The sequence below is a fragment of the Microbacterium sp. SA156 genome (assembly GCF_049065455.1).
Taxonomy (GTDB): Bacteria; Actinomycetota; Actinomycetes; order Actinomycetales; family Microbacteriaceae; genus Microbacterium; species Microbacterium barkeri.
The window spans coordinates 1-113,776 of sequence record NZ_JBAKGU010000004.1; the positions used below are offsets into that span (position 1 = coordinate 1).

Genomic DNA, 113,776 nt, shown 5'->3' on the forward strand with positions numbered 1-113,776 from the left:
AACTCCCCCGCCATCGCCCGGAACGGGAAGTCATACCGCGACGAGACCGCCCCCGACCTCGCCAGCTGCGCCCGCGCGACCTCCCCCGCCTCAGCCAGCGCCTCAATCTCCAGCGCATCCGCCTCCGCCCGCAAAGCCCGCGCCCGACGAGCCCGCTCCACCGCCGAACGCGTCACCGCGACCTCCGCCGGAGTGGGCTCCCAACCCACCCCCGCATCCTCCCGCGGCATCGTCCTCGACATACCCCCACACTACCCACCCCATCGGACATTCCACCGAACAATCCCAGCCTGTGGATAACTCCACATTCGCAAAGAGATACGAGGAAGGAAAGGCGTGAAGGACCCCTGCCTTCTCCTCCTCGCTCTGTCAACCCCGTTCTGCCTGCCCGTCGCGTGTAGTCGAATGGTCTGCACGACCGAAGGCACGACGAGAGGAGGCCCCATGGGACTCGACGACAAGATCGAGAACGCCGGGCAGGACATCGCGGGCAAGGCGAAGGAAGCCACCGGCAAGGCCACGGACAACGAAGAGCTCGAGGCCGAGGGCGAGGCCGACCAGTTCGGCGCGAAGCTCAAGAAGGCCGGAGAGAACGTCAAGGACGCCTTCAAGTAAAGAGGCCTCCTCAACGCCGGCGGCGCACTCGCGCCGCCGGCGTTGCCCTCGCACCCGGGAGTGCGACATCGCGTGATCGACGAAGACCACACGACAGACGAGGACGTGCACCATGATCGAACCCCTGCAGAACGCAGACCCCCACAGACGCGACGGTTTCCGCCGTGCCGGCGCCGCGAACGGGAGGCACCCGTCGCAGCGACCCGTGCCCATCCCGCATTTCCCGCCGTTGACCGACGGCTACCACCGTCCGACGGGACGGTGACCCGTGCTCAAGCAGATCGGCGGCCGCCGCGGCTACGCGGGCCGCGAGGTCATCGAGGGCTGCTGCGCGGATGACGACGCCTGGGCTCTCATCGCCTGGGACGGATGGGACGACGAGCGCTGGTGGGAGCTGCCAGACGGCCGCGCGATCGACGAGGTCCTCGCCGCGGGCGATATCGCGTCGCTCCCGCCGCTGCGACTCGCGTTCGAGCGCGGCGGCCGCCTCGGCGACATCCTCTGGTCCAGCACGCCCGTCGCGCCGATCGTCTCCCAGCGCTTTGCGACCGTCCTCGCCGACATGGGCGCCACGGGGTACGCCCTGGTCCCGCTCGCGACGCCGGAGGGCATCCCGCCCTACTTCCTGCTGCTGCTCGACGACAACGACTTCGACGATGTGCGGGCGTTCCCCCAGGGCGCGCAGCCCGTGGATCGCCTCGACGTCTCGCGCGAGGTGATGGCGGCGCTCCGTGCGGCGCACGCCGACTGCTTCCATGTCGAGCATGCCGAGGCGGCGTCGCAGCGCGAGCGGATGCGCCAGCTCACGGTGGCGATCCCCTCCTGACGGCCGATCGTGGGCGGACGCCCCTTCTCACCGAGCGGGGGAGCGGGGGACTCCGCCCACGATCCTCAGTCGAGCGGCTTCTCGAAGAGCGCGGCCGGCACCCGCCCGATGTCCGGCGGGAACTCGCGGACGCCCTGGAAGACGTACCCTCGGCCCTCGTAGTAGCTGCGCAGATCCGCGTTCGACGCGACGCAGTCGAGCCGCGCCGCGGCCCACCCTCGTGAGCGGATCATCCCCTCGGCGAACGCGAGGACGCGCCCGCCGAGGCCCTCGCCCGCGCGCGACCGCGCGACCATGAGGCCGTGGATGTATCCGGCGTCGTCTCCCTCGGCATCGGGCCAGAAGAGCGGGTCGTCGTCGAGCACGCGCACGGTCGCCTCGATCCCGTCACGGTCATCGAGGACGTGCCACTGGCCATCCGCGATCTGCGCCTGGATCTCGGCGAGCGGCACCTGCCCGGGCGTCCACTGGCGGATGCCGCGCGAGAGATGCCAGCGCGCGAGCGCATCGCGCAGCGCGAGGATGGCCGGGGCGTCGTCGGTCTGAGCGGGGCGCAGCACCCGACCATCCTCTCGCATCCGGACGCCCCGATCAGATCTCGGGGACGATCCGGACGGCGCCCTTGTCGGCCGACTGCGCGAAGGCCGCGTAGGCGCGCAGCGCGGGCGAGACCTCGCGGACGCGGTTCTTCGGCCGGTAGCCCCCGCCCGCCTCGAGCGCAGCGCGACGGCGCTCGAGCTCCTCGGGTGCGACGTCGAGCGAGATCGCGCGCGTGGGGATGTCGATCGAGATGATGTCGCCGTCCTCCACGAGCGCGATGAGTCCGCCTGCCGCGGCCTCGGGGGAGACGTGTCCGATCGACAGACCCGACGTGCCGCCCGAGAAGCGGCCGTCGGTGATGAGCGCGCAGCTCTTGCCGAGGCCGCGGCCCTTGAGGAACGACGTCGGGTACAGCATCTCCTGCATGCCCGGCCCGCCCTTGGGGCCCTCGTAGCGGATCACGACGACGTCGCCCTCCGCGACCTCCTTCGCGAGGATCTTCTGCACCGCCTCGTCCTGCGACTCGCACACGACCGCGGGGCCCGAGAACGTCCAGATCGACGGATCGACGCCCGCGGTCTTCACGACCGCGCCGTCGACGGCGATGTTGCCGCGCAGGACCGCGAGGCCGCCATCCTTCGAGTACGCGTGCGCGACGTCGCGGATGCAGCCGCCCTCGGCGTCGAGGTCGAGCGCCGCCCAGCGCTCGGATTGCGAGAAGGCCGTCGCCGAGCGGCGCCCGCCGGGCGCCGCGTGCCACAGCTCGACGGCCTCGTCGCTCGCGGAGCCGCCGCGGACATCCCACTCGTCGAGCCAGGCGCCCAGCGTCTGCGCGTGCACCGTGTGCACGTTCTCGTCGAGGAGCCCGCCGCGCCGCAGCTCGCCGAGGAGCGCGGGGATGCCGCCCGCGCGGTGCACATCCTCCATGTAGTAGGTCCGGCCGTTCGCGACGTTCGGCGCGACCTTCGCGAGACACGGCACGCGGCGCGAGACCTCGTCGATCTCATCGAGCCCGAACGCGACGCCGGCCTCGTGCGCGGCAGCGAGCAGGTGCAGGATCGTGTTCGTCGACCCGCCCATCGCGATGTCGAGCGCCATCGCGTTGCCGAATGCGGCAGGCGTCGCGATGCTGCGCGGGAGGACCGAGGCGTCGTCCTCGTCGTAGTAGCGGCGCGTGATGTCGACGACCAGCGAGCCGGCCTTCTCGTAGAGCGCGCGGCGCGCGGTGTGGGTCGCGAGCACCGAGCCGTTGCCCGGGAGCGAGAGGCCGATCGCCTCCGTGAGGCAGTTCATCGAGTTCGCCGTGAACATCCCCGAGCACGATCCGCAGGTGGGGCAGGCCGACTCCTCGATGCGCTGGATGTCGGCATCCGAGACGTTCTCGTTCACGGCCTCCGAGATCGCGTCGACGAGATCGAGGGTGCGCACGGTGCCGTCGACGAGCGTCGCGCGGCCGGCCTCCATGGGCCCGCCCGAGACGAAGACGGTCGGGATATTGAGGCGCAGCGCGGCCAGCAGCATCCCGGGCGTGATCTTGTCGCAGTTCGAGATGCACACGAGGGCGTCGGCGCAGTGCGCGTTCACCATGTACTCGACCGAGTCGGCGATGAGGTCGCGAGACGGCAGCGAGTAGAGCATGCCGCCGTGGCCCATGGCGATGCCGTCGTCGACCGCGATCGTGTTGAACTCGCGCGGCACCCCGCCCGCGGCGGTGATCGCGTCGGAGACGATGCGGCCCACGGGCGCGAGGTGCGTGTGGCCGGGCACGAACTCGGTGAACGAGTTGGCGACCGCGATGATCGGCTTCCGGCCGATGTCGGCGCCGGGGACGCCGGCGGCGCGCAGCAGTGCGCGGGCGCCGGCCATGTTGCGGCCGTGCGTGATGGTGCGAGAGCGGAGTGCGGGCATGGTCCCATCTCCGCACGTCGCACGAGGAAGCGGGAGGTGCGGTGAGTACCGGTACTCGCAGTACCATCAAAGCGTGATCCGGCCGCGCACTCCTCGTCGCGAGCAGCTCGGCGAGTTCCTTCTCGCGCGCCGTCGCACGACGAGCCGCTCGGCCCTCGGGCTTCCGCTGACCGCCCGCCGCGGCGACGCCGGTCTCACCCGCGAGGAGGTCGCGACGCTCGCCGGCGTGAGCGGGTCCTGGTACACGTGGCTCGAGCAGGGGCGCGACATCAACGTCTCCCGCCAGGTGCTCGCCGCCGTCGCGCGCGTGCTCGGGCTGACCTCGGTCGAGACGGAGTACGTCTTCGCGCTCGCCGAGCAGGAGTCAGCCGAGCCCGCGCCCGAGCGCGAGGCGGTGCCCGACCATCTTCAGCGGCTCGTCGACGCCCTCGACTTCCCCGCGTTCATCGTCGCGACGGACTGGGCGATCGCCGGATGGAACGCCCGGTACGCGTGGCTGTACCCACGGATCGCGACCCTCGACGAGGCCGACCGCAACCTGCTGTGGCTCGTCTACACCGACCCCGAGCTGCGCGAGATGCTGCCCGACTGGGAGCGCGACAGCCGGCGGTTCCTCGCGGAGTTCCGCGCCGAGGCCGGGGTGCGCCTCGCCACCCCGCGGCATCGCGCGATCGTCGAGCGGCTGCGCGAGGCGAGCGACGATTTCCGCGTCCAGTGGGCCGAGCTCGAGATCCTGCGCTTCGCGTCGCGGCGGCGGATGTTCCGCCATCGCGAGGCGGGTCTGCTCGCGTTCGAGCACCATCGGCTCGTGCCATCCGACGCCTCCGACCTCCACGTCGTGATGTACGTGCCCGTCACGACCTGAACCGCGACATACTGCAGAGGATGCTTCCGCTGATGACGACGGTGTTCACGGTCGGGCACTCGAACCGGCCGATCGAGGAGTTCCTCGCGATGCTCGCCGCGAGCGGGATCGAGCTCGTGTGCGACATCCGCTCGGTCGTCGGATCGCGTCGGAACCCGCAGTTCGGGCGCGACGAGCTGCCGCGCGCGCTGGAGCATGCGGGCATCGCCTACCGGCGTCTCGAGGACCTCGGCGGGCGTCGCTACACGCGGGTCGGCGAGGAGTCGATCAACGGAGCCTGGCGCAACCGCAGCTTCCGCGCGTACGCGGACTACATGCAGACCGAGGCGTTCGCGCGCGGCGTGGAGGAGCTCATCCGCCTCGCGGAGCGGCAGCGGACCGCGATCATGTGCGCCGAGGCGGTTCCGTGGCGCTGCCACCGCTCGCTCGTGGGCGACGCGCTGCTCGTGCGCGGGATCGAGGTCGTCGACATCATGAGCCCGACCGCGTCCCGGCCGCACACGCTCACGTCGTTCGCGCGCGTCGACGGCGAGCGCGTCTGGTACCCGCCGGAGGACGCCCCGGCGTGAGCGACCTCAGTGGGCGGCGCGGCTGCGCTCCTCGACGAGGCGCTTGAAGCGCTCGAGGTCACGCTGTGCGAGGTCGGGGTCGAGGTCGAGCGGCAGGCCGATCGCGGCGAACGGATCGGGGGCATCCCAGGTCGTCTCGAGCGCGACATGGGTGCCGCCGTCGAGCGGCTCGAAATCGACGCGTCCGGAGTGGAGCGCGCCGTCGGTGCTCTGCCAGCAGATGCGCCGTTCGGGCACATCGTCGACGATGTCGGCGTAGAACGTCTGCGGCGTCCGCCCGAGCCGCACCGTCCAGAACGAGCGGATGTCGTCCACCCGGCGGACCGATTCCACGAGCTCGACGAATTCGGGGAACCCCTCGACGTCCCTCCAGCGTGCGTACACCTCCCCGGGAGGCGCGTCGACGTCGATCTCTCCGGTCAGTGCTGTGCGCATGTGTGCCTCGGCTGGTCGCATGATGGAGTGCTCTCTTCGTGGACCCGAGGCTATGCTCTGCTCCTCCGTGGGATTAATGGGGTTGACGAGCGGCGCGCTTCTCCTCACGCGCGCGCGACCGCCGCCATCCGCCCCTCACGGCGTTCGAGCCGGGGTCGACGTGGAACAGATTCCCCTCGGAGGGAGAGGCGGCCATCCTGCCCGCGCCGACACGGCGCATGTACGCCGACATGAACGCGTCGACGAGCCCCGGGCACAGAGGGCGCAGGTAGACGGCCGCTCCCTGCGTCCAGCCGACGACGCGACGGCGGCGCGGGCGGATGGCGAGCTCGACGATCGCGCTCGCGACGCGCTCCGCGGGCACGAGCGGAGGGAGGGGGCGGATCGCGCGGCCGGTCGCGTTCGCGGCGTGCTGGTGGATCGGGGTGTCGATCGTCGCAGGGAGGAGCAGGCACACGTCGACTTCGCCGCGCAGCTCCAGGTGCAGGACCTTCGCGAAGCCGGCGATGCCGTGCTTGCTGGCCGCGTACGCGCCGACGAACGGGGCGGGCACCTCGGAGAAGACCGAGCCGAGGAGGATCATCGTGCCGTGCGCCCTCCGAAGGAGAGGGATGGCCGCACGCGCGGCCTCCATCTGCGCGATGAGGTTCACCTCGAGGATGCGCCGCGTCACCTCGCTCGGCGTGCTCTCGACCGTGCCGAGACTGTAGAGGGAGCTCGCGGCGACCCAGACGTCCACGCGTCCGAGGCGGCGCTCGACCGACGCGAGCATGTCGGCGACGCCGTCTTCGTCGACGATGTCGAGGGGGAACGTCAGGACGTCGGCCGCGCCGAGGCTGCGGCACTCGTCTGCGGCGGCATCGAGGCTCGCCGGCGTGCGCGCGCAGAGCACCAGACGCGCTCCGCGCCGCGCGAAGGCGTGCGCGGCCGCGCGCCCGATGCCGCTCGAGGCGCCGAGCACCACGACCACGGTGTCCGAGTCGATGCGGCGTCTCATGGCCGCTCGCGTGCTGCCATCGGTTCCTCCCGTCGGTGCCATCCCTAACACCGCCGATCGGCGCGCGGCAAGCCCCTGGCGGACGCGGCGGCGCGGACGCAGGGTGCTCTCATGCGCGATCGATCGAGATCCTGGAGCGTGGTGGCCGAGGGGGTCCACCGGCTCGATGTCGCGCACGTGAACTGCTATCTCGTCGTGCGCCCCGACGGCATGACCCTCGTCGACGCGGGCCTGCCCGGCACGTGGGGCGCGCTCCGGGAAGTGCTCGGCCACCTCCGCGCGACACCGGCCGACATCGACGCCGTGGTGCTCACGCACGGCCATTTCGATCACGTCGGGATCGCCCGGCGGCTGCAGCGCGCGCACGAGACCCCCGTGCACGTCCACGCGCGGGATCGACGCCTCGCGCGCCATCCGTACCTCTACCGCCCCGAGCGCGCCCGGCCGCCGTACCTCGCCCGATATCCGAGGGCGCTCCCCGTGCTCGGCGACATGGTCCTGCACGGAGCGCTCGGCGTGCGCGGCGTGACCGCGCGCGCGTCGCTCGCGAACGGCCATCCGCTCGATGTGCCGGGATCGCCCGTGCCGCTGTGGACGCCGGGGCACACCGACGGGCACTGTGCGCTTCTCTTCGACGAGATCGGGATCCTCTTCTCGGGCGACGCGATCGTCACGCTCGACCCGTACACCGCCGAGACCGGGCCGCGCCTCGTCGCGAACGCCGCGACGGCCGACAGCAGGGCCGCGCTCGCGTCGCTCGACGCGCTCGCGCAGGTCGAGGCGCCGCTGATGCTGCCCGGCCACGGCGAGCCGTGGCGCGACGGCGTCCGGGCGGCCGCACGTCTGGCCCGCGCCGCGGGCGCCCGCTGACGCTGGCACCCGCCCCGCCAGTGCACTATGGTGCACCTATGACCTCTGCGGCATTCACGGGTGTGAGCGCGTTCCCGCTCACGCCGCTGCGCGACGACGCGCTGGATCGCGACGCGTACGCGGGCCTCGTGGAGCGCCTGGCGCGCAGCGAGGCCGACACGATCACCGCGCTCGGCTCGACGGGCTGCGCTCCGTACCTGTCGCGCGCCGAGCGTGCAGAGGCGGTGCGCATCGCGGTCGAGAGCGCGGGCGAGAAGCCCGTGCTCGCCGGGATCGGCGCGCTGCGGGCGAGCGAGGTGCGCGCGCTCGCCGCCGACGCGCAGGAGGCGGGAGCGGCGGGTCTGCTTCTGCCCGCGCTGAGCTACCAGCCTCTGACCCACGACGAGGTCTTCGCCCTCTTCGAGGCGCTGACGGCCGAGGTGTCGGTGCCCGTGGTCGTCTACGACAACCCGACGACGACGGGTTTCGCCTTCACTGACGATCTCCTCGAGCGTGTGGCGGCGCTGCCCCACATCGCCTCTATCAAGATCCCCGGCGTGCCCGCCGAGCCGCTCGCTGCCCGGGAACGCCTCCGGGCTCTGCGGGGGCGCATCCCGGAGAGCGTGAGCGTCGGCATCTCGGTCGACCCGCTCGCCGCCGCGGGCCTCGCCGCCGGCTGCGCCGTCTGGTACTCGGTGGTGGGCGGCCTCTTCCCGCGGGCCGCGATGGCGATCGCCGAGCCGGCCGGCCGGGGCGATCACACCGCCGCGGCGGTGGCATCCGAGCGCCTCGAGCCGCTGTGGCAGCTCTTCCGCACGCACGGGAGCCTGCGCGTCGTCGCAGCGCTCGCGGGTCATCTCGGTCTCACGGCGGATGACCCGCTGCCGCGACCGCTCCGCGCGCTCGAGGGGGATGCGCGGCGGCGGGCCGTCGAGGTCGCGCACGAGCTGGGCCTCGACGAGGAGCTCTGAGGAGGGCGGGTCACCCGTCCGGCTGAGGCCGACCGCTCGGCTCCCCGGACGTCCGCGCCTGGACCTCGCGGTACGACGGGTCGCGGATCGCGTGGATCCACGACGCCACCGTCGCGCCCGGCGGAACATGCGCGCCCACGTCGATGCGCTCTGACGTGTCGTGCGCGCCGGTCTCGTGCCGGAGGGTGAGCTCGGCGAAGGGATGCCAGCGTCCGGTCGGGGTGGCGACGTGCAGGCGCAGGCGCCAGGGCGTCTCGCGCAGGGCGGCGGCCAGAGCGGATGGCTCGCTCGGCAGATCGCTCGGCGCGCGCGGCCGCGCGGCGAGCAGCAGAGAGCCCCGGGAGCCCGTGTAGGGGAGGAAGGTGCTCAGCCATGCCGACGAGGGCGACCGATGGACCATGAGCAGCCAGCGGGAGACGGGCCCACGCCCCGTCGACGCCAGCGCGAGGTGCACGGGGCCGCGTTCATCGTCCACGCGGAGCGCAAGGCCGATCACGTCGGGCAGGGGCGCTGGCACGCCGATCGAGCGCGATGCTCGGGCCGACACGCGCTGCGGGCCGTCCGGAGGCTCGTCGACCCAGGCGATCCCCGAGCCGCTCCGGCCGAGCCATCGCATCTCGCCCGTGAGCGCGACGCCATGCGGATGCACGGGGCGCGGATGGCGCAGGCGCACGAGTCCCGAGAAGAGCGCCTTCAGGACCGTGCCGGTGAGCGAGGCGATGCGATGCATGCGTCCATCCCAGCGAGGCGGGCGGTCACGGCGGAACCCGTTGACAGGCTCTCTTCGCTTCCCTGCGGACACTCGCGTCGCCCAAGAGTGCGCGAAACGCGCGCAAAGTGGGAAATAGTTCTGCGCGCACTGCGCGATGTATGCAATACTCGTCTGCACAGGCGCGCGAAACGTGACGTTCTCCCGAGCGTTCGACCCATGCACGCGAACGCCGGCTTCCGCCAGGAGGGCAGCGACCGCGAACCCGAGCGCGCGCCACCTAGTACAAGGGAGTATTCATGCGGACATCACGAGCCCTCGCGGGCATCGTCGGCGCTTCCGCGCTCGTCATCGGTCTCGCGGGATGCACAGCGGGCGGGAGCGAGCAGGCGACAGGTGACGGCAGCGGCTTCAGCTACCGGATCCCGGACCGGTTCAAGAACTGGCTCGAGGACAATCTCTGGAACGAGCCCCTCCAGGAGGGCGCGGGCGTCGATGTCGAGCTCGTCGACGGTGGGCCGGAGGACAAGCACTACCAGCAGCTCGATCTGCTGCTCTCGTCGGGCGATCTCGAGGACGCGACCGTGGCGACGATGGCGCAGGCACAGGTGTATGGCGCCCAGGGAGCGTTTCTCGACCTGGCGCCCCTGATCGAGGAGCATGCGCCGAACCTCGCGGCGTACATCGACGAGAACCCCGAGTTCAAGGCGCTCATCGAGAACGAGGACGGCAGCATCTACGGGCTCGTCAACGAGTACCCGAAGGTGTCGACAGTCTCGTTCTATCGCGAGGACATGCTCGAAGAGGCCGGCATCTCGGAGGCTCCGACCAGCGTCGAGGAGTTCACCGAGGCGCTGCGCGCTCTCAAGAGCACGTTCGGCTCCGACTCGAGCTACTTCCCCCTCGGCGGTCGAGACTCGTTCGTCAACTACCAGTACGCGTTCGCGGCCAACGACGGCATCGACGAATCAGGGCGCGTGCACGGCATCTACGAGTCGGGCCGCGGCCTCGACATCCACTCCCCGGGTGCTCGCGACATGATCGAGTGGTACGCGACGCTGTACGAGGAGGGGCTGATCGATCCCGAATGGGTGAAGGGCGTCACCGGCGAGGAGGACTGGCAGACGAAGATGCTCACGGGGAAGATCTCCGTGTCGAACGACTTCTTCACCCGCCCCTCGTGGTTCCTCTCGAACGCCGACATGGAGACCTACCCGGACTACCGCATCGGCACCATGCCCGCGCTGAAGAACGGCGGCGAGCAGATGCTGCAGGCCGCGAACGAGCGCTACAACGTCGATCGGGTGTTCGTCGTGAACGGCAAGTCGCAGAACTCCCTCGCGATCATCGAGTTCCTCGACTACCTGTACAGCGAGGAAGGGCAGGACACGTACCACTGGGGCGTCGAGGGCGAGTCCTACGAGGTCGTCGACGGCGAGAAGCAGTACACCGCCTCCTACGCGGAGAACGCCGACCAGGAGGTCGGCAAGCCGGTGTGGAACTTCATGCAGGACCGCCTCACCTACCCCGCCCCGGTCAGCGACGAGGCGTTCTATCAGTGGTCCGACGACTTCACGAAGTCCTTTGCCACCGAGTACTTCGAGACGTATCTCGTGACCAACCCCGTCCTGAAGTACAGCAGCGAGCAGCAGGCGGAGCGCTCGAAGCTCCTCGCCTCCGTCGAGCCGTTCGTCGCCGCCGAGCTGGTGAAGTTCGCCACCGGGGCGCGCTCGCTCGACGAGTGGGACGCGTTCCTGGACGAGGCGGACGAGCTGGGCTACGCGCAGATCACCGAGATCGATCAGGCCGCCTGGGACGCGATGAGCTGACGGGCGTCACAGGGGGTCCGCGGCGAGCCGCGGACCCCCGCCCGCGATGAGGAAGACCATGACCCAGACAACAGTGGACGTCTCCGCCCCCGCCGCTCCTGCCGCCGGGCCGTCGAGAGTCAGGCGCGGCCCCACGCTGTGGCGGCGCATGCTCGCGGCGCGCTGGCTGTACCTGATGCTCCTCCCCGGCCTTATCCACCTCGTCCTGTTCAAGCTGGCTCCGGTATCGGCGCTCGTCATCGCGTTCCAGGACTTCTCGAGCTTCCTCGGCATCGGCGGCAGCCCCTGGGTCGGGTTCCAGAACTTCATCGACTTCTTCAACGACCCGGCCGTCGGCCGACTCGTGCTCAACACGGTGATCCTCGCGGTGCTCGTGCTGTTCGTGAGCTTCCCGATCCCGATCGTCTTCGCTCTCTTCCTCAACGAGGTGCGTCTGCGCTGGTTCCGCAAGAGCGTGCAGACGCTGAGCTTCGTCCCCTACTTCGTCTCGTCGGCCGTGCTCGTCAGCATCATGTACACGCTGCTCTCCCCGAGCAGCGGCGTCGTGAACATGGCCATCGAGGCGCTCGGCGGCTCGGCGGTGTCCTTCTTCACCGAGCCGGAGTGGTTCCGCCCTCTCTACACGACGATGCATGTCTGGCAGAACTTCGGGTACTCGGTGATCATCTACGTCGCCGCGATGTCGAGCATCGACCCCGCGCTCTACGAGGCAGCAGAGCTCGACGGAGCCGGTCGCTGGCGCAAGATGTTCAGCGTCACGCTGCCCGGCATCTCCACCATGATCGCCGTCATGCTGATCCTGAATGTGGGTCAGATCCTGACCGTCGATCTCGACAAGATCCTGCTGATGTACAACCCGTCGGTCTACGAGACCGCGGACGTGATCCAGACGTACGTGTACCGCCTCGCCTTCGCCTCCGAGGGTTTCCCCGACTACAGCTACGCCGCGGCCGTCGGCCTGATCCAGGGGCTCATCGCCTTCGTCCTGGTCGTCGCGACCAACCGCGCCTCCCGGCGCTTCTCCGACTCGAGGGTGTTCTGACCATGACCGATATCAAGACCAGACGAGCGCGCACGCGGCGGATCGAGTGGTTCGACGTCGTCAACGGGCTCATCCTGGGCCTCATCGCGCTCGCGTGCGTGTACCCCTTCCTCTACATCGTCGCCGTGGCGTTCTCCGATGGCCGCGCTGTCCTCCAGGACCGCGTGTTCCTCTGGCCGGTCGAGGCGAATGTGGAGACGTTCGCGTACATCCTCACGAACGAGCGGCTCGGCGTCATCCGCTCGCTTCTGAACTCCGTGCTCTACACGACCGTCGGCACGGTGGTCGCTGTGGTGCTGACCTACCTCACCGCCTACGCCCTCGCGAAGCGACGGCTGCCGGGCCGCCGCCTCGTGATGATGCTGTTCATCATCACCTGGATCTTCGACGCCGGCATCGTGCCGGCCTACATCGTCAACAGCGGCCTCGGCCTCGTGAACAACTGGCTGATCATGGTGCTTCCGCTCGCGATCAGCACGTTCCTGCTCATCGTGACGAAGTCGTTCATCGAGGCGATCCCCGACGAGCTGGAGGAGTCGGCGTTCGTCGACGGGGCCAACGACGTGCAGATCCTCACGAGGATCTACATGCCGCTGTCGAAGCCGGTCGTCGCCACGATCGCGATCTTCTACGCCGTGCAGACGTGGAACTCGTTCCTCTGGCCGCTCATCTATCTCCGCGACGCCTCGCTGCAGCCGATCCAGGTCGTCCTCTATCGACTCCTGCTCGGCAACGACGATCAGGCGCTGAACTTCCAGCAGACCGTGAGCAACGGCTTCCTGGTGATCCCGGAGAACATCCGGGCGGCGACGATGCTGTTCGCGATCATCCCGGTGCTGCTGTTCTATCCCTACGCGCAGCGGTACTTCAGCAAGGGGATCCTCGTGGGCGCGGTGAAGGGCTGAGGCCATGTCCGCTGTGAACGAAGGCGTCCGGATCGGGTGCGTGTGGATCGCGCGCCTGGCCTGGCTGAATCTCCTGTGGCTGCTCTTCACCCTCGCCGGTCTCGTCGTGCTGGGCATCTTCCCCGCGACGGCGGCGGGCTACCAGATCGCGCGCGACCTCGTCCACCGGCCTGAGAGCCGCGACGAGCCGATGCTGCCGCGCTTCGCGGCTCAGTTCCGTGCCGGCCTCGTGCGCGCGAACCTGGCGGGATGGCTCATCCTCGCCATCGCCGTGGCGCTCGCGCTCGCTCTGCGACTCGCGTGGACCGCGGAAGGCGCTGCGTGGCAGCTCCCCGCTCTCGGCGTCGCGGTCATCGCCTCCGTGGTGTTCGTCGGCGGCCTGGTGCACCTGCCCTTCCTCGCTGCGCACGTGAGCGCCCCGCACGCGGCGATCGTCCGCGCGTCTTGGATGTATGCGCTCGCGCATCCGGTGGGCACCGCGGCGATCTGCGCGGCATGGGTCGGCCTGTCCTTCGCACTGGGGGCCTTCCCCGCCGCCGCCCTGTTCTTCTGCTTCTCGCCGGTGGCCGTGCTGACCGCTCTCGTCGACGTCCGCGGGTTCCGCCTGCTCGAGCAGCGTCGCGCGGTCGTCGCCGCCTGACGCGGCCAGAGCGCCCGACCTCCGCTGGTCGGGCGCTCTCGCGTGTGCCCAGGATGCGCCGGTCTCTGGACACGCAGAAGGGCGTTCGCCCCGCCGAAGCGGGGCGAACGCCCTTCGCCGGCGGTCAGGCCGACTGCCGCGCCGCCGCGGCGCCGCGGCTCATTTCGGCGGCCTGCTGCACGGCCACCACGAGACTCACGTGGGAGGCCTTGCCGGTGCCGGCGATGTCGAACGCCGTTCCGTGGTCGACGGAGGTGCGGATCACCGGGAGCCCGACCGTCACGTTGACGCCGGCCTCGATGCCGAGGACCTTCACCGGGCCGTGGCCCTGGTCGTGGTACATCGCGACGATGAGGTCGTAGTCCCCGCGGGACGCGAGGAAGAACGCCGTGTCGGCGGGCAGCGGCCCGTGCACGTCGTGCCCTTCGGCGGCAACGCGCTCGATCGCGGGGGTGATCTTCTCGGCCTCCTCGCCGTACCCGAACAAGCCGTTCTCACCCGCGTGCGGGTTGATCGCGCAGACGCCGATGCGGGGCGAGGCGATGCCCGCGTCGTTCATCGCCTTGAGCCCTCGGCGGATGGTCCGCTCGACGAGGCCGGGCTCGATGCGGTCGATGGCGTCGACCAGGCCGACGTGGGTCGTGACGTGGATCACGCGCACGCGAGGCGTCGAGAGCATCATCGAGACCTCGTCCACACCGCACAGGCTCGCGAGCATCTCGGTGTGCCCGGGGTAGAGGTGTCCCGCCGCGTGGAGCGCCTCCTTGTTCAGAGGCGCCGTGCAGATCGCGTCGACGCGGCCGGCGATGGCGAACTCCGCGGCCGCGGCGACGTACCGGTAGGCGGCATCGCCGGCGACAGCGCTCAGCTCTCCCCATGGCAGGCCGTCGGGGATGAGGCCGAGGTCGATGACGTCGATGCGCCCCGCCCGCGGCTCCACCTGCTCGGGAGCGTCGATGACGCGGATCTCCGCGTCCACTCCCTGCAGTCGTGCGGCCTCCCGCAGCCGTCGCGCGTCGCCGATGACGAACGCGCGGCAGGTGCGCGAGAGCTCGGGCTCCAGGAGGGCGCGGACGATGATCTCGGGGCCGATTCCCGCCGCGTCGCCCATGGTCACGGCGATGGTCGGCGTCGCCGCCGCGTAGTCGTCGGTCACAGGGATCCTTCTTTCTGATGGTCGCCTCGGGGCAGTCCCCCGAGGAGAGTCGTGATGATGAGCTCGAGGGAGTCGTCGCGCCCGAAGCTGCCCGGCCGGGTCACGACCGGGCGCCCGCCCGAGACGACGCCGAGGACGGCGCCGGGGTGAACTTCCCCCGTGACCGCGAGGGCGCTCTCGCCCAGAGCCTGGAGCGTTCGCCGCGCGGTCTCTCCGCCGATCAGCGCGAGGCCGATACCGGCGTCGCGACGCACGGCCTCGGCCACCGCCGTGCCGACGCGGCGAGCGACGCTCACGTCGTGAGTGCCGCTCGCCGCGCCGGTCCGCACGACCACGAGACGCGTAGGGGTGTCGAGCGCGGCGGCGATCTGCGCGGCGAGCTCCGTCGGGTCGCCGTGCGGACGGGCTGCGATCTCCACGCGATCTGCCCGGATGGCGGCATGCTGGCGCGTGACCGCCGGCTCGATGCTGCCGAGGACGAGGACGACGCGCTCGGCCGGGTGCGGGGGCGAGCCTGGCGCCGGCGCCGTGTCGAGGACGGCCGAGGCGAGGGCCTCGAGCAGGCCGGCGCTGCCGATGGGGATGATCGACGGCGGTGCCGCACACAGGGCGCGCGCGATCGCATCCAGGTCGGAGGCATCCGCGCTGTCGGGGATGTGGACGGTGCGCTCTCCATCATCGAGCCGCTGCAGCCGCTCAGCGAACGCCCCGGAACGCACCTCGTCGAGGCTCGCGTGTCGCACGGAGACACCCTTGGGGACGAGGTCGCGCAGCCGCTCGGGCGCGGGGTGCGGCTCGCGGTGCCAGGCCGAGCCCCGGGCCGAGCCGAGCGGTGCGTCGTCGATCAGCGGGACGCCGTCGCGTACCGTCCGGCCCAGCGTCGGAAGCGCGGGCGCGAGCACGACGGCCGAGCGCTCGAGGGCCGCGGCGAGAAGAGCCTGCACAGGGCCGCGCAGCTGCGAGTCGATCTTGATGTAGTCCGGTCGAGGGCCCGCCGAGAAGCCGAGCGCGATCCGGTCGGCGGCGGCGTCGCCCGCGTTCCGCACGTCGAGGTCCTGGACCGACGCCGCACCGGTGCTGGCCCGCGACTCGAGGAGGACGGAGGCGGCCAGCCCATGGCGGTGAAGGATGCCCGCGGCCTCCGCCGCACCGGAGAGGTCGTCGGCGAGCAGGCGTGCGAGGGCCGAGGGAGTCACGCTGTGCGGATGTTCGGAGCGACGACGACGTCGATGCCGACGTTGCGGAACTCGTCGAGCTTCGCCTGGGAAGCGGATTCGTCCGTGACGAGGGTCCATGGGAGGTCGAGACGCGCCCACGCGTCGAAGGGCGCGTGCCCGAGCTTCGACGCGTGGGCGAGGACGTAGAGGGAGCGCGTGCGCCGAGCGACGATCTCCTTGAAGCGCGTCTGCTCGAGTTCGGCCTCGCAGAGTCCGCGGTCGGCGGTCACGCCGTCCGCGCTGATGAACGCGCGGTCGAAGCTCATCCGGTCGAGCGAGGCCTCAGCGAGCGGGCCGACGAACGCCCCGCTGAGCGGCCGCAGCCGGCCGCCGAGGCACTGCACCGTGAGGGCCTGGGCCGACTGGAGCTGGCTGACGACCGGAAGGCTGGAGGTCGTCACGGTGGCGGGCACCTGGCGCGTCGTGAGCTCGCGCGCGAGCAGGGCCGTGGTCGAGCCGGCGTCGAGAAACACGGACTCGCCGCGCTCCACCTCGCCTGCGGCCCAGGATACGATCGCGCGCTTCGCGTCGAGCGCCTCCGAGCGCCTCTGCAGCAGCGACGCCTCGGGCAGATGCGACGTCGAGATCGCACCGCCGTACGTCCGGGCAAGTCGCCCGTCGCTGCTGAGCGTCGCGAGATCGCGGCGGATGGTGGACGCGGTCACGCCGAAGCGCTCAGCGAGATCCTCGACGTTCGTGAGCCCCGTATCGGTCGCCAGCGCGAGGATCTCGTCTCGACGCTGCTGGGTTCGGCGTTGCTTCATCGCCCGCTCCTTCCTTGGCATGCGCGGCTGGTGCCGTCGCCATGATCCTAGTACAAACTGCGCGATTCGTGCTAACGTTACTGCGCGAAAGACGCAAAGAATCTCAGCGAGGAGCACTGCACATGGCCGACGTTGTCCCCCAGATCGACGGTGTCCTCACGCGACGCGACGACCGGTACGAGGCGCTGATCCCGACAGAGCGCGCAGAGAACCACGCCTCGTTCCTGCACCGCCTGCCCGACGGCTCACTCGCCGCGGTGTGGTTCGCGGGGGAACGCGAGGGCCTGCCCGACGTGCGGATCCAGATGTCCCGCCTGGACGAGTCCGCGGGGCGCTGGAGCCCGGCGATCGCCGTCTCGCCGAGGTCGGAGCAGTCGCACCAGAACCCCGTGCTCGCGACGCTCCCCGACGGTGCGGTCTGGCTGCTCTACACCGCACAGGAGCTCGGCGCACAGGACACCGCGGTGCTCATGCGCCGCGTCTCGCGCGACGGCGGCGCGACGTGGGGCGACCCGGAGCCGCTGATCGAGGATCGGGGCGTCTTCATCCGGCAGGACCTCGTCGTGCTCCCGGACGGGACGCTGCTGCTGCCGATCTTCCGCTGCCATCCTCTGCCGGGGCGCCAGTGGTTCGGAGACGGCGACGAGAGCTCGGTGCTGCGCAGCGAGGACGGCGGCGCGACCTGGACGGAGGTCCCCGTTCCTGACAGCGTCGGCGCAGTGCACATGGACATCGTCCCGTTCGAGGACGGCGGGCTCGTCGCGTTCTTCCGCAGCCGATGGGCAGACGCCGTCTACCGAAGCGAGTCTCCGGACTCCGGGCGCACATGGACGCGGCCGGAGGTCACCGAGGTGCCCAACAACAACTCGTCGATCCAGATGCGCCGCGCGCCGCACCTCGGAGCCGACAGCGTGCTCGCGGTCCTCAATCCCGTGGCCGCCGCGCCCGGGCGCGAGCGGATCGAGGCGGGGCGCGCGCACGACGCCGGCAAGGTGACCGCTCCGGGGACGCCGCAGCCGCTGGATCGCTACGCGGTCTGGGGTGTCGAGCGGACACCAGTCTCGCTGCTGCGCTCCGACGACCGCGGTCGCACCTGGACCAAGGTGGTCGACATCGACACGGCGGCCGACATCCCTCCGGCCATGCTCGAGCGTGCGGGAGACCGCGCGGGCGAGCTCTCCTACCCGGCGCTCGTCGTCACGGCAGACGGCGACGTGCACGTCTCGTACTCCTATTGCCGAGCCGCCATCAAGCACGTCCTCCTTCCTCGCGAGGTCGTCGGAGCGCAGCGATGAACGCTGTCCTCGGGACCATGACGTTCGGCGACGGCCTGGATGAGGCGTCCGCCCGGCGCGTGCTGGACGAGGCGGTCTCACGCGGGGTGCGCGACATCGACACGGCGAACGGCTACGCCGGTGGAGCGAGCGAGGAGTTCCTCGGGCGCGCGCTGTCCGGCCGTCGCGACGAGGTCCGTCTCGCCAGCAAGGTGGGCATCCCCCATCCGGATGCCGCGGGTGCGGCTCCGCTGTCGGCGGTCGGGATCGAGCGGTGCATCGCGGGCTCGCTCCGGCGGCTCGACACGGACCACCTCGACGTCTACTACCTCCATCAGCCCGACCGCGCGACCTCCGTGGGGGAGACGCTGGACACGCTCGCCCGCCTCATCGACGACGGCCGGGTCCGCGCGTGGGGCGTGTCGAACCACGCCTCGTGGCAGCTGGCGGAGCTCGTCTTCGAATCGCGTGCGCGAGGGATGGCCGGGCCGATCCTCAGTCAGCAGCTCTACAACGCGCTGTGTCGGCAGATCGAGGCCGAGTACCGCGAGGCGGCGGAGCGGTTCGACGCGCCCGTGGTCGCGTACAACCCCCTTGCCGGAGGCCTGCTCACGGGGCGTCACCGCTATGAGGAGATGCCGGCGGGTGGGCGGTTCGGCGGCGACCGTCTCGGGGCGATGTACACCGAGCGGTACTGGGATCCGCGGATGTTCGAGGCGATCGACCGCCTCAGGGTCCTGGCCGACGATTCGGGCATCGAGCTGCGCGAGCTGGCGCTGCGCTGGCTGATCGGACGGCCGGGGCTCCACGGCGTGCTGATCGGCGGGTCGCGTCCCGAGCATGTGCGCTCCAACCTCGACGCGCTGGACCGGGGGCCGCTCGACGCGGATCTCGTCGCGCGCATCGACGAGATCGGCGACTGGATCGCTGGCCCCGTGCCCGCCTACAACCGATGAACGTGAGAGACAAGATGAGCAGTGAGCAGTTCGCCCGGCGGATGAAGGACCGGGAGCAGATCGTGGGGTACTGGTCGGTCCTCGACGCTCCGGTGGTGCTCGAGCGTCTCGGGAGACTCGGCTACGACTATGTCGCGATCGACGGGCAGCACGGGCTGCTCGGCTACTCCGGCATCCTCGCGGGCCTCATGGCGATCGACGCCGGTGCGGCAGCCGGCGCCACCGGGACGGTGGGCATCGTGCGCGTGCAGAGCAAGGACCCGGCCGTCATCGGGCAGGCGCTCGACGCGGGGGCGCACGGCGTCATCGTGCCGCTGGTGAATGTGCCGGATGACGCCGTGCAGGCTGTGGCGGCGGCGACGTATCCGCCCAGCGGTGTGCGGTCGTACGGCCCGATGCGCTCCCAGCTGCGCATCGGGCCCACGCCCGTGGAAGCCGACGCTGCCGTCGTGGTCCTCGCGATGATCGAGACCGCCGAGGGGCTGGAGAACGTCGAGCGGATCGCCGCGGTTCCCGGCCTCTCGGGACTGTACGTGGGGCCATCCGATCTCGCCCTCGCGCTGGGAGCCCGGATGCCGGGCGACCCGCTCATCGCCGACCGGTTCGCGGAGGCGCTGGGGCGCATCCGGGCTGCCGCGGATGCCCACGGCCTCCCCGTCCTGATCCACACTCCGGACGGCGAGACCGCGCGACGCCGTCTCGCGGAGGGGTTCACGGGCGTCACGATCGCGAGCGATCTGGTCCATCTCGAGGCGGCGGCGCGGCGGCATCTGGAGATCGCGACGGAGGAGTGACGCTCTCGCGCCAGGCCCCCGTCGTCAGCGCGCGAGTGCGGCGAACCCGGTGACGCGCTTGGGGCGCGGCGGCGCATAGGTCCGCACCTTGGAGGTGCGAAGGCCCAGGCGCACGAGGCCCTCCGCGACCGCGACCGCCGCCTGCACGCCGTCCACGACGGGCACTCCGCACAGCTGCACGACGCGGTCCTTCAGCTCGGCCATCCCGCCGCAGCCGAGCACGATGACCTCCGCGCGGTCCTGCTCGACGGCGCGCTGCGCCTCCGCCGCGATCGCCTCGACCGCGCGGGCTGGGTCGGACTCGAGCTCCAGCACCCCGAGGCCCGACGACCGCACCGAGGCGCACCGATCGTGCAGCCCGGCGAGGACGAGCCGGTCCTCGATGAGCGGGACCGCCCGGTCGAGCGTTGTGATGACCGAGTACGAACGGCCGACGTACATCGCGGTCGACGCCGCGGCCTCCGTGATGTCGACGACGGGCACGTCGAGGAGCTCCTGCAGACCCTCTCGCCCGTGCTCGCCGTATCCCGCCTGGATCACGGCGTCGTACGGGCCCTCGTACCGCGTCACCTTGTCCATCACGGCGATCGCGGCGAGGTAGCTCTCCACGTTCCCCTCGCACGACTCCGCGCCGAAGTCGGGGGTGAGGCCGATGATCTCGGTGCCCGGAGAGGCGGCCGAGCGCGCCGCCTCCGCGATGCCCTCGGTCATCGACTCCGTCGTGTTCACGTTCGCGACGAGAATGCGCATGTCGGTGCTCCTTCTTCCGGGGCGATCAGTGGGTCGGCGTGACGGCGATGTCGGTGCCGGCGACATCGTGGAAGGGCCCGCGGCGGTCGGCGATCACGGCGTACACGACCGCGGCGAGTCCGGCGGCGAAGAACCACGAGAAGTCGCGGACCGCGGCGAACGCGGGCAGGAACGTGAACAGGAGCGAGATCGCGCCCGAGATCGCGAGGGCGATGACGGCTCGCGGGTTGAAGCCGCGGGTGTACGCGTACTCGCCGACCGGCGAGGTCGAGTACAGCTCGGGCACGTTGATCCGCTGTCGGCGGATGATCCAGTAGTCGACCATGATGATGCCGAAGAGCGGGCCGAGGAGGGCGCCGAGGCCGCCCAGGAAGACGTTGATCACGACGGGCGAGTTGTAGAGGTTCCACGGCAGGATCACGAGGCCGATCACGGCCGACAGGATGGCCGCCTTGCGGAAGTCCAGGTGACGCGGCAGGAGGTTCGTGAACGCGTAGGTCGGGGCGACGAAGTTCGCCATGAGGTTCACCGCGATCGTGAGGGCGATGAGCGCGAGCGAGGCGAGCACGAGCAGGAAGGTGTTCGGGATGGCCGCGACGACGTCGGCGGGCGAGGTGATGAGCGTGCCGTTCAGGCGGAACGTGCCGCCCGAGAGCACGACGACGATCGCGCCGAAGAACAGCATGTTGATCGGGATGCCCCAGAAGTTGCCCTTGACGACGGCCGCGCGCGACTTCGCACCGCGCGTGAAGTCGCAGAAGTTGAGCACGAAGGTGCCGTAGATCGACACCCACAGCGACGCCGCGCCGAGCATCGTGAGCCAGAGCTCGCCGCCCTCGGCCGTGCCGAGCGGCGCCCAGTCGATCTGGAACCCGCTCTGGATGAGCACCCAGACGGCGAGGACGACGAAGGTGCCGAGGATGATCGGCCCGGCCCACGCCTCGTACTTGCGGATCATCTCCATGCCGTAGCTGACGATGACGACCTGGATCGCCCACAGGGCGAGGAATGTGATCCATCCGAGGGCCGACAGGCCGAGGAAGGAGCCGGCCTGCAGTGCGACCGCTCCGGGCGCGACCGCGATGATGACGACCTGCAGCACCTGCGACGCGAGGTACGTCTGGATGCCGAACCATGCGATCGCGACGATGCCGCGGAGCAGGCCGGGGATCTGCGCGCCGTGCACGCCGAAGGCGATGCGGCTCATGACGGGGAAGGGCACGCCCGTCTTCTCGCCCATGAACCCCGACAGCGTCAGGAGCAGGAAGAGGAAGAGCGCCCCGAACGCGAGTGCCCCGAGGATCGCGCCGCCGCTCAGCCCGAGGGCGAACAGGCCGATCGCGAACGCGTAGTTGCCGAGGCTGTGCACGTCGTTCGCCCAGAGGGTGAAGATGCTGTAGGCGCTCCAGTGGCGGCCCTCGCGGGTCGTGGGCGCGAGGTCGCTGTTGTAGAGGCGCGGGCTGATGCCGGCCTGGACGGCGAAGGTCGCGGATGGCGGGTTCGCGAGCCCCTCGGAGGCGCGGCTCGGGATGTGGACGTACTCTTCGGTCGACATGGACGCTTCTTTCCTCGACATCGTCGTCAGGGGAGAGGGATGATGGAAGTTCCATAATATGGAACGCCTATTTCGGGTAAAGGAATTTCACCACGTCGTCGGTCGAGCTGTCAACGGTCTGGCCTGCGCCCGCGCCCTAAGATCGACCCCGTGCCGACCCCCTCGCTCCGCCACCCCCTCGACATCGACGGGATCCCGTACGCGCCCCGCGCGCAGGCGCTGCGCGACGCGCTCGCGACGCGCGTCGTCATCGCCGACGGCGCGATGGGCACGATGCTGCAGCGATACGAGCCGACGCTCGACGACTACCAGGGGCTCGAGGGCTGCAACGAGATCCTCAATGTCTCGCGCCCCGACATGGTCGGCCGCATCCACGACGACTACCTCGCGACCGGTATCGACGCGATCGAGACGAACACCTTCGGCGCCAACTGGTCGAACCTCTCCGACTACGACATCGACGACCGCATCCACGAGCTCGCCGAGGCGGGCGCCCGCATCGCGCGCGAGCGGGTCGATGCGGCGGAGGCGGCGGATGGCCGGATGCGCTGGGTCCTCGGGTCGATGGGGCCGGGCACGAAGCTGCCCTCGCTCGGGCACACGACCTATGCGCACCTCAAGGAGACCTTCGCGCAGCAGGCCGAGGGCCTGATCGACGGCGGCGCCGACGCCCTCCTCATCGAGACGTCGCAGGACCTGCTCCAGACGAAGGCCGCCGTGAACGCGTGCAAGCAGGCGATCGTCGCCCGCGGCATCCGCCTGCCGATCTTCGTCGAGGTGACCGTCGAGACGACCGGCACCATGCTCATGGGGTCGGAGATCGGCGCCGCGCTCACGGCTCTCGCACCGCTCGGCGTCGACGCGATCGGCCTGAACTGCGCGACGGGGCCGCAGGAGATGAGCGAGCACCTGCGGCACCTCTCCAAGCACTCGCCCGTCACGGTCATGTGCATGCCGAACGCCGGCCTTCCCGTGCTCACGGCCGATGGCGCGCACTACCCCCTCACGCCCGCCGAGCTCGCCACGGCGCACGAGCAGTTCGTGCGCGAGTTCGGCCTCGGCCTCGTCGGCGGGTGCTGCGGCACGACGCCCGAGCACATGCAGGCCGTCGTCGACCGGCTGCGCGGGGCATCCGCCGCCGAGCGGTCGGCGCAGATCGAGCCCGGCGTCGCCTCGCTCTATCAGCACGTGCCCTTCGACCAGGACGCGTCCTACCTCGCGATCGGCGAGCGCACGAACGCCAACGGGTCGAAGGCGTTCCGCGAGGCGATGCTCGAGGGCCGGTGGGACGACTGCGTCGAGATCGCGCGCTCGCAGATCCGCGTCGGCGCGCACCTGCTCGACGTGTGCGTCGACTACGTCGGGCGCGATGGCGTCGCCGACATCCGCGAGATCGTCTCGCGCTTCGCCTCGGCCTCCACCCTGCCGCTCGTCGTCGACTCGACGGAGCCCGCCGTCATCCAGGCCGGTCTCGAGCTCATCGGCGGTCGCCCCGTCGTGAACTCGGTCAACTACGAGGACGGCGACGGCCCGACCTCGCGCTTCGGGCGCATCATGCCGCTCGTCAAGGAGCACGGCGCGGCCGTGATCGCGCTCACGATCGACGAGCAGGGGCAGGCGCGCACCGCGGAGGACAAGCTCCGCATCGCCTCGCGCCTCGTCGACGAGCTCGTCGGCGAGTGGGGCATGAAGGTCTCCGACATCATCGTCGACTGCCTCACCTTCCCGATCGCGACCGGCCAGGAGGAGACCCGGCGCGACGCGATCGAGACGATCGAGGCCATCCGCGCCCTCGTCGCGAAGTACCCCGGCATCCACACGACGCTGGGCGTCTCGAACGTCTCGTTCGGGCTCAACCCGGCCGCCCGCTCGGTGCTGAACTCGGTGTTCCTGCACGAGGCGTCGCAGGCGGGCCTCGACTCGGGCATCATCGACGCCGCGAAGATCGTGCCGCTCGCGTCGATCGCCGAGGAGCAGCGCCAGGTCGCGCTCGATCTCGTCTGGGACCGCCGCGCATACGACGCCGACGGCAGCCTGACCTACGACCCGCTCGCCCGCATGCTCGACCTCTTCGCGGGCGTCGACAGCGCGGCCCTCCGCGACCAGCGCGCGGCCGAGCTCGCCGCGCTGCCCACGGGAGAGCGGCTCCAGCGGCGGATCATCGACGGCGAGCTGAAGGGGCTCGAGGACGACCTCGACCTCGCGCGCGCCGAGGGGATGACCGCACTCGGCATCATCAACGACCACCTGCTCGAGGGCATGAAGGTCGTCGGCGAGCGTTTCGGGTCGGGCCAGATGCAGCTGCCGTTCGTGCTGCAGTCGGCCGAGGTCATGAAGACCGCCGTCGCGCTGCTCGAGCCGCACATGGAGAAGAGCGACGATGCGGGCAAGGGCCGCATCGTCCTCGCGACCGTGCGCGGAGACGTGCACGACATCGGCAAGAACCTCGTCGACATCATCCTCACGAACAACGGCTACGAGGTGATCAACCTCGGCATCAAGCAGCCGATCGCCGACATCATCGCCGCGGCCGAGGAGCACGACGCCGACGTGATCGGGATGAGCGGCCTGCTCGTGAAGTCGACGGTCGTCATGAAGGAGAACCTCGAGGAGCTGCAGGCGCGCGGCCTCGCGAAGCGCTGGCCGGTCATCCTCGGAGGCGCGGCGCTCACGCGCGCCTATGTCGAGGACGACCTCGCGAGCCTGTTCGAGGGCGAGGTGCGCTATGCGAAGGACGCGTTCGAGGGCCTCGCCCTCATGGAGCCGCTCGTCGCGATCGCGCGCGGCGCCTCACCCGACGAGGTGGGCCTCCCGCCCCTCAAGAAGCGCATCCACCGCAAGGGCGCCGCTCTCACGCTCACCGAGCCGGAGAGCATGCCCGAGCGCTCCGACGTCGCGGCCGACAACCCCGTGCCGGCGCCGCCGTTCTGGGGCACGCGCATCGTGCGCGGCATCGCCCTGGCCGACTTCGCGGCCTTCCTCGACGAGCGCGCGACGTTCATGGGCCAGTGGGGGCTGAAGCCCGGTCGTGGCGAGGACGGGCTCTCGTACGAGCAGCTCGTCGAGCGCGAGGGCCGGCCGCGCCTGCGGTACTGGCTCGACCGCATCCTCGCGGAGGGCATGCTCGATCCGTCGGTCGCGTACGGGTACTTCCCCGTCATCTCGGAGGGCGACGACCTCGTCGTGCTCCATCACGGAGACGATCCGGATGGCCGCATCGGCCGCGCGGGGCTGCTCGCGCCCGACGGAGGCTCGGGCGGGTCGGTCGGCTCCGACCGGCTGCGCTTCCACTTCCCGCGCCAGCGCCGTGATCGGCACCTGTGCCTGTCTGACTTCGTGCGCGCACGCGCATCGGGCGAGGTCGACGTGCTGCCCGTGCAGCTCGTGACCGCGGGCGCGAGGATCGACGAGGTGACCGCGCGGATGTTCGCCGAGAACCGGTACCGCGACTACTACGAGCTGAACGGCCTCGTCATGCAGCTCACCGAGGCGCTCGCCGAGTTCTGGCATGCGCGCATCCGCGACGAGCTGGGGTTCTCGGCCGAGGACCCGACGAGCACCGAGGGGCTGTTCAAGCTCGAGTACCGCGGGGCGCGCTTCTCCCTCGGCTATCCCGCGTGCCCCGACATGGAGGACCGCCGCAAGGTCGTCGAGCTGCTGCGGCCCGAGCGGATGGGCGTCGAGCTCAGCGAGGAGCTGCAGCTGCATCCCGAGCAGTCGACGGACGCGTTCGTCTTCCACCACCCGGAAGCGAAGTACTTCTCGGTGTGACGGCCGGCTTCGCGCGCCGCAGCGCGCGCAGGCACGCGGTGCCGACGAGGGCGAGCCCGACGACGGTCGTGATCGCCCGCAGCGTGTCCCAGCTCAGCGTGGAGGTCACGAGCGAGTACACGAGGAAACTCGCGAGGTTCTCGGCGAGCGGCGCCCCGGGCGCGTAGGACGCTCCCGTGCCGGCCCCGACCGCGAACGGCCAGAACCACATGTTCATGATGAGCCCGAAGGCGTACGACGCCGCGACGCCGTAGACGCACAGCATCGCGATCTCGGCCCGTCCGCGCACGCGGCGGGGGAGGAGCCCCGCGCCCGCCGCGACCCATCCGCACGCGAACATCTGGAACGGCAGCCACGGGCCGACGCCTCCCCAGAGCAGCGCCGACATCCCGATCGACACGGCGCCCAGCAGCAGGCCGAAGCGCGCCCCGAGCACGCGGCCCGCGAGGATGAGCAGCACGAACAGCGCCTCGACGCCGCCGACGCCCGTCCCGACGATGCGGATGGCCGCGCCCACGGCGCCGAGGACGGCCAGGTGCGCGAGCGTGTGGGCGGAGCGCACCGAGCCGTCGAGGAGGGCGAGCACGGCGATGACCGCGAGCGGCGCGACGGCGACCGCCACGTACGGCACGGCGGCCTGGGCTTCGGTCGGGAGGGCGCTCGCGAAGAGGGGCCACAGGAAGGCCCCCGCTGCGACGAGGTTGGCGAGTGCGAGCAGCGCGAGGTTGCCGGCTCCCTCCGCGAGCGACCTGCTTCCGGTCGTTGAGCGAGCGGAGCGAGTCGGTTCGTTCGGGGAGCGCAGCGACCTGCCCCCGGTCGTTGAGCGAGCGGAGCGAGTCGAAACGCCGTGAGTCGAAACGCCGGCCCCCTCCGTCGCCGGCGCCCCCACGCGCCCGTCCGCGATCGCCAGCCGGCGGTCCGCGACGAGCTCCGCGAACGCCGCGTCGTGCGTCGCGAGCAGCACGCCGACGCCGGCGTCGGCCTCGGCGAGCACGGCGCGTGCGACGAGTGCGCGGGCCGCGGGATCGAGCCCACGCGTCGGCTCGTCGATGAGCAGCGCCCTCGGGCTGCGCGCGGTCTGGAGGGCGATGGCCAGGCAGCGCCGCTGCCCCGCGGACAGATCTCGCGGGTGCGTGCGGAGGATGCGCGTGAATGTCGGCGCCCCGGGCTCGAGGCCGAGGAACGCCGCGAGCCGTTCGGCGGTGGGCTGGGCGGGGCGGAAGCGCCGGTCGGCCGCCCGGCATTCCGCGGCGACCGTGTCGCGCAGGAGGAGGTCGTCGGACGCATCGGGGACGAGCGCGACGCCGCGGCGCGCGCCGCCCGCGACCGCGACCCCGGGCGCTCCGGTCGCGAGCGCCTCGAGGAGGCTCGACTTGCCCGCCCCGTTGGGACCGGTCAGCACGAGCACCTCGCCCGCGTGCAGCTCGAGGCTCGCCTCGTCGACGGCGATGCGCGTCCCGCGTCGCACGGTGACGTCGTGGGCCGCGAGGGCCACCACGCCTGCGGGCGGCGGCGTGCGGCGCGGCGCTCTGCTTCGCTCGGGGCCGGAAGGGAGGTCGGCAGGCCCCGCCGTCCCATCCTCGATCCGCAGCGAGAGGTCGGCCATCGACGCGAGCTCGGCCATCCGGTGCTCGGCGACGACGACGCACATGCCGTCGCGATGGGCGAGCGCGTCGAGGAGCGCGACGATCCGGCCGCGGAAGTCGGCGTCGAGGTCGGCGAGCGGCTCGTCGACGAGGAGGAGCGCCGGGTCGTCGACGATGGCCGATGCGAGGGCGACGAGGGTCGCCTCGCCCGCCGAGAGCCCGCGGACGGGGCGCTCGAGGAGGTGCGCGATGCCCATCCGCTCCGCGACGTCGGCGACCTTCTTGCGACGGTCCGCTGCGGAGACGCCGCGCAGCTCGAGGGTGAAGCCGATCTCGTCGGCCACGCGAGCCGCCGCGAACGCCTGCCGGGGCTGCTGCAGCACGACGCCGATGTCTCGCGCGAGGTCGCGCGGCGGCACCGCGCTGCGGTCGCGGCCGACGACCTCCGCGCGTCCCGCCATCCATCCGCCGTCGACGTGCGTGTGGAGCCCTGCGATGAGCCGCAGGAGCGTCGACTTGCCGGCGCCGGTCGGCCCCGAGAGGCAGACGACGGATGCTCGCGGCAGCGCGAGCGCATCGACGCGCACGACCTCGACGGGGCCGAATCCCGCGCGGACGCCATCGAGCAGGACGGCCGTCTCGGCGCGTGCCGCGGGGGATGGCCGGCCCGCGTAGCCGCGGAGCTCGAGTGCTGCGCTCAGCGCGGTCGCGCGCTCGATGGCGCGCTCGAGCACAGGGGCGAGGAGGCGCGCGGCGTTCCGCTCGTCCCGCAGTCGCTGGGCGAATCGCGCGGCGCGCACGGCGTCGGCGAGAGAGGGGACGGTGGCCCACGCGATGGCGAGCGCGCGGCAGATTCCGCCGAGGAAGCGCCCGCGCGCGCCGTGCGCGAGGAGGCGCGGCACGTCGACGAGCGCCGTGAGCACGCCGATCCCGAGGATGACGAGCGCGATCGGAACCGCGCTCAGCGCGGCGTCCGCCAGGCCATCCGCCGTGACCTCGCCGAGCAGGCGCACATGCGCGAAGGGCGGCGGGAGGCGCAGCTCGGGCAGCGCCCAGAGCACGGCGCCGTCGCCGTCGGCGCCGTGGAAGAGGATGCGGTAGACGATCCGGACGACGATGAAGCCCGCGGCCACGACGGCCGCGGTCCTCACCGCCGCGGATCGCGTGGTCACGGTGCCGCGGGTGCGCCGTCCAGCGTGAAGAGGAGCTCGAGGCTCTCGCCCGGTGCGACCTCCTGGGTCGACAAGCCCTCCATCGCGTACCCCCACTCGCCGTCGGCGGGCTGGATCCAGATCGACCAGTAGGCGAACGCGGCGGGCATCGACGCGCACTCCTCGACGTACGCCGGGTCCTCGGTCGAGCCGACCGGCTCGGTCGCCGACGGCAGGCCGTCCACGCGGCAGAGCACCTCGTCGCCGTACTCCTCCGTGCCCTCGGTCTCGACGCCCGCCTCGGACAGGACGTCGGCCGCGACCTGCGGCTCGTCCGCGAGGACGCAGCGCTCGCTGCGCTCGCCGCCCTCGAGCGCGGTGCTGTCGACGATGAGCGTGATGCCCTCGTCGTCGGCGCACGCGCCGTCGACGACTGTCTCGGCCGCAGGGGTCTCGGCCGGTGCCGACTCGGCCGGCTGCTCGGACGCGGGGCTTGCACAGGAGGCCAGGGCGAGCACGGCGATCGCGCCGGCGAGGCCCGAGAGGGCGCGCAGTGTCTTGGTCACCGACTCAGCGTAGGGCGCGCGGCGGCGGTGGTCGGAACCGTGCGTAACAGGAGACCGGTCAGAAGAGCACCTCCGCAGATCGCGGGGGCGGCGTGCTGCGCGCGAGGATGTCCAGGAAGCGCGCGTTGATGAAGAGACGATCCCGGCCGAGCCGCAGATCTCGGAGGACGCCGCCCGCGACGAGTCCGTTCAACCACGAGGCCGCGGTGGGGCGCGAGACACCGCACCGCTCGATCACGTTCGCGATGCGCGCGTACGGATTCTCGAAGAGCACGTCGAGCAGGTCGGAGTTGCTGCCGGCAGTGGTCAGATCGCGGATCTCCTGGCGCACCGCCTCCTGCAGCGACTGGATCTCGTCGATCTTGCCCAGTGTCTCCTGTGCGGTCTGCTCGAGTCCGCGCAGCATGAACCGCACCCAGTCCTCCCACGCGCCGTCCTGGGTGACCGCGAGCAGAAGACGGTAGTAGTCGTTCTTGTTCCGGATGATGTAGCGGGACAGATAGAGAATCGGAGCGTCGAGGAGCCCCGCCTGCACCAGGTAGAGGACATTGAGGATGCGGCCTGTGCGGCCGTTGCCGTCCTCGAACGGATGGATGGCCTCGAACTGGTAGTGCGAGATCGCCATCCGCACGAGCGGGTCGATCTCATCATCTCGGTGGAGGTACTCAGACCAGTTCGAGAGCTTGTCGCGGATGACGCCTTCTCCGACGGGGGGAGTGTAGATCGCCTCGTGCGTTGCGGGGTTCCCGATGTAGGTGCCAGGAAGAGTCCGGACATCCATCTCCCGCCTGTGGATGGTTGTGCAGACCTCGATGGCGGTTGAGGCGGACAGGGGGCGCCGGGCGATGATCTCCAGACCGGCGAACAGGGCAGCGCGGTAGCTCAGAGTCTCCTTGGTGTCCGGGCTGGCGGCTGCCGCGGGGTCGTGCGCATATCGGAAGAGGTCGTCGGTCGTGGTGACGATATTCTCGATCTCCGAGCTCGCCTGCGCCTCGAGGAGCGAGATCGAGTTCACGAGCACGAGCGGATTGGGCATCCGCTTCGCGGCTTCGTTCAGACTTGCGAGTGCGGCGCGGGCGCGGATCGTGTCGCGGAGGACCGCCTTCGTCTCGATCTCCACATTCGGCGGGAGCAGCGGAAGCGCGTTGTACGGCTCCGAAGGCGACCATGTCATGTGGAAAGCCTACGACGACGTGACCATAACGTGTAAAAAATGCCGCCGAACTTTTACACGTTGCGCGGACGTGTCAACCGAGTTGCCATGAGGTTGGCAGGACCCCTTGTCCTTGCCCCCGGCAGCGCCCGCCTGTCGGTCGTTGCCCGTAGCGTTGGCGGTGATGTCCGACGCAGCCTCTCCCGATTCTCCCGCGCCCTCCGGCCCCCGTCGTCCCGCTGACGCGGCGCGGAGCGCATCCGAGCGCCCTGCCTGGCGCCGACTGGGCTGGCGTCGGCTGGGCGGGCCCGCTGCGTTCGCCGCGATCGTCCTGCTCGTCGCGGGCACGACCGGCCAGGCCGCGGGAACCGTGATCGCGGGGCGCCTCTCGGGCGACCCCACGGTGGACGCGCTGCTCCTCTTCGCCCTGTGCGTCGTCGGCGGCGCGGTCGTCGACAGCGTCGGACAGGTGCTGTGGGCCGGGGTCGTCGACCGCGCTGAGGGGCGCCTGCGCGGCGATCTGCTCACGGCCGCGATGAGCCAGCCCCTGGCAGTGCTGTCGGAGCAGGCGGTGGGCGAGGTGCTCGACCGCGTCGACGACGACACGCGCGCGGTCGGCTCGCTCGTGCGGCGTCAGCTGTGGGGAGCCGGTCGGACCCTCGTCGGCGTCGTGCCGCTGTGGATCGTGGCGAGCACGACGTGGTGGCCCGCGTGGATCCTCTTCCCCGTCCTCGGCGTGATCGTGGCGCTCGTCGCGCGCCCGCTGCTGCGCGAGATCGCCCTGCGCAAGGTCGCGGAGGAGGAGGCGTGGACCGACCACGCCGCCGCGTTCGAGGAGGCGGTCGCTGCGCGGAACGACCTCCGCACGAGCCTCGGCCAGGCGTTCGCGGTGCGGCGCCTCGCGCAGATCTCGGCCGTCGTGCACGCGCGGCTCCGCACGCTGACGGGCCTCGAGATGCGGCTCATCAACCGGGCGGAGGTGCTGCTGCACGCCCTGCTGGGCGGCGTCGCGGTGACCGGAGCCGTGCTCGCCTTCGGCGGCAGCCTCCCCGTGGAGCAGCTCGTCACGCTCTTCCTCGCGACGGCCCTGCTCGTCGGGTCGGTGTCGAACCTCGTCCACCACTTGCCGGACATCCAGGAGGGCATCGGCGCGCTCATCCGCATCCGGCAGATGCTCGAGGTGGAGCCCGAGCCGGTGGGTGGACTCGACGTGCCGCCCGGCCAGGTCGGGCTGGAGGTGCGCGACCTCGACTTCGCCTATGAGGAGGGCGCCTTCGCCCTCGCCGGGGTGTCGCTCGACGTGCCGGCCGGGCAGACCGTGGCGCTCGTGGGGCGGACCGGTTCGGGCAAGTCGACGCTCGCCGCGCTGATCTCGCGCGCGCAGGAGCCGCCGCGCGGCACGGTGCTGCTGGGCGGCGTCGATGTGCGCGACCTGGATCTGCAGAGGCTGCGCGCCGCGGTCGGCGTCGTGACGCAGCGCACCGAGATCCTGTCGGGCACGCTCGCGGAGAACATCGCGCTGTTCGCGCCGGTCGACCGGGGTGAGATCGAGGCCGCCGTCGCGGAGCTCGGCATCGCCGACTGGGTCGCCGGGCTGCCCGACGGGCTCGACACCGCTCTCGGGCCGGGGGGAACCGCGCTCTCCGCCGGCGAGGAGCAGCTCGTCGCCTTCGCGCGCCTGCTCGTCCGCCACGTCCAGGTGGTCGTCCTCGACGAGGCGACGGCGCGGATGGACCCGCTCACCGAGGCGCGCGTCGTCGCGGCGTCAGAGCGGCTGCTGCGGGGGCGGACGGGCGTGCTCGTCGCGCACCGCCTCACGACGATCGAGCGCGCCGACCTCGTCGCCGTTCTCGACCATGGGCGCATCGTCCAGCAGGGGCCGCGCGAAGCTCTCGCGGCAGCGGACGGCCCCTTCCGCCGCCTGCGCGAGGCGGCAGCGTCCGACGGTCAGATCGACGACGCCGCGCCCGACGCGCAGCCGGATGGCGCGGAGGCGGATGCCCCGGCGGCGGCTCCCGACGCCGGGGCCAGCGTGGGCACGCGGCGCCGCACCGGCACTCCGCCCGCGCTCTCGGAGCCCGGCGATGGGCCGTCGCTCGCGCGCGGCATCCTGCATGTGCTGTTCGTCCGGCCCCAGTGGGGCATCGCGGGCGCGGCGCTCTTCCTCGTGTCGGCGCTCGCCGCGGCGCAGGGCGCGCTGACCGGCTTCCTCTGGGGGCGGATCGTGGAGGCGCTTCAGGCGGGCGAGCTGCCGTCGGCCCTTCTCATCGGGCTCGTGGTGCTGATGCTCATCAGCCCGCTCGCGCTGGGTCGGGCGATCTACCTCTACCCGAGCTGGTGGGTCGAGAACCTGCTGCGCGTCCGCATGCGCGTCATGTACGGCCAGACCCGCCAGCACCGGCTGCCGACGACTCCCGCGGGCGAGATCGTCGCGCGCGCGATGGACGCCGACCGCTACGTCATGTACGCCGACCGCTGGGTCGACTTCGTGAACGGCCTGGTCATCGCCGCGGTCACGGCGCTCGTCTCGCGCTCCTGGCTCGCGGGCGGCGTGCTGCTCGCGGTCATGGTGGTCTCCGCGCTCGCGGCCGCGGTCGGCCGGCCGATCGCCGGTCGCTCGGCGACCCGCTCCTCGGCTGCCCGCGCGCGATTCGGGCGCTCCCTCGTCTCGGCTCTCGATGCCGCGCGCACGGTCAAGCTCGCCGCCCGCACGCCAGAGGTGCACCGTCATCTCCAGGAGGTCGACAGCGGCCGCGTGCGCGCGGCGATATTCGAGCACCGCGTGCAGGCCGTCCTCGACGGCGTCCCGATCGTCGCCCTGCACATCGGAGCGGTGGCCGCATGGGCGGCGTTCCTCTCCGGCGTCTGGGATCTCGCGACCACCCTCCTGGTCGCGAACGCGGTCACGGGCTTCGGATGGTTCGGCGTCGTCGCGGGAGCGGTCGTCACCGAGGCGCCGGGCACGCGCAGCTGGCAGCAGGCGACCGCGCGCTTCGCGGGCGGCGTCGACCTCGTCGATCCGGTGCCCGGTGTCGACCTCGTCGCGGGAACCGCGCCCGAGCCGCCCTCGACGGGTCGCGAGCCGCTCCAGTCGCTGGAGCTGCGCGGCGTGAGCGCGGTGCACGACGACGGCACGCTCGGCGTGACGGATGTCGATCTCGAGGTGCGCCGGGGCGAGCTGATCCTGCTCCTCGGGCAGGTCGGATCGGGCAAGTCGAGCCTGCTCGCGGCGCTCGCGGGGCTCATGGAGCACACGGGCGAGATCCGGTGGAACGGCGTCGAGATCGCCGACGCGCAGGAGTTCCTCCGCCCCGGCCAGGTCGCGCATGTCGCCCAGGTGCCCCGCGTTCTCAGCGGCACCTTCGCCGACAACGTGCGCCTCGATCACGAGCGCGACGTCGACGGCCCGATCGACAGCGCCCGGCTCAGCGAGGACGTCCGCGAGGCGGGCGGCGCCCACGCGCTCGTCGGGCACCGCGGGGTGCGCCTGTCGGGCGGGCAGGTGCAGCGGCTCGCGCTCGCGCGGGCGCTCGCGGCCGACGCCGAGCTCCTGCTCGCGGACGACGTGTCGTCGGCGCTCGATGCGCGCACGGAGATCGAGCTCTGGCAGGCGCTGCGCGATCGTGGTGCGACCGTCATCGGCGCGACCTCCAAGCGTGCCGCGCTGGCCCGAGCGGATCGCGTGGTCGTGCTGTCCGACGGCGAGGTCGCGGCCGTCGGCCCCTGGCGCGAGCTGGCGCCGCGGTGGGCGCACCTGGCGGGGTGAGGCGCGACGCTCGCCGTCCGGCGCGCGTCAGTCCGCGAGTGCGTAGGCCTCCTCGTGGTGGATGGTGTCGATGCCGGCGATCTCGTCCTCATTCCTGACGCGGAAGCCGATGGTCTTCTCGATCGCGAACCCGAGGAGCCAGGTGACGGCGAAGGAGTAGGCTGCCACGCCCACCGAGGCGATGATCTGCACGATGAGCTGGGAGAGGTCGCCGCCCGTGAACAGGCCCGTGCCCTGCGCGAAGAAGCCCAGGTACCAGCAGCCGAGGAAGCCGCCGACACCGTGGATGCCGACGACGTCGAGGGAGTCGTCGAAGCCGAGCTTGTACTTGAGTTCGATCGCGAGGGCGCACAGCGCCCCGGCCATCAGACCGAGCAGCAGCGCCCAGCCGGGGTCGAGGGCGGCGCAGGCGGGGGTGATGGCGACGAGGCCGGCGATGGCTCCGGAGCCGGCCCCGACCGCGGTGGCCTTGCCCTCCTTCAGCTGCTCGACGAGCACCCAGCCGACGATGCCCGCGCAGCCGGCGACCATCGTGTTGAGGATGATCTCGCCCGCATCGGCGTTGTCGGGGCCGAGCAGGCCGAAGGTGCCCTCGGCACCGGCGTTGAATCCGAACCAGCCGAAGAACAGGATGCCGACGCCGATCAGAGTCAGGGGCACGTTGTGCGGCTTGGACACGCCCTTGGCGAAGTGGATGCGCTTGCCGAGCACGAGGGCGAGCGCGAGGGCCGCGGCGGCGGAGTTGATGTGCACGGCGGTGCCGCCCGCGTAATCGATCGTGGAGGCGCCGAGTCCGAGGATCTCCCCGAGGTCGAACACCCAGCCGCCCGCGCCCCACACCCAGCCGGCAACGGGGAAGTAGACGAGCGTGGACCACAGCGCGGCGAACACCAGCCAGGAGCCGAACTTCGCGCGGTCGGCGATCGCCCCGGACACGAGCGCGGTCGTCGCGATCGCGAACGTGGCGCCGTACGCGGCGGTGATCAGGGTGAAGCTGTCGTAGCCGGCGAGGGCGAAGTGCTCCGTGAACGGATTGCCGGCGAACGTGAACCCGGGGAATGATCCGTCCTCGGCATCCGGGATCGCGGACATCCCGAATCCATAGAGCACCCAGAGCATGCCGACGACGCCCATGGCGCCGAAGCTGAGCATCATCATGCTGATCACCGACTTCGCCTTGACCATCCCGCCGTAGAAGAGCGCGATGCCGGGCGTCATGAAGACGACGAGGGCGGTCGCGACGATCGCCCAGGTGAACTGTCCGCTGTCCATGAGGGTCCTCTCGTGCGCGGCGAGGCCGCGCGAGCTCTGGAGACTGATATGCAACAAGGTTTACGGACAGGAGGCGGCGCGCGGGTTTCGCTGTCATGAAGTGCCTGTTTCGCGTTTCCTCGGGGCTTTTACGTGCTTGCAACACGTGCGGCACGCGCCCGTTATCCGTGAACGGTTAATGTCAGGGAACCAGCTTCACTGTTAGTAAACTCCCGGCATCGAACACGGAGACTCCCATGACTCTGACCACCCCGTTCGCCACGGACATCGCGCCGGCGACGCCCAGCCTCAAGGAGCGTGCCCTCGCCGATGGTGTGCGGTTCATCCTTGCCCTGTTCGTCGATCTCAATGGCAAGCCCTGCGCGAAGCTCGTGCCCGTCAGTGCGTCGGACGAGCTCGAGGGCGGCGCCCTCGGCTTCGCGGGGTTCGCCGCCGGCCTGGTGGGGCAGAAGCCCCAGGACCCGGACCTCATCGCCATCCCGGACCTGGACTCCTACACGCCGGTGCCGTTCATCCGCGAGGGTCTCGCGATCGTCCACTGCGATCCGCATGTGGACGGCGAGCCCTGGCCGTTCGCGCCGCGTGTCATCCTGAAGCGCGCGTTGTCCCGGCTGGCCGAGCGCGGACTGAGCAGCAAGGTCGGCGCGGAGGTCGAGTACTTCCTGCTCGACAAGGATGAGGAGGGCCGCCTCGTCACGGCGGACCGCCGAGACGGAGAGCGCGCGTGCTACGACGCGCGCGGCCTCACCCGCATGTACGAGCACCTCACGGCCGTGAGCGATGCGATGAACCGGCTCGGCTGGGCGAACTACGCCAACGATCACGAGGATGCCTCGGGTCAGTTCGAGCAGAACTTCGCCTACGACGACGCGCTCGTCACCGCCGACCGGGTGATCACGCTGCGCTACCTCATCAACGTGCTCGCCGAGCAGCGCGGCATGACGGCGACATTCATGCCCAAGCCGTTCACGGAGCGCACCGGCAGCGGCCTGCACCTGCACCTGTCGCTGTGGGAGGGCGATGCGCCGGTGTTCCCCTCTGCCGCGGACTCCCGCGGATTGGGGCTCTCGGGCACCGCCTACTCGTTCATCGCCGGGGTGCTCGACCACGCGGCGGGGCTGCAGCTGTTCCTCGCTCCGAGCGTGAACTCGTACAAGCGTCGCGGCGCGACGACCAGTGCCTCCGGCGCGACCTGGTCGCCTCGGCGCGCGACGTACGGCGGCAACGACCGCACCCACTTCATCCGCGTGCCGGACGGCAACCGGATCGAGCTGCGCGCGGGCGACGGGTCCGCGAACCCCTATCTCGCGATCGCGACGACCCTGCTGGCCGGGCTCGAGGGGATCGAGCGCTCGGCTGATCCGGGCGACCCGTGCGGCCCCGGGCAATCGCGCGAGGGATCCGCGGAGCTGCCGCGCACGCTGCTGCATGCGGTCGAGGAGCTTCGCCGTGACGAGACGCTGCTGGGCGCCATCGATGCGGGTCGCGGCGTCGGGCGCTACTTCGCGGATGCGAAGGAGGAGGAGTTCCTGCGCTGGCACAACACGGTCAGCGACTGGGAGATCGATCACTACCTCACGGCGTACTGAACACCACCACGTCCTCAGAACACTTCGACAGGAGAAGACCATGTGCGGGATCGCTGCACTGCAGATCCGTAACCCCGAGCTGCGCGAAAGCCTCGGGCAGATGCTGCACGGCATGCTGTGTGAGATCGTCGACCGCGGGCCCGACTCGGCCGGGCTCGCGCTGTACGGATCGGACCGGCTCACGCCGGATGGCACGGCGACCGTGACCGTGCTCGAGACGGGCTCGTCCGCCGATGTCCTGGCGGCGACGATCGCCGCCGTGCTTCCGGAGGACGCCGACGTCACGGTGACCGACTACGGCGAATCCACCCTGATCAACGCGCGCACCGACGCCGCCGTGCTCGAAGACGCCGTCGCCCGCGCGCTGCCGGACGCGCACGTGATCGGCCGCGGCGAGCATGTGGCGGTCCTGAAGGGCGTCGGTCACCCCGTGGAACTCGCCGAGCTCTACCGTCTCACGGCGACCTCCGGTGTGCAGGGTCTGTCGCACACGCGCATGGCGACCGAGTCGGCGGTCACCGCCGGCGGCGCCCACCCGTTCACGGTCTCCGAAGACCTGTGTCTCGTGCACAACGGCTCGTTCAGCAATCACGCGACCATCCGCGGGCGTCTGCGTCGCGTGGGCGTCGAGTTCGACAGCGAGAACGACTCCGAGGTCGGCGCGCGCTACATCGCCTGGCGGATGGAGCAGGGCGCCGACCTGAGAACCGCGCTGGAGGATCTCGGTCGAGAGTTCGACGGCTTCTACACCCTCGTCGTCACGACGGCCGACAGCATGGCTGTCGTGCGCGATCCGATCGCCTGCAAGCCCGCCATCATCGCGGAGACCGACGACTGGGTGGCCATGGCCTCGGAGTACCGGGCCCTCGCCGGCCTGCCCGGCATCGAGGGCGCCCGCATCTTCGAGCCCGACCCCGGCGTGGTCTACACCTGGAGCATCTCGGCGCCCGTCGCCGACCTCACCGTCGCGGAAGGAGCGATCCGATGAGCATCATCACACCCGTCGCGGAGGCCACCGTGGTGGATCTGGCCGTGCGCACCGTCCGCGAGGTGAACCAGTGCCTGCACGACGCCGAATCGGGCACGTCGTGGCTCATCGAGAACCCCGCGGGGCAGCACAACGTCGCCGTCGGCATCGACCGCGAGCTCGATGTGACGGTCGAGGGCAACGTCGGCTACTACTTCGCGGGCATGCATCAGCGCGGGACGATCAGGGTGCACGGCAGCGCGGGCGTCGGCCTGGCCGAGAACATCATGTCGGGCACGGTGCATGTCACCGGCGACGCGTCGCAGTCCACGGGCGCGACCGGGCACGGCGGGCTCGTCGTCGTGGAGGGCAACACCGGAGCGCGCTGCGGCATCTCCATGAAGGGCGTGGACATCGTGGTCGGCGGCAGCATCGGACACGCCTCGGCCTTCATGGCGCAGGCCGGACGCCTCGTGGTGTGCGGGGACGCGGGTGAAGCGCTCGGCGATTCGATCTACGAGGCCCGCATCTACGTGCGCGGCACCGTCGCATCGCTCGGCGCCGACTGCGTCGAGAAGGAGATGCGCGCCGAGCACATCGCCGAGGTCGCCGAGCTGCTGCAGCGCGCCGGTCGACCAGAGGACCCGTCGGAGTTCCGCCGCTATGGATCGGCACGCACGCTCTACCACTTCCACGTCGACAACGCCGGCGCGTACTGAGCCGGAAGGGAACCGCATCATGACTCTCGACCTCGCCCCCGACCTCGCCGGCCCGACGCGCGCCCGCGACCTGTCCGCTCTCGGACTGCGCGAGTCGGCCACGTTCGACCGCGCGACGATCCATGACATCCAGCGCGCCGCGGCCACGGGCATCTACGACATCCGCGGCTGGGGGGCCAAGCGCGCCCTGCCGCACTTCGACGATCTGCTGTTCCTCGGCGCCAGCATGTCCCGATACCCGCTCGAGGGCTATCGCGAGAAGTGCGGAACCGACGTCGTGCTGGGTTCGCGCTACGCGCAGAACCCCATCCAGATCGACATCCCGATCACCATCGCGGGCATGAGCTTCGGCGCCCTGTCCGGCAACGCGAAGGAGGCTCTCGGTCGCGGTGCGAGCGCCATGGGCACCACCACCACCACGGGTGACGGCGGGATGACCCCCGAGGAGCGCGGCCAGTCGTCGAAGCTCGTGTACCAGTACCTGCCATCCCGGTACGGGATGAACCCCGATGACCTGCGCAAGGCCGACGCGATCGAGGTCGTCCTCGGTCAGGGCGCCAAGCCCGGAGGCGGCGGGATGCTGCTGGGGCAGAAGATCACCGAGCGCGTCGCCGGCATGCGCACCCTCCCCGTCGGCATCGACCAGCGCTCCGCCAGCCGCCACCCCGACTGGACGGGCCCGGACGACCTCACGATCAAGATCGCCGAGCTGCGCGAGATCACCGACTGGCGCGTGCCGATCTACGTCAAGGTGGGCGCATCGCGCCCGTACTACGACACGGCGCTCGCGGTGAAGGCGGGGGCGGATGTCGTCGTGGTGGACGGCATGCAGGGCGGCACGGCGGCGACGCAGCAGGTGTTCATCGAGCACGTCGGCATCCCGACTCTGGCGGCCATCGGGCCGGCGGTCGCGGCCCTGCAGGACCTCGGTGTGCATCGCACGGGCGTCCAACTCGTCGTCTCCGGCGGCATCCGCACCGGGGCCGACGTGGCGAAGGCTCTCGCGCTGGGCGCGGACGCGGTCGCGATCGGCACTGCCGCGCTCATCGCGCTGGGAGACAACGATCCGCGCTACGCGGACGAGTACGCGCAGCTCGGCTCCGCGGCAGGGTTCTACGACGACTTCCAAGACGGCCGCGATCCTGCCGGCATCTCCACGCAGGATCCGGATCTCGCCTCCCGGCTCGACCCGGTCGCCGCCGGTCGCCGACTGGCGAACTACCTCAGCGTGCTGACGCTGGAAGCGCAGACGATCGCCCGTGCCTGCGGCAAGTCGCACGTGCGCAACCTCGAGCCGGAGGACCTCGTCGCCCTCACGGTCGAGTCCGCGGCGATGGCCGGCGTGCCGCTGGCCGGAACCTCCTGGGTCCCGGGCCGCGCATGAGGGCGGAGCCGGGCGCGACGGCGCGCTTCGAGAGCGATGTCGTCGCGCCCGGCTCCGTCGTCGCCGAACCCTGGTCCAACGGCGTCGGCATCACCCGGGTGCTCGCGCGGCGTCTGGGCTGGCGGCTGAGCGTCGCCGACATCCGCGGCGCGCACCGCTTCTCGCACTTCCCGGGGCTCGACCGGCTGCTGCTCGTGGCGGGAGACCAGCCCCTCGGCCTCACGATCGACGGACGGGCGCACCGGCTCGACCCGGGTCAGGGTGTGGAGTTCGCGGGCGAGGCGCGGGTCGTGCCGGCGCCGACCGCGCTCGGCGCCACGGTCGTCAACCTCATCACGTCCCGCGCGCTGACCACGACGCGATGGGCGCTCGCGGCGTTCGACGGGAGCCGCCCTGTGCGGGCGGACGAGACCAGCGTCGTCGTCGTGCTGACCGGCGACGTGCGCCACAACGGCGTCCTTCTCCCCCACGGCACCGCGTTCCTGCCCTCCGAGCGCCCGCGGACCGTGACGGGACGCGGCGTGCTCGGCGTCCTGACCATCGAGTCGCAGCGCGACGCCCTCTCCCTCTAGCCGACATCGATCCGAACCGGAGCATCATGTCCGTCACCTCCATCGCCGTCATCGGCGCAGGCCTCGCCGGCGCCGCCACCGCCTGGCAGCTCGCACGCCGCGGTCACGATGTGACCGTGCTCGAGCGCAGCGAGCCGGCTAACCCCTGGGGCAGCTCGCACGGCTCGGCCCGGATCTTCCGGTACGCCTACCCCGACCCGCTCTACACAAGGCTCGTCGTCGAGTCCCGCGCCGGATGGGACGAGCTCGAGCGCGACGGAGGGCGGCGGCTGATCGCTCCCGTCGGCGCCCTCGACCACGGCGCCGAGCGCGACCCGGAGGGTCTGGCCCGCGTCCTCGAGGCGGCGGGCGTCGCGCACGAGCTGCTGTCCGCGGCAGCGGCATCCGAGCGCTGGGGCGGCATCTCCTTCGATGGGCCGGTGCTCTGGCATGGGGACGCCGGAGTCGTCGACGCCGAGTGCGCGGTCCAGACCATGCTGCGTCTCGCCACAGCGGCCGGTGCTGTCGTGCACCGCGGCTGGTCGGTCGCAGCCGTGACGCCCCGGGGGTCCGGGTACCGGGTCGTCTCGCAGACGGGCGAGATCGTCGAGGCCGCGCAGGTGGTCGTCGCCGCCGGCGGCTGGCTGCCCGACCTGCTGCCGCGCCTCGGCCTCGGCCCCGGCGTCCTCCGCGGCCTTCCGACGCTCCAGGTTCGTCAGGAGCAGGTGTTCCACTTCCCGTACCGCGATGGGGTGGGCGAGTGGCCCACGATCATCCACAAGACCGCGCCCATCCGGGTGTACGCGCTTCCGGGCGGACGCGATGCCGGCTTCCGCGGGCAGAAGGTCGCCGAGTACAACGGCGGCCCGGCGATCCCGTCCGCCGCGTGGCACGATCGCGTGATCGACGAGGCCCGGCGTGAGCGGGTCGTCGCGTACGTGCGAGAGCACCTGCCCGGCCTCGAGCCGGAGCCGTACGCCGAGTCCACGTGCCTGTTCACGAACACCCCCGACGAGGACTTCGTGATCGACAGGGTGGACGGGATCACGATCCTCTCTCCGTGCTCGGGCCACGGGGCGAAGTTCGCTCCGCTCATCGGGGAGCACGCCGCTCGACTTGTCGAGGGCGATGCACGGGTGCCCGAACGGTTCCGCCCGCTGTCGGCGCGTGGTGTGCGCGCATGACGGGCGTTGCACGCCTGCTCGGCGAGGTCGCGCACATCGGCGTCGACGCCCGCGGCGGGTACGCGCGTCCCGGATACGGCGACGCCGACCGCGAGCTGCGCGAGTGGTTCGTGGGGCATGCGCAGGCGCGGGGGCTCGACGTGCACCGCGACCGCAACGGCATCGTCTGGGCGTGGTGGCGCCCTCCCGGCAGCAGCGGCCCCGCCGTCGTCACCGGCAGCCACCTCGACTCCGTGCCGGGCGGCGGCGCCTACGACGGCCCGCTCGGGGTCGCGTCCGCCATCGGCGCGATCGACGTGATGCGCGCCCGCGGCCTCGCCCTTCAGCACCCGATCGCGATCGCCGTGTTCCCCGAGGAGGAAGGCTCGCGGTTCGGGCTCGCCTGCCTCGGCTCCCGTCTCCTGGCGGGCGGGGTGCAGGCGGAGCGCGCCCTCGCCCTCACCGACCGCGATGGGGACACGCTCGCCGAAGTGCTGCGGCGCGACGGTCTCGACCCGCGGCATGTCGGCCGCGACGACGAGACGCTTGCCGGTGTGGGGTGCTTCGTCGAGCTGCATGTCGAGCAGGGCCGCGGGCTGGTCGACCTCGGTCAGCCGGTGGCGATCGGCTCCTCCATCCTGGGACACGGCCGGTGGCGCATCACGATCGACGGCCAGGGCAACCACGCGGGCACGACGCGGATGAGCGATCGCAGGGACCCGATGGTGGCGGCGGCGCGCACGGTCGTGGAGATCCGCGATCTCGCCCGGGGGATCCCCGACGCCCGCGCCACCGTCGGACGGATCGAGCCGGTCCCGGGCGGCACGAACGTGATCGCCTCGCGCGTCTCCTTCTGGGTCGACGCCCGCCATCCGGACGACCTCGTCACCGCGGCGCTCGTGACATCGATTCGCGACGCCGTCACCCGGGTCGCAACGGAGGAGGGGTGTGCCGCGGCACTGCAGGAGGAGTCGCTCAGCCCGACCGTCGACTTCGACCACGGTCTGCGGGACCGCCTCCGCTCCGCCCTGCCGGATGCGCCTGAGCTCGGCACGGGAGCGGGCCACGATGCGGGCGTGCTCGCCTCGCGCATCCCCACCGCCATGCTGTTCGTCCGCAACCCCACGGGCATCTCGCACTCGCCCGAGGAGCTGGTCGAGGACTCGGACGCGGATCACGGTGCTGTCGCGCTCGCGGACGCGCTGGAGGCGGTGGCGGGAAGCGCGGCTGATGGCTCCATATGATGGGTCGATGACGATCGACGAAGGCGACCCTGGCGGCGTCCTCGAGCCGATCATCGCCCAGCAGGTGCGCCGATACCGGGCCGAGCTCGGGTACACCGCCGCCGAGCTCGCCGCCCGCACCGGGCTGTCGAAGGCGATGATCTCGCGCATCGAGTCGGCAACGACATCCTGCTCCCTGACCACCCTCCAGCGGCTCGCGGAAGGGCTGGGAGTCCCGGTCACCGCGCTGTTCCGGGGAAGCGACAGCGACCGCGAGGCCTCGTTCACGAAAGCGGGGCACGGGAGCGTCAGCGTCCGCAGCGGCACTCAGCACGGGCATGAGTACCGGATGCTCGGCGTGCTGAAGGATGTCCCCGGCGCGATCGAGCCGACCCTCGTCACCCTCACCGACGCGTCGAACGTCTTCCCTCTGTTCCAGCACCCCGGCACCGAGTTCCTCTACATGCTCGAGGGCAGCATGGTCTACGGACACGGCGGCTACGAGTACGAGATGGAACCGGGTGACTCGCTCCTGCTCGACGGCGGGGCGCCCCACGGCCCGGTCGAGCTGCGCGAGCTGCCGATCCGGTTTCTCGCCATCCGAGATCGGTGGCGTCTCTAGCGCTCGAATCGAGCGCTCAGCTCTCTGCGGGACGGGCCATCGTGGACGCGATGCGCGAACAGTGGGCGCTTCCGATCCGCGTCCTGTTCGGTGCTCACCTCAGAGTCGGGGAACTCGTCGCGCTCCAGCGCGGCGACTACGACCCCGCCGAGCGGCTCCTCAACGTGGAGAGGTAGACGGTCCGGTCCTCGGCGAGTCCATCACCACGCCCACGAATACGGGCAACGCGCGCCCGTCGCGCTCCCATCCAGCGTTGCCGCGGAACTGGAGGAGCACCTGGCCGCCTCGACCGGATTCCCGAAGTTAGTCCCTCGTGCAGACGGAGCCAGCATCACCTGGAACGCGCTCGGGCAGGCGTGGCGGAAAGCGGCCCTCAGCATCGGGCTCGGTCAGTTCCACGTCCACGACGTGCGGCACGCGGGGCTCACGATGGCCCCTGAGGCCGGAGCCACGGTCCGCGTACTGATGGCGCGCGGAGGTCACCGCACGGCCCGCGCGTCGCTGATCTACCAGCACGCCGCAGAGGAAAGGAATGCGACCCTTGCGTCCGTACTGCACCGCGACTTGATCCGACGCGTCGCCCCGTTGGGCTCTTCGAGTACGGGAACGCTGCCCTGCGGCTGGCTGAATCGGTAGCGGCGTGGGGCGGCTCCCTACAATATCTAGAGTCCTTGGGTAGGGTCGTGACGTGACGCTGCCTGGGCTTGAACTCGTTGAACCTCGTACCCCCAAGCGGGTACGGCGCGCGGCTGTCACCTTCGAGGGCGGCCTGGACGCTCCGTTCCATCGATGGTTCCGTCTGACGCCGAGTTTCTCTCCGGATCTTGTCCGCGGATGGCTCGGCAAGCACGACATGGGTCCGGGGCAGACGATCCTTGAGCCGTTCGCAGGCGCCGGAACGACGAACATCGTCGCGAAGGAGGCTGGGATCGACTCCATCGGTGTGGAGATCAATCCTTTCCTGGCCTTCGTGGGGCAGACCTGTCTCGACTGGACTCCGACCGCACAGCGCTTCAGAGAGGCCGCGGCCAACGTTGTAGCTGCCGCAGCAGAGTCAGTCGACGGTGGCCCGCGCGACCCGGCCGAGTTCGCGGAGAGTCTCGGAGAAGCCCTGCCCCCAATTCACAACGTCAGCCGCTGGTGGCGGGATCAGGTGCTTCGCGAATTGGTGGCAATCCGTCACGCGATCAATAGGCAGGATGGTGACGTCGCGAACCATCTGAAGTTGGCGCTCGCCCAGATTGTATACTCCACAGCGAACATCACGCTGGGGCGCCTGCAGGTCGCGTTCGTCGATCGCTCCTCCGAAGAGATCGCAGTGTTCGGCCCCTTCGCGCACATGGCTGAGAAGATCGCCGCCGACCTCGAGATCTCCGATCGGTTCCCCCGAGCTATCGGGACTATTCACAACGCAGACAGCACCATTCTGGACTTCGTCGAAGACGGATCTATCGATGCCGTGTTCACATCGCCCCCGTATCCCAATCGCTACAGTTACGTCTGGAACACTCGTCCGCACCTTTACCTGCTCGAGTTCTTCTCGACTCCAAAAGAAGCGGCGACGCTTGATCTGCGGACGATCGGCGGTACCTGGGGCGCGGCGACTTCCGCATTGATGAAGGGGGTCATTGAGCCGCGCCCTGCCGTGGAAAGTGCAGCGGGATCCGTCATCGCACGCCTCCATGAGGTGTCGCCGCTCATGGGCAACTACGTCACCAAGTACTTCAACTCGATGGACCTTCATATCTCAGCAGTCCGGCCGAAACTGCGGAGTGGGGCGAGCGTCGGATATGTCGTTGGCAATTCGGAGTCCAAGGGGGTCATGGTCGAGACTCACGACATTCTCGGGGAGATTTTGGTAGCCAATGGATTCTCGCGGATCGACCACGAGGTGCTCCGGAAGCGGAACAGTGGGGCGGGCTTGATCGAGGTCACGGTGTCCGCCACTGCGAACTGATGACTATATTCTGTCGATAACGGACGGTCGTTCTAGCACCGTGGGGGAGTGACAGAAGCACTCAACAAGCGACTCGCGGCCCGGGTTGCTGCTCTCAGGGCGGACCGCGGGTTCAGCCAGGAGCGCCTGGCCGAGCACGCTGGACTTCACCGGACGTACATCGGTCAGATCGAGCGTGGCACAGCAAACGCCACGCTTGCCGCGGTCGAAAAGATTGCGGCCGCGCTTCAGGCCGACACTGATCGCCTGCTCTGCTCGGGTGGACAGGATGGCTGAGTCATCAGCGACGACGCAAGCGCGATTCCTGCAACTGCTCCGGCGCGCGCTGCAAGGTTGGCGGGACAAGGTTGACGCTGACTTCAGCGCCGCGAGCGCGCTGCGTGAGTTGAATAGTCTCGAGTCGGATCCTGTCTACTCGCAGTTCGGGCTCGCGTCCAATGGGTATGTGCTCATACGACTCATGGGGCGGATGAGTATCAGCATTGGTCGGCGCCTCGGCGAGCTGTACGACAACCTTCCGAAGTTCGTTGCTGCGGCACGCTTTGGCCTGACTCCAAGCGATGTGGCCGCGAAGATCGCTGGTCTGAATCTTGACGTCTGCATCCCCTTCGGTCTGCTGAGTGCGGAGGATCGGGAGCTCGCTATCGCATCGACCGAGTTGGCCACGGGGGCGACCGTGCCAGCGGACCGCCGAGGGCTCGGTATCGAGATACGTTACAACTTCAACCCGAACGACAGTGCTCGTCTTCGTAAGGACGTTGCGATGGCGGAAGGATTGATCGCGGAGAACCTCGTGCCCATTTATTTGGTCTTCAGCGGGATCTCTCCGCGGGCTGAGGCGATCGCTCGGCTCAAGCGGGCGGGGTGGCTCTTCCTCGTCGCACACGATGCAGCCGACTACACGAAAGCGCTACTCGGTCTAGACCTGTCCTCGTTGTTGAGCAACGCGGACGTACAGGACGAAGTCCGGGCAGAGACAAGCGCCCTCATGTCCGCGATTGCGACTTCGGACGCTATGCGGAACGCGCTTCGGGACTTCCCAACCGATCGCGCCTAGGGTATACAGCGCGACAATCTCGCGACGCTCGGGTGCAAGACGGGGCCCTTGATCTGGCTTCCCTGATGTGGCGAGACCTCCCGGCAGAGTGGAGCTGCTACCGCGTCCGCTCTGAACCAGGGAAGTTCTCGTGTCTCACGCTAACCCGGCGCTCCCCCCGCGCCAAAGGCTGCGCCTTGCCCAGAAGGTCGTCGACGAGGGGTGGACGATCGCCGCAGCGGCGGACTACTTCCGGGTGTCCTGGCCACGGCGAAGAAGTGGGCTCTGCGCTGCCTTGAGCTCGGCGACGAGGGCATGGTCGACTGCTCCTCCCGGCCGCACACGCATCCGAACCGGACCGCGCAGCATCTGGTGAAGAAGATTGTGCGCTTGCGGATCCGCAAGCGCCTCGGCCCGGTCGAGCTCGCGGGAGGGCTGGAGATGGCGTCGTCAACCGTTCATGCGGTGCTGAAGCGCTGGCGGCTGAATCGGCTCTCCCGCATCGACGTGAAGACCGGTGAGCCCGCGCGTCGCTACGAACACGAGACTCCAGGAGCTCTGATCCATGTCGACGTGAAGAAGCTCGGGCAACATCCCCGACGGCGGCGGCTGGCGCTACGTCGGACGGTTCCAGGGCGACCGCAACCGAGCAGTCACGGCCAAACGCACCGGAAAGCGAGGCATCGCCCGGACATGGTCACCGGCACCGCGTACGTCCACACCGTCATCGACGACCACTCCCGCGTCGCTTACGCCGAGATCCACGACGACGAACGCGCCGAGATCGCGATCGGCGTCCTGTAACGGGCCGTGTCCTGGTTCGCCGACCGCGGCGTCCGCGTCGAACGGGTCCTCTCCGACAGCGGCCCCGCCTACCGCTCCCACGCCTGGCGACGCGTCTGCGCCGAGCTCGGCATCACACCCAAGCGCACGCGTCCTTACTGGCCGCAGACGAACGGGAAGATCGAGCGATTGCATCGCACTATGGCCGACGGCTGGGCCTATGTGAAGCACTACAACAGCGAATCAGCCCGCCGCGCAGCCCTGCGAGCCTGGCTGCACTTCTACAATCACCACAGGCGCCACATCGCGATCGGGAAGCTCCCGCCCATCAGCCGGATCTCAAACAACCTAGCTGGGCAGTACACCGAGTGGCGCGGACGGCACGAATCAGCCGATAGGTGCTCTTTCACGCTCGTTGACCGCGAACGGAAAGCCGACGTGACCCGGGGATAACCGCGTGGAGGGGCTGACGGGAATCGAACCCGCGCTGTCTGCTTGGGAAGCAGAAGTTCTGCCATTGAACTACAGCCCCGCGCGCGTGGAGCACGCGACTCCGCCAGCATAACAGGGGCTGCGGGCGCCCCGGGATCCCCCGACAGCAAGTAGCGTCGGCTTCATGGGACGCGACGACCGGTACACCGAGACCTTCACCTCGGTGCCCGAGGGGCATCAGGGGCCCTACGTCATCCCGCCTCTCGACGAGATGCGCCGTCGCGGGCGGCGCGCGCCGACCCCGCAGGCCTCCCGACCCCGACGGCGCGGACGCGGGTGGCTCGTCCTCCCGATCCTCGTCGTGATCGTGGTGGCGGCGTTCGAGACACGGCTCTTCGGGCTGTGGCCGGTCGTCGTGGAGACCGTCGAGACGTGGATCAGCGGCGCGCCGGACGAGCCCGAGCCCGAGCCCGTCGTGCCGTCCGAGGATGCCGATGCCGAGCCATCCGCCCCGCCCGCGCCGCAGCCATCCGAGTTCCCTCCCGTCGACGCGGCCCGGCTCGCGGCCATCCTGGATGCCCCCGAAGCGCACGTGGGCGAGGGGTTCGTCGCGTACGCGGAGATCCTCGCCCCGGACACACCCGAGGCTGACGTGCCCGCCGACGCCGCCGCGCACCTCGTCACGCTGAGCGCACGGCAGCCCGCGACCGCGTACGAGTACGTCGGCGACAACCAGACGGTCATCGTCGACCCCGAGGGGCGCCCGGTCGAGACGGGCGACGTGCTCCTCGTCTCGCTCGCCGTGCCCGATCCTGAGAGCTTCGAGTCGTACTACGACCTCGCCGGCATCGACTCCGCGCGGTTCGACGTCGTCGAGCTCGAGGTCGTCGGGCTCTACGACCTCGCGCAGGACGTGACCCTCGGCGAGCTGAGGCTCGACGGCGACGAGCCCGTCCTGCCCGTGAGCGTCCGGAACTCCGCCGACGTGCCGATGGAGTACGCGATCGACATCACGGCCCTGAACCCCGACGGGTCGGAGGCGGCCACGTCGATCGCCTGGTCCGCCGACATCGCGCCGGGCGAGACGGGTGCGGCCGACGTCACGCTGTATGGGGCAGTCCCGGATGGCGTCACGTTCCGCATCGACAGCGTCTCGCGCTACGCGCACTGAGGCGGATGGCCGCGGCCGACTACGCTGGCACCGTGCTGCTCTCGGATCGCGACATCAAGGCCCAGCTCGACGCCGACCGCATCAGGCTCGACCCGCTCGATCTCGCGATGGTGCAGCCCTCGAGCGTCGACGTGCGCCTCGACCGGTACTTCCGTCTCTTCGACAACCACAAGTACCCCTTCATCGACCCCGCCGAGGACCAGCCCGAGCTCACCCGCCTCATCGAGGTCAAGCCCGACGAGCCGTTCATCCTGCACCCCGGCGAGTTCGCGCTCGGCGCGACGTTCGAGCAGGTCACGCTCCCGGATGACATCGCGGCCCGTCTCGAGGGCAAGTCGTCGCTCGGTCGCCTCGGCCTCATCACCCACTCGACGGCGGGCTTCATCGACCCGGGCTTCACCGGCCATGTCACGCTCGAGCTCGCCAATGTCGCGACGCTGCCGATCAAGCTCTGGCCGGGCATGAAGATCGGCCAGCTCTGCTTCTTCCAGCTGACCTCGGCGGCCGAGAACGCCTACGGCTCGGGCCCCTACGGCAACCGCTACCAGGGGCAGCGCGGGCCGACCGCCTCCCGCTCGTTCCAGAACTTCCACCGCACGGACGTGTCGGTGAGCGACGCGGGCGCGAGCGGGGCCTGACCTACAGCCGCTTCAGATGCACCGCGGCCATCGCGAGCGCCGCGATCGACTCGCCGTCTGAGATCTCCCCGGACACGGACATCCGCAGCGCCTCGTCGAGCGGCACCCACCGCGAGGCGGTGATGCCCTCCTCGGCCTGATGCGCGGCCGCGTCGTGAGCGGACGTGAGCCCGCGGGCGAGGAACACCGTCTCGGGGGCGACGCAGATGCCGTTGAGCGCGTTCATCCGCCCCACCTCGATCCACTCGGCCGCCTCGAGCCCGCTCTCCTCGAGCAGCTCGCGGCGCGCGGCCTGCTCGGCCGGCTCGCCATCGCTGCCGCCCGCGACGACCTCCCACGACCGTCCGACCGTGTAGCGGTCGACCTCGACGAGCAGCACGCGGCCCTCCTCGTCGAGCGCGACGACGAAGACCGCCGGATGCCGCAGCTCGACGACGCCGTAGATGCCCTCCCCGCCGTCCGGCCGGGCGACGTCGTCCTCCCGCACGCGGATCCACGGGTTCTCGTACACGGTGCGCGTGCGCTTCGTCTGCCAGGCCATGGCCCCATCGTAGGAAGGCGCCCCGCATGTCGCCGATCGGTGCCAGGATCGACTCTCGTGGCATCACTGGGTGAGATCGTCGCGCCGCGGCGGATGGGGCGCGACTTCCGATGGCTCCTCGCGTCGTCGTGGACGAGCAACATCGGCGACGGCATCGCGCTCGCGGCAGGGCCGCTGCTCGTCGCGTCGCTGACCGACTCCCCGTTCCTCGTGGCCTCGGCGGCACTGCTGCAGTACCTGCCGTGGCTGCTCTTCGGACTGCACGCCGGCGCGATCGCCGACCGGTTCGACCGCCGCACGCTCGTCATGATCGCGAACGCGCTCCGCGCGCTGGTCGTGGCGATGCTCTGCGTGTTCATCGTCACCGGCGCGGTGAACATCGGGATCGTGCTCGTCACGATGTTCGCCTACGGGGTCGCCGAGGTGTTCGCCGACTCCGCGAGCAGCACGCTGCTGCCGATGCTCGTCGACCACGACGACCTCGGCATCGGCAACGCGCGCATGCAGGGCGGCTACCTCGTCGCGAACCAGTTCGCGGGGCCGCCCCTCGGCGCCTTCCTCTTCGCCGCCGGCTCCGCCTGGCCGTTCGCCGCGCAGATCGTCTGCGTCCTGCTCGCGATCCTCCTCGTCTCGCGCATCGCCCTCCCGCCGCTCCCGCCGCGCGAGGGCGGCCATCCGCCCGTCCGCCGCGACATCGCGGAGGGCCTGCGCTGGACGTGGCGCAATCCGCCCATGCGCACGCTCGCGATCGTCATCCTCGTCTTCAACATCACATGGGCGGCGCCGTGGGGGGTGCTCGTCCTCTACGCGACCGAGCACCTGCACATGGGCGCCGTCGGCTACGGGATGCTCACGACGGCATCCGCCGCGGGCGGTCTGCTCTCGACGATGGCGTTCGGATGGCTCGAGCGGCATGTCTCGTTCGCCACGCTCATGCGCGTGTGCCTGTCGCTCGAGGTGGTCATGCACCTCGCCTTCGCGCTCACGACCGAGGGATGGCTCGCGCTCGTCATCATGGGAGTGTTCGGCGCGTACGCGTTCGTGTGGGGCACGATCTCGACGACGGTGCGCCAGCGGGTGGTGCCGAACGAGCTCCAGGGGCGCGCGAGCTCGCTGAACATGGTGTGCGTGTTCGGCGGGATGGTCGTGGGTCAGGCACTCGGCGGCGTGATCGCGCAGCTGTGGGGCCTCACCGCCCCGTGGTGGTTCGCGTTCGGCGGCGCCGGCATCACGCTGCTGCTCGTCTGGCGGCAGCTCGGCCACATCGCCGCCGCGAAGCGCGCGCCGGCGTGATCGCACGGCGGGCGCCGGGCGGACCGTCAGGAGACTGCGGCACGCTGAGGGCGTGAGCAGGCGCCGGAGGAGCACGACGCGGGCCGCCGCGGTCGTCGTGAGCGGCGTCGTGGGTGCGGGCGTGCTCGTCGGGCTGATCGCCCTGGCCATGCGGCCGGCGGAGCCCGCTCGGCCGGCACCCACCTCGGCCGTCGCGCTCGCGACGCCGTCGTCGGACGGCGTCGCGGTCGACGCCGAGTGGCTCGCGGCGACGGCCGCGGCGCAGGGGATCCCCGAGCGCGCGCTCGCGGCATACGGGGCGGCCGACCTCGGCGCGCGGGCGACCTACGGCTGCGCGGTCGGATGGAACACGCTCGCCGGCATCGGATGGGTCGAGAGCCGGCACGGGGCGCTCGAGGGCGGAGCCGTGGACGGCGACGGCGTCGCCCGTCCGGCGATCATCGGCATCCCGCTCGACGGCACGAACCGCACCATGGCCATCCCCGACACCGACGGCGGCGCTCTCGATGGGGACGCGGTCTGGGATCGCGCGGTCGGGCCCCTGCAGTTCATCCCGGAGACCTGGGCCATCTGGGCCGTCGACGCCGACGGCGACGGCCGCACGGACCCGCACGACATCGACGACGCCGCGGCGACGGCCGCGCGCTACCTCTGTCAGGCGCACGGGACGCTCGATTCGCCCGAGGCCTGGATCGGCGCCATCCGCTCGTACAACGACACCGACGACTACCAGCGGCAGGTCGCGGAGACCGCGACGCGATATGCCGAAGGCGGATGAGCCCGATGTCGCCCGCTCGCGCTAAGGTCGCGCCGTGATGCGCGACTCCCTGCCGCCTCCTCCGTCGCGTCGCCCCGACGTCGAGGACGACTTCGCCGACGGCCCCGATCCCGCCCTCTGGGTCGCGCACTACCTGCCGCACTGGACGACCCCCGACCGCTCCGCGGCGCGGTTCGACGTCGCCGCGGATGGCCTGCGCCTCCGGATCGATGAGGACCAGCTCGACTGGCGCCCCGAGGACGCGCCGCTGCGCGTCTCGAATCTGCAGACCGGGGTCTTCTCGGGGCCGCTCGGGTCGACGCGCGGCACGCATCGGCATCGCCCCGATGGCCTGACGGTTCGAACCGAGACACCCGCGCGCCTGCTGTGGGCGCCGCGCTCGGGCCGCGTCGACATCACCGTGAGTGCGAGCACGGATGAGGGCGCGATGCTCGCCGCGTGGCTCGTCGGGACGGAGCATGAGCGCGCAGAGGACGCGGGCGAGATCTGCATCTTCGAGATCGACGCGCCGGCTGTGGGGTCATCGACTGTCGCCCGCACGGGCATCAAGGCCCACGGCGACCCGGGGCTGCGCACCGACATGGCCGAGGTGACGCTGCCGTTCGACGCCGCGAGACCGCACACGTGGACCGCGATCTGGGGCGCGGGCGAGACCGTCATCGGATGCGAGGGCGTGGTCGTGCGCCGGATCCCGCAGGCCCCCGACTGCCCCCTGTTCCTGCTCGTCGACCTGTTCGAGGTCGGCGGGCGCGGCGGCTCCTACCCGAAGACGGCGCGGCTGCACCGCGTGCGCGGCTGGAGCGGCGCGTGACTCAGTCGGCGACGTCGCCGTCGACGTAGACCCAGCGGCCGCCGCGGCGCGCGAAACGGGAGCGCTCCTCGAGCCGGCCGGGGCCATCCGCCGTCGTGAAGTGCGCGACGAACGCGACCTCGTCGCCCGCGGCCTCGAGGATCTCGAGGCGCGTCCACGTCGTGTTGTCGTCGAGCGCGAGGTCGGCGGGGCGCGTGCGCGGGTGCCAGGTGCGCGCGAGATAGTCGACATCGCCCTTCGCGAAGGCGCTGTACCGCGAGCGCATGAGCTCTTCCGGGGTCTCCGCGAGGCGCGCGCCGGAGTGGAGGGCGCCGCAGCATGACGGATACGGCCGCCCGCTCCCGCACGGGCAGGTCTCGGCGAAGCTCATGACTCGAGCCTACGGTCCGGGGCCGAGACCGCCCGTGTGCAGGGAGACCGCGTCACGACGCGTCGCGGTGGCCGTGGTGGAAGCCGCGCGCGCCGAAGCGGTGGGGCCCGAAGCCGTGGCCGTGGCCGTGGGGCCCGAACCCGTGGGGCCCGAAGCCGTGGCCGTGCGGGCCGAAGCCGTGTCGGCCGCGGGGACGCGTGCGGCGGGGCAGGGGCTTGCCCTCCTCCCAGCCGAGCTCGCGCGCGATGGCTTCGAGGGAGGCGAGGGTCGTGGCGAAGTCCTCGGGAGAGACCGCGGCGGCGACGCGCTCGCGCACGGCGGCGACCCGGGGCGCGAGCCGATCGAGCGTCGTGCGCCCCTCGTCGGTCAGGGTCCATTCGCCGTCGACGAGCTCGACCCATCCGTGCTCGGCGAGCATCGTGACGCGGTGGGGCTTGCGGGCGAGTCGGTCGTGCAGACCCGGCGCGTCGGCCGTGCCCGCGAGTGCGTTCAGCAGCCGCCAGTCGCGGTGGTCGATGCCCTCGCTCTCGAGCGCGGCGTCGATCTGCTGGGAGAGCAGGGAGTCGACGGCCTTCAGCCAGAAGCCGAGGGGGCGGCCGTCGTCCTGCGGGGTGCGGTGTGTGGTGTCGGTGTTCATGGAGGTCTCCAAATCAATGTCATCGTGCATGTATATGCAGGATGACATGCATCGGATCTCCATGTCAAGTGTCATGTACTTTAGAGGGGTGGCAGAGCCGACCGATCCCGCAGCCCGCATCGCCGCCGCCCTCGCGCGGCTGCGGCTCGGGCGCCGCGGCGGGGAGGGGCCGTTCGAGCACGGGCATCCGCTTCACGGCGGCCCGTTCGGAGGCCCCCACGCCGGGCCGCACGGCGGTCCGCTCGGTGCGCACCACGGGCACGGCGGTCCGCACGGCGATCACCCGCGCGGTCCGTTCGGGCGCTCGATCGCACGTCTGCGGCTGCTGGAGATCCTCGCCACGGCGGATGGTCCGCTGTCGGTCGGGCAGATCGGCGAGCGCCTCGGCGTCGATCAGCCTCGCGCGAGCCGGCTCGTGCAGGCCGTCGTGGAATCGGGACACGCTCGCCGGGAGGCCGATCCTGCCGATGCGCGTCGGACGCTCATCGCGCTCACCGACGAGGGCCGCGCGATCGCGGCGCGCACGCACGGCGCGCGCACGGAGGCCGTCGAGCAGGCACTGGCCGGCTTCACCGCCGAGGAGCGCGCGCAGCTCGCGGATCTCCTGGGGCGCCTCGCCGACGCGTGGCCCGACCCGCGCCGTCCGCAGGGCTGAGCCGGCCCGGGCTCCGAGCCGAGCCATCCCGCTCCCGCCCCGCTGACACGGAGAGGCCGGGCCGCCCGGAGGGGCGACCCGGCCTCGGTGTCGTGCCGTCGTCAGGACCCGGCGTTGACCTCGATGGTCATCGTGCCCTCGCGGCGGTCAGCGCCCACGACCTGGATGGTCGTGCCCGTGCCGCCGACGATGACCGAGTTCTGCGGGTTGGCCTCGTCGTAGTAGGCGTACGGGTCGGAGTCGTCGAAGAGGGACACCGGCTTCTGCTTCTTGAGCTCGAGGGTGCTCATGCCCTCCTCGGTCTCGCGGTGCAGCGACAGCTTGTCGGTCTTGTCGAGCCCGAACGTCGCGTCGAACGTCTGGATGCGGTTGCGCGCGATCGTCCCGTCCGTCCAGGTCAGCGCCTGCGCACGCGCGTCGACCGGCAGGGCCTGGCCGCCGCCCGGGTGCGCCGAGGTGTTGTTGTCCTCGTAGAGCCCGTTCACGTACCAGATGAGCAGGCCGTCCTGGAACGGGAAGTGCTCGACCCGGTTCGGGTTGGTCTGCGACCAGCCGAAGTTGTACGGGCCCTCGGCGAGCGTCGCGTCGTAGCCGCCGTACACGCGGTTCTCCGCGATGTAGCGGTGGTCGTACTGCACGGTGTACCCGCCGTCCTCGATGAGCACGAAGCCGGCGCGCTCCCAGTCCGCTGCGCCGTCCTCGACGTCGGTCGACAGCGCGTCGCCCACGGCGATGTCGTCGACCTTGAAGCCGGGGTTGTTGACCGCGCCGTCGGTGACGTACCGGAAGCGGATCTGCGCGGTCTGCCCCGCGTAGGCCGCCAGGTCGGCGGTGAGGGCCGTCCAGCCCTCGGTCGCGCCCGTGATGCCGTTGCCGAGGTTCGCCCCGTTCGGGTCCTCGGTCGTCGAGTGGTCGGTCGCGAGCGGCGTCCAGCTGGCCCCTGCGTCGGTCGAGATCTCGGCGTAGGCGTAGTCCCAGTCGGCTTCGATGTCGTAGTCGACCTGTGCGGTCAGCGCGGCGCCTGCCGGCACCTCGAACGCAGGGCTCGTGACGGTGCTGTCGAGCCCAGCGCCGCTGCCCGAGAAGAAGTACTTCGTGCCGGATGCCGCGGGCCCGGTCTCGACGAACTGCTCGCCGGGAGGCAGATTGACGATCACGGCCTGCGGGCGCGTCGTCGCGTGGAAGGCCGGTCCGAGGTCGACGGTCGCCGACTCGCCCGCCTCGACCGTCTCGTAGTCGAGCCAGCCGAGGAACAGCTTCTCGGTCGCGCCCATGTGGTTCGGGGTCGTGCCGATCGTGCCGTCGCCGTGCCCGAGCCACGAGCCCGAGCTCATCAGCGTCCAGAAGGCGGTGCCGTTGTCGCCGCCGTCGGTGTCGTAGTAGTCGGGAAGGCCCAGGTCGTGCCCGAACTCATGGGCGAAGACGCCGAGGCCGCCGTTCTCGGGCTCGGTCGTGTAGTCGCGGATCCAGATGTCCGTGTCGCCGATGCGGACGCCGCCCGCCTTCGGGTGGTCGGCCGGTCCGTCGACGCCGAGGCCTGCCTGGTTCGCCGCCCAGCGGTGCGACCAGATCGCCCACTCGGGAGCGCCCGCCTCCTCGCCCTCGCCGGCGTGGATCGCCTGGAAGTGGTCGATGTAGCCGTCGGGCTCGTTCGTGATGCCGTCGCCGTCGAGGTCGTACCGGTCCCACACGTCGAACGTCTGGAGGTACGCCACGATCTCGTCGTGCGTCTTGCCCTGTGCGAGCTGGTCGGCGTACCAGGCGTCCGCGGAGTCCTGGATGAAGCGCGTCATGTCGTCCTGCGACTCGGTCTGCCCGTACGACGCCTCCGCGTAGGGCACGGTGACCCAGTCGGACACGTCGCCCTGCAGGTCGAAGCGGCCGGACGACATCTCGTCGTAGACGCCGCGGAACGACTCCCCGCCCTGGTCCTCGAGGCCTGTGAAGAACATCTCGAGGAAGTGCTCCCGCGAGAAGTCCTCCTCCCAGTAGGTCGAGTTGTCGTCGGCGGCGGGCTCCGGGATCTCGTTGTGGAGCGGACCCGCGGCCGGGGCCTCGGGGAACCGCTCGTCGGGGGTGTCGCCGAACTCCACGAGGATCGAGAACAGCTGGGCCGTCTCCTCGACGCCGTACTCCACCCAGTCATCGGGGGCGATCTCCACGACGCGGGTCTTGTTCTTCCCCTTGCCGCGCTCGGTGACCTCGGCCTGGCCCGTCGCGACCAGCTCAGCCGCCCGCATCTTCTCCGCCGTGCGCTTCTCGGCGAGCGGATCGGGGCGGTCGTCCTGCTGTGCGGGGACGGTCGGGTCGAGCGGCGGAGCCGTGTCGGTGTCGCTCGGTGCCGCGGTGGCGGCCGTCGGTGCGAGCGCTCCGGCGAGCAGGATCGCTGCTCCCAGTGCGCATGCGGTGCGTGACTTCACTCTTCCTCCAGGTTTCACGCGTCGACCGCGAGGTCGGCGCCCGGATGCCTGCGACACGGCGTCGTCGCCGTGCGCAGACGGATGAACCCAACCTAGAGACCCAGGTGTTTCACAGAAATGACATTCTGTAGAACCGCGATGGGGAGTTCTGCCCATGAGGTGCCCATTCGGTGCGTCGTTCCGCTCATCCACGCGGATGCGGACGATCGGTCGGATCGCCCGGACGCGCGGTCGGGCAGCGAGCGCCGGGCTCCGCGACGCTGGAGGGCATGACGAACACCGCCTCGCTTCCGACCGTCGACGAACGCCTCTCACCTCCGCGCGAGCGCCTCCGCTACGGCGCGCTCGTGACGATGATGGTCATGAGTTTCGTGCTGGTGACCGCGGAGTTCCTTCCGAACGGCGTGCTCACCGAGTTCGCGCGCGACCTCGGTGTGACGGCGGGCCAGGGGGGACAGGCGGTCACCGTGACCGCCCTCGTCGGATTCCTCGTCGCCCCGACGATCGGCCTCCTCGTGCCGCGCCTCGACCGCAGGGACCTGCTCGTGTGGCTCGCGGTCGCGGCCGCCGTGTCGAACCTGCTCGTCGCGCTCGCGCCGTCCCTGGGCATCGTGCTCGCGTCGCGGGTCCTGCTCGGCGCGGCGCTCAGCGGGTTCTGGTCGATGTCGCTCACGGTGGCGTCGCGCATCGCCGGCCCGGAGCGGCTCGGGCGCGCGGTCATGTTCACGACCGCCGGGACGTCGCTGGCGACGGTGCTCGGAGTTCCGCTCGGCGTGCTCCTCAGCACGTTCGCCGACTGGCGCGCCGTCTTCGCGGGCGCCGCCGTCGTCACGGCCGCCGTCGCCGTCGCGCTCCGCGTGCTCCTGCCGAAGGTGCCGGCGCAGAGCGCAGCGAGCCTCGCCATCCTCGGCAGCACGCTCCGCCGACCCGGGATCGCACTGGGCCTCGCCGGCCACGTGCTCACGGTTCTCGGCCACTTCACCGCGTACACCTACATCCGGCTCGCACTCGAGCGGATCACGGAGGGCCCCCAGCGCACGCCGCTCGACGAGGGGGCGATCGTGCTCCTCCTCGCCCTCTTCGGCGTCGGCGGGCTCGTCGGCAACGTCGTCACCGGCGTGATCGTCGACCGCCACCTCGGCCTGCTCTCGGCTGCCGTGCCGGTGCTCGTCGGCGCGCCGATCGTCGCGGTCATCCTGTGGCCGACCTCGCTCGCGGTCGTCGGCGTCGCCGTGGTCGTGTGGGGTGTCGCGTTCTCGGCGTGGCTCATCGTGCTGAACGCCTGGATCGGCCGCCGCCTGCCCGACCGCCTCGAGGCCGGCGGAGGCCTGGTCGTCGCGGGATTCCAGCTCGCGATCATGCTCGCGGCCGGCATCGGCGGGGTGCTCGTCGACGCCGCGGGAGTCGACGCGGCCTACATCACGGGAGCCGTCGCGGTCGCCCTCGGCGCCGTGCTGTTCGGCCTCGCCGGTCGCCGGTAGGGCCGGTCGCGGCTACGCGCGGACGAGCGCTCGCGCACGCCACGCCGACGGCGTGACGCCCGTGTGGCGTCGGAATGCGCGGCTGAAGCCCTCGTCCGACGCGTAGCCGAGGCGGCGGGAGATCTCGGAGACCCCGGCACCGCCCGCGAGCAGGTCCTGCGCGGCCGCCATGCGCACCTCCGTCAGGTATCCGAGCGGCGACCGTCCGACGACCGAGCGGAACCGCTCGGCGAAGACCGAGCGAGACATGGCCGCGATCGCGGCCATCCGCTCGACCGTCCAGTCGCGCCCGGGCTCTGCGTGGATGGCCTCGATCACGCGCGCGAGGAACGGATCCGCGGTGCGCGCGGGCCATCCGTCGGGTGCGCAGCCGGCGACGGCCCACGCGCGCAGCGTCGCGAGAGCGAGCGTCGTCGCCATGAGGCGGCAGATCACGGGAGCCGCCCCGGCGTACGCGCTCGTCACCGCGGGGAGGCCGAGGTGGGCTGCGAGCGCCGCGGCGGCGGGCTCGATGCGCGAGAACCCGCTGACCGACACGAGATCCGGCACGATCGCGAGCTGCCGCTGGACGGACTCGGATGCGCTCAGCCGCGAGACGATCACGAAGGCTCCGTCGCCGCGGATCCGCATCGGCTCGCGGCCCAGGGAGAGAAGCGTGTCGCCCGCTACGAGCTCGGTTGGCGGCGCTCCGTCGCGCGCGCCGCAGTCGTAGGCGCGCGGCGGCAGGGCCAGTGCCCCCTCGAGCACGTACACGAGCGCGGCATCGCCCGCGCCGAGGGCGATCTCCCGCTCGATGCGGAGCCGGTCGGTGCTGCGCACCTCCCACTCGAGCGACGACAGCAGGCGCTCGAGCGCATCGCCGTCGCGCAGTGCGGGGAGCGGGGTCAGCAGCGTCACACCGGCGTGAACCGCCGTCGGCGCGCCCCTATTCCGTCTGCGTCAGAGGAGACCGTGCCGCGCGAAGGCCTTCGCGAGGCCGTCCTCGTCGATCGGAGCGGTCACCTCGTCGGCCGCCTCCTTCGCCTGCAGCGTGCCGTTGCCCATCGCGATGCCGACACCCGCGAGCTCGAGCATCTCGAGATCGTTGTTGTTGTCGCCGATCGCGATCGCGTCGGCGAGGTCCATCCCGATCCGATCGACCAGCTCGCGGATCGCGCTGCCCTTCGTCACCGCGGGCATCGACACCTCGCCGCTCGCCGTGCCCATGCCGGGGATCGTGCCCGTGATGACCGTGAACTCGGCGCCCACGGCACGCTGCACGGCGTCGTAGGCCCCGAGGTCGTCGCCCGAGAACACGGCCTTCGCCGTGCGGTCGTGGCGCAGCGGCGGGATCTCGCCGAGGTACCGGCCGAGCCCGCGATCCGAGACGCCCTCGCCATCCGAGACGCCGAGCTGACGGCGCAGGTGCCGCTGCATGCCCGCGGTGGCATAGAAGTACTCGCGTCCCTGGAGCACGTAGTCCAGCCCGAGCGCGTCGAACTCCTCGCGCAGCCTCCGGCAGGACGCCTCGGGCATGAGGCGCTCGATGATCCACTCGCCGTCGTACTCGACGAAGGCGCCGGCGCCCGCGACGATGCCGTCGAACCCGATGTCGGTCACCTGCACGTCGACCTCGTAGGGCGTCCGCCCCGTCGCGAGCAGCACGAGGTGGCCGTTGGCGCGAGCGCGGCGGATGGCATCGGGCGTCGAGGGCGGGATGGTCCCATCGTGGTCGAGGATCGTCCCGTCGATGTCGAGGAACACGATGCGACGGCGGGCGGTGCGGGGCATGCTCCCGACGCTACCCGCCCCGGATCACCGCGCGGCCTTCACGGGCAGCAGCAGGAGGAATCCGAGCAGGAGGACGAGCACGAGGCCGAGGATGCCGAACGTCGTCTGGTGCGTGACGGTGATGAGGAGCGCCCACGCGGCCGAGGCCATCCAGCTCGCGGCGCGCCCCGTCGTCGCGTAGAGGCCGAAGATCTCGCCCTCGCGGCCCGCGGGCGTGACCCGGGCGAGGAACGACCTCGACGCCGCCTGGGCCGGTCCGACGAACACGCACAGGATGAGCCCGCCGATCCAGAACACGGTGCGCCCGGCATCGGCGAGTGCGAAGACCGCGAGCCCCGCGAGGGTCATCGCGCCGAGCGAGAAGAGGATGATGCGCTTGGGCCCGAACCGGTCGTCGAGGCGACCCGAGATGATCGTCGAGACGCCCGCGATGACGTTCGCGGCAACGCCGAAGATCATGAGCTCGAGCGTGCCGAAGCCGAAGACGCTCGCCGCGATCACCGCGCCGAACGTGAACACCCCGGCGAGGCCGTCGCGGAAGACCGCGCTCGCGAGGAGGAACCAGAAGGTCGGGCGCGTGGCGGGGGAGCGGTAGAGGCCGGCGACATCCTTCACGAGCAGCGCGTACGACTGCACGAAGCCCACGCGGCGCTCGGGGCGCCCGAGCGAGGGCTCGGGCACCTTCACGAAGATCGGGATGGCGAACGCGATCGTCCACAGGGCGCAGCCGACCGCGATGACGCGGAACGGGAGGCCGCCCTCCGACGAGAGCCCGAACCAGTCGCCCAGGTAGAAGACGATGACGAGAGCGAGGGCGACGATGCCGCCGAGGTACCCGAACCCCCAGCCGAGGCCCGAGATGCGCCCGATCGTCTTCGGCGTCGCGATGCCGACGAGGATGGCGTTGGAGTTGACGGCCGCGATCTCGCCGAACACCATGCCCGCTGAGATCAGCGCGACCCCCAGCCAGAACAGGGTGGGGGTGGGCTCGACGAACCACAGGCCGAGCATGCAGACGATGAGCGCCCCCGTGCCGATCGCGAGCCACAGCTTCTGCCGGCCCGCGGCATCCGCCTGCTGTCCGAGAACCGGGGCGAGCAGGAGGATGAGGAGGCCCGCGACCGTGGTGCCCCATCCGAGGCCCGACGCGAGGTCGGCGAGAGCCGCGACCTTGACCGGGTCTTCGTCGGCGAGACCCTGCACATCGGGCGGAAGGAAGGCGTCTGTCGTCAGGTAGAGCGCCGTGAAGATGAACGTGAGGATGACCGTGTTGAACGGCTGGGTCGCCCAGTCCCAGAGCGCCCAGGCGAAGACGGTGCCGCGCGATGCGGGAGCGCGCTGAGGGAGCTCGAGCCCCATCACGGTCAGCGCGGCGGTGCCGGCGGCCGCGGGCGGCGCGGAGGGGCGGGCGGGCTCGGGCATGTCGGTCACGCTAGGCCTCCTCGGTGAACGCGCGGTGGCGCGCCGTCGCGCCGCGCTCGAGACGAGTCTCCACCACATCGCGGAGGACGTCGAAGGCCCGTTCCGCGCGCCGCTCGTCGCCTGTGCTGATGAGGTCGACCATGAGGCCGCGCAGCGACGCGAGGACGAGGGTCGCGAGCGGCTCGGCCTCCTCCTGCGGGCAGCCCGCCCGTGTGAGCCCCGCGGCGAGCAGGTCGACGCGCTCGCCGACCGACCGGACGACCGCCTCGCGCAGGGCGCCGTCCGCGTGCGCTGCCGCGACGGCGATCTCGAGGAAGGCGGTCGACAGGGCTCGGCCCCGCGAAGACCGCGCCCTCTCCCAGAGGGCGGCGAGCGGATCGGGATGGCCGTCGGGGATCTGCGGTGCGGCCAGCGCGGCACCGAGGATCGACTCGACGACCTCGGCGACCAGCTGCTCTCTGCTCCCGAAGTGGTGCAGCAGCGTGGCGTGGCTGACGCCGACGTGCTCGCTGAGGCGGCGAAGGGACAGCCCGGAGAGTCCGTGTGCGAGCACCGCTTCGGTCGCTGCCTGCAGCACCTCTCCGCGGCGGTGCTCGAAGCGGCGTCGGCGCCCATCGTCGTCCGTCATGGACCCAGGGTAGACAGCGCGACACCCGCCTGGCAGATTGATCTACCAATTGGTAGATCAATCCAGAAAGGGAAGCCATGGGGGGACGCACGACGTCATTCAGGAGGAGAGTTCGCGCGGCGGCGATCGCGATCGCGCTCGCCGCGGCGTCGCTGGCGGCAGCGGGGCCGGCGGCCGCGATCGTTCCCGCGGTCGAGATCGGGCCGCCTCCGACGCAGCAGACGATCGAGGCGGCGCGGGGCCCGTTCGCGGTCGCGGAGGAGCGCGTGCCGGGCTACGTCGTGCGCGGCTTCGGCGGCGGCACGATCTACTTCCCCTCCGGTCAGCAGGGCGTCGCGTTCGGCGCCGTGGCCATCTCGCCGGGGTACACGGCCTCGCAGTCGAGCATCGCCTGGCTCGGGCCGCGGATCGCCTCGCAGGGGTTCGTCGTCTTCACGATCGACACGCTCGGGCGCTATGACCAGCCGGGCCAGCGGGGCGACCAGCTCCTCGCCGCGCTGGACTACCTCGTCTCCTCGAGCGACGTCCGCGACATCGTCGACCCGAACCGGCTCGCCGTCATGGGGCACTCGATGGGAGGCGGCGGGGCCTTCGAGGCGGCCAAGGACGATCCGTCGCTCCAGGCCGCGATCGCGATGACCCCGTGGGACGCGGACAAGACGTTCCCCGAGGTGTCGACCCCGACGCTGGTGTTCGGCGCGGAGCGCGACACGGTCGCTCCCGTCGCTCGTCACGCCATCCCGCTGTACGAGGGGCTGCCCGCCGATCTGCCGCGCGCCTATCTGGAGCTGCGCGGGGCGTCGCACTTCGCGCCCAACACGTCGAACACGACGATCGCGGCGCAGTCGATCGCCTGGCTGAAGCTGTTCGTCGATGACGACCCGCGCTACAGCCCCTTCGTGTGCCCGGGCCCTGCGGTGGGCATCACCCTGAGCGACGCCCGCTCCACCTGCCCCTTCTGACCGGCGCCGGCCCCGCCGCCCCGTGCCGCCCGTGCCGCCCGGCCCCGCCGCCCGTGCCGCCCGTTCCGCCGCCCGTTCTGCCGCCCGTTCTCCCGCTGAGACTAGTGTCCGGCGTCGAGACCTGTGTTCCCGACACCGGTCTCGACGACCGGCGCTAGTCTCGGACGCCCGCTACACCGGTCTCGATGACCGGCGCTAGTCTCGAGGGCGCGGGGTGAAGTTGAGTCGGGGTGTATCAAGTTTCTTGACTTCGACCGCTCGTCGCCGTATGCTTGAGTCAGCGCGACTCAAGATCGCGCGCAGACTTCAGGCAGCGACAGAAGGAGAAGCAACATGGCACGTGCTGTGGGTATCGACCTCGGGACGACCAACTCGGTCGTCTCGGTCCTCGAGGGCGGCGAGCCGAAGGTCATCGCCAACGCCGAGGGCTTCCGCACGACCCCGTCGGTCGTCGCGTTCACCAAGGATGGCGAGGTGCTCGTCGGCGAGACCGCGAAGCGCCAGGCCGTCACCAACGTCGACCGCACCCTCGCGTCGGTCAAGCGCCACATGGGCACCGACTGGACGTTCAAGGTGGACGACAAGTCGTACACGCCGCAGGAGATCTCGGCGCGCATCCTCCAGAAGCTGAAGCGCGACGCCGAGCAGTACCTGGGCGACACGGTGACCGACGCCGTCATCACCGTGCCCGCGTACTTCAACGACGCCGAGCGCCAGGCCACGAAGGAGGCCGGCGAGATCGCGGGCCTCAACGTCCTGCGCATCATCAACGAGCCCACGGCCGCCGCCCTCGCGTACGGCCTCGACAAGGGCAAGGAGGACGAGCTCATCCTCGTCTTCGACCTCGGCGGCGGAACCTTCGACGTCTCGCTGCTCGAGGTGGGCAAGGACGACGACTTCTCGACCATCCAGGTGCGTGCCACGGCGGGTGACAACCGCCTCGGCGGCGACGACTGGGACCAGCGCCTCGTCGACTACCTCATCAAGCAGTTCAAGGACTCCACGGGCGTCGACGTCTCGAACGACAAGATCGCCCTGCAGCGCCTCAAGGAGGCCGCCGAGCAGGCGAAGAAGGAGCTCTCGAGCTCGACGTCGACGAGCGTCAACCTGCCGTACCTGTCGCTCACGGAGAACGGCCCCGTGTCGCTGTCCGAGACGATCTCGCGCGCGAAGTTCGAGGACCTCACGAAGGACCTCCTCGAGCGCACGAAGAAGCCGTTCCAGGACGTCATCCGCGAGGCGGGCATCAAGGTCTCCGACATCGCGCACGTCGTGCTCGTCGGCGGCTCGACCCGCATGCCCGCGGTCAGCGAGCTCGTGAAGAGCGAGACGAACCAGGAGCCCAACAAGGGCGTCAACCCGGACGAGGTCGTCGCCGTCGGCGCCGCCATCCAGGCTGGCGTGCTGAAGGGCGAGCGCAAGGACGTCCTCCTCATCGACGTCACCCCGCTGAGCCTCGGCATCGAGACCAAGGGCGGCGTGATGACCAAGCTCATCGAGCGCAACACGGCCATCCCGACCAAGCGCAGCGAGACTTTCACGACCGCAGACGACAACCAGCCGTCGGTGGCCATCCAGGTCTTCCAGGGCGAGCGCGAGTTCACCCGCGACAACAAGCCGCTCGGCACCTTCGAGCTCACCGGCATCGCGCCGGCGCCCCGCGGCGTGCCGCAGGTCGAAGTCACGTTCGACATCGACGCGAATGGCATCGTGCACGTGTCCGCCAAGGACAAGGGCACGGGCAAGGAGCAGTCGATGACCATCACGGGCGGCTCGTCGCTCTCGAAGGAGGACATCGAGCGGATGGTCCGCGACGCCGAGGAGCACGCGGCCGAGGACAAGAAGCGCCGCGAGGCCGCGGATGTCCGCAACCAGGCCGAGACGCTCGCGTACTCGATCGAGAAGCTCATCTCGGAGAACGACGACAAGCTCCCCGCCGACGTGAAGGACTCGGTCAAGGCCGACGTCGACGCGCTCAAGACCGCGCTCGCGGGCGAGGACGACGACGCCGTGAAGGCCGCGTTCGAGAAGCTCAACGAGAGCCAGACCAAGCTCGGCGAGGCGATCTACCAGCAGGCTCAGGCCGCGCAGGAGCAGGCGCCGCAGGACGCCCCGGCCGGCGAGCAGAGCTCGGCGGATGAGGACGTCATCGACGCCGAGGTCGTGGACGACGAGGACGAGAAGAAGAGCTGATGACGGACAAGGACTTCGAGGAGCCCCAGGGCGAGCAGCCCGACGGCGACGAGGTCCAGCCGGACGCCGAGGGGTCGGAAGCCGCCGCTTCCGACCCCGCGGCGCAGCCGGCTGAGACCGCGGAGGAGGGCGACGGCCTGACGGTCGACGACATCCTCGGCGCCGAGCAGACCGACGAGGCGGCGGAGGCGGAGAAGAGCGACTACGAGACGCAGCTCCTGCACGACCTCAAGCGCCTCCAGGCGGAGTACGCGAACTACCGTCGCCGCACCGAGGAGCAGCGCGAGATCGAGATCTCCCGCGCCAGGGGCGAGGCCGTGAAGGGCCTCCTCCCCGTGCTCGACGACCTCGACCGGGCCGAGAAGCACGGCGACCTCGCCGAGGGCAGCCCGTTCTCGGCCGTCGCGGCCAAGGTGCGCGGCGTCGCCGAGCGCCTGGGCGTCGTCGCGTTCGGCGCGACCGGCGAGACGTTCGACCCGCAGCGTCACGAGGCGATCTTCCAGCAGCCGGTCCCCGGCACGACGGAGAGCACGATCCTCGAGGTCGTCGAGGTCGGCTACCTGCTGGGCGACGTCGAGCTGCGCCCCGCCAAGGTCGTCGTCGCCGTCCCGGCGGAATGACTCCCGGTCGGCCCCGCTGCGGCGGGGCCGACCGCTTTCCGGATCACGCGTAGAGCATTCGCAAGAAGAAGGTGCAGATGGCCAGTCAGGACTGGTTCGACAAGGACTTCTACAAGATCCTCGGCGTCGACAAGAACGTGAGCGACGCGGATCTGAAGAAGACCTACCGCAAGCTCGCGCGCAGGTACCACCCCGACTCGAACCCGGGCGACGCGGCCGCCGAGTCGCGGTTCAAGGAGATCAGCGAGGCGTACTCGGTGCTCTCCGACCCCGAGCAGCGCAAGGAGTACGACGAGCTGCGCGCGATGGGGTCGGGTGCGCGGTTCACCGCGCCCGGCGGCGCCGGCGGCGGGTTCGACGACGTCTTCAGCCGGTTCACGCAGCAGCGCACGGCGTCCCCGGGCGACTTCGACGACATCTTCTCGATGTTCTCCGGCGGGGGCGGAGGCTTCGGCTCCGGCCGCTTCGGGCAGTCGACGGGCGGGTACCGCGGCTTCGGCGGCCCCCAGCGCGGCGCCGACGTGCGTGCGCGCACGACGATCGACTTCACCACGGCCGCCAAGGGCGAGACCATCACGCTCCAGGGCGAGGACGGCAAGCCGTTCAAGGTCAAGATCCCCGCGGGCGTCGCGGATGGCCAGAAGATCCGCCTGCGCGGGCGCGGGCGTCCCTCGCCGGACGGAGGCGAGAGCGGCGACATCGTCGTCGAGGTCGCCGTCCGATCGCACCCCGTCTTCACGCGCGACGGCCTGAACGTCCGCGTGACCGTTCCGATCACGTTCACCGAGGCGGTGTTCGGCGCGACCATCGAGGTTCCGACGCTCGGTGGCGACCCCGTGAAGCTGCGTGTCGCCCCCGGCACGCCCTCCGGCCGCGTGCTCCGCGTCAAGGGACGCGGCATCGCGTCCAGCAAGGGCACGGGCGATCTCCTCGCCGAGGTGCAGGTGGCTGTGCCGTCGCATCTCGACGACGCCGCGCGCGAGGCGCTTCTCGCCTACCGCGAGGCCGAGCCGAAGGAGAACCCCCGCGCTGAGATGATGGCGAAGGCGAAGCAGTAGCCCGCTGCCGCCATCCGCCCCCGACACCTTCAGGAGGTGAGCACCATGCCGATCCCGGTCGACCCGGCCGACATCGACCCCGATGCGCCGATCTTCCCCATCGCGGCGGCTGCCGAGCTCGCCGCCATGCACCCGCAGACCCTGCGGCAGTACGACCGCATGGGCCTCGTCGTCCCCGGGCGCACGCGCGGCGGATCGCGGCGCTACTCGCTGCGCGACATCGAGCAGCTGCGCGAGGTCGCGCGGCTGTCGTCCGAGGGCGTGCGCCTCGCCGTCATCGAGCGCATCCTGCACATGGAGAACGAGGTGCAGGAGCTGCGCGGCCGTGTCCGGGAGCTCGAGCGCGAGCTGCGCGCCGAGCGCGAGCAGCGTCCGGGCGCGCGCGTGTTCGCGACGAGCGCGAACGGCGCAGTCGTGACGCTGCGCGCGGGCACCCGCGTGCGCCGGCAGACCGACGTGGTGCTCTGGCGTCCCACCGACTGACGCCGCAGGCGTGCGCGCCCGTCAGGGCTCGATGCGCGAGTGCTCGCCGAGGCGGTGCCACGTGCGGTTGTGATAGACCAGCGCGTCGCCGGCGTCGCCCGGGTGGACGTCGCGCTCGATGTGCGACTGCAGTGCGTGGGCCGCGACGACCGTCGACGTGCCCGCATCCATCCGGTCGATGACGGCGCAGCGCACCCACGCGCGCACGCCCTCGTACACGGGCTCGCCCGTGGCGAGGCGCGTCCACGAGTGCTCCTGGGCGAAGCGGTCGACACCGCTCGCGGCGCCGAGCTTCGCCACCTCCAGATCGTGCGCGTCGAGGAAGTGCACGACGACCGTCTCGGCGCGCGAGAGGACGTCCGACGCCGACGACAGCGCCGAGATCGAGAACACCAGGAGCGGGGGCTCGGCGCTCACCGACGCGACCGAGGTCGCCGTCAGGGCGACGGGCCCGTCACCGGCATCCGCCGTGATGACGGTGACGCCCCCGGGGTGCCCCCGGAAGAGGGACTTGAAGTCGTCGGGCGACAGCGACGGCGCGAAGCCGTGACGCGGGGTCTCGGCGGGTGCGTCGGCGGGCGACGCCTCAGACGCGCGCATCGGCCAGCTCCTCGCGCAGGATGGCCGCGCCCGCGCTGAGCGCGCTGAGCTTGCGCAGCGCGACCTCCCGGGGGAACGGCGCCATGCCGCAGTTCGTGCTGGGCACGAGCTTGTCCGCGTCGACATAGGCGAGCGCACGGCGGAGGGTGTCGGCGACCTCCTCGGGGGTCTCGACCGTCTCATCCGCGACGTCGATCGCGCCGAGCATGACCTTCTTGCCGCGGACGAGCTCGACGAGCTCGAGCGGGACGCGGGAGTGGTGGCACTCGAGCGAGACGATGTCGACGGCCGACCGCTGCAGAAGCGGGAACGACTCCTCGTAGTGGCGCCACTGCGAGCCGAGCGTCGCCTTCCAGTCGGTGTTCGCCTTGATCCCGTAGCCGTAGCAGATGTGCACGGCGGTCTCGGCGCGCAGCCCCTCGCACGCGCGCTCGAGGGCGGCGACGCCCCAGTCCTTGACCTCGTCGAGGAAGACGTTGAAGGCGGGCTCGTCGAACTGGATGATGTCGACGCCCGCGGCCTCGAGCTCCCTGGCCTCCTGGTTGAGGATGGTCGCGAACTCCCACGCCAGCTTCTCGCGGCTGCGGTAGTGGGCGTCGTAGAGCGTGTCGACCATCGTCATCGGACCCGGCAGCGTCCACTTGATCGGGCGGTCCGTGCTCGCGCGGAGGAACGCCGCGTCGTCGACGAAGACGGGGCGCTCGCGGTGCACCGCGCCGACGACCGTGGGAACGCTCGCGTCGTAGCGGTCGCGGATGCGCACGGTTCTGCGCTGCGCGAAGTCGACGCCGTCGAGGTGCTCGATGAACGTCGTCACGAAGTGCTGGCGCGTCTGCTCACCGTCGCCGATGATGTCGATGCCGCGGCGCGTCTGCTCCTGGACGGCGATGCGCATCGCATCCTGCTTGCCCTCGGTCAGCGCGGCGCCCTCGAGCTTCCAGGGGGACCAGAGCGTCTCCGGCTCGGCGAGCCACGACGGCTTGGGAAGGCTGCCGACGATCGAGGTCGGCAGGAGCGCGGGGGTCATGGATGGTCCTCCGGGGGTCATGCGACGAGAACGGGGTCGCCGGCGGTCCACTGCTCCAGCAGCTCGCGGTTCGGCTCGATGAAGTGCTCCTGCGCGTACTTCCCCTGCGTGACGGCGAGCTGGCTGCGCTCCTCGCGGTCGTAGGAGATCTGCGTCCGCGAGAAGTCCTGCGCGCCCAGGCTCGGGCGGTAGACGGCGGCGGCGGCCGAGTTCGCGTTGTAGATCTCGGGGCGGTAGATCTTCTGGAACGTCTCCATCGTGCTGATCGTGCTGATGAGCTGCAGGTTCGAGTAGTCGTTCAGCAGGTCGCCGCGGAAGTAGAACGCGAGCGGCGCGACGCTTCCGCGCGGCATGAAGTAGCGCACCCGGAGCCCCATCTTGCCGAAGTACTCGTCGGTCAGAGAGTGCTCGTCCTGCTGGTACTCGACGCCGAGGACGGGGTGGCTGTTGCCGGTCTGGTGGTAGGTCTTGCTCGTCGAGACGCTGATGCAGATGACGGGCGCCTGCGGGAAGCGCTGCCGGTAGACATCCGAGTCGAGGAAGTGCTGGAAGAGCCTGCCATGCAGGACGCCGAAGTCGCGGGGGAGCGCGGGCGCGCCCGTGCCATCCTTCGCCGCGGGCAGGACGACGCTGAAGTCGTAGTCGCGGATGTAGGACGAGAAGTTGTTGCCGACGATCCCGTGGTGGCGGGCGCCCGTGTGCCGGTCGATGATCCGCGTGTCGAGGACCTCCAGCAGCGGGAACGGCTGAGCCTCGTCATCCGCCGATGTGCGCAGCTGCACGGAGACGATCTCGAGTTCGAGGGTGTAGCGGTCGCGGGTCGGGTTGTCCCAGTGCGCGAGGTCGTTGAACCGCCGGTCGATCATCGTCAGGGTGCTGCGGAGGTTCTCCTGACGGCGCTCGCCGCGCGCGAGGTTGGCGAAGTTGGTCGTGATCCGGGAGCTCTCCGACGGCGTGTAGTCCTCGTCGAAGGGGGTGGTCGTGATGCTGAACTCGAATGCGCTCGCCATGGGCCAATCCAGGGGTGATGAGGGTCGGGTCGATCCTCGGTCGTCGGAGCCTCCATCGTGCCGGGATCCGGGCGATATCGGGTAAGAAGACGACGCTATCCCTCCATATAGTCTGTGGCTATGGCACAGGGAACGAGCGGTCTCACGCTGCAGCAGCTCCGCTACTTCATCGAGGTCGCAGCCGAGGGCTCGATCTCGGGTGCCGCTGACCTGCTCTACGTCGCGCAGCCGACGATGTCGGCGGCGATGAAGGAGCTCGAGGCGCGCGTGGGGCGCACGCTCCTCGTGCGCTCGGCACGCGGCGTGACGCTCACCCTCGACGGGGCGGAGTTCCTCGGCTATGCGAGGCAGGTCGTCGAGCAGGTGGAGCTCCTCGAGCAGCGCTACCTCGACCGGCCCCCGTCGCGGCGTCTGCTCGGCATCTCGGCGCAGCACTACTCGTTCGCGGTCGACGCGTTCGTGCGGATGGTCCAGGCGAGCGGGGCGGCCGAGTACGAGTTCTCCCTGCGGGAGACCCGGACGGGCGACATCATCGAGGATGTCCGCACGCTCCGCAGCGAGATCGGCATCCTCTACCGGAACGACTTCAACCGGAAGGTGATCGACAAGCTGCTCCGGGACTCGGGGCTCGCGTTCCATCCGCTGTTCCTCGCTGAGCCGCACATCTTCATCTCGCGGCGCAACCCGCTCGCCTCCCGGAAGCGCGCGACCCTCGCCGACCTCGAGGATCTGCCGCGACTCACCTTTGACCAGGGGGCGGACAACTCCTTCTACTTCGCCGAGGAGATCCTCTCCACCATGTCGAGCAGGCGCGAGATCCGGGTCTCCGATCGGGCGACGATCTTCAACCTCATGATCGGCCTCGGCGGGTACACGATCTCGACCGGCATCATCAGCGACGAGCTCGATCCGGAGATCGTCGCCATCCCGCTCGACGTCGACGAGCGCATCGAGATCGGGTGGATCGACCACGCCGCGATCCCGCTGACGGAGCAGGCGCAGCGCTACCTCGACGAGGTGCGCGCGGTCGTCGCCGGGTTCGGTGTGGAGGTGCTGGGATAGCCATCGACTCCGGCGGCTCCGTGCGGGAGGATTCTCCACATGACGACCGCATCCGAATCCTCGATCGCCGACGCCCGCCAGGCTGTCGCTGACGCAGCCGCCGCGTTCCCGCTGTGGTCGGCGCAGGGGCCCGGCGCACGCCGGGCCGTGCTGTCCGCCGCTGCCGACGAGCTCGTCGCGATGGCGCCGGAGATCATCGACGCCATGCAGGATGAGCTCGGCGCCACGCTCGGGTGGGCTCAGTTCAACATCGGGCTGGCGGCAGACATGCTGCGGGAGGCGGCAGCCCTGACCACAGCCGTGCAGGGGCGGACCATTCCCTCCGACAAGCCGGGGGCGCTCGCGATGTCGCTGCGGGTGCCCGCGGGGGTCGTGCTCGGCATCGCTCCCTGGAACGCGCCTGTCATCCTTGGGGTACGGGCGATCGCGACCCCGCTCGCGTGCGGCAACACCGTGGTGCTGAAGGCCTCCGAGCTCTGCCCCCGCACGCACGGGCTCATCGTCGAGGCGTTCCGCCGCTCCGGGGCGCCAGAGGGCATCCTCATGCTCGTGACGAACGACCCGGCTGAGGCCGCCGAGGTCGTCGGAGCGCTGATCGACGAGCCGGCCGTCCGGCGGGTCAACTTCACCGGATCGACGGCTGTGGGGCGCGTCATCGCGCAGCGCGCCGCGGCGAACCTGAAGCCGGCCCTGCTGGAGCTCGGCGGCAAGGCGCCGTTCATCGTGCTGGAGGACGCCGACATCGACGAGGCGGTCACAGCCGCCCGCTTCGGCGCGTTCATGAACCAGGGCCAGATCTGCATGTCGACGGAGCGCATCATCGTGGTCGACGCGGTCGCCGACGAGTTCGTGTCCCGCTTCGCCGCCGCGGCGGCGGCGCTCACGGCCGGCGATCCTCGCGCTGGCGACCATCCGCTGGGAGCGCTCGTGTCGGACAAAGCCGCGGATCACGTTCGGGGCCTCGTCGAGGATGCGGCCGAGCGCGGCGCGACCGTCGCGGCAGGCGGTGTCGGCGACGGGCGCCTCATGCCCGCCACGGTGCTCGATGGCGTCACCGCGGACATGCGGGTCTACGGCGAGGAGAGCTTCGGCCCCGTCGTCTCCGTCATCCGGGCTCGCGACCTCGACGATGCCGTGCGCATCGCCAACGACACGGCGTACGGGCTCAGCTCCTCCGTGTTCACGCGCGACATCGCGACCGCCTTCGCCGTGGCGCAGCGGCTTCACGCCGGGATGTGCCACATCAACGGCGCCACCGTGCACGACGAGGCCCACATGCCCTTCGGCGGCGTCGGCGACTCAGGCTACGGCCGCTTCGGCGGCGAGGCCGGCATCGCGGAGTTCACCGATCTGCGCTGGATCACCGTCGACACCCTCCCCGGCGCCTACCCGCTCTGATCTCGGCCGGCAGCCCTTGGTCGCGCACGCCGGGGTCTTGGAGTCTGCGTGGTCCCGGTCAGAGGCGCGGCGCGTGCCGCGCCGACGTCTCCTTCGTCCCTGATGCAGCAGCAAGACGCCAGAGGGCGCTGACGGATGCGTCCACCTGTTCGCGGGTGATCGCGCCGCCGACGTACTGGAGCACGAGACCGTCCAGTGCCGCGAAGACGGCGCGAGCCAGGGCGTCGTCTTCGGCTGTCGCGGCGCTGCCGAACATGCTCCGCGAGACTCCCGCCGTGTAGCGGTCGTACATATCGATGATCTGCGAACGGACATCGGCGTCCCGACTCGCTTCGAGAATCATCTCGAACTGGTAGACGTGCAGATCCCGACGCTGGTCGAGGGTGGACCACAGCGCGGCCTTGTAGTCGCTCTCCGAGTCGAGGAAGCCGTCGAGGTGGGAGTCGCGCATTGCGGTCGCGGCCGACCACTCGAGGGCGGCGCTGGCCAACGCTGACAGCGACCCGAAGTGGTGGGCGACCAGCGAGTTGTTGACTCCCGCCTCCTGCGCGACCTTTCGGAAGGTCATGCCATGCAGGCCGTGTCGCGCGACCACGCGAACGGCGGCCTCGATGAGCGCCTCGCGGCCGGTGCCGTACTTGATGCGTTGAGGTTCATCGGCCATGTTCGCACCCTATCTCCCGATGAAGGGGCGGCAAATCTAAGCAAATGCTTGACTTTAAATTGAGCAGATGCTGGAATTGCCCGCATCATCCGACGTTCAAAGGAGAACGCCATGGCAACCGCTCGAACGGATGCGACCGCCGGACCGACGACGGCGCTGAAGCGCAACAGTCTCGGCGTGGTCGGCATCGCCTTCTTCGTCATCGCCGCCGCTGCCCCGATGGCTGCCTTCGTCGGTGCGTCTCCTGTCGTCTTCTCCCTCGTCGGCCCTGGTGCACCTGCGGTGTACGTGATCGTCGCCGGAGTGATCGCGATCTTCGCGATCGGATATCTGAAGATGAGCCGGCACATCACGAACGCGGGCGGCTTCGTGGCGTACATCGCTCGCGGGCTGGGATCGAGGACGGCCACCGGCGCGGCGGGGATCGTCGTCGTGACCTACCTCGCCCTTCAGATCGGCCTGGTGGCTCAGTTCGGTGTGTTCGCACAGCAGCTGGCTGCCGAGGCGGGGCTCGACCTCCCTGTGTGGGCCTGGGTCATGCTCGCCATCGTCATCACCACCATCCTCGTCATGCGCGGCGTCGACCTGAACATGCGCGTGCTCGGCGTGATCATCGCGCTCGAGGTCGTCGTCGTCGGCATGCTCGTCGTCGGCATCCTCGTCGCTTTCCCGGGCCAGGACCCCTCGCTGGTGAGCTTCAGCCCCGCGGTTCTCGCGAACCCGGGGGTCGGCGTCGCCGGCCTCTTCGTCTTCACCTGCTTCACGACCTTCGAGGCGACGACGGTGTTCGCTGAGGAAGCCCGCAACCCTCGCCGCACCATCCCCGTCGCGCTGTTCGTCGTGATCGGCTTCGTCGCTGCCTTCTACACCCTCGCCACGTGGGCGGTCAGCTACGGGATCGGCGCCGACGACGTCCAGCAGGCGTCGGCAGACGATCTCTCTGGGGTGATCTTCGATATCGCCAGCCGTGCCGTGGGCCCGTGGTTCTCGCTCGTCCTCCAGGTCCTCGTGCTCACGAGCTTCCTGGCGATGCTCATCGGCGTGCAGAACATGTTCGCCCGCTACTGCTTCGCGCTGGGCCGAGCCCGCGTCCTGCCTCGCCTCTTCGCTCGCGTGTCCGAGGTCAAGCGCGCCCCGCACCTGGCCGCGCTCGTGGATGCCGCAGTCTGCGTGGTGATCCTGGCAGCGTTCTTCGCCGCCGGGGCGGACCCCATCGTCGTCATCTACGCCTGGTTCGTCGCGCTGGGCACCATCGGCTTCATCGTGATGATGACCATCGCCTCGGTGGGCATCCTCGCCTTCTTCATCCGTGAGCGGCTGGAGACCGGATTCTGGAGCACCAAGTTCGCGCCGACGCTCGCGATGCTCCTGAATGCCGCGGTTCTCGTCATCGCTCTCTCGAACTTCGACGTGCTGCTGTTCGATGACGGCACGGTCGCGAAGACGATGCTCTGGATGATCCCCATCGCCTTCGCCATCGGGTTCGTGATGCCCAGCTTCCGCAAGAACATCGACTTCCACGTCGTCGCGATCTCCTGAGCCCCACCGCCAGCTTCAGCAAGGAACGAATCATGAGCACAACCACCGACTCCCAGGTCCAGGCACGGGACTTCGTCGCCCAGAGTGACTGGCCCGACGTCTCCGCCATGATCAGCGGCTTCGGCGACCCGAGCCTGCCCGCCAGCAGCGCACTCGTCGGCCAGACCATCGACATCACGTACGACAACGGATGGATGGTCCGGCACGAGTTCCGTACCGACGGTGAGTTGACCTGGACCCTTCTCGAGGGTGACGATGCCGGCGCAGCGGGCACCCATCCGTACCGTGCCGTCGAAGTGCGCCCCGGCATCCAGCTTGTCGACGTCCTCAAGGGCGAGGGGCCGCGTACGCACTCCTTCACCTTCGTGCTCGACCTCGCTGACGGACGGGTCACGGCCGCGGACAGCGGCATCACCATCGCGGATGGCATCGGACGGACGAACACGACGTTCCTCTCGGGTCGGGTCGTCGGCACGGGCGAGATCGAACCCCGTCGTCGCAGTGACGAGCTCGTGGGCAAGCGCATCTACTACCGCTACAGCGAGACCGAACGGTACGAGCACATCTACCTCAATGGCGGCACGTTCGTGTGGCACTGCATCTCTGGTGCCGAGGCCGGCCTCGCCGACGTCGACGAGACGAAGGCGTTCGAACTCGCCGACGGGATCGTCGTCTTCTTCTGGAAGGAAGGCGTGATGCCGGTGGAGAGCTTCCTGGTGGTCGACCTCGACGAGAAGCGCTCCGTCGGACGCATGTTCTGCTGGGAGAACTCGACGCGGAGCGTCGTGCACATCCCCTTTGACAGTCGCTTCACCATCCTCAACGAGACCACCTATCCGAACGACTGATCGGCACCATCCACAAAGGAGATCACGATGCCAGACTTCATCAGCCACGCTCGTTTCGACCGCTCGAATGCGGAGCCGTTCGAGGTCGGCGTCGTCCAGTGGACCCGACGCCCGGGCGACGGCGAGCGACCCCATCTGTCCTCCGGTTTCTGGTTCGTCACCCCCGAAGAAGCGCCTGGTGCAATGCGTGTCGTCGGGCACGCCGACGAGACCGTGTACATCCTCGAAGGGCATCTGCGGATCGAGCCCGAGGGTGGCGAGCCCTTCGAGCTGACCGCAGGTTCGGTGGCCTCCTTCAACAAGGGCGCTGCCGCGCTGTGGACCGTCTTGGCGCCCACGGTCGAGTTCTTCGTCTACTCCTGAGAAGCGCGCCATGATCGATCAGCACTACGAGGTCATCGTCGTCGGAGCCGGGTTCGCAGGCCTCACCGCCGCACGCGAACTCACCTGGAGCGGAAAACGCGTCCTCCTCGTCGAAGCGCGCGACCGAATCGGCGGACGCACATGGTTCGACCGTCGGCTCGGCATCGAGATCGAGCTCGGCGGCACCTGGGTGCACTGGACGCAGCCGTACGTCTGGGCCGAACTCCATCGCTACGGACTCGGAGTCGTGGCCAGCCCAGCGCCCGCCACTGCGTGGTGGCACGTGGACGGAAAGCCGACCGTCGTCGCGCCCGATGCGCTACTCGAGCTCATGGACGAGCCGAACCGCGAGCTCGGTGCAGAAGCGCGTGCCGTCTTCCCGCAGCCGTTCTCGCCCCTGAGTTCTGCACCCGGAGCGGCATTCGATGCCCGCGGGATCTCCGAGCGCATCGACGCTCTGGATCTCGACGCGAATCGTCGCGCACTCCTCCGCGCGTTCTGGACGCTGAACTTCAACGGGCGCCTCGGCGAGGCCGCCTACACTCAGGCCCTGCGCTGGCTCGCGGTCGCCAATGGTGACTGGAAGGTCATGTTCGAGGCGTGCGCGAGTTACAAGATCGCGGGCGGTACGCGCGCTCTGGCCGAAGCGATCCTCGCCGACACGAACGCGGAGCTGCGACTCGGCGCAGAAGTGACGGCCGTGGTCGAAGGTGACGGCCCCTCCCGCGTGGAGTTCGCAGACGGCACGCGCGCTCGCGCGGACGCCGTGATCCTGACGGCTCCGCTGAACGCACTCTCCCGCATCCGCTTCGAGCCCCCGCTGCCGGAGAGCGCCGGGCGGGCGGTCTCCGCCGGACAGATCGGACTCGGTACGAAGATCTGGTTCGCGGTCCAGGGGGAGCTTCCCCACTTCGTCGCCTTCGGCAGCGAGGACGATCCCTTCACCTTCCTTCAATCCGAATACCACGTGGACGGACGCACCATCGTCATCGGCTTCGGCCCTGATGCGCGCGCGATCGACGCGAGTGATGTCGCCGCCGTGCAAGCCGCGGTGGACAGGCTCGTGCCCGGGCTCGCCGTCGTCGCTGCGACGGGTCACGACTGGACGGCGGATCCGCTGTCGGGGGAGACCTGGCCGATGCACCGCACCGGATACCTCTCACAGGGGCTGCCGGCGCTGCGCGCCGGACATGGATGCGTCGTCTTCGCCGGCTCAGACGTCGCCGAAGGGTGGGGCGGATTCATCGACGGCGCCATCGAGAGTGGCCTGTCAGCTGCGCGGAAGGTTCTCGACCGCGCACCCCACGCCGTCGATTCGACACTCACCCGTACCGCCTGATCACCCCACTCAGCCCAGGAGCAATCATGACGACCGCCACCAGCATCCTCGATGCCATCACTGTTCCCGTCTCAGAGGGTCGTGCGATCCCTGATGCCGCGACGCGGGAGACCATCGGCTACGCGCCGATCCACACCCTCGCCGACCTCGAGTCCGCCGTGTCCGCCGCCCGCGCCGCGCAGCCTGCCTGGGATGGCCTCGGCCACGCGGAGCGCAGCCGTGTGCTGCACGCCATCGCCGATGACATCGATGCCCACGCTGAGGAGCTGGCCGTCATCCTGTCTCGCGAGCAGGGCAAGCCGCTCGACGGGCCCAACGCCCGATTCGAAGTCGGCGCGTGCGCGGTGTGGACCCGCAGCGCGGCGGACACCGTTCTCGAACCGGAAGTCGTCTTCGAGGCGGGCGCAACGCGAGCCGAGGTCCACTATGGGGCACTCGGAGTGGTGGGAGCGATCGGCCCCTGGAACTGGCCGATGATGATCTCGGTCTGGCAGATCGCGCCATCCCTGCGCATGGGCAACACGGTCGTCGTCAAGCCCAGCGGGTTCACACCGCTCTCGGTTCTCGCGCTCGTGGAGATCTTCAACCGCCACTTGCCCGCGGGTGTCCTCACCGCCGTCACGGGCGACCGGGAGATCGGATCGACTCTCGCTGCGCACCCTGGCGTGGACAAGATCATGTTCACGGGTTCGACACCGACGGGTCGGAAGATCGTCGAAGCCTCGGCGCAGAACCTCGCCCGCCTCACCCTCGAGCTCGGCGGAAACGACGCCGGCATCGTCCTGCCGGGCACCGACGTCGCCGCGCACGCCGAGGACCTGTTCTGGGGCATCTTCATCAACACCGGGCAGACCTGCGCCGCGCTCAAGCGCCTGTACGTCCACGATTCCGTCTACGACGAGACCGTCGAAGCGCTCGCGCACCTCGCACGCACGATGCCGATGGGGCGGGGGCTCGATGAGGGCAACGTCCTGGGACCTCTGCAGAACCAGAATCAGTTCGACATCGTCCAGCGCCTCGTCGAGGACGCCCGTGCCCGTGGGGCGCGGATCGTCGCCGGAGGCGAGCCCGCGGCCGACCTCGGGCCTCTGTTCTTCCAGCCGACCGTGGTTGCGGACATCGCCGACGGAGCAGCGCTCGTCGACGAGGAGCAGTTCGGGCCGGCGATCCCGGTCATCCGGTACAGCGATGTCGATGATGCGATCTCGCGCGCGAACGCCGCCGAGCAAGGTCTCGGTGCCTCCGTATGGTCCGACGACCCTGAGGCGGCGCTCGCGGTGGCGCAGCGCCTGCAGGCCGGTACCGTTTGGATCAACCAGCACGGCGTGCTCAACCCCCAGGTCCCGTTCGGGGGCACCAAGTCGTCCGGATACGGACAGGAGTTCGGTGTCGCCGGCCTCAAGGCCGTTGCCGCCCCGAAGGTCATCAGTCGATGACGTGCGCCGGGGTGGCTGTCAAGGCGGTCGAGCCCGACGGGATCGCGCAGGTCGTGCGGGGCTTCGCCGACTCGGACGCAGTCACTGATGGTGCCTGTGGTGATCGGCGTCGGACGTCGGGGCCTGCTCCAGAGCGCGGCTGTGCGCCACGAGGGCGTTGTAGTCTCGCGCGGCCCCGCGCAGCAGGATCTCGACGGCCTGCTGCGCCTCGGCGTCGGTGATGTGGCGGTCGCCGAACAGGGCGAGGTAGTGCACGAGGGCGCCGACCATGTCGAGCAGCACCTCCCGATCCGCATCTGGGCGCACGTCGCCGCGCCCGACCGCCCGGTCGATCGTGCAGGCGACTGCGCGCCGCGCGGGTTCGATCAGCGTCTCGAGGTACTGCGCTCTCAGATCGGCGCTCGTCGCGCACTCGGCGAGCAGGGCGCTGAGGACGTCCGGCCGGATCCGTCGGTAGGCGGCGAGGAACAGCGAGATGCTCTCGTCGAGATCGCACAGGGTGCATCCGGTGTCGGGGGAGCGCGGCGACTCCAGGCGTGAGCTGATCGCGGCCAGTGCGAGACGCGCGCGACCCGGCCAACGTCGATAGATCGCGGGGCGAGACGTCCCGGCCTTCCGCGCGACGGCCTCGAGGCTGAGTTCCTGGTACCCCGCCTCGTCCAGGATCGCCAGCGCCGCGTCGAGGATGGCGTGATCCAGCTGGGCGTCGCGGGGGCGCCCCGCGCCAGCTGGGCGACGGGAGGGTGTGGACATGCAGTCAGTGTAGCCGTAACATTACGTGCCATGATGGAACATAACTTGCGAGCCACGGTGGCACCGGTTCGCGCATGGTGGGGGCTCGCCCTGCTCATCGCTCCGATGCTCGCCCTCTCGACCGATCTCACCGCGCTGTTCTTCGCCATTCCCACGCTGGTCGCGGATCTCGATGCCTCGTCGACGGAGTCGCTCTGGATCGTGCACGCGTACGGCTTCCTCATCGCCGGCTTCCTGATCACGATGGGCCGGGTCTCGGAGCGGGTCGGCGCCCGCAGGCTCCTCCTCTGCGGCGCCTTCGCATTCGCCGTGCTCTCCGTCGTCGCGGCGTTCGCGGCGACTCCTGTCGCGCTCATCGTCACGCGCGCACTGCTGGGCATCGCCGGTGCGACTCTGATGCCCTCGCTGTTCTCCCTGCTCCGCGTGATGTTCCGCGACGATGCTCAGCGTCGGCTCGCGATTGCCGTCATGTTCAGCGCCTTCACGGTCGGCGGCGCAGTCGGCCCGCTGCTGGGCGGGGCGCTGATCGAGGGGTTCTGGTGGGGTGCGATCTTCCTGATCAACGTCCCGCCGATGCTCCTGCTCGTCTTGCTCGGAGTGTTCGTTCTGCCGGAGCATCACGACCCCGGGGCGGGCCGCATCGACGCTGTCAGTGTCGCGCTGTCGGTGTCGGGGATGCTGATGCTGGTCTACGGGCTGCAGGAGGTCGCGGCCGGTGCGGAGGGAGGCGACGCGCCGTCTTCGCTCTGGGTCGCCGTCGCCTGCATCGCGGCAGGCCTTGCGCTCCTCGGCCTGTTCGTGCGGAGGCAACGGCGGGCCGCCGACACGCTGTTCGATCCAGCACTGCTGGCGAACCGTCGCGTCGCGGCGTCACTGCTGACCCTGCTGATCACCGGAATCGGCACAGTGGGACTGTTCTTCGTCTTCACGCAGCACCTGCAGTGGGTGGGAGGCTTCCCTCCGCTCGTCGCCGGCGTCCTGACCCTGCCATACATCGTGACGGACATCCTCGGAGCGCTCGCTGCTCCCGCTATGGCTCGACGGTGGTCTCCTGCTCGTGTGATCACCGCGGGGCTCGTGGTGGTCGCGCTCGGCGCAGGGCTCACCGCGATCGCGGTCGCAGACGGCGCGATCTCGTTCCTCGTCGTCGCGGTGTCCGTCATCGGACTCGGGCACGGGGCCGCGATGGCCCTGGTGAGTGACGCGATCATCTCGAGTGCGCCGGAGCACCGCGTCGGATCCGCCGCCGCCGCGCAGGAGGTCGGCGGCGAGCTCGGAGCAGCGCTCGGCGTTGCAGCGGCCGGGACTGTGGGGATCGTCGCGTTCCGCGCGTCGCTCGACGACTCGCTGCCGCCGAATATGCCGGCCGACACGACGGAGGCCCTGCGATCGAGCATTCACGAGGCGTTCGCGGTGGTTCACGAGGGCGCGGGCGGGTCCGCGTCCCTCGTCCAGATCCTGCGCGATGCGACGGCGCAGGGGCTGCTGGTATACGCGCTGATCGCGACCGTGCTCGTCGGGGCGACCGCGGGGGTGTTCGCAGCCGCATTCTCCGGGCGCGCCGCGCCCTCACGATCGGCGGGATGAACGACCGTCGCGCCAGTCCTGATGACAGCTATCCTGACAACGCACTGAAATATCGTTATTGCGGTGGTCAGGGATCGCCTCATAGGTAGGAAGTGTCCGGCGGCTCGTCGGACACTTCCTACCTAGTCGAAGGTTGATATGCGCAAGACTGCTGCTCCGCTTGGAGCACTCGCCCTAGCTGCTGTGCTCCTAGGCAGCGGGCTCACACCCGCTGCCGCCGCCGAAGACCACTCGGTTGCTTCTCTCGAAGAGGGGACCTCTTACACTGCGGCGGACGATCCCATCGTCGCCGAGCCTCCGGTCGGGACAATCCAGCTCTCCATGACGGAGGAGGAGGCCCTCGCCAGCGCGCCCGGCGCGGAGCTTTCCCCCCTTCAAGTCGCGGAAGCCGCGGCAGCCTCGCTTGACACCGAGCCGGTGTGCATGCTTGTGTCGACCGTCGCGTTTACACCCAGAAGGTGAGCGGGCCGGTGGCGCTCAACAAGCGGTTCGTGAGGTACCTAACGGGAGCATGGGCCTACTCGACGGGTTACAGCTGGAGCACGTCGACCACCGCGAGCTCTACCCTCTCCGCTGACATCGGCGTCAGCGCCTCTAGCGCATCGGGCTCTCTCGGGGTGAGCAGGAGCGTCACCAAGACCTACGGCATCACCGTCAACATCTATGCTGATCGCAAGCGGATGTCGAAGCTCGGCCTCTACTCGGACTACAACAGGTACTACGTCCGCAGTGGAGTGGGTTATGGCGGCGCAAGCCCCAAGTCCTGGAAGTACGCCTACCTGTACTCCCCGCGCACGAACCAGTACCTCCTGACGACCTACAAGTAAGAACGAGGCCCTTGCCGTGTCCACGATGACGCGGGCGCTAACGGTCGCCAGCAGCGGAGCTCTGCTGCTGGCGACCGTTAGTGGATGCTCCGCAGACCACCAGTCTTCCGAACTTCATTTCGCACTGACATCCGCTGAGGCAGTGTTCGACGCTGAGTCGAGCTACCCAGTGAACTTCGTCTTCCTCGCGGACTCCGACGACAAGATCTGGACAGAACTCGAAGGTGTCGCCCTTCCTGATGGAACAAGTTACGGCTCCGGTGAGTTCGACCTGTACCGCGGCGACCAGGACAGCTCGTCGCAAGTCGGCAACATCACGTTCCCGTACGACGGCGCTAATGGTGACGCGCGTTTCTCGACCGTCGAGCTCTACTTCACCGGGGAGCGGGAGCCGCTGGAGGTCGAGGTGGGGAACTGGGCTCTGGATCCTCGCCCTGTCGACGAAGCGAACTTGCCGATCGGCGATGCCGTCGCTGGAATGGCGAGCTGTGGCTGGTACGAGGTAGCGTTCGAGAGCTCCACCGCGATGAGCGCTGGTGCTGAACTCGTCATCGATACCCCTGGCATCGAGATGCTGCAGCCGACGGTGAGCGTCGAAGGTACAAGCCCGCAACAGCTCAAAGCCAACGCGACGCTGGGCTGCTCCAGCGACTTTGACTTCTTCGTTGTTTCCCCTCGGGTGATCGCTCACGACCAGTCTGGGGCGGAGATCGTGTTTCAGGCACCGCCGGCGGCGATCGGGTTTCAGTCGATCGATGAAGCTGCGTTGACACAGATACGCAGTCGGTAGCCGCCTTCGGCCGACTCGATGAAGCTCAAATTGAAGGGCGTCAGGTGCCCACGTAGGTGCATCTTCGGGCGGAGCTAAGAGAGGTAGTCGCGCGCGCTCACGCGCGTTGTATGACCCATGCTCGGTATCCGAGGCCCTTGGTAATTCCCAGGTCTTTGGCTCGATAGCTGCGAACGGGGACACGTCTGTCGGCGTCTGACGTCAGCTGTACGCTCCGCGGCATGACGAGTGAGTTTCCGTTCGATGCCGCGGAATGATCCCGCCGCGGCAGAGCAAGAGCTGCGAGCTGCCGGCGCGAGGGGGAAGGTGCCCTACCCGGGGTTGCACAAGCCCTGGCTGAGCGTGGACGATGCGTGCGGACGTGAGGTCGCACCGAACCTCGGCAACGTCCGCCGACGGGGGACGGCCTGCCGCCAATGCACTGCCACGAACCGGGGCGCCGCCCGCAAGCGCTCAGTAGCCGGTGCGGCGGTCGCGCTCGTTGAGGCGACCGGGTGGGAGCCGCTCGAGCCTTATCCGGGGGCGAAGCAGCCATGGCGTGTGCGTCACATGGCGTGTGGTCTCGAGACCGCACGCGCTTTCAACACGATCTGCAGCAAGGGTGCCATGACTGCCCGCAGTCGCGAGCATCCCGCGCGCAAGAGCAGGCTCGCCGGGAACAAGCACGAGGCGCACCGAGCCTCGGGCGAGGACGACGACCTTGCCCGCAATGCGGCCCGCGCCCCCCTCGGCGCGAAGAGTGGGTAGCTCGGTCAGCGGGATGCGCCGCGTCACCTCGACCTGCAGCGCGCCGGAGTCAACGAGCGACACCAGCACGGCGAGCCGCGCGCGATTCGACTGCACGAACACCGTCGTCGCTCGTACGCCGCGCGACTCGTCGCCCGGCTCGCCATGAACGCCGTCGTGCTGACCACGGCGCCGCCGTCGCGCACCGGCGACACGTACGACGCGAACGGCTCCGGATCGATCGGCGCGAGGTTCAGCAGCACGTCGACCTGTCCGTCGACGGCGTCGAGCAGGTCCGCCTGGGTGCGGTCGATGATCTCGTCCGCACCCGCCGCGCGCACGGCATCGATGCTCCGCGGGCTCGCCGTCGCGAGCACGTGCACGCCGGCGCGCTTCGCGAGCGCGACCGCGTACTTGCCCACCACGCCGCCGGCCCCGACGATTAGCACCCGCTGGCCGGCTTCGAGCTTCCCCTCGTCGAACAGCGCCTGCCACGCCGTCAGCGCGACCGACGCCTGTTGACGCGCTACCGGACTTCGTGCGAGGGATCCAATGCAATTCGGTGAATGAACGTGCGCCGCCGTGGATTGATCAGCCTTGCTGCATCTACTGGCCGCATCGCAGCCCCTCTCGCACGTGACTCGGCGTTCAGATGATGCGAAGACCGTGGGGCAACTGGAGCCCATCGCTCCTGTATCACTCGGGATGCTCCTCCGCGAAGCGACTTCTGATGGGAGGCCTGTCGGCGTTTCTCGACACTCCATGTCAACACCGGCGGCCCGTGTGTCACCTAAAGCTGCAACTTGTCATCGCGACGCAGGCTCGACAGCAACGGGCCTTGACACACGCCCGCCGCGGCTCTAACGTACAACCAAATGGTTGCACAAATGGAGTTGAGCGAGACGGAGATCGATCGTGTCTTCCACGCACTGGCGGCGGCGACGCGGCGCGACATCCTGCGTCGGACGATCGAGCGCGAGCAGTCCGTCTCCGCACTGGCCCGCGACTACGACATGTCGTTCGCCGCGGTCCAGAAGCACGTGGCCGTGCTCGAAGAGGCGCGGCTCATCGTCAAGCGCGCGGAGGGGCGCGAGCGGCTCGTCCGCGCGAACCCCGAGATGATCGCGCGCGCCAGGGCCCTGCTGGGCCGATACGAGCAGCTGTGGCGCACTCGCATCGCGCGCCTCGACGACCTGCTGGCCGAACCGCACGACACCACTGGATCAGGAGATTGACATGCCCGTCACCGATGTCACCACCGACGCCGAGAGTCTCACGATGACCGTCGTCGCCGACTTCGCAGCGCCCATCGAGCGCGTGTGGAGCGCCTACGCCGACCCGCGCCAGCTCGAGCGCTTCTGGGGTCCTCCCGGCTGGCCTGCGACGTTCACGGCCTTCGACCACACGGTCGGGGGAATGGCGCAGTACACGATGGCCGGCCCGCGCGGCGAGCGCTCCTCGGGGTCGTGGGAGTTCCTCGAGATCGACGAGCCGCGGGGGTTCGCGGTGATCGACCGGTTCGTCGACGACGGGGGCCGTCCGCTCGAGGGCTTTCCCTCCCTGCGCATGACGTTCTCCTTCGAGGAAGCGGGCGACGGCACGCGGATGGTCACCACGAGCCACTTCGACTCGATCGAGGCGCTCGAGCAGGTCGTCGAGATGGGCGCGATCGAAGGCACGCGGATGGCCATGGCCCAGCTGGACGCCGTGCTCCAGGACCTGCGCGCCTACGCACAGGGGAAGGGGACGCGCGTCGAGGAGCTCGACGACACCCATGTGCGGATCACGCGTCTCGTGGAGGGCCCGCGGGAGCTCGTGTGGCGGGCCCACCACGACCCCGACCTGCTGCGGCAGTGGATGCTCGGTCCCGACGGGTGGGAGATGACCGAGTGCGTCGTCGCGCTCGCTCCCGGCGACCGGCACAGCACGTCGTGGGCGCCGGTCGGCGACACCGAGGGCGAGGCCTTCGGCTTCGAGGGGGAGGCCCTCCTCATCGAGGCTCCGCGGCGGGCCGTCACGACGGAGCGCATGAAGGGCACCGAAGGGCCCGAGACGCTCAACGACCTCAACCTGTACGAAGAGGATGGCGCGACCCTCATCACGCTCCTCATCGAGTACCCCGACAAGGAGACGCGCGACATGATCCTCGCGACCGGGATGGCCGACGGCATGGAGGCCTCGTACGCCCGGCTCGAGCGCGACGTGCTCGTCGCCTCCGGTCGCTGACTCGCCGCGGCCGCGTCACCCGAGGTGGCGCGGCCGCGTTCTGGGCGTCGGCCCGTTCCGGGAATCGGATGGCTGTGGCTGGTGTGCGCGTGTCGTCCTCACCCGGCGACACGCGCACCGGCGATCCGAATCCCGGTACGCGATAGCGTGGCGACGTGACTCAGATCGTCGTCCTCGGCAGCGCCAACATGGACCTCGTCACGCGGCAGCCGCGCCTCCCCGAGCCGGGCGAGACGATGGCCGGCTCCCACTTCTCGACGGGTGCCGGCGGCAAGGGCCTCAACCAGGCCGTCGCCGCCCGCCGCGCCGGCGCCGAGGTCGCGTTCGCGGGCGCGGTCGGCGACGACGGGTTCGGGCGCGAGCTGCGCGCCTTCCTGGAGGGCGAGCGCATCGCGACCGCCGCGCTGCGGACATCCGCTGCGCCGACGGGCATCGCCCAGGTCAGCGTGCTCGACGGCGGCGAGAACAGCATCGTCATCGTCGCGGGCGCGAACGGCGAGGAGGAGCTGACGGATGGCGACCGCGCGCTGATCGCGTCGGCTGCGGCCCTCGTCGTGCAGCTCGAGCGCCCGCTCGCCCTCGTCGAGCGCGCCCTCGCCGCGGGTCGTCAGGCCGAGGCGCTCACGGTGCTCACCCCCGCCCCGGTCGACGCCGAGGCGGCGCGCCTGCTGCCGCTCGTGGACATCCTCGTGCCGAACGAGTCGGAGGCGCTCGCGCTGTCGGGCGCGTCCGATGTCGAGACCGCGGCACGGCGCCTGAGCGAGCAGGCGTCGACGGTCATCGTCACGCGCGGGTCGGCGGGCGCCCTCATCGCACGCGCCGGCGAGATCGCCTTGGCCGTGCCCGCGCGCGCGGTGGAAGCCGTCGACACGACGGGCGCCGGTGACACGTTCGTCGGCGTGCTCGTCGCGTGGCTCACCCGCGGCGAGCCGCTCGAGGCGGCGGTCGAGGCGGCGACGGCGGCTGCCGCGATCGCGGTGACCCGGCCTGGGGCCGCGCCCGCGATGCCGACGCGCGAGGAGATCGATGCCGCGCTCGGGTGAGCGGCGCGCATTGTGTCCGTACTGTGGCCATCCGGTTACCGGAACGGCGGGTTCTGTCATCTGAGCCTGGGACAATCGCCCTGTGAGCCCGGAGATCTGGACCCGCATGGGTGAGACAGCCGCCATCTGGCCAGGACGCAACTGGCCGCTCGGAGCGACCTGGAGCGAGGAGTCGACGAACTTCGCGGTCTACGCGCCCAACGCGACGCGCGTGTGGCTGTGCCTCTTCGACGAGAACAACTCCGAGACGCGGCACGAGCTCACCGAGCACTCCCAGAGCATCTGGCACGGCGCTCTTCCCGGCGTCCGCCCCGGGCAGCGCTACGGCTACCGCGTCGACGGCCCGTGGGATCCGGCGCAGGGCCTCCGGCACAACCCGCAGAAGCTCCTCCTCGACCCGTACGGGCTCGCCACGAGCGGCACGATCATCGCCGAGCAGCCGATCTTCGGCGTCCGCGAGGACGACCCCGCCGTGCGCGACGACACCGACTCGGCCGCGTACACGGCGCGGAGCGTCGTCGTGGACCCGTCGTTCGACTGGGGCGACGATGAGCCGATGAAGACGCGCTGGCGCGACACGGTCATCTACGAGCTGCACGTGAAGGGGTTCACGAAGCTGCACGACCGCATTCCCGAGCACCTGCGCGGAACCTACGCGGGCCTCGCCGAGCCGGCGGTCGTCGAGTACCTCCGCGACCTCGGCGTCACGGCCGTCGAGCTGCTGCCCGTGCAGCAGTTCTTCTCGGAGCCGGGCCTCCTCGAGCGCGGGCTCGTCAACTACTGGGGCTACAACACCCTGTCCTACTTCGCGCCCGATGCGGCGTACTCGTCGTCGGGCGATCGCGGCGAGCAGGTCGACGAGTTCAAGCGGATGGTGAAGGCGCTGCACGGAGCGGGGATCGAGGTCATCCTCGACGTCGTCTACAACCACACGGCCGAGGCCGGTCCGCACGGGCCGACCCTCTCGTTCCGCGGGCTCGACGACCGCGGCTTCTACAAGCGGCTGATCCCGGAGAACGGCGGGTTCGACGACACCTACTGGGATGTCACGGGCTGCGGCAACACCGTCAACACGGGCGACCCCTACGCGCTGCGCCTCATCCTCGACTCGCTGCGCTACTGGGTCACCGAGATGCACGTCGACGGGTTCCGGTTCGACCTCACCTCGGCGCTCACGCGCACGGGCTACGACATCGACTTCGCGTGCGCGTTCCTCATCGCGGTCGACCAGGACCCGGTGCTGCGTCACGTCAAGCTCATCGCCGAGCCGTGGGACGCGTCGATGGATGGCTACCTCGTCGGCCGCCTGCCGCAGCCGTGGGTCGAGTGGAACGACAAGTACCGCGACACCATCCGCGACTTCTGGCGCGGGCACGCGCAGATCAAGGACGTCGCGACGCGGCTCGCGGGCTCGAGCGACCTCTACGCCGACGACGGCCGCTCCGCGTACAACTCGGTGAACTTCATCACGGCGCACGACGGCTTCACCGTGCGCGACCTCGTCAGCTACGACCACAAGCACAACGAGGCGAACGGCGAGGACAACCGCGACGGCACCGACAACAACCGGTCCTGGAACCACGGCGTCGAGGGCGAGACCGACGACGCCGAGATCGTCGCACTGCGCCGTCGCCAGGCCGCGAACCTCATGATGACGCTGTGCCTGTCGAACGGCGTGCCGATGATCACGGCCGGCGACGAGCGCGGCCGCACGCAGCGCGGCAACAACAACGCCTACTGCCAGGACAACGAGATCTCGTGGATGGACTGGCGCCCTGACGACGCGTGGCTCGACGTGTACGAGCTCACCAAGGCGGCGCTCAGGCTCCGGCGCGAGCACCTGGCGCTGCGGCAGCGGCACTGGTTCGAGGGGTCGCCGACGATCAAGGGCGGCCCGGCCGACCTCGTGTGGCTGCATCCCGAGGGGCGCCGCATGCGCACGGCCGACTGGGCGGATGGCGGGCTCAGGACCATCGGGATGTTCCTGTCCGGCGGTCCGCTGCGCGAGCCGGGCCCGCACGGCGAGCAGCTCGTCGACCACTCGTTCCTGTTCTGGTTCAACGCGGGCGAGACCGAGGTGACGATCACGTTCCCCGAGAACGAGTGGATCAGCATGGGCGACGTCGTGCTCTCGACCGATGAGGCGGTGCCCCCGGGCACGCGCGTCACGGTGGAGGCGCCGCTCGTCATGGCGCCGCGCACCGTGGTCGTGATGCAGTCGCTGCAGGCTCCGCTCTGACGCGGGCCGGGCCGCTCGACCCTACGCGGTGGTGACCAGGCCCAGCTCGGCGACCGAGGCGAGGTGCTCCTCCTGGGGCACGACGCGCACGGTGTACCCGAACGCGCCCGATCGGTCGAGGGTGATCCCGCCCGCGAAGCAGACCCGTCCGCCCTCGTAGCTCTCCACCGGCGAGAGCGCCGTGTACGTCGGGTCCGCGATCTCGTCCTCGCCGACCGCGCGCCCCGAGACGAGCTGCACCGCGACATCCGCCGGCCGCAGGTCGCCCAGCGCGACGAACGCGCGCACCGACAGCTCGCCGCCGACCTCGGCGGCGTCGCCAGGGCCACTCGACTCGACGTGCTCGACGCGCACCGCGTGCCATCCGGCCGCGACGCGCGCCTTCCAGGCCGCGAGGTCGATCGCCGCGGCGAAGCCGTCGTCGAGCGCCCGCCCCGACACTGCGGCCGGCGCGTAGAGCTCGGTGACGTAGTCGCGCACCATGCGGGTCGCGAGCACCTTCGGGGCGAGCGACACGAGCGTGTGGCGCACCATCTCGAGCCAGCGGATGGGCAGCCCGTCGGCGTCGCGGTCGTAGAAGCGCGGCGCGATCTCGCGCTCGACGAGGTCGTAGAGTGCGGCGGCCTCGAGGTCGTCGCGCTTGTCGGGGTCGTCGAGGCCGTCGGCCGAGGGGATGGCCCAGCCGTTGTCCCCGTCGAACCACTCGTCCCACCATCCGTCGAGGATCGAGAGATTGAGCCCGCCGTTCAGTGCGGCCTTCATGCCGCTCGTGCCGCAGGCCTCGTAGGGGCGCAGCGGGTTGTTGAGCCAGACGTCGCAGCCGGGGTAGAGCGGCAGGGCCATCGCGATGTCGTAGTTGGGCAGGAACACGATGCGGTGGCGGACCTCGGGGTCGTCGGCGAAGCGCACGAGATCCTGGATGAGCTTCTTGCCGCCGTCGTCGGCGGGGTGCGCCTTGCCCGCGACGACGAGCTGGATGGGCCGCTCGGGGTCGAGAAGGAGGCGCTTGAGTCGCGCGGGGTCGCGGAGCATGAGGGTGAGGCGCTTGTACGACGGCACGCGCCGCGCGAAGCCGATCGTGAGCACATCCGGATCGAGCGCGTCGTCGATCCAGCCGAGCTCGGCCTCCGCTGCGCCGCGCTTGCGCCACGAGGCGCGCAGCCGGTCGCGCGCATCGAGGACGAGCCGCTCGCGCATCGCGCGCTTGAGCTCCCACATGCGGCGCGACGGCGCGGTGTCGATCGCCTGCGCGAACTCCGCGGGGTCGCCGTCGGGGTCGGCGCCGAGCTCGGCCACGAGCTGCTGGAACTCGCGAGCCACCCACGTCGGGGCGTGCACGCCGTTCGTGATGGAGGTGATCGGCACCTCCGCCTCGTCGAACGCGGGCCACAGGCCGTGGAACATCTCGCGGCTCACGTGTCCGTGCAGCTGCGAGACGCCGTTCGCGCGCTGCGCGAGGCGGAAGCCCATCACGGCCATGTTGAATACGCCGGGGTCGCCGCCCGGGTAGCTCTCGGCGCCGAGAGCGAGGACCCGGTCGAGCGGCACGCCCGGCGTCGCGCCGTCGGATGCGAAGTACTGCTCGATGAGCGTGCGGGGGAAGCGGTCGATGCCCGCGGGCACGGGCGTGTGCGTCGTGAACACGGTCGAGGCGCGACACACCTCGAGCGCCGCGTCGATGTCGAGGCGCGGGCCCGCTGCGTCGACCGTGAGCTCGCGGATGCGCTCGAGCCCCTGGAACCCGGCATGGCCCTCGTTGGTGTGGTACACCTCGGGCACGGGCGCGCCGGTCAGGCGGCTGTAGGCCCGCAGCGCGCGCACGCCGCCGACGCCGAGCAGCAGCTCCTGTCGGAGCCGGTGCTCGCTGTTGCCGCCGTACAGGCGGTCGGTGACGGCGACGTGGTGATCCGGGGCGCCCTCGACCGCCGTGTCGAGCATGAGCAGCGGCACGCGCCCGACCTTCGCGACCCAGATGCGCGCGACGAGATCGCGGTCGCCGGGCTGGGCGATCGAGATCGTCGCGGGCGTGCCGTCCGGCTCGCGCAGAGCCGTGATCGGCAGCTCGTCGGGGTCGAGCAGCGGGTAGCTCTCCTGCTGCCAGCCCTCGCGCGACAGGGCCTGCGAGAAGTAGCCGTGTCGGTAGAGCAGGCCCACGCCGACGATCGGGACGCCCAGGTCGCTCGCCGCCTTGAGGTGATCGCCCGCGAGGATGCCGAGGCCCCCGGAGTACTGCGGCAGCACCGCCGTGATCCCGAACTCGGGGGAGAAGTACGCGATCGCGCGCGGACCGTCCGCGACCTGGCGCTGGTACCAGCGGTCCTCGGCGAGGTAGCGCTCGAGGCTCGCCTCCGCCTGCCCGAGGCGCGCGAGGAAGCCGTCGTCGCCGGCGAGCTCCTCGAGCCGCTCGCGCGAGACCGATCCGAGCACGTGCACGGGATCGTGCGTCGCGGCCCACGCGTCCGGCGCGACCTCGGCGAAGACGTCCTGCGTGGCGGGATGCCAGGACCATCTGAGGTTCCCGGCGAGGCTGCCGAGCGCCGCGATCGGGGCGGGGAGGACGGGTCGGACGGTGAAGCGACGGATGGCGCGCATGCGCACACGGTAGTGCATGGACGTAGCCATGTCAGCACAAGGGGGTTGACACGAGGTGTCGGAGCGTGCGGCTCCGTCAGTCCACGGGCGACGCGCCCCACGCCGTGTACTCGATCACGGTGTCGGCGGGCAGATCGAGTGTGTCGCTGCCGCCCCGGTACACGACGTCGGCCGCGATGAACTGGCGCGTGTCCTCGTCGAGCACGACGGTCACGTCGAACGCCGGCCGCTGCTCGGCGGTGACGGAGAGCGCGACGCCCTCGCGCCCGAGGCGATCGGTCACCGAGCCGAGCAGCTCGACATCGCCCGTCCGCATCAGGAGCTCGAGCGCCGCGGCGGACTGCTCTCCGGACAGCATCCATTCGTCGAGGAGCGCGTCGACCGCACCCCACACCTGCAGGCCGTCCGCCTCCTCGGGCAGATACGCACGCTCCCTGAGGTACGCCGCGAGAGCGTCGGCGTCCGACGGGGGAGATTCGTAGAACCATCCCTCGTAGCTCGCCTCGTCCCACTCCTCGGCGGTCATGCCCTTGGCCGCGGGCGGAAGCGGGAACGCCTTCTCGACGACCTCGCCGTCCTCGATCGAGTAGGCGTCGCCGGGGACCGTCTCGAGGTGGCCGGTGCCGTCGTCGTCCCAGACCCAGCGCGCCCAGAAGGGGGCGATGACGCGCTCATCCGCGATCTCGGGGTCGTAGTGCCAGGTGACATGCCAGCCGCCGCGCTCTCCGGCCGTGCCCGCGGTCTCCAGTGCGGCGAGCGACTCGTCCACGACCTCGTCGAGGGATGCCGCGAGCGGCGCGGTCTCGAGCAGGGGCGGTGTCACCGCCACCGCGGGTGCGGGCGCCGCGACCTGGGCGGCGACGACAACCGCCGTCGCGAGCGCCATCGCCGCGAGCGGCGTGATCCAGGCCACGCGGATGGCCGTGCGCGACCGCCGAGGGCGGCTCGCGTCCATCGCGCGCTCGAGGCGCGCCCATTCCGCCGCGGTCGGCCGGGCATCCGCGCCCGAGGCCGCGGGATCCATCGCGCGGAGCCCTTCGGCGATCCGCTCATCCGTCCACTGCATGCCACTCACCTGCTCTCTGTCTCGCGGGGCTCGGCGGGTGCTGCGAGGCGGGAGCGGAGCGCGTCCCGCGCCCGGCTCAGCCGCTTCCATACCGCGGCCTCGCCGCATCCCAGCACCTTCGCGGCGTCTGCCGCGGAGAGTCCGTCCCAGTACACGAGCGCGAGGACCTCGCGCTCCTTCGGCCGCAGCCCCGCCATCGCGATGGCGAGCTCGGCGCTCTCGAAGCCGTCCGACCCGTCGGCGTGCCGGCCCGCCTCGAGGAGGTGCGCGGTCGCCGCGCGCTCCCTGTCGCGCTTCCGGTAGGCGTCGCCGATGCGGTTCCGTGCCGTGCGCAGCAGCCAGGGCAGCTCGAACGGCGCCGCGGGGTCGAAGCGGCGCCACGCGATCTCGAAGCTGTCCATCGCGATCTCCCTCGCCTGCTCGCGGTCGTCGACGCGGCGCTCCGCGAAGCGGAGGACCGTGGCGAAGTGCGCGCGGAAGAGGCTCTCGAACGCGGCCCTCGCGCCATCCGCGGCGGTTCGCGCCGAGGCTCTCGCCGTGAGGGGGAGGTCGCTCTCGGAGCCGAGATCGGCCGGCACGCTGCTCACGTCGGTCAGCCCTCGACGGTGTAGCCGTCGACGGCCGCCAGCATCTCCGTGCGGAGCTCCGACCAGCGGTCGCGCTGCGCGCGGATCTCGTCGGCGTGCTCGACGATGTAGGCGACCTGCGCCGTCCACTCCGCGTCGTAGCGCTCGGCGTTCCACCCGCTCGTCGCGCGGCATGCTGCGTCGGCGGAGGCCAGTTCGATCTCGGCGGCCGTCGGCGCCGGCCAGGGGACGACGTCCTTGAGGCCCGTGAGGCCCCAGTCCTCCGCGTCGGCAGTCGTCGGCATGAGCGTCGGGTCGTCCGTGAGCCGCTCGAACCCGGCCTCGGCGAGGCACCGGGACCACGTCCTCGCCGCCGCCGCGACCTCCTCGTCCTCCGCGGCGCGCTCGGCCGCGAAGGTGAGACCGGGCGACAGGATCCCGTTGAGGATCTCGACCTCGATGCGCGACCAGTCGTGCTGCTCGCGGATGCCGTCGAGGCAGTCCTGGAAGGCCGTCTCGAACCCGGGGGTCGAGCCCGCGATCCGGTTCAGCAGCTGATGGGCCTCCTGGCCCGCGACGTCGATCTCGCCCGCCGTGTGGTACCCGTGCACGTCAGCCCACTCCTGAGTGAGCGGGGCCCGGCCGTGCGTGCTCGCGTCGATCTCCGCGACGTCCTCCTCGGGGATCGGCCAGTCGAGGCCGGCTCCCTCGAGGCATGCCGCGACGAGCACGTTCTCGGCGTGGTTCCCGAGACCGCCCTCGACCCCGGGGAACAGGCTCGGGAGCGGCAGCCTCCAGGCGGCCAGGTCCCGCTCGGGCAGCTCGATGCCCTCGATCACGTCGCCGGGCTCGGCGCTCGCGGCGATCTCGGCTCCGTGCGCCGACGCGCACCCCGCCGCGAGCAGCGCGACCGCGCCCACCGCCACCGCGGCCATCCCGTGTCGCATCCGTGTCCTCATGCGCATGTCCTCTCGTTCCGACCGCGCGGTTCACGGGCGGTCATGGGGGAGGTTGTCGCAGGTGCGGGATCCTGACGCGATTCCCGAGACCGCGGGACCGTGAGCCCCTCCGCAGACATTCTGCGGGGCGAAGGGCGCCCCTGCCGGCGAGCCCATGTGCGGTGGTCGAGAGCAACGCTGGATGATGTGAAAAATATCCTATAGGATCGTGCTCGACCACGGATGACGACGTCCACGAGGAGGCGGCGCGATGACGCGACTGTTCAACGACCCTGCGGCGTTCGCCGACGAGATGACCGAGGGCTTCGCCGATGCGGCCGCGCGCTGGGTGCAGCGCGTGCCGGGCGGCGTGGTCCGCGCGACGGCGGCCGACGAGCCGACCGTCGCGCTCGTCGTCGGCGGCGGCAGCGGCCACTATCCGGCCTTCGGCGGCCTGGTCGGGCCCGGCCTGGCGCACGGAGCGGCCATGGGCAACCTGTTCGCCTCGCCCTCGGCGCAGCAGGTGTACTCGGTGGCCAAGGCCGCTGATCAGGGCCGCGGCGTCCTGCTGTCGTACGGCAACTACGCCGGCGACGTGCTGCACTTCACGCAGGCGCAGGACCGCCTGAACGCCGAGGGGCACGACGTGCGCACGGTGCTCGTCACCGACGACGTCTGGAGCGCCCCGGCCGATCAGCAGGAGAAGCGCCGCGGCATCGCCGGCGACCTCGTCGTGTTCAAGATCGCGGGCGCCGCGGCCGAGGCCGGCATGGACCTCGACGACGTCGAGCGCCTCGCCCGGCACGCCAACGCCCGCACGCGCTCGTTCGGCGTCGCGTTCGGCGGGTGCACGATGCCGGGGGCCGACGCCCCGCTCTTCGAGGTGCCGAAGGGGCGGATGGCCGTGGGCCTCGGCATCCACGGCGAGCCAGGGATCGACGAGGTGGACATCCCGACGGCCGAGGGCCTGGCCGGGATGTTCGTCGCGAAGCTGCTCGAGGAGCTGCCCGACGGCGTGACCGTCGCCGGGGCGCGCGTGGTGCCGCTGCTGAACGGCCTCGGAAGCGTGAAGAGCGAGGAGCTCTTCGTCGTCTACCGCACCGTGCACCGCCTGCTCGATGAGGCGGGCGCGACCGTGGTCGAACCCGAGGTCGGCGAGCTCTGCACGAGCTTCGACATGGCGGGCTGCTCGCTCACCCTGCTGTGGCTGGACGACGAGCTCGAGCGCCTGTGGGCGGCGCCCGCCGACAGCCACGGGTACCGGAAGGGAGCGGTCGCTCCGCAGCGTCGCGTCGAGGTCCACGTCGACGAGGAGGATGCGCAGCTGCCGATCGGCCCCGCGTCCGAGGCCTCGCGGGCTCTGGGCGACGTGATCGCGAGTGCCCTCGCCGATGTCGCGCAGGCCCTGGACGACGCCGCCGACGAGCTCGGCCGCATCGATCGGGTGGCCGGCGACGGCGACCACGGCATCGGCATGCAGCGCGGGTCGCATGCTGCTCGCGACGCCGGTCGCCGCGCGAGCGAGGCCGGCGCCGGCGCCCAGACGGTGCTCGCGCATGCCGCCGAGGCCTGGAGCGACAAGGCGGGCGGGACCTCGGGGGCGATCTGGGCCGAGATCCTGAAGACCGTCGGCACGGCCCTGACCGACGACGAGGCCGTCACCGCGCAGCGGGTCGCCGACGGCGTGCGCGCGGCGAGCGACGCCGTGCGGGCGTTCGGCAAGGCCGAGGTGGGCGACAAGACGATGGTCGACGCCATCGTGCCCTTCGCCGAGACGCTGAGCGCCGAGGTCGCCGCCGGCCGCCGCCTCGGCGACGCATGGGCCGCCGCGACCGACGCCGCCGAGGCGGCTGCCCGGTCGACCGCCGACCTCGTCGCGACGCTGGGCCGCGCTCGCTCGCACGGCGAGAAGTCGATCGGCACGCCCGACCCGGGCGCGGTGTCGTTCGCGCTCGTCTGCCGCACCGTCCACCGCGCCTTCGTCGACGCACCCGCGACGACGTGATCCCCACGAGACCGAAGGAGTGACCATGGCCCTGCGCCTCATCGTCGGCTGCGACGACGCCGGCTACCAGTACAAGGAGATCCTCAAGGGAGACCTCGAGGCGAGCGACCTCGTCGAGAGCGTCGCCGACGTCGGCGTCGACGCCGACGGGCACACCTCCTACCCCCGGATCGCGATCGAGGCGGCCGAGCGCATCGCGCGCGGCGAAGCCGACCGGGCCATCCTGATCTGCGGCACGGGGCTCGGTGTCGCGATCGCTGCCAACAAGGTCAAGGGCATCCGCGCCGTGACCGCGCACGACTCGTTCTCGGTCGAGCGCTCGATCCTGTCGAACAACGCGCAGGTGCTCTGCATGGGCCAGCGCGTGGTGGGCATCGAGCTGGCGCGCCGTCTCGCCGCGGAGTGGCTGACGTACACGTTCGACCCGTCCAGCGCGTCGAACGACAAGGTCAACGACATCTGCGCGTACGAGGGCGACTGAACCGTGGCGCGCTTCGTCGTCGGCGCGAGCCTGAAGGCCTACTTCGGGCGCGAGCGCACGATGACCTGGGCCCGCGCCGTGGATGAGCTGAGCCGAGCGCATCCCGCGGTGCGCTCGGGGGCGGTCGAGCCGTTCGCGATCCCGGGCTTCCTGTCGATCGCGGAGGTCGCGGCGGTCGCCGCCGACGGGCCGCTGCGCGTCGGCGCGCAGGACGCGCACTGGGACGACGGCGCGTTCACGGGGGAGGTGTCGCCGCGGCAGCTCGCCGAGTTCGGGGTGAGCCTCGTCGAGGTCGGCCATGCCGAGCGGCGTCGCCACTTCGGCGAGACCGATGAGACCGTCGCGCGGAAGACGGACGCCATCCTCGCCGCGGGGATGACGCCGCTCGTGTGCGTCGGGGAGGAGAGCGAGGGGTCGCCGCAGGATGCGGCGCGTGCGGCCGTGCGGCAGCTCCGGGCGTCGCTCGCCCCCGCGCTCGCCGCGGGACGCGACGGGCGGGTGCTCGTGGCATACGAGCCGGTCTGGGCGATCGGAGCGCCGGAGCCGGCGCCCGACGGGCACATCCGCGTCGTGTGCGCGGAGCTGCGCGCGGCACTGCGGGCGATGGGGATGGCCGCCGATTCGGCCGTCCTCTACGGCGGCAGCGCCGGGCCGGGGCTGCTCTCGCGCATCGGCGCGGCCGTCGACGGGCTCTTCCTCGGTCGCTTCGCACATGATCCCGAGGCGTTCGGCCGTATTCTCGACGAAGCGGGATCCCTCGCCCAGAGCGACGGGGTCCGGCGGCCGGGAACGGAGTGAGCGCCGAGGAGGAGCACGCGTGAGCAGTCTGCCGCTGGGACGCGTCGTCGAGATCGAGCGGCGCGGTCTGCGAGACCGTGTCTACGATCTGATCCTCGAGATGCTGCTGACCGGCGAGGTCGAGCCGGGTGCGCGCCTGTCGATCGACTCGATGGCCCGCCTTCTCGACGTGTCGCCGACGCCCGTGCGGGAGGCGATGGTCCAGCTGGAGCGCACCGGCCTCGTGACCCGCGAGGCGCTGCGCGGCTACCGCGTGGCTCCTCCGCTCGCGCCCGAGGAGCTCGAGCAGCTGTTCGACGCGCGCCTGGTCATCGAGACGGCCGCTGCCGGGGGCGCCGTCAGGGGAGGCGCTGCCGCGGTGACCGCACTCCGCGCAGCGCATGCGGGGCACGTCGACGCGGCCGAGGCGGTCATCGCCGCCCACGACGACGCGGGCGTGCCGCTCGAGGTGACGAAGGCCTATTTCGCCGCGGACGGCGAGTTCCACCGGCAGCTGTTCCTCGCGAACGGGAATCACTACCTGCTGGAGATGCACGACGGGCTCGGCGCCCTGACGCATCGGATGCGCCAGGCCGTCATGGGCGGGCCCGACGACGTCCGCGAGGCGGTCGCCGAGCACGAGACGATCCTCGACGCGGTCGAGCGCGGCGACGCCGAGGCGGCCGTCGCTTGCATGCGCGCGCACCTCGAGAAGGTGCGGGCGCGCTCCCTGCGCGACACCGACCGCTGATCCCGCGCGCACGGTCGCGCAGCCGCCGCGTCTGACGGCGGGGTCTCCGCTGATCCCTCGGATCCTCGGATCCGCCCTTGACGCGTCCGAGCAAAGATCCTATAGGATCGATGATGCGCCGCCGATGGCGCGAGAACGCAACGGAGCACACCACATGGCGACTGCATACGAGTACACGCGCGAGGGATGGCCGATCGCGACCTGCCTGCACGGATTCCCCACGGTGGGGCGCGACGGCACGGCCCTGCACGACGCGGCCCCCGAGGTGTGGGACGACATGTTCGAGCAGATCGAGGAGGTCGGCTTCGACCTCGCCGAGCTCGCCGACAGCCACGTGCGCCCCGCCGATCTCGAGGCGAGCCGCCGCGACGAGCTCCTCGCGATCGCCCGATCGCACGGCGTGCGCATTCCCAGCGTGCACCTGCAGCGCCGCAGCGTGATCTGGCCGGGGCGCGAGGACGAGAACCTCGCGTACGCCCACCGCACGATCGACGCCGCGGCCGAGTGGGGCATGGACGTCTTCTCGACCGGCCTCCACCAGCCCTTCAGCGAGGCCCAGCGGGATGCGCTGTGGTTCTGGACCGCGCAGGGCCCGAAGGACCCGGATGACCCGGAGGTCTGGAAGGCGGCCGTGTCGCGTCTGCGGGAGCTGGGCCGGCACGCGGCCGAGGTCGGCCTGCAGATGTCGCTCGAGATGTACGAGGACACCTACGTCGGCACAGCCGACAGCGCCGTCCGACTCATCGAGGACATCGGCCTCGACAACGTCGGCATCAATCCCGACATCGCGAACCTCATCCGCCTGCATCGCCCCATCGAGGACTGGCGCGAGATGTTCGCCAAGACGCTTCCGTACACGAACTACTGGCACGTCAAGAACTACACGCGCGACGAGGCGGGCGACGGATCGTGGGCCACGTCGGTCCCGACGAGCATGGAGCTCGGCCTCATCAACTACCGCCAGGTCGTGCGCGAGGCCATCAACGAGATCGGCTTCCGCGGCATCTTCCTCATGGAGCAGTACGGCGGCGACTCGCTCGGCGTCTGCGCCACGAACGCGCGATACCTCCGCACCCTCATCCCCCGCAACATCAAGGAGCGTCAGCAGTGACCACCATCGCCATCGTCGGATCGGGCTACATGGGCGGCGGCATCGCCCAGGTGCTCGCGCTCGCCGGCTACGACGTCCGCATCGCCGACGTCTCGGCGGAGATCGCCGCCGCCAACCTCGAGCGCCTCCTCACCGAGGCCGGGCAGTTCGTCGCAGACGGACTGTTCCCGGCGGACGCCGTCGAGCGGATCCAGGCGCGCCTCACGGCCGCCGCATCCATCGAGGAGGCCGTGGCGGGCGCCGACCTCATCGAGGAGGCCGCGCCCGAGAAGATCGAGATCAAGCACGCCACCCTGTCCCGCATCTCCGCCGCGGCCCGGCCCGACGCCGTCATCGGATCCAACACGTCGACGATCCTGATCGCGTCGCTCGCGACCGCCGTGGAGCATCCCGAGCGCTTCCTCGGGGTGCACTTCTCGAACCCCGCTCCGTTCATCCCGGGTGTCGAGATCATCCCCCACGAGGGCACCGACGAGGCCATCCTGCCGTTCGTCGAGGAGGTCGTGCGGGCCACGGGCAAGCAGACCGCGCGCGTGAAGGACTCGACGGGCTTCGTGCTCAACCGCCTCCAGTACGCGCTGTTCGCCGAGGCGTCGCAGCTCGTCGAGGAGGGCGTCGCGTCGGCCTCCGACGTCGACACGATCGTGCGCACGACGTTCGGCTTCCGCCTTCCGTTCTTCGGCCCGTTCGCGATCGCCGACATGGCCGGGCTCGACGTCTACGCCTTCTGCTACGAGTCGCTGCAGACCCGGTGGCCCGAGCGCTTCGCCACCCCGGCCGCCCTGCAGGAGCTCGTCGACGCCGGCAAGCTCGGCACGAAGTCGGGCGGGGGATTCCTCGACGTCCCCGCCGAGCGCACGCCCGAGCTGGTGGCCTACCGCAACAGGGCGTACGTCGCGATGCAGAAGCTGCTCGACGAGCTGGGCCCCGCCCCGATCGAGCCCGCGGCGCAGGCGTCGGAGGTCGTCCGATGAGCGCGTTCCCGGCAGAGCGCACCGTGATCCTGACCGGCGCGGCGTCGCCGCGCGGCATCGGCCGGGCCACGGCGCACTACCTCGCCGAGCGGGGCTGGAGCATCGGCATCATCGACCTCGACGAGGCGGCCGCGCAGGGCGTCGCCGACGAGATCGCCGAGCAGCACGGCGTCACAGCCGCGGGAGCCGGGGCCGACGTCGCCGACGAGGTGCAGGTGCGCGCCGCCTTCGATGCGCTCGAGCCGCGGCTGCCGACGCTCGTCGCGCTCGTGAACCTCGCGGGCGTCTCGTCGCCGGATCCGTACCTCGAGGTCACGCCCGAGGAGTGGAACCGCGTCATCGCGATCAACCTCAACGGCGTGCACTACGCCACACGGCGGGCCGCGGAGACGATGACCGCGAACGGGCTCGGCCGCATCGTGAGCATGTCGTCGATCTCGGCACAGCGCGGCGGCGGCACGTTCTCGAAGACCGCGTACTCCGCGGCCAAGGCCGGGGTCATCGGCTTCACCCGATCGGTCGCGCGCGAGCTCGGGCGTCTCGGCGTGACCGTGAACGCGATCGCTCCTGGCCCCATCGACACCGACATCATGGGCGGCACCCTCACCGAGGAGCGGAAGACGGCCATGGCCGCCGACGGCGTGCTGCCCCGCATCGGCTCCCCTCGCGACATCGCCGCGGGCGTCGCCTACCTGATCAGCGAAGACGCCGGCTATGTGACGGGCCAGACCCTGAACATCGACGGCGGCACCTACATGCACTGAGGAGTCCTCCATGACCACCGGCAGCTGGAGCAAGTCCCGCCTGGCGTTCCTCGCCCTCGGCATCGTCCTCGTCGGCATCGGGATCTGGCAGATCCTCGCGGTCTGACCCGCACCGACGACCTCGACCCGACACCCCCCAACCCGTCCGTAGCCATGCTCGAAGGAGAGTCCATCTATGGCTGACACCGCCACCCTGAGGACGGAGCCGCTCGCCAGCGCCGTCCGCAAGGCGACCCGGCACCTCATGCCGATGCTCGTCATCCTGTACTTCGTCGCGTTCCTCGACCGCACCAACGTCGGCTTCGCCGAGGCCGCGCTGCAGACCGACCGCGGCATCTCCGCGGGAGCGTTCGCGCTCGGCGCCGGCATCTTCTTCATCGGCTACGCGATCTTCGAGATCCCGTCGAACCTCGCGCTCAAGAGGTTCGGCGCCCGATGGTGGCTCGCGCGGATCGCGATCACGTGGGGCCTCGTCGCGGCGGCGTTCGCGTTCACGACGAACGACACGATGTTCATCATCCTGCGGTTCCTGCTCGGCGTCACCGAGGCCGGGCTCTTCCCCGGCGTCATCATGTTCCTGGCCGAGTGGTTCCCGAACAAGGTGCGCGTGCGCATGTTCGCGATCTTCTACCTCGCTCAGCCGTTCTCGCAGATGCTCGGCGCTCCGCTCTCCGGCGGCCTGATCAGCTTCGGCGACCAGTACACGCCGTGGGCGGGCTGGCAGGTGATGTTCTTCAGCGAGGGCATGCTCGCGGTCATCGCCGGTGTGGCGGCGATCTTCCTGCTCATCGACACGCCGCAGAAGGCCAAGTGGCTGAACGACGACGAGAAGCGCGCCCTGATCGACGTGATGGCGCGTGAGGACGCTGTGCGCCAGGAGGACGGCCCGACCGGCATCTGGCGCGCGATGGCCAACTGGAAGGTCTGGTACTTCACGGTCATCTACTTCTGCCTGCAGATCGCGGTGTACGGCACCACCTTCTACCTGCCGCAGCAGGTGGCCGGGCTCCTGGGCCAGGACGTCGGATGGCAGGTCGGCCTCGTCACGGCGATCCCGTGGCTCGTGGGCCTGTTCGCCTGCTACTACTTCGGCAACAAGGCCGACACGGTGAGGCGCCGTCGCAACTGGGGCGCCACGTTCTACGTCCTCACGGGGGCGTTCATCGTCGGATCCGCGTGGGCGGGGGCGACGGACCAGCCGCTCCTCGGCATCCTCTTCATCACCGTCGCGGTCGCGAGCTTCCTCTCGGTGGGCCCGATCACGTGGTCCTTCCCGACGGCGTTCCTCACCGGCACCGCGGCCGCGGCCGGCATCGGCCTCATCAACTCCCTCGGCAACCTCGGCGGCTTCGTCGCCCCGCTCATGCGCACGGCCTTCAACGAGGCGATGCCGACCGAGAGCGGCGCCTGGGGCGTGGTCTCGCTCGGGGTGTTCGCGTTCCTCGCGGCCGCCATGATGCTCGGCACGCGCTTCTTCCGCGCGAAGGCCGACGACCTGCTCGACGACGCGCCCGCGCAGACCCCGGCCCACTGAGGAGGACCCCATGCCCCGCCCTGTCATCGTCCTCGACGACGACCCCACCGGCACGCAGACGATCCGCGGCGTCCCCGTCCTGACGCGGACGGACCCCGACGATCTGCGGTGGGCGTTCGATCAGGGCGGGGAGGGGTTCTTCATCCTCACCAACACCCGCAGCCTCGGACCCGCCGAGGCCGCGGAGCGCGTGGCCGGCGTGGCCGCCGCCGTTCGCGGAGTCGCGGCCGAGCTCGGCGTCGATCCCGTGTTCATGGCGCGCGGCGACTCGACCCTGCGCGGGCACTTCCCGCTCGAGACCGACGTGCTCGCGGCCTCCGAGCCGCGGCCCGTCGACGCCGTGCTGCTCGTCCCCGCCTACATCGACGCCGGGCGCATCACGGTCGACGGCGTGCACCTCGTCGTCGGCTCCGACGGCACGCGCACGCCCGTCGGCGAGACCGAGTTCGCGCGCGACGCGACGTTCGGCTTCCGCGAGTCGGCGCTGCCGCGCTGGGTCGAGGAGCAGACGGGCGGGCGCGTGCGCGCATCCGACGTCGCGCAGATCCGCCTGTCCGACATCCGCGAGGGCGGGCCGGATCGCGTGCGCACCATCCTCGACGAGGCGCGGGACGGGCGGGTCGTGGCCGTCGACGCCGAGCACGACGACGACCTGCGCGTCGTGGCGGAGGCGGTGCAGCGCGCGGAGGCGGACGGCCGGAGGCTCGTCTACCGGTCGGGGCCGTCCTTCGTGCGGGCGCGGCTCGGCCAGCGCGCGAGCAGCCCCGTGGCGGACCACGAGCTCGCGGCGCCGGAGGGCGGCGCACCAGGCGGGCTCGTGGTGGTCGGATCGCACGTCGCGATGACGACCCGCCAGCTCGAACGGCTGCTCGCGGACCGCGAGCTGCCGATCGTCGAGCTCGACGCGGCGCGCCCGTCGGACGCCGCGCACCGGCGCGCCCTCGCCGATGCGATCGTCGCGGCGCTCGAGCGCGGCACGGTCGTCTTCCGGACGAGCCGCGCCCTGCGGCGCGGCGACGACGCCGAGGGCAGCCTCGCGATCGCCCGCGAGGTGAGCGCCGCGGTCGTCGACGTCGTGCGCGAGGTGCTCGCGCGCCGGCAGCCCGCCTTCCTCGTCGCGAAGGGAGGCATCACGTCGTCCGACGTCGCGACCGAGGCGCTCGGGATGAGCCGCGCCGAGGTCGTGGGCACGGTGCTGCCCGGCATCGTCTCCGTGTGGCGCCCCGTCGACGGCCGCGCGCCGGGGCTGCCGTACGTCGTGTTCGCCGGCAACGTCGGCGGCGACGACGGCCTCGTGCGCGTCGTCGGCCGCCTCGAGCAGGCGGCCGCGCGGACCGGCCGCCGCTCCGCGGGCTGAGCGGCGCACTCTACCGTGTCGACCGAACGCGGTCGGGAACTCTCCGGACACCGTCGACACGCGCGGGAACGCGGGTAGTCGCCGGGTGCTCCGGATGGCTAGGTTGGGTGCCATGGTCGGACGCATTCCCGTGATCGACGTCCATCCGCTCATCGAGGGCGGCGAGCTGCCGGCGAAGGCGACTCGGGGCGAGCCCCTTCCCGTGCGCGCGACGGTCTTCCGCGAAGGCCATGACCGTCTCGGCGCCGAGGTGGTGCTGATCGATCCGGATGGCGCGCGGCGCCCGCCGGTGCGCATGCGCGAGATCGCGAAGGGCACCGACCGCTACGAGGCGTGGGTCACCCCCGACGTCGAGGGCGCGTGGACCTTCGAGGTGCACGGATGGTCCGATCCGCTCGCGACGTGGGAGCACGCGGCGAGCGTGAAGATCGCCGCCGGCGTCGACGTCGACCTCATGTTCCTGGAGGGGCGGCTGCTGCTCGAGCGCATCGACGCGGCGGCGCTGTCGGCCGCCGAGCGCGAGGTGCTGCAGGGCGCGCTCGAGGCCGCGACGGATGCGTCGCGGCCGGCTGAGGCGCGGATGGCCCAGCTCGCGAGCGACGAGGTCGTCGCGCTGTTCCGCGCGCATCCGCTTCGCGACCTGCTGACGGTCGCGGGGCCCTACCCGCTGTACGCCGACCGTCCGCGCGCGCTGTTCGGCAGCTGGTATGAGTTCTTCCCCCGCTCCGAGGGCGCGAAGGTCGACAGGAAGACGGGCAAGGTCGTCAGCGGCACGTTCAAGACCGCGGCCAAGCGCCTTCCCGCGGTGGCCGCGATGGGCTTCGACGTGCTGTATCTGCCGCCCATCCATCCGATCGGCGAGATCAACCGCAAGGGGCCGAACAACACGCTCACGCCGGGGCCGGACGACGTCGGATCGCCGTGGGCGATCGGCTCGAAGGACGGCGGGCACGACGCCATCCACCCCGATCTCGGGACCTTCGCCGACTTCGACGCGTTCGTGAAGAAGGCGAACAAGCTCGGCCTCGAGGTCGCGCTCGACCTCGCGCTCCAGGCCGCCCCCGACCATCCGTGGGTGAAGGAGCATCCGGAGTTCTTCACGACGCGGGCCGACGGGTCGATCGCGTACGCGGAGAACCCGCCCAAGAAGTACCAGGACATCTACCCGATCAACTTCGACAACGACTTCGACGGCATCTACGCCGAGGTGCTGCGCGTCGTCCGGCTGTGGATGAGTCACGGCGTGCGGATCTTCCGCGTGGACAACCCGCACACGAAGACCGTGCAGTTCTGGGAGAAGCTCCTCGGCGAGATCCGCCGCACCGACCCCGACGTGCTCTTCCTCTCGGAGGCGTTCACGCGCCCCGCGATGATGCACACGCTCGGCGCGGTCGGCTTCCATCAGTCGTACACGTACTTCACGTGGCGCACCGCGAAGGGCGAGATCGAGGACTACCTGCGCGAGGTCGCGACCGAGAGCGACCACCTCATGCGGCCGAACTTCTTCGTGAACACCCCCGACATCCTCCACGGGTTCCTCCAGTACGGCGGCCCCGCGGCGTTCCGCCTGCGGGCGGCGCTCGCCGCGACGGGCTCGCCCTCGTGGGGCGTGTACGCGGGCTACGAGCTCTTCGAGCACGTCGCGGTCAAGCCCGGCAGCGAGGAGTACCTCGACAGCGAGAAGTACCAGATCCGCATCCGCGACTGGGAGGGCGCGGAGCGCGAGGGGCGCACGCTCGCGCCGTACCTCACGCGGCTCAACGAGATCCGTCGGGCGCACCCCGCCCTCCAGCAGCTGCGCAGCCTCGTCATCCACTGGACGGACGATGACCACGTGCTCTGCTTCTCGAAGTCCGATCGCCAGGGCGACACGGTCATCGTCGTCATCAACCTCGATCCGCACGGGACGCGCGAGACGATGGTCCACCTCGACCTCGCGGCGGCCGGCCTGCCCGAGGCGTTCGCCGTCCGCGACGAGATCACCGGCAGCGAGTGGACGTGGGGGCGCGACGCGTACGTGCGGCTCGACCCCGGCCACGAGGTGGCCCACATCCTCGCCGTGCGCGACCCGCACGCCGAGCCGGCGCCGAGCCCCGCCGCCGACATCCCGAGGGGAGCGTCATGACCGCGTCATCGCCATCCGTCCTGCCCATCGATCCGGCGATCCTCGCGCAGATCGCCCACGGCGAGCACGGCGATCCGCACGCCGTCCTCGGGCCGCACCCGCACGACGGCGGCGTCACGGTCCGGGTGCTGAAGCCGCTCGCGAAGTCGGTCACGGTGCGCTATCGCCTGCCCGCGCCGACGCGCAAGAACCCCGACGGATGGGCCGCGGTCGACCTCGCGCACGAGCACGAGGGCGTCTGGGCCGGGGTGCTGCCCGTGGCCGACGTCCCGGCGTATCGGCTCGAGGTCGCCTACGAGGGGTCGGAGCCGATCGAGCGCGACGACCCGTACCGGTTCCTGCCGACGCTCGGCGAGGTCGACCTCCACCTCATCGGCGAGGGGCGGCACGAGCAGCTGTGGACCGTGCTCGGCGCGCACGTGCATCGCTACGACGGCCTGGGCGTCGCGCCCGACGTCACGGGCACGGCGTTCGCGGTCTGGGCGCCGCGCGCCCGCGCCGTGCGCCTCAAGGCCGACTTCAACAGCTGGGATGGCCGCGAGCACCCGATGCGCCAGCTCGGCAGCTCGGGCATCTGGGAGCTGTTCGTGCCGGACGTCGGCAGCGGCACGACCTACAAGTACGTCATCCTCGGCGCCGACGGCGTGTGGCGCGAGAAGGCCGACCCGATGGCCGCATGGGCCGAGGTGCCGCCGCAGACCGCGTCGCGCGTGTTCGACTCGGCGTACGAGTGGGGCGACGACGAGTGGATGGCGGCGCGCGCGTCGCGCGGCCAGGTCGACGCGCCGATGTCGATCTACGAGATGCACCTCGCCTCCTGGCGCCGCGACCGGTCGTACGCGCAGCTGGCCGACGAGCTCGTGCCGTACCTCGCCGACCTCGGTTTCACGCACGTCGAGCTCATGCCGGTCATGCAGCATCCGTTCGGCGGATCGTGGGGCTACCACGTGACGGGCTACTACGCGCCCGACAGCCGGTTCGGCGATCCCGACGGCCTGCGCCTGCTCGTCGATCGCCTGCACCAGGCGGGCATCGGGGTCATCCTCGACTGGGTTCCCGGCCACTTCGCGACCGACCCCTGGGCGCTCGTCCAGTTCGACGGCGCACCGCTCTACGAGGACCCGAACCCGCAGCGCGGATGGCACAAGGAGTGGGGATCGCACATCTTCGACTTCGGGCGCCGCGAGGTGCGGAACTTCCTCTACGGCAACGCGCTGTACTGGCTCGAGGAGTTCCACGCCGACGGGCTCCGGGTCGACGGCGTGGCATCGATGCTCTACCTCGACTACGCGCGCGAGCCGGGGGAGTGGACCCCGAACATCCACGGCGGCCACGAGAACCTCGAGGCCGTGCAGTTCCTGCAGGAGCTGAACGCGACCGCCTACAAGCGCGTGCCGGGCATCTCGATGATCGCCGAGGAGTCGACCGCGTGGCCCGGCGTCACGCAGCCGACGAGCGCGGGCGGCCTCGGATTCGGCTTCAAGTGGAACATGGGATGGATGCACGACACGCTGCAGTACCTGCAGCGCGACCCCATCCACCGTGCGTACCACCACGGCGAGATGACCTTCTCGCTGGTCTACGCGTGGAGCGAGAACTACGTCCTGCCGCTGTCGCACGACGAGGTCGTGCACGGCAAGGGCTCGCTGCTGCGCAAGATGCCCGGCGACCGCTGGCGCCAGCTCGCGACGCTGCGCGCGTACTACGCGTTCATGTGGGCCCACCCCGGCAAGCAGATGCTCTTCATGGGCTCGGAGTTCGGCCAGGAGGCGGAGTGGGCCGAGTCGCGCGAGCTCGACTGGTGGCTGCTCGACCACCCCGAGCACCGAGGGCTGCGTGACGCGCTCCGCGACATCAATGCGCGGTACCGCGAGTCGCCCGCGATCTGGCGATCCGACGCCGACCCCGGCTCGTTCGCGTGGGTCGAGGCCGACGATGCGGCGGGGAACGTGTTCGCGTTCGTGCGCCGCAGCGGCGACGACGAGATCCTCTCGGCGACGAACTTCGCGGCCATGCCGCACCACGGCTACCGCCTCGGCTTCCCGGGTGACGGGGAGTGGGAGGAGTGCCTCAACACCGACGCCGAGGCGTACGGAGGCTCTGGCGTGGGCAACCTCGGCGCGGTCACGGCGGTCGCCGGCGAGCACAAGGGATGGCCCGCGCACGCGGAGGTCGTGCTGCCGCCGCTGTCGACGGTGTGGTTCCGGCGCAAGCGCTGACGCGGGGTCGGGGGCGCGTGGCGCGCTTGTCCGGGCGACGTGTCTTGCCGGGGGCGGGCGTGTCTCGGTGGGGTGGGCGTGTCTCAACCGCCGTGGGTATGGGCGGGGTATTCCCGCGTGTCATGAGACATGGTGCGCCTGGCGGGGTGGGCGTGTCTCAACCGCGGTGGGTATGGGCGGGGTATTCCCGCGTGTCGTGAGACATGGTGTGCCCGCGGCCACGCAAGCGTGTCTCACTCGTCGCGGGTATCCGGAGGCGGAACCCGCGACGAGTGAGACACGTGGGGGACGGCGTCAGCCGCGCTGGAGCCAGACGGTCGTCGCGCCGGGGAGCTCGTCGCCCTCGAGCGGCCAGCTCGAGAGGAGCACCTCGCCCTCAGGCAGCGGAACCGGGGTGTCGCCGAAGTTCGTGACGCTCGTCCAGCCGCCCGGGCGCGAGAACGCCAGCACGTCGCCCGTGGTGAGCTTCTCATCCCACGTCAGCGCCTCCGCCGCCTGGAGCTCGTGCCGCAGGCGGAGCGCCTCGCGGTAGAGGTTGAGCGTCGACGCGGGGTCGTCGTCCTGCGCCTCGACCGAGACCTCGGCGAACCAGGCCGGCTGGGGCAGGTGCGCGCCGTTCGGGCCGAAGCCGAACGACGAGCCGCTCGTCGTCCAGGGCAGCGGCACGCGGCATCCGTCGCGGCCCACCTCGACGCCCTTGTTGCGGAAGAACGACGGGTCCTGCCGCGCCTCGTCGGGAATGTCGCCGACCTCGTGCAGACCGAGCTCCTCGCCCTGATACAGGTACGCCGAGCCGGGAAGCGCGAACTCGAGCAGCGTCGCCGCGCGTGCACGGCGCACGCCGAGCTCGCGGTCGAGCTCCTCCTCGGGGGCGCCGCGGAGCAGCCAGTCCTTGCTGGGGATGGCCATGATCTCCGACGTCTCGACCTTCTCGGTCGGCGTCGGCAGGCCGTAGCGGGTCGCGTGCCGGACGACGTCGTGGTTCGAGAACACCCACGTCGTCGACGAGCCCGACGCCGCCGACAGGGCGAGGTTCTCGGCGATGATCGTCCGGAACTGCGCGGCGTCGAAGTCGGCCTGCAGCAGGTCGAAGTTGAACGCCTGGCCGAGCCCCTCTGCGCTCGCGTACCGCGGGCGGCGCGACGTCTCGACCCACGCCTCCGCGACGGCGATGCGCGGCGGGTCGTACTCGTCGAAGACCTTCCGCCAGTCGGCGTAGATGTCGTGCACCTCGTCGCGGTCCCACAGGGGGTGCTGACCGGGCTCGGTGATCGCCTTCATCTCCTCCTTGGAGGGCAGCTCATCGGGGAGGTGCTTGGCGAGGCCGTGCGCGACGTCGACGCGGAACCCGTCGACACCCCGGTCGGCCCAGAAGCGCAGCGTCGTGCGGAAGTCGGCGCGGACCTCCTCGTTGTCCCAGTTGAGGTCGGGCTGCTCCTTCGCGAAGAGGTGCAGGTACCACTGCCCGTCCTCGACGCGCGTCCACGACGGGCCGCCGAAGATGCTCTCCCAGTCGGCGGGCGGCAGCTCGCCGTTCTCGCCGCGTCCGTCGCGGAAGATGTAGCGGTCGCGCGCGGGCGACCCCTTGGGCGAGCGCAGCGCCTCCTGGAACCACGCGTGGCGGTCGGAGGAGTGGTTCGGGACGAGGTCGACGATGAGGCGGATGCCCGCGGCATGGAGCTCGCGGACCATCTCGTCGAACTCCTCGAGGGTCCCGATCTTCGGGTCGACGTCGCGGTAGTCGTCGACGTCGTAGCCGCCGTCGGCCAGGGCCGACGGATAGAACGGGCTGAGCCACACCGCATCGATCCCGAGGGCGCGCAGGTACGGGATGCGCGAGATGATGCCGCGCAGGTCGCCGATGCCGTCGCCGTTCGCGTCCGCGAAGGAGCGGGGGTAGATCTGGTACACGGCGGCCTGGCGCCACCAGTCGGCCTCGCCGAGGAGGGTGGGTTCGGATGTCGCGGTGAGCGTGGTCAAGGGATCTCTCTCCTCAATGCGGTGCGGATGGCGGGTCGTGCGGTGTGCGGATGGCGGGTCATGCGCGGGTCAGCCAGGCTGTCGCCGCGCCGGGGAGGAGGTCGCCGTCGAGCGGTGCGCTCGCGAGGACGACCTCCCCGTCGGGAAGGGCGACGGGAGCGTCGCCGAAGTTGGTCACGCTCACCCACCCGCCGGGGCGGGAGAAGGCGAGCACATCGTCTCGTCCGAGCTCATCGTGCCATGCGAGCGTCTCGTCCGACTGCAGCTCGCGGCGCAGTCTCAGGGCCGCGCGGTACAGGCCGAGGGTCGAGGCGGGATCGCCCTCCTGCGCCTCGACGGAGACGTCGCCGAACCAGGCCGGCTGCGGCAGATGCGCGCCGTCGGAGCCGAACCCGAACGACGAGCCCGAGCGTGCCCAGGGGAGCGGCACGCGGCATCCGTCGCGCCCGAGCCCGTCGTAGCTCCAGGTCGGCTGTCCGACGGACCGGTGGTACGCGGGATCCTGCCGCTGCTCGGCGGGGATGTCGCCGACCTCGTGCAAGCCGAGCTCCTCGCCCTGATAGAGGTACGCGCTGCCGGGGAGGGCGAGCAGGAAGAGCGTGGCGGCGCGCGCACGACGCAGCCCGAGCGCGAGGTCGACGGCGTCGGCTGGCGCGCCCGCGAGCATCCACTCGACGCCCTGCTTGACGCGGCGTCCGTTCAGCGGAGGCAGGCCGTAGCGCGTCGCGTGGCGCGTCACGTCGTGGTTCGAGAGGACCCACGTCGACGACGAGCCCGTGGCCGCGGACTGCGCGAGGTTGTCGGCCACGATGCGGCGGAAGGCGCCGGCGTCGAAGTCGGCCGTGAGCAGGTCGAAGTTGAACGCCTGGCCGAGGCCGGCGGGGGAGGCGTAGCGCGCGCGGCGCGCGGGCGAGTCGACCCACGCCTCGGCGACGGCCGTGCGCGGCGGGTCGTACTCGTCGAAGACCGCGCGCCACTGCGCGTAGACCTCGTGCACCTCGTCGCGGTCGAGCAGCGGATGGCGCCCGGAATCGCGGTCGAGGGCGTCGAGCTCCGCCTGCGAGGGCAGCGGGTCGGCGAGCTCCTTCACGAGCAGGTGCGCGACGTCGATGCGGAAGCCGTCGACGCCGCGATCCGACCAGAAGCGCAGCGTCGTGAGGAAGTCCTCGCGCACCTCGGCGTTGTCCCAGTTGAAGTCGGGCTGCTCCCTCGCAAACGTGTGCAGGTACCACTGGCCGTCGCCGACCGGCTCCCATGCGGATCCGCCGAACACCGACGGCCAGTCGGCGGGCGGGAGCTCGCCGTTCTCGCCGAGACCGTCGCGGAAGATGTAGCGGTCGCGCGCAGACGAGCCCTTCGGCGCGGCCAGGGCCTCGCGGAACCACGCGTGCTGGTCGGACGAGTGGTTCGGCACGATGTCGACCACGACGCGGATGCCGGCCTCGTGCAGCGCGGCGACCATCTCGTCGAACTCGGCGAGCGTGCCGATGCGCGGGTCGACGTCGCGGTAGTCGGCCACGTCGTATCCGCCGTCGGCGAGCGCCGACGGATAGAACGGGCTCAGCCACACGGCGTCGACCCCGAGCGCGCGGAGATACGGCACGCGCGAGACGATGCCGCGGAGGTCGCCGATCCCGTCGCCGTTCGCGTCGGCGAACGACCGCGGGTAGATCTGGTAGACGGCGGCCTGGCGCCACCAGTCGGCGCCGGCGGGCGCGATCTGCTCTGACATGACGTGGGATCCCCCCTGGGAGCAAGGGGCGGATGAGCGGGCGCGGCCCGCTCATCCGCCCGTGGACGGTTCGGCGCTCAGCCCTTGACGGCGCCCTGCGTGACGCCCTCCATGACCCAGCGCTGCGCGAACAGGTAGGCGATGATCGCGGGCGCCATCGCCATGAGGTACGACGCGAACGCGACGTTGTAGTTGCTGCTGAACTGCGTCTGGAACAGGTTCTGGCGTACCGGCAGCGTCTGCAGGTTCGCGTCGGAGATGATGAGCGACGGCATCATGAAGTCGTTCCACGCGTAGAGGAACGCGAAGATGCCGACCGTGGCGCTCATCGGGGCGAGGAGCGGGAAGATGAGCTTCCAGAACGTCTGCCACGTCGAGGCGCCGTCGATGCGCGCGCTCTCCTCGAGCTCGAGCGGGATCGACCGCAGGAACGCGGTGAACAGCAGCACGCTGAAGCTCAGCTGGAACATCGTCGCGAGCAGGATGACCCCGAGCGGGTTGTCGAGGCCGACCCGGCCCGTGAGCTGGATCTGCGGGAGGGCGACGACGGGGAACGGGATGAACATGGCCGCGAGCAGGTAGAAGAACGACCATCGGAATAGCTTCCGATCCCAGTTGCGGACGATCGCGTAGGACGCGAACGCCGCGAGGATGATCGTCGCGACGACGGTGCCCGCGGTCACGATGAGCGACATCGCGAAGCCGACCGGGAACTTCGTGAGCTGCCAGGCGTCGATGAACCCCTGGATGCTGAACGGCATCGGCAGCGAGAACGCGTTGCCGTCGACCGCCTGCGAGCTCGTCTTGAACGCCATCGAGACGGTGACGTAGAGGGGCAGGAGCACGGTGATCGCGCACAGGAACAGGATGACGGTGGCCGACCAGTTCACGCGCTCCATGCGGAAGCGCGGGGCCTTGCCGGCGGCGCTCGTGACGATGGCTCTCGTGCTGCCGGTGGGGGCGGTGTGCGTGGACATCAGAGTGCGCTCCTTCCGCGCGTCACCGACAGCTGCAGGACGGCGATGATGACGGTGATGATGAAGAACAGCGTCGCTGTCGCCATCTGGTAGGCGTAGTCGCCCGTCTGGAAGCCGCGGATGATCGTCATCGCGATCGTGCGGGTGGAGGTGCCGGGGCCGCCGTTCGTGAGGCCGACCACGATGTCGTACGAGTTCAGGAAGTTCTTGAAGCCGAGGATGACGTTGATGACGACGTAGCCCGCGACGAGGGGGAGCGTGATCCGCAGCAGCTGCTGCGGCTTGGACGCGCCGTCGATGTCGGCGGCCTCGTAGACCTCGCCGGGGATCGACAGGAGCCCCGCGATGTAGATGAGGAGCGTGCCGGGGATCGACTGCCACGCGGTCACGATGACGATGCCGAGCCAGGCGAGGTCGGGGTTCGCGAGGATGCTCTCCTCGAGGAACGGGATGCCGAGCGCGGCGCCGGCGCCGGGCAGCGAGTTCTGGAACAGGAACTGGAAGACGTACGCGATGATGATGCCCGACACGACCATCGGGATGACGAAGATCGCGCGGAGCC

The 113,776-nt window shown here is 70.6% G+C and carries 103 protein-coding genes, 1 tRNA gene and 1 pseudogene (1 of these 105 cut by a window edge); 66 read left to right on the top strand and 39 right to left on the bottom strand.

The features are described 5' to 3' along the window. Positions 1-209 (bottom strand): hypothetical protein (locus ACOWU6_RS04820; protein WP_421074897.1); only part of this gene is annotated, 209 nt, incomplete at its 3' end. 235 nt (positions 210-444) lie between these two features. On the opposite strand from ACOWU6_RS04820, the gene ACOWU6_RS04825 reads away from it, so the two are divergent. Next, positions 445-615 carry a CsbD family protein gene (locus ACOWU6_RS04825; RefSeq protein WP_271174638.1) on the top strand — a complete coding sequence of 57 codons (171 nt, stop codon included), beginning with the start codon at positions 445-447 and terminating at the stop codon, positions 613-615. A gap of 268 nt (positions 616-883) precedes the next feature. After that, positions 884-1,441, top strand: coding sequence for a hypothetical protein (locus ACOWU6_RS04830; RefSeq protein WP_421074898.1), 558 nt, complete (start codon positions 884-886; stop codon positions 1,439-1,441). 65 nt (positions 1,442-1,506) lie between these two features. Here the strand turns inward: ACOWU6_RS04830 and ACOWU6_RS04835 are convergent, their stop codons facing one another. Then, the gene (locus ACOWU6_RS04835; protein ID WP_421074899.1) at positions 1,507-2,001 is read right to left on the bottom strand and encodes a GNAT family N-acetyltransferase; all 495 of its coding nucleotides are present in this window, start codon (positions 1,999-2,001) and stop codon (positions 1,507-1,509) included. Between the two features lie 31 nt (positions 2,002-2,032). Further along, the gene (gene ilvD, locus ACOWU6_RS04840; protein ID WP_271174635.1) at positions 2,033-3,889 is read right to left on the bottom strand and encodes a dihydroxy-acid dehydratase; all 1,857 of its coding nucleotides are present in this window, start codon (positions 3,887-3,889) and stop codon (positions 2,033-2,035) included. 73 nt (positions 3,890-3,962) lie between these two features. Here ilvD and ACOWU6_RS04845 point away from each other — a divergent pair, with 73 nt between their 5' ends. Beyond that, the gene (locus ACOWU6_RS04845; protein ID WP_282980410.1) at positions 3,963-4,754 is read left to right on the top strand and encodes a helix-turn-helix domain-containing protein; all 792 of its coding nucleotides are present in this window, start codon (positions 3,963-3,965) and stop codon (positions 4,752-4,754) included. 32 nt (positions 4,755-4,786) lie between these two features. Further along, positions 4,787-5,323 (top strand): DUF488 family protein, encoded by a 537-nt coding sequence (locus tag ACOWU6_RS04850; protein WP_421074900.1) that lies wholly within the window; start codon positions 4,787-4,789, stop codon positions 5,321-5,323. 6 nt (positions 5,324-5,329) lie between these two features. Here the strand turns inward: ACOWU6_RS04850 and ACOWU6_RS04855 are convergent, their stop codons facing one another. Then, positions 5,330-5,758 (bottom strand): SRPBCC family protein, encoded by a 429-nt coding sequence (locus ACOWU6_RS04855; protein WP_421074901.1) that lies wholly within the window; start codon positions 5,756-5,758, stop codon positions 5,330-5,332. A 73-nt stretch (positions 5,759-5,831) separates the two neighbouring features. Continuing rightward, positions 5,832-6,755: an SDR family NAD(P)-dependent oxidoreductase gene (locus tag ACOWU6_RS04860; RefSeq protein WP_421074902.1), complete on the bottom strand. Its 924-nt coding sequence runs from the start codon at positions 6,753-6,755 to the stop codon at positions 5,832-5,834. A gap of 141 nt (positions 6,756-6,896) precedes the next feature. On the opposite strand from ACOWU6_RS04860, the gene ACOWU6_RS04865 reads away from it, so the two are divergent. Both ACOWU6_RS04865 and ACOWU6_RS04870 read left to right on the top strand, forming a co-directional pair. Beyond that, the gene (locus ACOWU6_RS04865) at positions 6,897-7,625 is read left to right on the top strand and encodes an MBL fold metallo-hydrolase (protein ID WP_421074903.1); all 729 of its coding nucleotides are present in this window, start codon (positions 6,897-6,899) and stop codon (positions 7,623-7,625) included. A 38-nt stretch (positions 7,626-7,663) separates the two neighbouring features. Further along, a complete protein-coding gene (locus ACOWU6_RS04870) occupies positions 7,664-8,575 on the top strand; it encodes a dihydrodipicolinate synthase family protein (protein WP_421074904.1) in 912 nt (303 codons plus the stop codon). A gap of 10 nt (positions 8,576-8,585) precedes the next feature. On the opposite strand, the gene ACOWU6_RS04875 is transcribed toward ACOWU6_RS04870, so the two are convergent. Then, positions 8,586-9,305 (bottom strand): hypothetical protein, encoded by a 720-nt coding sequence (locus ACOWU6_RS04875; RefSeq protein ID WP_421074905.1) that lies wholly within the window; start codon positions 9,303-9,305, stop codon positions 8,586-8,588. A 278-nt stretch (positions 9,306-9,583) separates the two neighbouring features. Here ACOWU6_RS04875 and ACOWU6_RS04880 point away from each other — a divergent pair, with 278 nt between their 5' ends. From ACOWU6_RS04880 to ACOWU6_RS04895, 4 genes are read left to right on the top strand one after another with little or no spacing between them, the layout of a single operon-like run. Continuing rightward, positions 9,584-11,113 (top strand): extracellular solute-binding protein, encoded by a 1,530-nt coding sequence (locus ACOWU6_RS04880; protein WP_421074906.1) that lies wholly within the window; start codon positions 9,584-9,586, stop codon positions 11,111-11,113. 58 nt (positions 11,114-11,171) lie between these two features. Continuing rightward, positions 11,172-12,155, top strand: coding sequence for an ABC transporter permease (locus tag ACOWU6_RS04885; RefSeq protein WP_421074907.1), 984 nt, complete (start codon positions 11,172-11,174; stop codon positions 12,153-12,155). A gap of 2 nt (positions 12,156-12,157) precedes the next feature. Continuing rightward, positions 12,158-13,060 (top strand): carbohydrate ABC transporter permease, encoded by a 903-nt coding sequence (locus ACOWU6_RS04890; RefSeq protein ID WP_421074908.1) that lies wholly within the window; start codon positions 12,158-12,160, stop codon positions 13,058-13,060. A gap of 4 nt (positions 13,061-13,064) precedes the next feature. Further along, a complete protein-coding gene (locus tag ACOWU6_RS04895) occupies positions 13,065-13,700 on the top strand; it encodes a DUF624 domain-containing protein (protein ID WP_421074909.1) in 636 nt (211 codons plus the stop codon). A gap of 124 nt (positions 13,701-13,824) precedes the next feature. Here the strand turns inward: ACOWU6_RS04895 and pdxA are convergent, their stop codons facing one another. The 3 genes from pdxA to ACOWU6_RS04910 are packed head-to-tail and all read right to left on the bottom strand — an operon-like array spanning position 13,825 to position 16,837. Next, entirely contained in the window at positions 13,825-14,856 is a 1,032-nt protein-coding gene (gene pdxA / locus ACOWU6_RS04900; protein WP_421074910.1) for a 4-hydroxythreonine-4-phosphate dehydrogenase PdxA, read from the bottom strand. Beyond that, positions 14,853-16,052: a four-carbon acid sugar kinase family protein gene (locus ACOWU6_RS04905; RefSeq protein ID WP_421074911.1), complete on the bottom strand. Its 1,200-nt coding sequence runs from the start codon at positions 16,050-16,052 to the stop codon at positions 14,853-14,855. The genes pdxA and ACOWU6_RS04905 overlap by 4 nt, the downstream gene beginning before the upstream one ends. Next, positions 16,049-16,837 (bottom strand): DeoR/GlpR family DNA-binding transcription regulator, encoded by a 789-nt coding sequence (locus ACOWU6_RS04910; RefSeq protein ID WP_421074912.1) that lies wholly within the window; start codon positions 16,835-16,837, stop codon positions 16,049-16,051. The genes ACOWU6_RS04905 and ACOWU6_RS04910 overlap by 4 nt, the downstream gene beginning before the upstream one ends. A gap of 122 nt (positions 16,838-16,959) precedes the next feature. Here ACOWU6_RS04910 and ACOWU6_RS04915 point away from each other — a divergent pair, with 122 nt between their 5' ends. From ACOWU6_RS04915 to ACOWU6_RS04925, 3 genes are read left to right on the top strand one after another with little or no spacing between them, the layout of a single operon-like run. After that, positions 16,960-18,132: a sialidase family protein gene (locus ACOWU6_RS04915; RefSeq protein ID WP_421074913.1), complete on the top strand. Its 1,173-nt coding sequence runs from the start codon at positions 16,960-16,962 to the stop codon at positions 18,130-18,132. After that, the gene (locus ACOWU6_RS04920) at positions 18,129-19,067 is read left to right on the top strand and encodes an aldo/keto reductase (RefSeq protein WP_421074914.1); all 939 of its coding nucleotides are present in this window, start codon (positions 18,129-18,131) and stop codon (positions 19,065-19,067) included. Before ACOWU6_RS04915 ends, ACOWU6_RS04920 begins: the two co-directional genes overlap by 4 nt. A gap of 14 nt (positions 19,068-19,081) precedes the next feature. Beyond that, entirely contained in the window at positions 19,082-19,861 is a 780-nt protein-coding gene (locus ACOWU6_RS04925) for an HpcH/HpaI aldolase family protein (RefSeq protein WP_421074915.1), read from the top strand. A gap of 24 nt (positions 19,862-19,885) precedes the next feature. Here ACOWU6_RS04925 and ACOWU6_RS04930 read toward each other — a convergent pair whose 3' ends face one another. Together ACOWU6_RS04930 and ACOWU6_RS04935 are read right to left on the bottom strand one after the other, a co-directional pair. Then, entirely contained in the window at positions 19,886-20,611 is a 726-nt protein-coding gene (locus tag ACOWU6_RS04930; protein ID WP_324013058.1) for an aspartate/glutamate racemase family protein, read from the bottom strand. A gap of 25 nt (positions 20,612-20,636) precedes the next feature. After that, positions 20,637-22,166, bottom strand: coding sequence for an NCS1 family nucleobase:cation symporter-1 (locus tag ACOWU6_RS04935; protein WP_421074916.1), 1,530 nt, complete (start codon positions 22,164-22,166; stop codon positions 20,637-20,639). A gap of 150 nt (positions 22,167-22,316) precedes the next feature. On the opposite strand from ACOWU6_RS04935, the gene metH reads away from it, so the two are divergent. Continuing rightward, entirely contained in the window at positions 22,317-25,937 is a 3,621-nt protein-coding gene (gene metH, locus ACOWU6_RS04940; protein WP_421074917.1) for a methionine synthase, read from the top strand. Here the strand turns inward: metH and ACOWU6_RS04945 are convergent. From ACOWU6_RS04945 to ACOWU6_RS04955, 3 genes are read right to left on the bottom strand one after another with little or no spacing between them, the layout of a single operon-like run. Beyond that, entirely contained in the window at positions 25,852-28,695 is a 2,844-nt protein-coding gene (locus ACOWU6_RS04945; RefSeq protein WP_421074918.1) for an ATP-binding cassette domain-containing protein, read from the bottom strand. The genes metH and ACOWU6_RS04945 overlap by 86 nt on opposite strands. After that, positions 28,692-29,240, bottom strand: a complete 549-nt coding sequence (locus tag ACOWU6_RS04950; RefSeq protein ID WP_421074919.1) for a hypothetical protein — start codon at positions 29,238-29,240, stop codon at positions 28,692-28,694. The genes ACOWU6_RS04945 and ACOWU6_RS04950 overlap by 4 nt, the downstream gene beginning before the upstream one ends. A 58-nt stretch (positions 29,241-29,298) precedes the next feature. Further along, the gene (locus ACOWU6_RS04955) at positions 29,299-30,414 is read right to left on the bottom strand and encodes a Fic family protein (RefSeq protein ID WP_421074920.1); all 1,116 of its coding nucleotides are present in this window, start codon (positions 30,412-30,414) and stop codon (positions 29,299-29,301) included. A gap of 163 nt (positions 30,415-30,577) precedes the next feature. Between ACOWU6_RS04955 and ACOWU6_RS04960 the strand changes: the two genes are divergently transcribed. Continuing rightward, on the top strand, positions 30,578-34,159 hold the full coding sequence (locus tag ACOWU6_RS04960; protein WP_421074921.1) for an ATP-binding cassette domain-containing protein: 3,582 nt from the start codon (positions 30,578-30,580) through the stop codon (positions 34,157-34,159). A 27-nt stretch (positions 34,160-34,186) separates the two neighbouring features. Here ACOWU6_RS04960 and ACOWU6_RS04965 read toward each other — a convergent pair whose 3' ends face one another. Beyond that, on the bottom strand, positions 34,187-35,431 hold the full coding sequence (locus ACOWU6_RS04965) for an ammonium transporter (protein ID WP_421074922.1): 1,245 nt from the start codon (positions 35,429-35,431) through the stop codon (positions 34,187-34,189). Positions 35,432-35,667: 236 nt separating this feature from the next. Between ACOWU6_RS04965 and glnT the strand changes: the two genes are divergently transcribed. The 13 genes and pseudogenes from glnT (at position 35,668) to ACOWU6_RS05030 (ending at position 47,878) form a co-directional block, all read left to right on the top strand. Beyond that, positions 35,668-37,020 (top strand): type III glutamate--ammonia ligase, encoded by a 1,353-nt coding sequence (gene glnT / locus ACOWU6_RS04970; RefSeq protein WP_421074923.1) that lies wholly within the window; start codon positions 35,668-35,670, stop codon positions 37,018-37,020. A 40-nt stretch (positions 37,021-37,060) separates the two neighbouring features. Continuing rightward, positions 37,061-38,008, top strand: a complete 948-nt coding sequence (locus tag ACOWU6_RS04975; RefSeq protein ID WP_421074924.1) for a glutamine amidotransferase — start codon at positions 37,061-37,063, stop codon at positions 38,006-38,008. Then, on the top strand, positions 38,005-38,706 hold the full coding sequence (locus ACOWU6_RS04980) for a protein glxC (protein ID WP_421074925.1): 702 nt from the start codon (positions 38,005-38,007) through the stop codon (positions 38,704-38,706). Before ACOWU6_RS04975 ends, ACOWU6_RS04980 begins: the two co-directional genes overlap by 4 nt. A gap of 19 nt (positions 38,707-38,725) precedes the next feature. Continuing rightward, complete coding sequence (locus ACOWU6_RS04985) at positions 38,726-40,090, top strand: FMN-binding glutamate synthase family protein (RefSeq protein WP_421074926.1); 1,365 nt, start codon at positions 38,726-38,728, stop codon at positions 40,088-40,090. After that, positions 40,087-40,662, top strand: coding sequence for a HutD family protein (locus ACOWU6_RS04990; RefSeq protein ID WP_421074927.1), 576 nt, complete (start codon positions 40,087-40,089; stop codon positions 40,660-40,662). The genes ACOWU6_RS04985 and ACOWU6_RS04990 overlap by 4 nt, the downstream gene beginning before the upstream one ends. A 26-nt stretch (positions 40,663-40,688) precedes the next feature. Then, positions 40,689-41,825, top strand: a complete 1,137-nt coding sequence (locus ACOWU6_RS04995; protein WP_421074928.1) for an FAD-dependent oxidoreductase — start codon at positions 40,689-40,691, stop codon at positions 41,823-41,825. Further along, complete coding sequence (locus tag ACOWU6_RS05000; RefSeq protein WP_421074929.1) at positions 41,822-43,048, top strand: allantoate amidohydrolase; 1,227 nt, start codon at positions 41,822-41,824, stop codon at positions 43,046-43,048. Before ACOWU6_RS04995 ends, ACOWU6_RS05000 begins: the two co-directional genes overlap by 4 nt. Positions 43,049-43,055: 7 nt before the next feature. Beyond that, positions 43,056-43,649: an XRE family transcriptional regulator gene (locus ACOWU6_RS05005; RefSeq protein ID WP_324013038.1), complete on the top strand. Its 594-nt coding sequence runs from the start codon at positions 43,056-43,058 to the stop codon at positions 43,647-43,649. A gap of 50 nt (positions 43,650-43,699) precedes the next feature. Next, positions 43,700-43,825 carry a hypothetical protein gene (locus tag ACOWU6_RS05010; RefSeq protein ID WP_421074930.1) on the top strand — a complete coding sequence of 42 codons (126 nt, stop codon included), beginning with the start codon at positions 43,700-43,702 and terminating at the stop codon, positions 43,823-43,825. A gap of 512 nt (positions 43,826-44,337) precedes the next feature. Then, complete coding sequence (locus tag ACOWU6_RS05015) at positions 44,338-45,606, top strand: hypothetical protein (RefSeq protein WP_421074931.1); 1,269 nt, start codon at positions 44,338-44,340, stop codon at positions 45,604-45,606. A 48-nt stretch (positions 45,607-45,654) separates the two neighbouring features. Next, positions 45,655-45,882, top strand: a complete 228-nt coding sequence (locus ACOWU6_RS05020) for a helix-turn-helix domain-containing protein (protein ID WP_421074932.1) — start codon at positions 45,655-45,657, stop codon at positions 45,880-45,882. Next, complete coding sequence (locus ACOWU6_RS05025; RefSeq protein ID WP_421074933.1) at positions 45,875-46,663, top strand: hypothetical protein; 789 nt, start codon at positions 45,875-45,877, stop codon at positions 46,661-46,663. Before ACOWU6_RS05020 ends, ACOWU6_RS05025 begins: the two co-directional genes overlap by 8 nt. Positions 46,664-46,793: 130 nt before the next feature. Continuing rightward, positions 46,794-47,878, top strand: a pseudogene (locus ACOWU6_RS05030) (IS481 family transposase). 5 nt (positions 47,879-47,883) lie between these two features. Here ACOWU6_RS05030 and ACOWU6_RS05035 read toward each other — a convergent pair. After that, positions 47,884-47,957: transfer RNA gene (locus tag ACOWU6_RS05035), tRNA-Gly, on the bottom strand. Positions 47,958-48,041: 84 nt separating this feature from the next. Between ACOWU6_RS05035 and ACOWU6_RS05040 the strand changes: the two genes are divergently transcribed. Then, complete coding sequence (locus ACOWU6_RS05040) at positions 48,042-49,028, top strand: hypothetical protein (protein WP_421074934.1); 987 nt, start codon at positions 48,042-48,044, stop codon at positions 49,026-49,028. Between the two features lie 32 nt (positions 49,029-49,060). Then, on the top strand, positions 49,061-49,666 hold the full coding sequence (gene dcd / locus ACOWU6_RS05045) for a dCTP deaminase (protein WP_271174620.1): 606 nt from the start codon (positions 49,061-49,063) through the stop codon (positions 49,664-49,666). 1 nt (position 49,667) lies between these two features. Here dcd and ACOWU6_RS05050 read toward each other — a convergent pair whose 3' ends face one another. Continuing rightward, entirely contained in the window at positions 49,668-50,207 is a 540-nt protein-coding gene (locus ACOWU6_RS05050) for an NUDIX domain-containing protein (protein ID WP_421074935.1), read from the bottom strand. A 57-nt stretch (positions 50,208-50,264) separates the two neighbouring features. Between ACOWU6_RS05050 and ACOWU6_RS05055 the strand changes: the two genes are divergently transcribed. From ACOWU6_RS05055 to ACOWU6_RS05065, 3 genes are read left to right on the top strand one after another with little or no spacing between them, the layout of a single operon-like run. Further along, positions 50,265-51,500, top strand: a complete 1,236-nt coding sequence (locus ACOWU6_RS05055) for an MFS transporter (protein ID WP_271174618.1) — start codon at positions 50,265-50,267, stop codon at positions 51,498-51,500. A 52-nt stretch (positions 51,501-51,552) separates the two neighbouring features. Next, the gene (locus ACOWU6_RS05060; protein WP_421074936.1) at positions 51,553-52,278 is read left to right on the top strand and encodes a lytic murein transglycosylase; all 726 of its coding nucleotides are present in this window, start codon (positions 51,553-51,555) and stop codon (positions 52,276-52,278) included. Between the two features lie 37 nt (positions 52,279-52,315). After that, positions 52,316-53,089: a hypothetical protein gene (locus ACOWU6_RS05065; RefSeq protein WP_421075066.1), complete on the top strand. Its 774-nt coding sequence runs from the start codon at positions 52,316-52,318 to the stop codon at positions 53,087-53,089. A gap of 1 nt (position 53,090) precedes the next feature. On the opposite strand, the gene ACOWU6_RS05070 is transcribed toward ACOWU6_RS05065, so the two are convergent. Further along, positions 53,091-53,459 carry a YchJ family protein gene (locus ACOWU6_RS05070; RefSeq protein ID WP_421074937.1) on the bottom strand — a complete coding sequence of 123 codons (369 nt, stop codon included), beginning with the start codon at positions 53,457-53,459 and terminating at the stop codon, positions 53,091-53,093. 52 nt (positions 53,460-53,511) lie between these two features. After that, positions 53,512-54,096 (bottom strand): hypothetical protein, encoded by a 585-nt coding sequence (locus tag ACOWU6_RS05075; protein ID WP_421074938.1) that lies wholly within the window; start codon positions 54,094-54,096, stop codon positions 53,512-53,514. Between the two features lie 88 nt (positions 54,097-54,184). Here ACOWU6_RS05075 and ACOWU6_RS05080 point away from each other — a divergent pair, with 88 nt between their 5' ends. Next, complete coding sequence (locus tag ACOWU6_RS05080) at positions 54,185-54,751, top strand: MarR family winged helix-turn-helix transcriptional regulator (RefSeq protein ID WP_421074939.1); 567 nt, start codon at positions 54,185-54,187, stop codon at positions 54,749-54,751. Positions 54,752-54,852: 101 nt separating this feature from the next. Here ACOWU6_RS05080 and ACOWU6_RS05085 read toward each other — a convergent pair whose 3' ends face one another. Continuing rightward, complete coding sequence (locus ACOWU6_RS05085) at positions 54,853-57,171, bottom strand: immune inhibitor A domain-containing protein (protein WP_421074940.1); 2,319 nt, start codon at positions 57,169-57,171, stop codon at positions 54,853-54,855. A 269-nt stretch (positions 57,172-57,440) separates the two neighbouring features. On the opposite strand from ACOWU6_RS05085, the gene ACOWU6_RS05090 reads away from it, so the two are divergent. Further along, positions 57,441-58,652 carry an MFS transporter gene (locus ACOWU6_RS05090; RefSeq protein ID WP_421074941.1) on the top strand — a complete coding sequence of 404 codons (1,212 nt, stop codon included), beginning with the start codon at positions 57,441-57,443 and terminating at the stop codon, positions 58,650-58,652. Between the two features lie 12 nt (positions 58,653-58,664). Here the strand turns inward: ACOWU6_RS05090 and ACOWU6_RS05095 are convergent, their stop codons facing one another. From ACOWU6_RS05095 to ACOWU6_RS05110, 4 genes are read right to left on the bottom strand one after another with little or no spacing between them, the layout of a single operon-like run. After that, entirely contained in the window at positions 58,665-59,549 is an 885-nt protein-coding gene (locus tag ACOWU6_RS05095) for a helix-turn-helix transcriptional regulator (RefSeq protein ID WP_421074942.1), read from the bottom strand. Positions 59,550-59,591: 42 nt separating this feature from the next. Then, positions 59,592-60,422 carry a Cof-type HAD-IIB family hydrolase gene (locus ACOWU6_RS05100; RefSeq protein WP_282980382.1) on the bottom strand — a complete coding sequence of 277 codons (831 nt, stop codon included), beginning with the start codon at positions 60,420-60,422 and terminating at the stop codon, positions 59,592-59,594. A 24-nt stretch (positions 60,423-60,446) separates the two neighbouring features. Next, on the bottom strand, positions 60,447-61,844 hold the full coding sequence (locus ACOWU6_RS05105; RefSeq protein WP_421075067.1) for an MFS transporter: 1,398 nt from the start codon (positions 61,842-61,844) through the stop codon (positions 60,447-60,449). Positions 61,845-61,854: 10 nt separating this feature from the next. Beyond that, entirely contained in the window at positions 61,855-62,472 is a 618-nt protein-coding gene (locus tag ACOWU6_RS05110; RefSeq protein ID WP_421074943.1) for a TetR/AcrR family transcriptional regulator, read from the bottom strand. A 77-nt stretch (positions 62,473-62,549) separates the two neighbouring features. On the opposite strand from ACOWU6_RS05110, the gene ACOWU6_RS05115 reads away from it, so the two are divergent. The 5 genes from ACOWU6_RS05115 to ACOWU6_RS05135 all read left to right on the top strand — a co-directional run bounded on the left by ACOWU6_RS05115 (position 62,550) and on the right by ACOWU6_RS05135 (position 67,788). Beyond that, positions 62,550-63,434, top strand: a complete 885-nt coding sequence (locus tag ACOWU6_RS05115; protein WP_421074944.1) for an alpha/beta hydrolase family protein — start codon at positions 62,550-62,552, stop codon at positions 63,432-63,434. A 333-nt stretch (positions 63,435-63,767) separates the two neighbouring features. Then, positions 63,768-65,627, top strand: coding sequence for a molecular chaperone DnaK (dnaK, locus tag ACOWU6_RS05120; RefSeq protein ID WP_271174608.1), 1,860 nt, complete (start codon positions 63,768-63,770; stop codon positions 65,625-65,627). Beyond that, on the top strand, positions 65,627-66,247 hold the full coding sequence (locus ACOWU6_RS05125) for a nucleotide exchange factor GrpE (RefSeq protein WP_282980380.1): 621 nt from the start codon (positions 65,627-65,629) through the stop codon (positions 66,245-66,247). Before dnaK ends, ACOWU6_RS05125 begins: the two co-directional genes overlap by 1 nt. A gap of 77 nt (positions 66,248-66,324) precedes the next feature. Beyond that, complete coding sequence (locus ACOWU6_RS05130) at positions 66,325-67,305, top strand: DnaJ C-terminal domain-containing protein (protein WP_282980379.1); 981 nt, start codon at positions 66,325-66,327, stop codon at positions 67,303-67,305. A 45-nt stretch (positions 67,306-67,350) separates the two neighbouring features. Then, positions 67,351-67,788 carry a heat shock protein transcriptional repressor HspR gene (locus ACOWU6_RS05135; RefSeq protein WP_282980413.1) on the top strand — a complete coding sequence of 146 codons (438 nt, stop codon included), beginning with the start codon at positions 67,351-67,353 and terminating at the stop codon, positions 67,786-67,788. A gap of 21 nt (positions 67,789-67,809) precedes the next feature. Here ACOWU6_RS05135 and ACOWU6_RS05140 read toward each other — a convergent pair whose 3' ends face one another. From ACOWU6_RS05140 to ACOWU6_RS05150, 3 genes are read right to left on the bottom strand one after another with little or no spacing between them, the layout of a single operon-like run. Then, the gene (locus ACOWU6_RS05140) at positions 67,810-68,388 is read right to left on the bottom strand and encodes a flavin reductase family protein (RefSeq protein WP_421074945.1); all 579 of its coding nucleotides are present in this window, start codon (positions 68,386-68,388) and stop codon (positions 67,810-67,812) included. Then, positions 68,375-69,415 (bottom strand): methionine synthase, encoded by a 1,041-nt coding sequence (locus ACOWU6_RS05145; protein ID WP_324013009.1) that lies wholly within the window; start codon positions 69,413-69,415, stop codon positions 68,375-68,377. Before ACOWU6_RS05145 ends, ACOWU6_RS05140 begins: the two co-directional genes overlap by 14 nt. Before the next feature lie 17 nt (positions 69,416-69,432). After that, positions 69,433-70,425 (bottom strand): DUF1852 domain-containing protein, encoded by a 993-nt coding sequence (locus ACOWU6_RS05150; protein WP_271174603.1) that lies wholly within the window; start codon positions 70,423-70,425, stop codon positions 69,433-69,435. A 120-nt stretch (positions 70,426-70,545) separates the two neighbouring features. Between ACOWU6_RS05150 and ACOWU6_RS05155 the strand changes: the two genes are divergently transcribed. Further along, positions 70,546-71,487: a LysR family transcriptional regulator gene (locus ACOWU6_RS05155; protein ID WP_271174602.1), complete on the top strand. Its 942-nt coding sequence runs from the start codon at positions 70,546-70,548 to the stop codon at positions 71,485-71,487. Between the two features lie 39 nt (positions 71,488-71,526). Beyond that, the gene (locus tag ACOWU6_RS05160) at positions 71,527-72,885 is read left to right on the top strand and encodes an aldehyde dehydrogenase (protein WP_421074946.1); all 1,359 of its coding nucleotides are present in this window, start codon (positions 71,527-71,529) and stop codon (positions 72,883-72,885) included. A gap of 58 nt (positions 72,886-72,943) precedes the next feature. Here the strand turns inward: ACOWU6_RS05160 and ACOWU6_RS05165 are convergent, their stop codons facing one another. Beyond that, positions 72,944-73,549 (bottom strand): TetR/AcrR family transcriptional regulator, encoded by a 606-nt coding sequence (locus ACOWU6_RS05165; RefSeq protein WP_421074947.1) that lies wholly within the window; start codon positions 73,547-73,549, stop codon positions 72,944-72,946. Positions 73,550-73,660: 111 nt separating this feature from the next. On the opposite strand from ACOWU6_RS05165, the gene ACOWU6_RS05170 reads away from it, so the two are divergent. From ACOWU6_RS05170 to ACOWU6_RS05190, 5 genes are read left to right on the top strand one after another with little or no spacing between them, the layout of a single operon-like run. Beyond that, positions 73,661-75,088: an APC family permease gene (locus ACOWU6_RS05170; RefSeq protein WP_421074948.1), complete on the top strand. Its 1,428-nt coding sequence runs from the start codon at positions 73,661-73,663 to the stop codon at positions 75,086-75,088. Between the two features lie 32 nt (positions 75,089-75,120). Beyond that, positions 75,121-75,936: a MoaF C-terminal domain-containing protein gene (locus tag ACOWU6_RS05175; protein WP_421074949.1), complete on the top strand. Its 816-nt coding sequence runs from the start codon at positions 75,121-75,123 to the stop codon at positions 75,934-75,936. A gap of 27 nt (positions 75,937-75,963) precedes the next feature. Continuing rightward, the gene (locus ACOWU6_RS05180; RefSeq protein WP_421074950.1) at positions 75,964-76,299 is read left to right on the top strand and encodes a cupin domain-containing protein; all 336 of its coding nucleotides are present in this window, start codon (positions 75,964-75,966) and stop codon (positions 76,297-76,299) included. Positions 76,300-76,309: 10 nt separating this feature from the next. After that, positions 76,310-77,638: a flavin monoamine oxidase family protein gene (locus ACOWU6_RS05185; protein WP_421074951.1), complete on the top strand. Its 1,329-nt coding sequence runs from the start codon at positions 76,310-76,312 to the stop codon at positions 77,636-77,638. A gap of 26 nt (positions 77,639-77,664) precedes the next feature. Continuing rightward, a complete protein-coding gene (locus tag ACOWU6_RS05190; protein WP_421074952.1) occupies positions 77,665-79,074 on the top strand; it encodes an aldehyde dehydrogenase family protein in 1,410 nt (469 codons plus the stop codon). An 81-nt stretch (positions 79,075-79,155) separates the two neighbouring features. Here the strand turns inward: ACOWU6_RS05190 and ACOWU6_RS05195 are convergent, their stop codons facing one another. Then, positions 79,156-79,827: a TetR/AcrR family transcriptional regulator gene (locus tag ACOWU6_RS05195; RefSeq protein WP_421074953.1), complete on the bottom strand. Its 672-nt coding sequence runs from the start codon at positions 79,825-79,827 to the stop codon at positions 79,156-79,158. Positions 79,828-79,857: 30 nt separating this feature from the next. Between ACOWU6_RS05195 and ACOWU6_RS05200 the strand changes: the two genes are divergently transcribed. The 4 genes from ACOWU6_RS05200 (at position 79,858) to ACOWU6_RS05215 (ending at position 83,031) form a co-directional block, all read left to right on the top strand. Beyond that, positions 79,858-81,414 carry an MFS transporter gene (locus ACOWU6_RS05200; protein ID WP_421074954.1) on the top strand — a complete coding sequence of 519 codons (1,557 nt, stop codon included), beginning with the start codon at positions 79,858-79,860 and terminating at the stop codon, positions 81,412-81,414. Positions 81,415-81,552: 138 nt separating this feature from the next. Next, on the top strand, positions 81,553-81,876 hold the full coding sequence (locus tag ACOWU6_RS05205; protein ID WP_421074955.1) for a hypothetical protein: 324 nt from the start codon (positions 81,553-81,555) through the stop codon (positions 81,874-81,876). 8 nt (positions 81,877-81,884) lie between these two features. Next, positions 81,885-82,241, top strand: coding sequence for a hypothetical protein (locus tag ACOWU6_RS05210; protein ID WP_421074956.1), 357 nt, complete (start codon positions 81,885-81,887; stop codon positions 82,239-82,241). Positions 82,242-82,257: 16 nt separating this feature from the next. Continuing rightward, positions 82,258-83,031, top strand: a complete 774-nt coding sequence (locus tag ACOWU6_RS05215; protein WP_421074957.1) for a hypothetical protein — start codon at positions 82,258-82,260, stop codon at positions 83,029-83,031. Between the two features lie 453 nt (positions 83,032-83,484). On the opposite strand, the gene ACOWU6_RS05220 is transcribed toward ACOWU6_RS05215, so the two are convergent. Beyond that, on the bottom strand, positions 83,485-83,880 hold the full coding sequence (locus tag ACOWU6_RS05220) for a hypothetical protein (protein WP_421074958.1): 396 nt from the start codon (positions 83,878-83,880) through the stop codon (positions 83,485-83,487). Next, complete coding sequence (locus ACOWU6_RS05225; RefSeq protein ID WP_421074959.1) at positions 83,802-84,182, bottom strand: zinc-binding dehydrogenase; 381 nt, start codon at positions 84,180-84,182, stop codon at positions 83,802-83,804. The genes ACOWU6_RS05220 and ACOWU6_RS05225 overlap by 79 nt, the downstream gene beginning before the upstream one ends. A 450-nt stretch (positions 84,183-84,632) precedes the next feature. Between ACOWU6_RS05225 and ACOWU6_RS05230 the strand changes: the two genes are divergently transcribed. The 4 genes from ACOWU6_RS05230 to glgX all read left to right on the top strand — a co-directional run bounded on the left by ACOWU6_RS05230 (position 84,633) and on the right by glgX (position 89,265). Then, positions 84,633-84,992 (top strand): ArsR/SmtB family transcription factor, encoded by a 360-nt coding sequence (locus ACOWU6_RS05230; RefSeq protein ID WP_421074960.1) that lies wholly within the window; start codon positions 84,633-84,635, stop codon positions 84,990-84,992. A gap of 1 nt (position 84,993) precedes the next feature. Continuing rightward, a complete protein-coding gene (locus tag ACOWU6_RS05235; protein WP_421074961.1) occupies positions 84,994-85,983 on the top strand; it encodes an SRPBCC family protein in 990 nt (329 codons plus the stop codon). 155 nt (positions 85,984-86,138) lie between these two features. Next, complete coding sequence (locus ACOWU6_RS05240; RefSeq protein WP_421074962.1) at positions 86,139-87,026, top strand: ribokinase; 888 nt, start codon at positions 86,139-86,141, stop codon at positions 87,024-87,026. Between the two features lie 82 nt (positions 87,027-87,108). After that, positions 87,109-89,265, top strand: a complete 2,157-nt coding sequence (glgX, locus tag ACOWU6_RS05245; protein ID WP_421074963.1) for a glycogen debranching protein GlgX — start codon at positions 87,109-87,111, stop codon at positions 89,263-89,265. Between the two features lie 21 nt (positions 89,266-89,286). Here glgX and glgP read toward each other — a convergent pair whose 3' ends face one another. The 4 genes from glgP to ACOWU6_RS05265 form a co-directional block, all read right to left on the bottom strand. Next, positions 89,287-91,857, bottom strand: coding sequence for an alpha-glucan family phosphorylase (glgP, locus tag ACOWU6_RS05250; protein ID WP_421074964.1), 2,571 nt, complete (start codon positions 91,855-91,857; stop codon positions 89,287-89,289). Positions 91,858-91,933: 76 nt separating this feature from the next. Next, the gene (locus ACOWU6_RS05255) at positions 91,934-92,923 is read right to left on the bottom strand and encodes a CU044_5270 family protein (RefSeq protein WP_421074965.1); all 990 of its coding nucleotides are present in this window, start codon (positions 92,921-92,923) and stop codon (positions 91,934-91,936) included. A gap of 5 nt (positions 92,924-92,928) precedes the next feature. Next, positions 92,929-93,510 (bottom strand): RNA polymerase sigma factor, encoded by a 582-nt coding sequence (locus tag ACOWU6_RS05260; RefSeq protein ID WP_421074966.1) that lies wholly within the window; start codon positions 93,508-93,510, stop codon positions 92,929-92,931. A gap of 5 nt (positions 93,511-93,515) precedes the next feature. After that, positions 93,516-94,448: a hypothetical protein gene (locus ACOWU6_RS05265; RefSeq protein WP_421074967.1), complete on the bottom strand. Its 933-nt coding sequence runs from the start codon at positions 94,446-94,448 to the stop codon at positions 93,516-93,518. A gap of 250 nt (positions 94,449-94,698) precedes the next feature. On the opposite strand from ACOWU6_RS05265, the gene ACOWU6_RS05270 reads away from it, so the two are divergent. The 11 genes from ACOWU6_RS05270 to glgB all read left to right on the top strand — a co-directional run bounded on the left by ACOWU6_RS05270 (position 94,699) and on the right by glgB (position 108,525). After that, complete coding sequence (locus ACOWU6_RS05270) at positions 94,699-96,432, top strand: dihydroxyacetone kinase family protein (RefSeq protein ID WP_421074968.1); 1,734 nt, start codon at positions 94,699-94,701, stop codon at positions 96,430-96,432. 25 nt (positions 96,433-96,457) lie between these two features. After that, positions 96,458-96,913, top strand: coding sequence for a ribose-5-phosphate isomerase (locus ACOWU6_RS05275; protein WP_374727757.1), 456 nt, complete (start codon positions 96,458-96,460; stop codon positions 96,911-96,913). Positions 96,914-96,916: 3 nt separating this feature from the next. Continuing rightward, positions 96,917-97,711: a triose-phosphate isomerase family protein gene (locus ACOWU6_RS05280; protein WP_421074969.1), complete on the top strand. Its 795-nt coding sequence runs from the start codon at positions 96,917-96,919 to the stop codon at positions 97,709-97,711. A 19-nt stretch (positions 97,712-97,730) separates the two neighbouring features. Continuing rightward, positions 97,731-98,441, top strand: a complete 711-nt coding sequence (locus ACOWU6_RS05285; RefSeq protein WP_271173405.1) for a GntR family transcriptional regulator — start codon at positions 97,731-97,733, stop codon at positions 98,439-98,441. A 154-nt stretch (positions 98,442-98,595) separates the two neighbouring features. Then, positions 98,596-99,552, top strand: a complete 957-nt coding sequence (locus ACOWU6_RS05290; protein ID WP_271173406.1) for a sugar phosphate isomerase/epimerase family protein — start codon at positions 98,596-98,598, stop codon at positions 99,550-99,552. Further along, positions 99,549-100,526, top strand: coding sequence for a 3-hydroxyacyl-CoA dehydrogenase family protein (locus tag ACOWU6_RS05295; RefSeq protein ID WP_421074970.1), 978 nt, complete (start codon positions 99,549-99,551; stop codon positions 100,524-100,526). The genes ACOWU6_RS05290 and ACOWU6_RS05295 overlap by 4 nt, the downstream gene beginning before the upstream one ends. Further along, positions 100,523-101,290 (top strand): SDR family NAD(P)-dependent oxidoreductase, encoded by a 768-nt coding sequence (locus tag ACOWU6_RS05300; RefSeq protein ID WP_421074971.1) that lies wholly within the window; start codon positions 100,523-100,525, stop codon positions 101,288-101,290. The genes ACOWU6_RS05295 and ACOWU6_RS05300 overlap by 4 nt, the downstream gene beginning before the upstream one ends. Before the next feature lie 175 nt (positions 101,291-101,465). After that, a complete protein-coding gene (locus tag ACOWU6_RS05305) occupies positions 101,466-102,824 on the top strand; it encodes an MFS transporter (protein WP_271173409.1) in 1,359 nt (452 codons plus the stop codon). A 10-nt stretch (positions 102,825-102,834) separates the two neighbouring features. Continuing rightward, positions 102,835-104,181, top strand: a complete 1,347-nt coding sequence (locus tag ACOWU6_RS05310; RefSeq protein WP_421074972.1) for a four-carbon acid sugar kinase family protein — start codon at positions 102,835-102,837, stop codon at positions 104,179-104,181. Between the two features lie 94 nt (positions 104,182-104,275). Continuing rightward, positions 104,276-106,306, top strand: a complete 2,031-nt coding sequence (locus ACOWU6_RS05315; RefSeq protein ID WP_416383280.1) for a maltotransferase domain-containing protein — start codon at positions 104,276-104,278, stop codon at positions 106,304-106,306. Then, positions 106,303-108,525 (top strand): 1,4-alpha-glucan branching protein GlgB, encoded by a 2,223-nt coding sequence (gene glgB, locus ACOWU6_RS05320; RefSeq protein ID WP_421074973.1) that lies wholly within the window; start codon positions 106,303-106,305, stop codon positions 108,523-108,525. The genes ACOWU6_RS05315 and glgB overlap by 4 nt, the downstream gene beginning before the upstream one ends. Positions 108,526-108,819: 294 nt before the next feature. Here glgB and ACOWU6_RS05325 read toward each other — a convergent pair whose 3' ends face one another. The 4 genes from ACOWU6_RS05325 to ACOWU6_RS05340 form a co-directional block, all read right to left on the bottom strand. After that, complete coding sequence (locus tag ACOWU6_RS05325; RefSeq protein ID WP_271173412.1) at positions 108,820-110,505, bottom strand: glycoside hydrolase family 13 protein; 1,686 nt, start codon at positions 110,503-110,505, stop codon at positions 108,820-108,822. A 58-nt stretch (positions 110,506-110,563) separates the two neighbouring features. Next, positions 110,564-112,237 (bottom strand): glycoside hydrolase family 13 protein, encoded by a 1,674-nt coding sequence (locus tag ACOWU6_RS05330; RefSeq protein WP_421074974.1) that lies wholly within the window; start codon positions 112,235-112,237, stop codon positions 110,564-110,566. 77 nt (positions 112,238-112,314) lie between these two features. Further along, on the bottom strand, positions 112,315-113,214 hold the full coding sequence (locus ACOWU6_RS05335; protein ID WP_416383279.1) for a carbohydrate ABC transporter permease: 900 nt from the start codon (positions 113,212-113,214) through the stop codon (positions 112,315-112,317). Continuing rightward, positions 113,214-113,776: the 3' portion of a carbohydrate ABC transporter permease gene (locus ACOWU6_RS05340; RefSeq protein WP_421074975.1), read on the bottom strand. The gene runs 349 nt beyond the window's last position; 563 of the gene's 912 nt are visible here — the last part of the coding sequence; the start codon falls outside the window, past its right edge — the gene reads right to left on this strand; its stop codon occupies positions 113,214-113,216. Before ACOWU6_RS05340 ends, ACOWU6_RS05335 begins: the two co-directional genes overlap by 1 nt.

Bases quoted from the DNA above. Each gene is read 5' to 3' on its own strand.
- glnT (WP_421074923.1), top strand. From the start codon at position 35,668: ATGACTCTGACCACCCCGTTCGCCACGGACATCGCGCCGGCGACGCCC.
- ACOWU6_RS05130 (WP_282980379.1), top strand. From the start codon at position 66,325: ATGGCCAGTCAGGACTGGTTCGACAAGGACTTCTACAAGATCCTCGGC.
- ACOWU6_RS05110 (WP_421074943.1), bottom strand. From the start codon at position 62,472: ATGACGGACGACGATGGGCGCCGACGCCGCTTCGAGCACCGCCGCGGA.
- ACOWU6_RS05100 (WP_282980382.1), bottom strand. From the start codon at position 60,422: ATGCCCCGCACCGCCCGCCGTCGCATCGTGTTCCTCGACATCGACGGG.
- ACOWU6_RS04825 (WP_271174638.1), top strand. From the start codon at position 445: ATGGGACTCGACGACAAGATCGAGAACGCCGGGCAGGACATCGCGGGC.
- ilvD (WP_271174635.1), bottom strand. From the start codon at position 3,889: ATGCCCGCACTCCGCTCTCGCACCATCACGCACGGCCGCAACATGGCC.
- ACOWU6_RS04975 (WP_421074924.1), top strand. From the start codon at position 37,061: ATGTGCGGGATCGCTGCACTGCAGATCCGTAACCCCGAGCTGCGCGAA.
- ACOWU6_RS05230 (WP_421074960.1), top strand. From the start codon at position 84,633: ATGGTTGCACAAATGGAGTTGAGCGAGACGGAGATCGATCGTGTCTTC.
- ACOWU6_RS05255 (WP_421074965.1), bottom strand. From the start codon at position 92,923: ATGCAGTGGACGGATGAGCGGATCGCCGAAGGGCTCCGCGCGATGGAT.
- ACOWU6_RS05005 (WP_324013038.1), top strand. From the start codon at position 43,056: ATGACGATCGACGAAGGCGACCCTGGCGGCGTCCTCGAGCCGATCATC.
- ACOWU6_RS04870 (WP_421074904.1), top strand. From the start codon at position 7,664: ATGACCTCTGCGGCATTCACGGGTGTGAGCGCGTTCCCGCTCACGCCG.
- ACOWU6_RS04860 (WP_421074902.1), bottom strand. From the start codon at position 6,755: ATGAGACGCCGCATCGACTCGGACACCGTGGTCGTGGTGCTCGGCGCC.
- ACOWU6_RS05135 (WP_282980413.1), top strand. From the start codon at position 67,351: ATGCCGATCCCGGTCGACCCGGCCGACATCGACCCCGATGCGCCGATC.
- ACOWU6_RS04985 (WP_421074926.1), top strand. From the start codon at position 38,726: ATGACTCTCGACCTCGCCCCCGACCTCGCCGGCCCGACGCGCGCCCGC.
- ACOWU6_RS04855 (WP_421074901.1), bottom strand. From the start codon at position 5,758: ATGCGCACAGCACTGACCGGAGAGATCGACGTCGACGCGCCTCCCGGG.
- ACOWU6_RS05330 (WP_421074974.1), bottom strand. From the start codon at position 112,237: ATGTCAGAGCAGATCGCGCCCGCCGGCGCCGACTGGTGGCGCCAGGCC.
- ACOWU6_RS05300 (WP_421074971.1), top strand. From the start codon at position 100,523: ATGAGCGCGTTCCCGGCAGAGCGCACCGTGATCCTGACCGGCGCGGCG.
- ACOWU6_RS04920 (WP_421074914.1), top strand. From the start codon at position 18,129: ATGAACGCTGTCCTCGGGACCATGACGTTCGGCGACGGCCTGGATGAG.
- ACOWU6_RS04995 (WP_421074928.1), top strand. From the start codon at position 40,689: ATGTCCGTCACCTCCATCGCCGTCATCGGCGCAGGCCTCGCCGGCGCC.
- ACOWU6_RS04980 (WP_421074925.1), top strand. From the start codon at position 38,005: ATGAGCATCATCACACCCGTCGCGGAGGCCACCGTGGTGGATCTGGCC.
- ACOWU6_RS05205 (WP_421074955.1), top strand. From the start codon at position 81,553: ATGCGCAAGACTGCTGCTCCGCTTGGAGCACTCGCCCTAGCTGCTGTG.
- ACOWU6_RS04965 (WP_421074922.1), bottom strand. From the start codon at position 35,431: ATGGACAGCGGACAGTTCACCTGGGCGATCGTCGCGACCGCCCTCGTC.
- ACOWU6_RS05090 (WP_421074941.1), top strand. From the start codon at position 57,441: ATGACGAACACCGCCTCGCTTCCGACCGTCGACGAACGCCTCTCACCT.
- ACOWU6_RS05125 (WP_282980380.1), top strand. From the start codon at position 65,627: ATGACGGACAAGGACTTCGAGGAGCCCCAGGGCGAGCAGCCCGACGGC.
- ACOWU6_RS05180 (WP_421074950.1), top strand. From the start codon at position 75,964: ATGCCAGACTTCATCAGCCACGCTCGTTTCGACCGCTCGAATGCGGAG.
- ACOWU6_RS04955 (WP_421074920.1), bottom strand. From the start codon at position 30,414: ATGACATGGTCGCCTTCGGAGCCGTACAACGCGCTTCCGCTGCTCCCG.
- ACOWU6_RS05195 (WP_421074953.1), bottom strand. From the start codon at position 79,827: ATGTCCACACCCTCCCGTCGCCCAGCTGGCGCGGGGCGCCCCCGCGAC.
- ACOWU6_RS05040 (WP_421074934.1), top strand. From the start codon at position 48,042: ATGGGACGCGACGACCGGTACACCGAGACCTTCACCTCGGTGCCCGAG.
- ACOWU6_RS05160 (WP_421074946.1), top strand. From the start codon at position 71,527: ATGACGACCGCATCCGAATCCTCGATCGCCGACGCCCGCCAGGCTGTC.
- dnaK (WP_271174608.1), top strand. From the start codon at position 63,768: ATGGCACGTGCTGTGGGTATCGACCTCGGGACGACCAACTCGGTCGTC.
- ACOWU6_RS05335 (WP_416383279.1), bottom strand. From the start codon at position 113,214: ATGTCCACGCACACCGCCCCCACCGGCAGCACGAGAGCCATCGTCACG.
- ACOWU6_RS04990 (WP_421074927.1), top strand. From the start codon at position 40,087: ATGAGGGCGGAGCCGGGCGCGACGGCGCGCTTCGAGAGCGATGTCGTC.
- ACOWU6_RS05140 (WP_421074945.1), bottom strand. From the start codon at position 68,388: ATGCGCGCGTCTGAGGCGTCGCCCGCCGACGCACCCGCCGAGACCCCG.
- ACOWU6_RS05270 (WP_421074968.1), top strand. From the start codon at position 94,699: ATGACGCGACTGTTCAACGACCCTGCGGCGTTCGCCGACGAGATGACC.
- glgP (WP_421074964.1), bottom strand. From the start codon at position 91,857: ATGCGCGCCATCCGTCGCTTCACCGTCCGACCCGTCCTCCCCGCCCCG.
- ACOWU6_RS05155 (WP_271174602.1), top strand. From the start codon at position 70,546: ATGGCACAGGGAACGAGCGGTCTCACGCTGCAGCAGCTCCGCTACTTC.
- ACOWU6_RS05175 (WP_421074949.1), top strand. From the start codon at position 75,121: ATGAGCACAACCACCGACTCCCAGGTCCAGGCACGGGACTTCGTCGCC.
- ACOWU6_RS05190 (WP_421074952.1), top strand. From the start codon at position 77,665: ATGACGACCGCCACCAGCATCCTCGATGCCATCACTGTTCCCGTCTCA.
- ACOWU6_RS05170 (WP_421074948.1), top strand. From the start codon at position 73,661: ATGGCAACCGCTCGAACGGATGCGACCGCCGGACCGACGACGGCGCTG.
- ACOWU6_RS05235 (WP_421074961.1), top strand. From the start codon at position 84,994: ATGCCCGTCACCGATGTCACCACCGACGCCGAGAGTCTCACGATGACC.
- ACOWU6_RS04915 (WP_421074913.1), top strand. From the start codon at position 16,960: ATGGCCGACGTTGTCCCCCAGATCGACGGTGTCCTCACGCGACGCGAC.
- ACOWU6_RS05310 (WP_421074972.1), top strand. From the start codon at position 102,835: ATGCCCCGCCCTGTCATCGTCCTCGACGACGACCCCACCGGCACGCAG.
- ACOWU6_RS04880 (WP_421074906.1), top strand. From the start codon at position 9,584: ATGCGGACATCACGAGCCCTCGCGGGCATCGTCGGCGCTTCCGCGCTC.
- ACOWU6_RS05010 (WP_421074930.1), top strand. From the start codon at position 43,700: ATGCGCGAACAGTGGGCGCTTCCGATCCGCGTCCTGTTCGGTGCTCAC.
- ACOWU6_RS05290 (WP_271173406.1), top strand. From the start codon at position 98,596: ATGGCGACTGCATACGAGTACACGCGCGAGGGATGGCCGATCGCGACC.
- ACOWU6_RS05185 (WP_421074951.1), top strand. From the start codon at position 76,310: ATGATCGATCAGCACTACGAGGTCATCGTCGTCGGAGCCGGGTTCGCA.
- ACOWU6_RS05070 (WP_421074937.1), bottom strand. From the start codon at position 53,459: ATGAGCTTCGCCGAGACCTGCCCGTGCGGGAGCGGGCGGCCGTATCCG.
- ACOWU6_RS04930 (WP_324013058.1), bottom strand. From the start codon at position 20,611: ATGCGCATTCTCGTCGCGAACGTGAACACGACGGAGTCGATGACCGAG.
- ACOWU6_RS05050 (WP_421074935.1), bottom strand. From the start codon at position 50,207: ATGGCCTGGCAGACGAAGCGCACGCGCACCGTGTACGAGAACCCGTGG.
- ACOWU6_RS04935 (WP_421074916.1), bottom strand. From the start codon at position 22,166: ATGTCGACCGAAGAGTACGTCCACATCCCGAGCCGCGCCTCCGAGGGG.
- ACOWU6_RS05075 (WP_421074938.1), bottom strand. From the start codon at position 54,096: ATGAACACCGACACCACACACCGCACCCCGCAGGACGACGGCCGCCCC.
- ACOWU6_RS04910 (WP_421074912.1), bottom strand. From the start codon at position 16,837: ATGAAGCAACGCCGAACCCAGCAGCGTCGAGACGAGATCCTCGCGCTG.
- ACOWU6_RS05275 (WP_374727757.1), top strand. From the start codon at position 96,458: ATGGCCCTGCGCCTCATCGTCGGCTGCGACGACGCCGGCTACCAGTAC.
- ACOWU6_RS05265 (WP_421074967.1), bottom strand. From the start codon at position 94,448: ATGAGGACACGGATGCGACACGGGATGGCCGCGGTGGCGGTGGGCGCG.
- ACOWU6_RS05200 (WP_421074954.1), top strand. From the start codon at position 79,858: ATGATGGAACATAACTTGCGAGCCACGGTGGCACCGGTTCGCGCATGG.
- ACOWU6_RS05145 (WP_324013009.1), bottom strand. From the start codon at position 69,415: ATGACCCCCGCGCTCCTGCCGACCTCGATCGTCGGCAGCCTTCCCAAG.
- ACOWU6_RS05000 (WP_421074929.1), top strand. From the start codon at position 41,822: ATGACGGGCGTTGCACGCCTGCTCGGCGAGGTCGCGCACATCGGCGTC.
- ACOWU6_RS05065 (WP_421075066.1), top strand. From the start codon at position 52,316: ATGCGCGACTCCCTGCCGCCTCCTCCGTCGCGTCGCCCCGACGTCGAG.
- ACOWU6_RS04895 (WP_421074909.1), top strand. From the start codon at position 13,065: ATGTCCGCTGTGAACGAAGGCGTCCGGATCGGGTGCGTGTGGATCGCG.
- ACOWU6_RS05105 (WP_421075067.1), bottom strand. From the start codon at position 61,844: ATGCCCGAGCCCGCCCGCCCCTCCGCGCCGCCCGCGGCCGCCGGCACC.
- ACOWU6_RS04890 (WP_421074908.1), top strand. From the start codon at position 12,158: ATGACCGATATCAAGACCAGACGAGCGCGCACGCGGCGGATCGAGTGG.
- ACOWU6_RS04885 (WP_421074907.1), top strand. From the start codon at position 11,172: ATGACCCAGACAACAGTGGACGTCTCCGCCCCCGCCGCTCCTGCCGCC.
- ACOWU6_RS04925 (WP_421074915.1), top strand. From the start codon at position 19,082: ATGAGCAGTGAGCAGTTCGCCCGGCGGATGAAGGACCGGGAGCAGATC.
- ACOWU6_RS05115 (WP_421074944.1), top strand. From the start codon at position 62,550: ATGGGGGGACGCACGACGTCATTCAGGAGGAGAGTTCGCGCGGCGGCG.
- ACOWU6_RS05025 (WP_421074933.1), top strand. From the start codon at position 45,875: ATGGCTGAGTCATCAGCGACGACGCAAGCGCGATTCCTGCAACTGCTC.
- ACOWU6_RS04960 (WP_421074921.1), top strand. From the start codon at position 30,578: ATGTCCGACGCAGCCTCTCCCGATTCTCCCGCGCCCTCCGGCCCCCGT.
- glgB (WP_421074973.1), top strand. From the start codon at position 106,303: ATGACCGCGTCATCGCCATCCGTCCTGCCCATCGATCCGGCGATCCTC.
- ACOWU6_RS05165 (WP_421074947.1), bottom strand. From the start codon at position 73,549: ATGGCCGATGAACCTCAACGCATCAAGTACGGCACCGGCCGCGAGGCG.
- ACOWU6_RS04850 (WP_421074900.1), top strand. From the start codon at position 4,787: ATGACGACGGTGTTCACGGTCGGGCACTCGAACCGGCCGATCGAGGAG.
- ACOWU6_RS04875 (WP_421074905.1), bottom strand. From the start codon at position 9,305: ATGCATCGCATCGCCTCGCTCACCGGCACGGTCCTGAAGGCGCTCTTC.
- ACOWU6_RS05305 (WP_271173409.1), top strand. From the start codon at position 101,466: ATGGCTGACACCGCCACCCTGAGGACGGAGCCGCTCGCCAGCGCCGTC.
- ACOWU6_RS05315 (WP_416383280.1), top strand. From the start codon at position 104,276: ATGGCTAGGTTGGGTGCCATGGTCGGACGCATTCCCGTGATCGACGTC.
- ACOWU6_RS05150 (WP_271174603.1), bottom strand. From the start codon at position 70,425: ATGGCGAGCGCATTCGAGTTCAGCATCACGACCACCCCCTTCGACGAG.